Origin of the sequence: Aliiroseovarius sediminilitoris, from assembly GCF_900109955.1 — a bacterium.
GTDB lineage: Bacteria > Pseudomonadota > Alphaproteobacteria > Rhodobacterales > Rhodobacteraceae > Aliiroseovarius > Aliiroseovarius sediminilitoris.
Genome location: NZ_FOJB01000001.1, coordinates 1,415,226 through 1,530,568 on the forward strand (window position 1 = coordinate 1,415,226; position 115,343 = coordinate 1,530,568).

Consider the following 115,343-nt stretch of genomic DNA (forward strand, 5'->3'; position numbering starts at 1 on the left):
GTGATCCGCATCATGAATGCGTTTTCCGAGATGGGCGTGGATATGGTTGCCGAAAGTGATCTCTATCACGTTTCGGGCCACGCAAACCGACCTGATCTGCAACGGGTGCACGATATGATCAACCCCCAGATGGTGATCCCGATGCATGGCGAGCATCGCCACCTGCGCGAACACGCCAAACTGGTGGAAGAGGGTGGCCGTAATGCGTTGGTCGTCGTGAACGGTGCGGTTTGTGACCTGACTGGGGACATCCCGCACATTGTCGAGCATGTGGACACAGACCGGATCTATCTGGATGGCGACATTCTGATCGGATCGCTGGATGGGGTGGTGCGTGACCGTATCAGACTGGCCCTGAACGGCCATGTGATTGTGAACGTGATTGTCGAAGGGGACGAACCATTGGGCGATCCCTGGGTCGAGCTGATGGGATTGCCGGAAATTGGTAAATCAAAAGCCCCGCTGGTGGATGTTCTGGAAGAAGATCTAGGGCAATTCCTGATGCGCGCCGGGCGCAAAACGCTGCGTGACGACGACAAACTGGGAGAGGAGTTGAAACGCCTTGCCCGTAAGGCCACCAATGACGAGATCGGGCGCAAACCCGAAGTGACCGTGGTGGTCAGTCGTCTGGAGTAGAAGATCGTGCCGCGCCATGCGCGGCAGCCTCCGGCGGGGATATTTTGGGGCCAGAAGAAAACGGGCCAAAGAAAAAGACCCGCATGTTCAGGTGCGGGTCTTTCTTGCTTATGCGAGGGCGAATTAGCCGGTGCGACGTTCGTCGAAGCTTTTGGCAATGAAATCGGGCAGGTGGTCGCCCATGCCGACCGATTTGTTGTCGCTCTTCTGGTTGCGGCGCTCGCTGCGGGCGCGCTGCGGTTTCTTTTCTTTCACCGGTTGCGCTGTGGGTTTGATCGGGGCGGCATCCTCCGGTTTGGCATCGGGCTTGCCGCGGCGGGGACGCTTGGGTGGGGCGCTTTCTTTCGCGTCATCATCGTCCTTGCGGGCTGGCGCGGGTTTTTCGTCCAACGGGTTGTCGACGCGGGGAATCTTGTTTTCGATCAGCCGTTCGACCGCATCAAGATTCTTTTCGTCGCGCGGCTCGCAGATCATGATCGCCTTGCCGTCACGCCCCGCCCGGCCTGTCCGTCCGATCCGGTGCACATAGTCCTCGGCATGGCCGGGAACGTCGAAGTTGAACACATGGCTTACATTCGGGATGTCCAGCCCGCGGGCGGCCACGTCAGACGCACATAGAAAGCGCAATGTTCCGGCGCGGAAGCCGTCAAGCACCTCGGTGCGCTTGGACTGTTCCAGATCGCCGTGGATCGGCGCGGCGTCATAGCCGTGTTTCTTCAGGCTTTTGGCAGTGGTGTCCACATCGGTCTTGCGATTGCAGAAGATAATCGCGTTGGTGCAGGCATCGCCTTCCCGGTCAATCAGGGCACGCAGGATCTTGCGCTTTTCGGTTGCTGCGCGATCCCGGCGCGAGGCTTTGAACATGCAAAGTTCCTGGGTGATCGTCTCGGACGCGGTGGCCTGACGGGCCACTTCAATCCGGGCCGGGTTGGACAGGAAGGTGTTGGTGATCCGCTCGATTTCGGGCGCCATTGTGGCCGAAAAGAACAGGGTCTGACGGGTGAAGGGGGTGAGCGAGAAGATCCGCTCGATATCCGGGATAAAGCCCATATCGAGCATCCGGTCCGCTTCGTCCACCACCATGATCTGCACGCCGGTCAGCAAAAGCTTGCCGCGTTCGAAATGGTCCAGCAGGCGACCGGGGGTGGCGATCAGCACGTCAACGCCGCGATCAATCAACTGGTCTTGTTCTTTGAAGCTGACACCACCGATCAAAAGCGCCTTGGTCAGTTTGACGTGTTTGGCATAGGTGTCGAAGTTTTCGGCCACCTGGGCGGCCAGTTCGCGCGTCGGGCACAACACCAGCGACCGTGGCATCCGCGCGCGGGCACGGCCACGGGCAAGAGCCGTGATCATTGGCAGGGTAAAGCTGGCGGTCTTGCCGGTGCCGGTCTGGGCAATGCCCAGCACATCGCGCCCTTCGAGCGCATGTGGAATGGCACCTTCCTGAATGGGGGTCGGGGTCTCGTAGCCCGCTTCGTCGATGGCTTTCAGCACCTTGGGGCTGAGTTTCAAGTCAGAAAATTTGGTCATGTATGTCCTGTTTCACGGACAACACTGGCCCGTGCGGATGGGAAGGGAAGGCCCGTATGGCCGGTGCGCAGGTCTTGCGTCCCTTCAATATGCCCTGTGGGTAAAGAAAAACCGGGGCGCGGTCAATGACATGGGTGGGTTTGTGGTCAATCCAGGTGAGGCTTTGGAATTGTTGCCACAGTCGGGACGCTATGATGCAGGATTGGCCGGTATCCCGAGCGGAGAACTCCGATCAACGGGGCTGGGGTCAAAACGACCTGCGGACCCAGTGGTTTGATGGCTTTGGGGCCGTAACCGCCGGTCCGAAAAGGATAGATATAGGCGTCAAGGATCAGGTGAGGGGTGCCTGCGTGCAGGATGAAGCTGCCATTTGGCAAGGTTTCCGCGTCGGCGTGATGTCGGATCTGCGCCCGTGTGTGGCTGACCCGGCTGTGGTGTAATGTTCTGTCGATTTCTTTATGGCCAACCGTGCTGCACTGCGCTGTGTGCCACGCCGCTTTAAAAGCGCGATAGGCGTCGGGGCGGCAATAGGCGCAGGGACGGTGGCCTGCGGTCAGGGCGACGGCCTCGTCAAGAAAGAACAGCGGTGTCCATCCGCGTGCGGGCGCAGGGCCATGATACCGCCCTTTGGGGTGGCTCAGGGTGCAAATGATCCAGTGCTGGTGTTTCCAGCGCGACGTGCCAAGTTTGCCGCCGGTGAAAGGCAGGATCCCGCGATTTCCGGTGAACATGCCGCGTGCTGAATCTGCGACGATCTCACCCGTTGGCAACACGCGGTTTTGCAAGGGCGAGCGGCGCGACAGGGACATCGGGTCAGACCATCATTTCCTTCGTCGCAGACAGTTTCAGCGCCGGATAATCACGTTCAACCCGGTCGATATCCCATTGAAGGCGCGTTAGAAACACCGGATCGCCGTCATTGTCATGCGCGATGTGCTGCTTGTTGGCATTCACCAGCTTTTCAACCTCATCCTTTGCACCAATGATCCAGCGGGCCGATGTGAATTGCGAGGCTTCAAAGCGCACGGGCAAGCCATACTCCTGTTCAATCCGACTGGCCAGCACCTCGAATTGAAGCGCGCCGACAACACCGACGATGAAACCCGATCCGATATTGGGTTTGAACACTTTGGCAGCGCCTTCTTCGGCAAACTGCATCAGCGCTTTTTCAAGGTGCTTGGCCTTCATCGGATCGCCCGCGCGCACGCCCTGTAAAAGCTCGGGTGCGAAAGATGGGATGCCGGTGGCGCGGATCATCTCGCCTTCGGTCAGGGTGTCGCCGATGCGCAACTGTCCATGGTTCGGGATGCCGATGATGTCGCCCGCCCAGGCTTCTTCCGCCAATTCGCGGTCCGAGGCGAGGAAAAGCACCGGGTTGGACACCGCCATCGGTTTCTTCGACCGCACATGGGTCAGCTTCATGCCGCGCTTGAAATGGCCCGAGGCCAGCCGCATGAAGGCCACGCGGTCGCGGTGTTTTGGGTCCATGTTGGCCTGCACCTTGAACACGAAGCCTGCGACCTTGGTTTCCTCGGGTGCGATGGCGCGGGGGCTGGCCTGCTGGGGTTGCGGCTCGGGGCCATAATCGGCGATGCCCTGCATCAGTTCCTGCACCCCAAACGAGTTGATGGCTGAGCCGAACCAGATTGGGGTCATGTGACCTTCCAGAACAGATTGAGGGTCGAGCGTGGGCAGCAATTCGCGCGCCATTTCGACTTCCTCCAGAAATTTTTCAAGCATGTGCGCGGGCACGTGTTGGGCCAGTTTGGGGTCGTCCAGCCCGTTGATTTCAACGGTTTCGGCGACCACATTTCGGTCGGCGCGGTCCATCAGCTCCAGCCGGTCATTCAGAAGATCATAGCAGCCAAGGAAGTCGCGGCCCATACCGATGGGCCAGCTTGCCGGGGTCACATCAATGGCGAGGTTTTCCTGAATTTCATCAATGATGTCAAAGGTGTCCCGGCTTTCGCGGTCCATCTTGTTGCAGAAGGTCAGGATCGGCAGATCGCGCAGGCGGCAGACTTCGAACAGTTTTTGAGTTTGGCTTTCCACACCTTTTGCGCCGTCGATCACCATCACTGCGGCGTCCACGGCGGTCAGCGTGCGATAGGTATCCTCGGAAAAATCCGAGTGGCCGGGCGTGTCCACCAGATTGAAGCGATACTTGCCGAAATCGAACGACATCGCCGAGGCCGAGACCGAGATGCCCCGATCCTGCTCCATCTTCATGAAGTCTGACCGCGTGCGCCGCGCCTCGCCCTTGGCGCGCACCTGTCCGGCCATCTGAATGGCGCCACCATACAAAAGGAATTTTTCGGTCAGGGTCGTCTTGCCGGCGTCCGGGTGGCTGATGATCGCAAAGGTGCGACGGCGTGCAATCTCGGGCGGCAATTCGGGGCGGTTTGATGCGGTGTCTAACATGGGATGGCATATAGCGACGGGGGCGGGGCGGCGCAATAAGGATGCGCTTTCCTCGATCCGAAGGCCCTGCTAGGTCTGGATGGAATATGGGCGACCAAAACGCCCCTCGGATATGGGAGAGACAAATGGATCTGGGAATATCAGGCAAACGGGCGCTCGTCTGCGCGTCGTCAAAGGGTTTGGGGCTGGGTTGCGCGCAGGCCTTGGCACGCGAAGGGGTGTCGCTGGTGATGAACGCGCGCAGTGACGGACCGCTTGACGCGGCGGCTGAAGCGATCCGTGCAGACACTGGCGCCGATGTCGTGACGGTTGCCGCTGACGTGACGACAGATGACGGGCGCGCACGTGTGCTGAAGGCAGCAGGCGAGGTCGACATCCTTGTGACCAATGCGGGCGGTCCGCCGCCAGGCATGTGGTCGGATTGGGACCGCGATGATTTCATTGCTGCGTTCGATGCGAACCTGCTCGCCCCAATTGCTCTGATGCAGGCACTTGTCCCCGGTATGGCGGAGCGCGGATGGGGACGGGTGGTGAACATCACCAGCTTCTCGGTCAAGGCACCCATCCCGGTTCTGGGCCTGTCCAACACGGCGCGCACCGGGTTGACCGGGTTTGTTGCAGGCACGGCGCGCCAGGTGGCCGGGCAGGGTGTGATCATCAACAACCTTTTGCCCGGCATCCATGACACGGACCGGGCTGCGGCACTGGACAAGGGCGTGGTTGACGCGCAGGGCGGCTCCATTGATGCGGCCCGTGCCGCCCGCGAAGCAACCATCCCCGCTGGTCGCTATGGCACGATCGAAGAATTCGGCGCCACCTGTGCGTTTCTGTGTTCGCAACATGCAGGCTTCATGGTCGGGCAGAACGTGCTTTTGGACGGCGGTGCGGTAAACGCGACGATCTAGGAGCGCGCTGCGGTTTTTTCTGGGTTGTTCTTGGGACTGCGATGGGCAACCTTGCCGCAGCGAACAGAGGAAAAAGGATGAGCAGATGCAGATGAACAAACTGGCAGGCGGCGAGTTGGAGGTCAGCGCGCTGTGTCTTGGCTCGATGTTATGGGGATCCACCAATACCGAGGCCGAGGGCCACGCACAGATCGACATGTCCCTGGATCACGGGATCAACTTTATCGACAGTGCCGAGATGTATCCGGTCAATCCGATCAAGGCGGAACGATGCGGCCGGTCCGAGCAGGTGATCGGAAGCTGGATCGCCAAAACCGGGCGGCGCGACGATGTGGTCATCGCCACCAAAGTGTCGGGCGACAATCCGGGCTGGAAACGGGGCGGCAAGGGTTATAATGGGGCGATCATTCACGAAGCAGTGGACGCAAGCCTGACCAACCTGAATACCGACTATATCGACATCTATCAGACCCATTGGCCTATTCGCGGCAGCTATGCGTTTCGGCAGAACTGGACCTTTGACCCATCCGGCCAGAACAAGGACGAGGTCGAAGCGCATATGCGTGACGTGTTGCAGGCAATGGCCGATGTCGTGGCCACAGGCAAGGTGCGCCATTTCGCGCTGTCCAACGAAAGCGCCTGGGGCACCGCTGAGTGGCTGCGCATCGCGCGCGAAATGAACGCGCCCGAGGTGATCTCGGTCCAGAATGAATACAGCCTGATGCACCGCCTGGCCGATACGGATCTGGCCGAGCTTTGCATGAATGAAGGCGTGCGCGTCTTGGCCTATTCCCCGCTGGCCACCGGTCTTCTGACGGGCAAGTATCAGAACAATGCGGTGCCCAAGGGATCGCGGCTGGACCTGTCTCCGGGACTGGGTGGGCGCGCGACACCAAGGGCGTTCGAGGCGGTGGACGCCTATCTTGCCTTGGCGAAAAAACACGGGTTGGATCCGGTGCATTTGGCGCTGTCCTTCTCGGTCTCGCGCCCTTTCATGGGGTCGACCATTTTCGGGGCTTCTTCACTGGAACAGCTGACTCGCATTCTGGAAGGCAAGGACTTGATCCTGTCGGACGAGGTGATGAAGGACATTGACAAGACCCACCGCGCCCATCCGATGCCGTTCTGAGGGTCGGTGGCAGGTTTTTCTGTGTGCAACCGTAACCAATCGAAGGATGAGTGCGATGAAAAGACGTCAGATGCTGACCATGACGGGCGCGGCCGCGGTGGCCGCAAGTCTGACGGCCTGCGGCGGTGGCGGCGCTGGTGTCGAGTTTCATCGCAGCAGGACCCGACAACTCAGCTCGACCACACGCTTTGATGCCGCGCGTTTTGCCGGGCGTTGGGAAATCCGGGGTGAGTTCGTCTATCCAGGTGAAAAACCGTCTTTTGGAGCGGTGAACCTTACCCAAAGCAACGGCAAGATTGTGGCCTTGGATGTCTATGGCCCGTCAGGTTTGCTGGATAGATATGAAACAAAGCAACCCGCCCCCGGTCGCATCTCTGTAGGAACGCCGCCATTTGATACGCAATATTGGGTGTTGTGGGTGGACGCGGATTACCGCACTGCCGCCATCGGCACCCCGTCGGGCAGCTTCGGCTGGATCATCGACCGTTCGCGATCTGGCGGCGAGGATCGGATCAAAGCAGCGCGTGATGTATTGGGCTTCAACGGCTATAACCTGTCGCGGCTTCAAACACGTTAACCCGGCTGGCGTTTCGGCCGTCCCTGTGCCAAAGGGACAATATGCAAGCCTGGATCCCCATCACCATCGCCGCCGCGTTTTCGCAAAACCTGCGGTTTATGCTGCAAAAGCGGCTGAAAGATACTCGGCTGTCATCCACCGGGGCGACGCTGGCGCGGTTCGTCTATTCCGCGCCGCTGGTGGCGCTGATCTTTGTTCTCTATCTGTTTGTGACCGACCAGGCCGCGCCGGTGCCGGGCAGACGGTTCTTTCTGTTCGCCATGACGGGCGGTGTTGCTCAAATTCTGGCCACGATCTGCGTGGTTGCCTTGTTTGCCGAACGCAACTTTGCCGTAGGTATTACCTTCAAGAAGACCGAGGTCGTGTTGACCGCGTTGGTCGGGCTGGCGGTGCTGGGCGAGGGCGTCGGGCTTGCCGGCGGGTTGGCAATTGCCGTCGGATTTTTTGGGTTGATCCTTCTGTCCGATCCTCCCAGCGGCGGCAAGATCGGCTGGAAACGCTTCTTCAACCGGGCCGCAGCCTTGGGGCTGGGAGCAGGGTTGTTGTTTTCGGTCTCGGCCATCGGTTATCGCGGGGCGACTTTGTCGCTGCCTGTGCAGGATGTGATCGCGCGTGCGGGCTTCACGCTTGCAGTCGTTACGGCCTTCCAGTCCGTGATCATGATTGTCTGGATGACCCTGCGCGAAAAAGGCGAATTTACCCGTGTTCTTGCTGCGTGGCGGGTGGGCGCGCTGGTGGGGGTAAGTTCGATGATCGGCAGTTTCTGCTGGTTCACGGCTTTTGCCCTGCAGAACGCGGCGCTGGTCAAAGCGCTGGGGCAGGTTGAACTGCTGTTCTCTTATGCCGCGACGTTGTTCGTGTTCCACGAAAAGGTCACGGGTCGCGAATATGCAGGCACAGCGTTGATCCTGATCTCGGTGCTGGTTCTGGTGCTGTTCCTGAAATAGCCGTTAACCGGCTGCGGTCAGAGGCCCGACGCCGCCCAGACGCTCAAACAGGCTTTCCTCGTCCGAATTGTTGAAGAACGGCACCTGTGCAGGCGCACCCAGATCGGGCAGGTTGCCGACAATTTCGGCCAACACAACCTCGGTGATAAAGGGCAGATCGAAGCGGCGCACGTCGTCCAGCGGGATCCATTGCAGGTGGCTCAGCTCGTCCGAGGCGCGTGAGAAATCGTCGATATCGGTGTGCAACTCATCGGCATCCACCGCGAAAAACCGCGCATCGAACCGACGCGGGCGCCCTCGTGGGGTGATGGCGCGGAAAACGAATGCCATGCCACGGGCCGAAGGGATCAGGCCTTCATTCGCGAAGGCGTCCCATCCTTTGGGAATGTTTCCCTTCCAGTTTCCGGGTGCGGCCAGCATCTGCCCGGTTTCTTCCCAAAGCTCGCGTATAGCGGCCACCAGAAGGGCCGATGACAGGCTGGGGTCGGCCTGTTCGCCCAACCGCGTGCGGCAGGGTTCAGCACCGCTTTCGGCCAATGGAACACGGCTGTCGGTGGGGTCAACTGCCCCGCCGGGAAAGACAAACTTGTTGGGCATGAACGCAGCATGTTCGCCGCGCTGGCCCATCAGAACCTGCGGGCGTGTGGACTTGTCACGGATCAGAATGACAGTTGCTGCGTCGCGAATGATCTTAGATTTGTCCAACGACCTGTCCATTTTCTTAACCCTCTGTCCCAGTTTTCACCGCAAACCCATGCATCCGCTTGGCCCATTGAAACCCGACCATGAACCCCTTGAACCGCGGCAGCAGATACAACGAAGCTGCAACCGTGCCGACGGTGAAGATCGACGCCAACACCATCGGTTCCTGCACGAAATTCACATAGGTAATGTGCAATAGCGGTGCCATCAGGTGCCCAACAACCAGAATAGTCAGATAGGCAGGGCCGTCATCGGCCCGGTGGTGATACAATTCTTCCCCACAAACCGTACAACTGTCATGCACTTTCAGATAGCCCTGAAACATCTTTCCGGTGCCGCAGTTCGGGCAGCGTTTCCGCCAGCCTTTTTTGATCGCGGGTTTCAGCTGGCGTTCTTGCCCGTCATCGTGGGTAGCGATGCCAGGTGTTATCGTCATCACGTCGGTCATTCAAAAAATCCTCTGTCGCGCACCAGACCATACTAAGGAATGACGTGCAGAAAATCATGCAGCGATTTCGGTCTTGCGGCGGGATGTCGCGATTTTTTCTCAAGTCGCGACGGAAATGCAGACTTGCCCCGTTCAAGGGATATGACGCCGGGCAGAAACTGGCCCGGTGCAAACAGGCAAGGAAAAGGAATACATCATGACTGTTACGAAAAAACACGCCGCAACGGCAATTGCTTTGGTGCTGGGGGCAGCTGTCACGCTTGGCTCGACCTCTGCGATGGCATTTGGCGGGAAGGACGGACGAGGCGTGGATGGCCCGCGGGGCGGGTTCATGCAGATGGAATTCGCCGATCTGGATATCGACGCAAACGGCCAGATCACCGTCGATGACCTGCAGGCAAGCGCGCAGGCTCGTTTCAGCGCTGCGGACGCAGATGGGAACGGAGAGTTGACGGCAGAAGAACTGCAAACGCAACGCAACGCGAAGATGGCCGAGCGTCAGGCGAAAGCTGGCGATCAGCAAAAACGCTCTGACCCGATGGCCGAGAAACGGATGGGCTGGATGATCGAAGAGATGATCGCCAAGCGTGATGCCAACGGCAATGGCACCTTGAGCCTTGATGAGATGTCTCCGGATCAGGCGCGGCTGGATCGCATGATCGATCGCTTTGACACCGATGATGACAACGCATTGTCGCAGGCTGAATTTGACGCGGCGCAAAAGCAAGCCTTCATGCGCGGGCACGGCAAAGGTGGTAAAGGCAAGCGCAACGGCGGCTAAAACACAGGTCGGTCCCCGCGTCATGCAGGGGCTGACCCACCCGTTGTCACGTGCGGGCTTTGGGGCTAGGCAGGACGGATGGAAATGGCCTTGGACGCGTATGCTGATGCTTCGAATGACGCGCTTCTCGTCTTGTACGGGAATGGTGATCCAATGGCGGCAGAGCTGCTGACCCGTCGGCTTGCGCCGCGGGTTCTGGGGTATGCAGCCCGCCTGTTGGGGGGCGACCGGGCCGAGGCTGAAGATGTGACGCAGGAGGCGATGTTGCGTCTTTGGAAGATTGCTCCGGACTGGCGCACCGGTGAAGCGAAAGTGTCGACATGGCTGTTCCGGGTCGTGTCCAACCTTTGCACAGACAGGCTGCGCAAGCGGCGCACGGTCGACATCGACGCAATTGACGAACCTGCCGATGACACGCCCGGCGCGGTCGACCGGATGATTCAGGCGGATCGGGCTGCGGCCCTGCAAGCCGCACTGAACAGTTTGCCAGACCGACAACGGATCGCGGTCACGCTGCGCCATATTGAAGGGGAGACCAACCCCGACATCGCGCAGATCATGGATATCAGCGTCGAGGCGGTGGAAAGCCTGACCGCCCGAGGCAAGAGAGCGCTGGCCAAGGCTCTGGCAAGCCAGCGAGAGGAGTTGGGATATGGCAAAGACTGACAAGAATATGTTGGATGATCACGAGTTGGAGGCATTTTTCGATGCGGCCCGGTTCGATCCCACCACGCCGTCTGAGGCGTTGATGGCCGCCATTCTTGACGATGCCGCGACCGAGCAGGCCGGTCGGGATACGCCCGCGCCTTCTTTGACAGACATCCCGACCGTCAAAGAAAGCGGTGGACGCCGCGCAGGTGGGTTTTGGACCGACCTGAAGGCAAGCCTTGGCGGATGGCCCGCCCTTGCAGGCATGGCGACGGCAACTGTCGCCGGGGTCTGGATCGGGTTTGCCGCTCCGACCCAGCTTGAGGTGATGTCAGGCGGACTTGTTTTAAGCGGCGATTATGCCGAGACCGAGGAAACCTATGCGCTGGAGGATCTTGCCCCCGGCTATCTGGGAACCGGCGTTTTGATGGAGGATGAGGGATGAGCACACCCACTTTACCGCCGACCGACCAAGCTGATGCCGGGCGTCGGAAATGGTTGCGCGTCCTGCTGGCGGTGTCGTTGACGTTGAACTTGCTGGTCTTCGGGCTGGTGATTGGTGCGAAATGGGGCGACCATCGCAACCAGGGGTTTGAGCCACGTGGTCCCAATCGGGCTGCGATCCGCGATCTGGGATTTGCGCCGTTGGCTGGCGCGCTGGACCGCTCTGATCGACGCGAGATCGGCAAGACCCTTCGGGACCGCAGTGGATCCTTTGCCGACAACCGCAAAGCGCTGGAAGCCGAGTTCCAGAGCATGTTGTCTGCCTTGCGCGCAGAGCCGTTCGACCCGGATGTGCTTTTGTCGACGATGAACCAGCAATCCGAACGGCTGCGTCAACGCGGTGAACTTGCCCGCACTGTCTTGGTGGATCGGATTGGAAAAATGACCATGTCTGAACGGCTTGAGTTTGCCGACCGGATCGAAAAATCCGTGCGCAAGCGCGCGCCCTGAACGAACCTGCATCACAGGACATCTGATTGGCCAATTGCGTGCGGAACCTTCAGGCTGCGTCCGACACAAAAGTGACTTGGTTGCGGCCGTCTGACTTGGCGCGATAAAGCGCCTGATCGGCAAATTGCAACAGTTCGTGGGCCGAGCTTGCGCTTCGGGGCGCATCACTTGAAACGGCCACACCGATCGACAAGGTTACATCGATACCTTTGGGTACACCGCCTGAGGCAATCGGTCGATCGCCCACCGCGTGTCGCAGCCGTTCCGCCATCGTTTGGGCCTGCCTGCGGGTGACGCCGGGCAGGGCGATCAGAAACTCCTCTCCGCCATATCGGGCCAGCAGATCCATGTCGCGCAGATTGGTCTTTAGCCGTTTTGAAACCTCGACCAAAACGTCGTCGCCAACCGGGTGGCCGAACCTGTCATTGATGGATTTGAACCGATCAAGATCCAGCACCATGATGGCATAGGGTTGGTCTTTCAACTGCGCTTCCCGCTCCAGCCGATCCAGATAGCTTTGGGCAAAGCGGCGGTTGTGCAGGCCCGTGAGCGGATCGCGCAGCGCCAGTGCCAGGTTGGTGTCAAAGTTCTTGCGCAGGTCGTCACCCTCAAACTTCCGGGCCAGCAGTCGCGTCAGGCGCAATGACAGCTCACGCGCATCAAAACCGGGCCGAAGCACGGCATTTGCCCCCAAATCAAGCGCCATGGAACTGGGCGAAGGGGTTTCGCCACAATCCTGCACCACGATGACCGAATGGCGCGTGGTTTGACGTGACCTGAGTTCGCTGACCAGGCGCAAACCATCAGAAGTTTCGTTGAGTGTCGAGGCAATTACGAAAGCGTCAGGGACGTTTCCCGTGGCGCCAACATCCTCAAGCGCCTGAGATTGCGTCATAATATCAATGCGATGCCGAATTTCTGTGGCAAGGTGCATCCGCCAATAGATGCCGGTTTCGGCATCCGGGGCGATCAATGCAACCCGCGCATGGCGCGCGAACAGCGCAGGCGCTTCGGCGCATCCGAAGTCGCGCGAAAGTTCGCGCCGACGCATGACTTCGCTATCTGCCCCGCGCGCCCGGATCAGGTTGCGCACCATCGCCATCAGCGTGGCTTCGTTCAACGGTTTGGAAAAGACGTCATCCGCGCCAGCCATGATCGCTTCCAGCCGGGCGCGCTGGTCATCTTGATCCGAGACCATGATAATCGGGATCGCACCAAGCGTTGGGTCGGCCTTGAGCGCGCGGCAAGTGGACAGGCTGCACTCGGTGCGCCCGCGCCCAAGGATGATAAGATCAGGTTGGACATCGCGGGCCAGAGCGGCCACCTCGTCGCATCGATCCGTCTGTATGACCTCGTAGCAGGCGACAGTCAGTTTGACTTTCAATACGATGCGATTGGTCGCAAGGTCATCCGCGATCAGGATTCTCTCACTCATATCGTCAACTCGCCCTTGTCATTGTGCTTGCTTGAATGGTCTGTTCATATTGCTGCCAGATTGGTTAAGAAAACCTTTCCAATCGTTAAGGAGGAAAAGGATGACGCCGGAAAAAGCCGAAACCACCGCCCTGAATGCGCTGGGCTGGTTGGTCTCAGACGAGGATCTATTACCGGTCTTCATGGGGGCAAGCGGGGTCGATCAGGATGCTTTGCGCGCAAGCGCCGGGGATGCCGCGTTCCTGGGATCAGTGCTGGATTTTCTGCTGATGGACGATGCGTGGGTGATCCGGGCTTGCGATGCGCTGAACCTTCCCTATGACCATCTGGCGATGGCCCGACAAATGCTGCCCGGTGGTGCACAGATTCACTGGACCTGATTGAAAAGTCCATATTTACAATATATTGGGGCTTCCCCGGAAAGATCTTGAATGTCCGTTGATGCACTGCTTTTCGATAAGGATGGCACATTGTTCCTGTTCGAGGCGACGTGGGAAAGCTGGGCGCATGCAGTGCTGATGCGCCTGACCGACGGTGATCTGGATCGGGCGCGTATGATTGGCGATGATATCGGTTTTGATGTCGATTCAAAACGCTTCCAGCCGACAAGCGTGATAATTGCATGCACCCCGACCGAAATAGTCTCTCAGCTTCGGCGGCATGTCGCCTATTCCGCAGAAGCCTTGGAAACACTTCTTAATGAAGAGGCTGCCGTCGTCCCGCAGGTCGAGGCGGTGTCCTTGGCACCTTTTCTCACCCAACTGCGCCAGCGAGGGCTGAAAATCGGTGTCGCGACCAACGATGCCGAATACCCCGCGCGTGCGCATCTGGACGCCGCCGGTGTGACCGGGTTGTTTGATTTTATCTCAGGTTATGACAGCGGCCATGGTGCGAAACCTGCGCCTGGACCATGTCTGGCCTTTGCGACCGCGACCGGGGTTGCCCCCGACCGTGTGGCCATGGTTGGCGACAGTTTGCATGACCTGCATGCCGGACGTGCGGCGGGGATGAAAACCATCGCTGTCCTGACCGGGATTGCGCAGGCAGACGAGCTTGCTCCGTTTGCTGATATTGTCCTGGACGATATCAGCCATATCCCGGCATGGCTGGACAGCGAGGAGGGCTAACCACCACGTCATTCGGGCCAATTGGCTGTTTCTGGTTTGTTTACACTCGGCTGCTAATGTCGGTTCGGAAACGAGTGTGATACGATGATTCATGGTTTGATTTTCTGGTGTTTCGAAGGGTTCCTTATTTTTACGTATGGGGCCGGTCGTTGGCGTTCCGTGATGGGAAAACTTGACCTCGGCTATGATAGCTTCGAGCCGTTGTTTCGCTATGATGTCGATCTGGCGAACCGACTGGTTACGGAAGCAGCCCATCAGTTGGACAAGCCGACCGACACTTTGCTGGAAGATTTCGGCACGTTTCTGGTGACAGATGAGCGGGTCGAACGGGTGCGGCGCTTGTTGCGCTTTGGTGGGGTGGATTACACAGATTTTTTGCACTCGCTTGAAGATCTGCATGGTCGCGCACAACTCGCCGTTCCCGATCTGGATTTGCCGACGATCGAGTTGGACGCCATCACGGCCGAGGAATTTCGGATCACCTGTTGTAGCGTCGCACAAGGGGTCGGTTTCATTCTGTTGGGGGTGCTTCGGGCGCTGGCAGACGATTATGGTGCGCTGGCCTATCTGGAACATTTGGGCCGCGAAGGGCAGGATGAGACGATATCGGTTCGTTTGCTGGAAATGCGGCACGGCACGGGGCGCGCATTTCACCTTGCTGCCGGAGGGGTGCCATGACCATGGACCAGACGATACCGATTGCGCCACACACACTGGATCAGATGATGCCGATGCATCTGCTGCTGGATGGCGCCGCCCGGATCAGCCATGCCGGTCCTACAATCGAGAAAGTGTTTGGCGCGCCGCTTGTCGGGCGCAGTGCGTTTTCATTGTTCGAACTGCGGCGACCCCGCATTGTGCGGTCGATGGATGATGTGCACGCAATGGGTGATGCCAAGGTCTATTTGCGACTGAAGGACGGGTCCGGCACAACGATGGTGGGGGCGGTCGCGGTCCTGCCTGGTGGAAGTCACGTGCTGATGAATCTGTCGTTCGGCTATTCCGTGGTCGATGCAGTCGCGCGCTATAAACTTGCGGGATCCGATTTTGCGCCGACCGACTTAACCGTCGAAATGCTCTATCTGATGGAGGCGAAGACCGCCGCGATGGAAGCAACGACCCAGCTTGCCCATCGGCTGCACGGCGAAAAAGCCGAAGCGCAGGTGGAGGCGATGACCGACGGATTGACCGGGCTGCAAAACCGCCGCGCCTTTGACATCAACCTTAACCGACAGATTGCCCGTGGCGCGGTGTTTTCACTGATGCATATCGACCTCGATTTTTTCAAAGCAGTCAATGACACCCAGGGACATGCTGCAGGGGATGCGGTGCTGCGCGAAGTGGCCAATGTGCTGCGGGATGAAACGCGGGATTCAGATATGGTTGCGCGTGTCGGGGGGGATGAGTTCGTCATTTTGTTTGGCCGGTTGGCCGAGGCTGACATGTTGGAAAGCATCGCGATGCGTATCATAGCGCGGCTTGAATGCCCGATCCCGTTCGACGGCAAGACCTGCCGCATTTCGGCCAGCATCGGCATTGCGCGCAGCACCGATTACGACAGCGTCTCTGCCGAGCAGATGGTGTCAGACGCCGATCTTGCGCTTTATATGTCCAAAGACAAGGGCCGTGCCTGCCAGACGATGTTTCGGCCCGAGTATCGTGAGACGCGGCAACAAGCCTGAACCCTGCCTGTCGGGTCTTTTTGGCGGCTATATCGGTGGCGACACATGGTCAGGTCTGGAATTTTGGTAACATCGGATAGCGGGAGATGTTTACGGGTGTTCACTTTGCCGGGTCAGACACATAATCCGCGCAGGGCATGAGGATCGCTACCGGACCCACCGTTCAGTTTGTCTCTCTGTTCAACCGGATAATGTGATCTACAGACCTCATCGTATCGATCAAGAACCCGCCGCCCGCCTGATCCTTGTGCGAACCCGTGATCGGTCGTGGCATGTTAGAATGCCGATAATAGTCGGTTGAACGCGGGGCTGATCTTGCCGGGCCGTAACATGAACCGTGTTCGGGATTTCAGACCTAAGTCCGTGTGCGCATTCGCGGTCAGGTGCTAGATGTTATCTATGAAATGGATCGGCAATATCAGGCGTTGGCAAAGCCTGACCCTTCCCGGACAGTTTTTGCTGGCCGGGGCCATCGTGATGATTGGTGCCATGGTGCTTGTGGGAAACTGGATTTCGCAACGTATCGAAGATGCAGTTGTCCAGAATTCAGCAACGTCTGCGGCCTTGTTCATGGAAAGCTTTATTTCTCCGCTCAGTCAGGAATTGGCCGACACAGACACGCTGTCCCCACCCGCGCGACAGGCTCTGGCCGAAATATTCGACGGCACGACAATCGGTGAAAGGGTTGTTTCCTACAAAATCTGGCTTGCCGGTGGCCGAGTCGTCCATGCTTCGGATGTCTCATTGATCGGTCAGGTGTTTGAGCCGTCCGACGATCTGATCACCGCATGGAGCGGCGAGATCTCCTCTTCTTTCGAGGATCTGGACGATCTTGAGAATGTGGCAGAAGCAGCGCTTGGTGTCCCGCTCTTGGAAGTTTACAGCCCGATCCGACAGGTCTGGACCGGCGATGTCATCGCTGTGGCAGAGTTCTACGAGGTGGCCGATCAGTTGGCATCGGATATCATCAGCGCACGTCGAACAAGCTGGTTGGTTGTCGCTGGAACGTTTCTTGGCAGCGGCCTTCTTCTGTTCGGGATTGTTCAGGCGGGGGGGCGCACGATCCGGTTGCAGCGGATGGAATTGACAGAACAGCTGGCCAGGACGGAAACGATTTCGGCCCAGAATGCACAGCTGCGGCGACGCGTGGTCGCAGCTTCCTCGCGGGCCATTGCCCAGACCGAGCAAGCCATCCGCCGGATCGGGTCAGACCTTCACGATGGCCCGGCACAATACCTGTCCCTGGCGTCGTTACGTCTTGATGGGGCGTTGCGCGATCCCGAAGCGACCGAGCAGGATGCCACTTTGGTCAGGGAATCGCTGGACAAGGCCCTTGAGGAACTGCGGATCATATCGCGGGGTCTGGCGCTGCCGGATATTGACACATTGGACGTCAAGACACTGATTGACCGGGCAATCAGTGATCACCATCGACAAACCGGGCTGGATATCACAAATGATGTGCGAGTCGGTGCAGATTTACCCATGAATTATGCGCAAAAGTTGTGCATTTTCCGGTTCCTGCAAGAGGCGCTGTCGAATGCCAGCCGCCACGCTGATGTTGATGAGGCGTCCGTCACAGCGCGCACCGACGGGCTTGGAGTTTGTGTGACTGTGGCCGACGAGGGCACAGGTTTTGATCCGCACAAGTCACGGCAGATGCGGACCGATGGCGGTCAGGGGTTGCTTGGGTTGCGTGATCGTGCCGAAAGCATTGGGGGCACCTTGGCCATCATGTCCACGGTGGGCAACGGCACAACATTGAAACTGACCCTGCCATATGAAGAGGCAGCACCATGACAGCACGTATTATCCTGGCCGACGATCACCCGATTTTCAGGGATGGGCTGATCAGCAGCATTCAGGAAACCGGTGAATTTGAAGTTGTCGGGGTCGGTGGGTCTGCGGACGAAGCCGTCGATCTGGCACGGCAGCATCAGCCGGATATTGCGCTTCTTGATCTATCGATGCCCGGAAACGGGATCAGTGCAGTGTCACGCATTTCGGCGGAAGGCAGTGCCAAGGCCATCGCAATGCTGACGGTTTCAGAAGATGGTGCAGACGTGACCGCCGCGATGCAGGCTGGGGCGATTGCCTATATCCTGAAAGGCGTGTCGGCGGGCGAACTGCGCGATGTGCTTTCAAAGGTAGCCGCCGGCGAGGCACATGTCTCGCCCGGACTGGCGGCCCAGATGTTGCGGATCATGCAGGATAAATCCCGAAAGGCACCTGATCCGATCGAGGAACTGACCAAGCGGGAAGAAGATATTCTGAAGGGCGTTGTGGCAGGTAAAAGCAACAAAGAGATAGGGCAGGATCTGGGCATTCAGGAAAAGACCGTCAAACACTACATGACCAATATCCTGAGCAAACTTCACGCGCGCAATCGGGTCGAAGCCGCGCTGATTGCACAAAAGGCCTGGGGCCAGCCGAAGTCATAGCCCCGCGGCAGCCTGCATTCTTCGAAGATCTTCATAGGTGGCCGGGCGGTCTGTCACAGTGCGACCTTTCGGGTCAACCAGTCGATAGCGCCCGTTCAGAATGCGTTCGTCCCATCCGTTGGCATATTTCAAATGCAGGTTCTCGGGCGGCACGGGAAAGGGGTCAGGCGCGCCGGTGTTGCGGTCTGTATTGGTGCCTCGGTCGTTATCATCGCGCGCTCTGTCGTTGTCTCTGTCGTTGTCACGGTCGTTGTCGCGGTCGTTGTCGCGATCATCGTCATCATCATCGCCGCGCCCATCCCCGCCGCGATGCCCGCGTCTGTCATCATCGTCCTTGTCGTCGTCATCATCGCCACCCCGCCCCCGGCCGCGGCCCTTGTCGGCAAAAGCATAGGCGTAGCCTATGCTGACGCCATCATTGATCTTCTTGGTAAACGACACGGGGGTCGGCACCAGAAACCCGGCCAGAATCAAGATCTTGAGGAGTCTAGTCATGCGTTTCCTACCACCATAGCGGCACCTGTTTCACAACAGGGGGTCCCACCCACACTAACCGCGGGGGCGGGACAAAGCATCGGACGTTGGTCTGGCCTTCACAGATAGCGGGACAGCCAGAAGCGTGTCTTCACACACGGCATTCCGCGTGTTCGGCCAGATCGCCCGGGTCGTCACAGCCTGATCCGCCCGGAATGCGAGGCCGATCGCGCCCGCTGGAACCATCATCCTGACGATCATTCCGGCGGTCGTCCCTGCGGTCATCCCTGCGATCATCGCGACGGTCGTCATCGCGACGGTCGTCATCACGATCCTTATCTCGGTCGTGATCACCTCCGCGACCCCGTCCGCGCCCGCGCCGGGCAGTTTCGTAGGTGCCGTCGCCTTCGATGGCGATCGGACCGGTTTCTACGGTTGTGGTCGCGAAACCATTCCCGTCGCTGACCGAGGCGAAGGATGTGCCTGGGGATATCAGGCCCGCGCCGACGATGAACATGCTGGCAAAAAGGGTGTTGGTCTTCATGGTGCTCTCCATTGTTTGCGTCTGTGAGAGCAGTTTGTCAGGCGGTGCTTCGCACTGGTATTGACGAACGGCGCATAGATTTGCAGCAGAGGTCTGACCAGATTTCAGACCAATGTCTGATTGGTGCATAGCGGGGTCGGGGATATTGTCGCCGGGCAGGTGGCCCAGACGGAAAGACGTTCAGTTGCTGTCCACCAGAAGCAGGTAGGCCGCGATGGCTGAAAGGTCGCTATCGGGCAGTTGGCTGGTGTTTGCAATCACGTCCACCATTTCGCCCCCGGCTGAATCGTATTCCGGGGTCAGGCCGGTTTTCAGATAGGCCACGATGTCGGCAGCGCTCCACCCGAGCGATGGCGCGCGCAGATCGGGCGTGCGTCCCTTCTTGCCGGGGATTGCAGCCCCAGCCAACCATTGATCGGTCTTCATTCCGCCGAAGATGTTCCTTGGGGTATGGCATTCACCACAATGTCCCATCGCCTCGACAAGTAATCGGCCTCGCGCCTCTTGCTCGGTCAGGTTCCGGGTGATGACCCAATCCGGGTCGGTAAAAAGCAATTTCCAGCCACCAAGACTGGCGCGGATGTTGAACGGAAAACCGACCTCATGCGCACGGCTGGGCGTCTGATCTGGCTCAAGAGTCCGTAAATATGCAACCAGATCAACCACATCGGACATGTTGCCGCGCATATACGACCCATAGGGAAAGACTGGAAAATAGTGCTGATTGTCGGGCGACGTGCCCCTAAGCACCGCAGTGGCAATCTGCTCGTCCGTCCATCCGCCGATGCCATGTTCCGGATCGGAAGAGATGTTGGGCGCATAGAAAGTACCGAAATCGGTCAAAAACGCTTTGCCACCCGGAAGGCGCGATTGATCGTCGGAGTCCGGTGCCATGTGGCAGCTTGCACAGCCCATGGCCGCATAGACCAGCTTTCCTCGATCCAGGTCAGCTTCGAACCCCGCCAGCGCGTCAGCGGGCAAACGTTGCGGACGCGTGATCATCAGCCCAATGGCGGCGACCACGCATCCGACAATGAATATTATCAGAATGATGCGTTTCATATGACGGTCATAAGACCTGTGCGTTTAGCTGTCGGGCTGACGGAAGGCCTTGTGACACGCGCCGCAGGCCCCGCCCAGGGCACCCATTGCGGCCTTCAGGGCGTCAAGATCGGTGGCCGCCGCTGTTTGCATTGCTGTCGCGGCTTTCACCAGATCGCCTGCCTTGGTGCCAACATCGCTGCCTTCGGCCCAAATCGCTGGCAGGGCGCGGGTTTTTTCCATGCTTTCATTATCCGTGCCGGGCAGCCAATAGCCTGACTGCGGCAGTTGGGCCAGAGTTGCGATCGTGTCCGCCGCCGCTGTGGCCGACGCCGCATCATAAGGGATTTCATCTTTCGCCATAGCACCAAGTGTACCCAGATTGAAGGAATAGAGCGTCATGTGAGCCTGGCGCGCTTTGACCGCGGCTTCCTTCTGCGCATCGCTTATGTGGTTATCTGCATAGGCAATGGCACCGATGGCCACTCCGGCAACCGCAAGGCCTGCAATCAATGATTTCCGCATGTCTGAGCTCCTTCATCTGGTAAATTGCGAATGGACTTGCGGAAAGGATAGCTGTTCGGAAATATGGTAACAGTTAGTATTTTTGCGCTGTAGGGTATTAAAAAATGCACAACGAAAATTGGGATGATCTGCGCTATGTGCTCGCGGTTGCGGAAACCGGGTCGGTGTTGCAGGCGGCGAAGCGGTTGGGTGTCAACCACGCGACCGTGCTGCGGCATCTCGCAGCGTTTGAAGACCGCCATGGCCTTCCGGTGTTCGAGCGGACGCCGAACGGATATCGTGTTCTGGCTGATCGCGAGCATATTATCCGTGCCGCACAGACGGCCGCTGCGGCGATAAACGAAGTCGCGCGTTTGGCCGGGGGCGGGGAACGCGGCGCGATGAAAGGAACGGTCAGGATCACCTCGACCGATACGCTGTGCGCGCTGGTCTTGCCGCGCATCACCCGCGCGATCAACTCCGACAGTCAGGACTTGAACATGACACTGCTGAGCAGCAACACCCATCTCGACCTGATCCGGGAGCAAGCACATATCATTGTGCGGCCGTCGCTGACAATCGCGGATGATCTGGTCGGGGTGGCGGCCTGCGAAATCGGCTTTGCCGCCTATGCCACGGACAACACCAACGGCGAATGGTTGGGCTTGTCGGGACCGCTGACCCGGTCCGTTGTGGGCGCTTGGATGGCTGAAAACATAGGCCCTGAGCACCTGACCACGGCATCAGACAGCTTTCTGACACTTGCAGCCTTGGCCGCGATGGGGGCGGGGGTTGCAATGTTGCCTTGTTTTGTCGGCGATCTGCATCGCGACCTTGTCCGCCAGAAGTCCAAGGCACCCCATCTGCGCTCGCCGCTTTGGGTGGCGCGCCATGTCGACACCATCCAGACCGCGCCGATGCGAGAGGTCGAGGGCCAACTGAGCGACCGTTTAGCCCGCCAGCGCGATAGCTTGCTGGGCTAGGCTGTACTCTATCTGCTCTGGCGTGTTTGCAAACGCAACATTCGATGAACATTGAGGATTTCGTATGCTGTCCTGTGCTTTGCGGCCTGGATGAACGATGTCATGCTGGCCTCGGTGCCTGAGAGCATCCGGATCATCCGGCAGCAAGACGGATGGACCGACGTCACATCTCGACGTCATCAATCAAGATGAGCGTGTATGTCCAATCATCAGAAACAAATGAACAATACCTGTAGGAAAGAAGTGGCAGCCCGTAGGGGAATCGAACCCCTCTTTCCAGGTTGAAAACCTGGCGTCCTAACCGATAGACGAACGGGCCACTCTGTCAGTGAGGGGGTTCTAAGAGAAAGGTTGGGGCCGTGCAAGAGGGTTTTTCAGCTTTTTTGAAAAAACTGGAAGGCCCATGAAAATCAGGCTTTTGCGGCATCTTCCAGGCGCAATTGGGGGCTGGAGCGGCCTTGCCATTGGTTGATCTCCAGCCGCCCTGCAAGATGAAATCGCTGGCCCCCGTGTTGCTCCAGCATTGGGCCGAGGGGGCTATCGAATGCACCGAATGCGATGGCATCAAGACGGGTGCCCATCCCGTCTCCAAAGCTGATTTTCAGGTGGTTCTGACCGACCCGTTTGGCAAACAGGATCTGCACATCTGGAAACGCGAAGCGCGGGGCGGGGGCTGAGGCACCGAACGGCCCGGCTTCCTCAAGTTTCTCGATCAGATCGACGGTTGCACCGGATGGCATCAAAAGCCCGTCGATTATCAGGTCAGCCGCACCAAGCTCACCGGCACCCTGCTTGGCAAGCAGGCTGGACAGCCGCTCCATCGCCGGGTGCAACTGATCGCGGGTCAGGCTCAGCCCTGCTGCCATTTTGTGACCCCCGCCCTTGGAGATCAGGCCGTCGGAAGCCAGCCGCTGAATGGCGGCCCCAAGATCAATGCCGCTGACGGACCGACCCGACCCCTTGCCGTCGTCACCATCGAAGCCGATCACAACTGCGGGGCGGTTGGTGGATTCTTTCAGGCGGCTGGCGACGATGCCGACGACGCCGGGGTGCCAACCGTCGGCGGCAGCCCAGACCAGCGGGGTGTCCAGCCCGCGATCTTCGGCCTGCGCCATGGCCGCATCCTGCACGCGGGCTTCAATCTCGCGCCGTTCAGCGTTGAGTTCGTTCAGCTTTTCTGCGATCGACCGGGCTTCGTTTATATCCGTGGTCGACAGAAGTCGCGCACCAAGGTCAGCCTTGCCGATGCGCCCGCCGGCGTTCACGCGCGGCCCCATCAGATACCCCAGATGATAGGCGCGAGGGGCTTCGTTCAGGCCCGCCACATCAGCCAGTGCCACCATGCCGGGTCGCGCCCGGCGGGCCATGATCTTCAACCCTTGCCGCACAAAGGCGCGGTTGGCATCGGTCAGAGGGGCGACATCGGCAACTGTTCCCAGCGCGACAAGATCCAGCATCGAAATCAGATCGGGTCCGTCGCGTCCGGCTTCACGTAAGCAACGACCCAGTTCGACCAGAAGCAGGAAGACAACGCCAGCGGCACAGAGATATCCGGGGGCACTGGCCTCGTCCTGTCGGTTTGGATTCACCACGGCATTGGCGTCGGGCAGGGTTTCACCGCCCAAGTGGTGATCCAGCACAACCACATCGGCACCGGCCGCGCGGGCGGCGGCGATAGGCTCGAAACTCAGCGTGCCGCAATCGACGCAGATGATCAGGTGGTGTTCCCGCGCCAAATCCTGCATCGCGGGCACGTTGGGACCATAACCTTCGTCGATCCGGTCGGGGATATACAGCGTTACACCGCGACCGAAGAAGCGAAACCAGTCGGTCAACAGGGCTGCCGAGGTCGCACCATCGACATCGTAATCGGCAAAGATCGCGACCCGCTCGTTCTGATCCAGTGCGTGCAAAACACGAGTGGCGGCGGCTTCCATATCTTTCAGCTTGCGCGGATCGGGCAGCAGATCCCGCAGGGTGGGGTCCAGAAACCCCGCCGTTTCCTCGGGTGCAACACCGCGTCGCGCCAGCACCGTGCACAATGGGCCGGGCAGGCCGGAATGTTGTTCAAGCGTCTCGGCCTGTCGGCTCACCTCGGTCGAGGGGCCAATCCAGTGGCGACCGGTGATTGAACTGTCCACCCCCAGAAAACTGCCCATATGCACCCCTGATCCTTGCACGGCTCCGTCTCAATATGCGCCTCCGCGCGTTCCTGACCCTAGCTCGCTGTGACCGGGTTGCGATAGATCATGCGGCGCACCGAACCGGTTTTCGACCGCATCAGAATGGTTTCGGTGGTCAGAAAGCCGGGTTCGCGCTTGATCCCCGACACGATCGAACCATCGGTGACGCCTGTCGCCGCGAAAATCACATCCGCCGTGACCATTTCGTCGCGGGTATAGATGCGGTCCAGATCCGTGATGCCGGCTTTGGCTGCGCGGCCCCGTTCGTCATCATTGCGGAACGTCAACTGGCCCCACATCTGCCCTCCCATGCATTTCAGGGCCGAGGCCGCCAGCACACCTTCGGGTGCGCCACCGCTGCCCATGTACATGTCAATGCCGGTGATATCGGCTTCGGCGCAGTGGATGACACCGGCCACGTCGCCATCGGTGATCAGCCGGATCGCAGCGCCGGTCGAACGGATGCTTTCGATCATGTCCTCATGGCGGGGGCGTTCCAGCACACAGACAGTAATATCGGCCATATCGCAGCCTCGCGCCTTGGCCAGTGCCTTGACGCGGTCGGCAGGTGACATATCCATGCTGACCACATCTTTCGGATAGCCCGGCCCGATGGCCAGCTTTTCCATGTAGACATCCGGGGCGTGCAAAAGCGTCCCGCGCGGCGCCATGGCGATCACGGTCAGGGCATTGGGCATATCCTTCGCGGTCAATGTGGTGCCTTCCAGTGGGTCAAGCGCGATGTCCACGGCGGGGCCATCGCCGGTGCCGACCTCTTCGCCGATATAAAGCATCGGTGCTTCATCCCGTTCGCCTTCGCCAATCACCACGGTGCCGTGGATGTCCAAAAGATTCAGCTGATCGCGCATCGCGTTGACGGCAGCCTGGTCTGCGGCTTTCTCGTCCCCACGTCCGACAAGATTTGCGCTGGCCATGGCGGCCGCCTCTGATACACGGGCCAGACCGAGCGAGAGCATGCGGTCCAGAAAAACGACTTTATCGGCCATGGGGTAATCCTTACTTTCAATGTTTGACCACGGGTTTAGTGCCGACACGGGGCAGGGGCAAGGGACTTGCGCGGTTTCACCACTTACCCCGGCCTTGCGACGGGGCTGCGAATGAGGCCCTGGAACAGCAGCGCGATCATCGTACCGTTCAGGATGTGCCAGATGAAAAGTGTGCCCAGCGGCCAGATTTCGTACAGGTGCATGTCCAGCGTGCGCAGGGTCAGTGATACCATGAACGCGCCAGCGGCGGCCACGACCCATGGCGCAATCGGGTGGCCCTTGCGGCGGCTAAGCGCGGCGAAGGCCAGCAGGGCAAGAACTGCGGGCAGATATTGCTCGGACCCGTTCAGGATCGGATATGCCGGGGCGGATGAACCATCCGCATCCAGCGCCGCAGCGGGCGAATTACTGGTCTGGCTGCCGCTGCCATCGCCACCAAAGGCAAACAAAATGGCGACAAGGCCCACGGCGACGGTCAGCCCGATTCCGATACGACCGGGTCGGGCGCCGCCGATCCGGTGGATGGCGACCAGCATGAACAGCGCGACAAGGGTCCAGATCGGGATCATATCAGCCAAGCTGGACCATGCATTGGCGAAGGTATGAAACAGGAAGCTGCCCAGCCCGACCAAAGCTGCCAACGCAATCAGAAACATGGTGGTGGCGTCGGTGCGACCGCGCTTTCGGGCTTCGACCCAGCCCCAGCCAGCGGCGACGAAAAAGGTCAGGTTCGACAGGGCGTTCTAGGGTTCGGACCAGAACTCCGGCCCGGTGCGTTCGCAATAGATGTCGACGGCGGCGAACCGGTCCATTGAGGTGCCTAGACCTTTTCGATGCGAATGGCGACCGGTTCGCCTTCGACCACGTTGGTCTTGGCCAGCCCAACCAACGCCGTGTCCAGCGCGTCGCGGGTGCATTTATGGGTCACGATCAGCACAGGGGCCAGTTTCTGGTCATGGCTGATCTGGCGCATCCGGTCGATCGAGATCCCCGCATCGCCCAAAACGGCCGCCACCTTCGCCAGCGCGCCGGGTTTGTCCAGCAGCACCATACGCAGATAGAACGGAGCAGGTTTCATCGCTTTCACACCCGTCACCGGGCGCAGCGTGTTCGCGGGTTGCCCGAAGGTCGGGATGCGCAAACCACGCGCAATGTCCATCACGTCACCCATCACCGCGCTTGCCGTCGGGCCTTCGCCCGCACCGGGGCCGCGCAGCACCACTTGTTCAATTGCGTCGCCCTCGACCACGACCATATTGGTGCCGCCTTCCAACTGCCCCAGCGGAGAGCTGTCGGGCACTAGGCATGGTGTCATGCGTTGTTCCAGCCCGCGACCTGTCATCTGCGCCACGCCCAGAAGCTTGATGCGATAGCCCATTTCGGCGGCGTGTTCGATGTCTTCCAACTGGATGCGCTGGATGCCCTCAAGTTCGACCGCGTCGAAATTGACTTGTGTGCCGAATGCGATCGAGGACAGGATTGCCAGCTTGTGGCCCGCATCAATGCCACCCACATCAAGGTTCGGGTCGGCCTCAAGATAGCCCAACTCGGCGCATTCCTCGAACAAGGCATTATAGCCACGCCCGGTGGCTTGCATCTGGGTCAGGATGTAGTTGCAGGTGCCGTTCATGACGCCCATGACGCGGCTGATCTCGTTGCCTGCCAGCCCCTCGGTCAGGGCCTTGATGATCGGGATGCCCCCTGCGACAGAGGCTTCATAACGCAGACGCACGCCCGCAGCTTCAGCGGCCAGAGCCAGTTCCTGCCCGTGATGGGCCAAAAGTGCCTTGTTGGCGGTTACAATGTCTTTGCCTGCGGAAATCGCTGCTTTGCAAGCGTCCTTGGCGGGGCCTTCGTGACCGCCCATCAATTCAACGAATACGTCAATATCATCGCGCTTTGCCAGTGCGACCGGGTCGTCTTCCCACGCGTAATCCGACAGATCGACGCCGCGATCCTTGTCGCGCGACCGGGCTGAAACAGCGGTGATCGCAATTGGTCGCCCGGCACGATCTTCCAGCAAAGCGGCCTGACGGCGAATGATCTTGATCACACCAATGCCGACGGTGCCAAGACCTGCAATCCCAAGACGCAGGGGGGGGCGCAGGGGGCTGTTGTCACTCATGTCGCTCTCCGTCGGCTGTAAAATTGTTCAGCGACGTGTAGCCAATGGCCGTCCGTGGTGCAATCCACCGGTGCGTGGTTGATGGAAATTTCTGAGACAGCCGGATCGGCCTATCAGGGGGTCAACGCATCCTGCATCTGATCTTCGGTCTCTTCATCGACCACAGACGTGCCGCGCAGCGCGTCTGCGCGCGCGCGCAGATCGGCGGCACGGGCAGCCAATTCGTCAATCCCTTCATCCCCCGGCTGCGTTTCGACCTGCGCCTGAATTTCGCTGACCGGCACGATTTTGGGGAACGGTGCGTTGGCGGCAGCATCGGCCGGAAAATCGGGGGCCGCGGCACAAGCGACCAATCCGCTGGGCAGAAGTGCTGCAAGGATGATCTGGCGCAGGGGCATCGGCGTCTCCTGTTACATGCCCGAAGGGCTGGGGCGACCTTAGCTATGTGACCCCGGTGCCGCAAGATGGTGCGGGATGGATTGGGATTGATTTGAACGATCGTTCAGTTATCAAGGGGCCATGGCAAGAAAAACCGGATCACACAGTGAAATCACCGGCCCGAAGGTGCGCGAGGCAGCCCTTTCCCTGTTCGCGCAACATGGGTTCGCCGCCGTCTCAATGCGCCAGATCGCAGCTGAGGTCGGTGTGCAGGCGGGCGCTCTCTACCTTTACACCAAGGACAAGCAAAGCCTGCTCTACGATCTGATGCAGGCCCATATGGACGAGCTTCTGGCGGCGTGGCGCGACGAGCCGAAGGGAAACGACGCGTTGTCGCGGTTGGAGGCTTTTGCGCGGTTTCACATCCGGTTCCATCTTGAACGCCCCGACGCGGTGTTCATCGCTTATATGGAACTGCGCAACCTGTCGGATGAAAACTTTGCCAATGTCGAAACCCTGCGCCGACGTTATGAAAGCGAGCTTGAGGCGATCTTGCGAGCAGGCCAAGCCGAGGGGGTGATCACAGCCCCGGATGTGCGCCTGACCACGATGGCGCTGATTGCCATGCTGACTGGCGTGAACACGTGGTATCGCGAAGGCGGGCGGCTGTCGCGTGACGCAGTTGCTGATATTTATTGGGACATGGTGCGCGGTGCCGTCGGGGCGTGAAACGTCAACGACCACTGGACTCTGACGCCCGTCATGCCGATATATAGTCCATGTCACTGCCACCCGGTTTCCTTGATGAATTACGCAATCGCCTGAGCCTGTCACAGGTTGTCGGGCGCAAGGTCATGTGGGACCAGCGCAAATCCAATCAGGCCAAGGGTGACATGTGGGCGCCATGCCCGTTTCATCAGGAAAAAACCGCGTCTTTTCATGTGGATGACCGCAAGGGCTATTACTACTGCTTCGGCTGCCATCAAAAGGGCGACGCGATCTCTTTCGTGCGCGAGACCGAGAATGTCGGCTTCATGGAAGCGGTTGAAATACTGGCGGGCGAGGCCGGGATGCAGATGCCCGCCCGCGACCCCAAAGCGAAGGAAAAGGCGGATCGGCGCACGCAACTGGTCGAGGTGATGGAAATGGCCGTGAGTCATTTCCGGTTGATGCTGAAAACCGGCGCGGGGACGGCAGCGCGCGAATATCTGGCCCGGCGCAGGCTGAGTGACGCAGCGGTGGACCGCTGGGAAATCGGTTTTGCCCCAGATGCCTGGCAGGGCTTGTGGGATCACCTGAAAGACAAGGGCGTTGCCGATGACCTGATCCTTGGGGCGGGGCTGGCCAAGCCCAGCACCAAGGGGGGCCAACCCTATGACACGTTCCGAAATCGCATCCTGTTTCCGATCCGTGACGCGCGCGGGCGGGCGATTGCCTTTGGCGGTCGCGCGATGGACCCTGACGAAAGCGCGAAATACCTGAACTCTCCCGAGACGGAGCTATTTGACAAGGGGCGCAGCCTTTACAACCACGGCCCGGCACGCGAGGCGGCGGGCAGGGGGCAATCCCTGGTCGTGGCCGAGGGGTATATGGACGTGATCGCCCTGTCCGAGGCCGGGTTTGGTGCGACCGTTGCCCCGCTTGGCACCGCGATCACCGAAGACCAACTGCGCCTTCTGTGGCGCATCGCACCGGAACCGATCATCGCGCTGGACGGTGACAAGGCCGGGCTGGCGGCGGCGATGCGGGTCATCGACAACGCGCTGCCCCTGTTGGAAGCCGGGCAAAGCCTGCGCTTTGCGATCATGCCGGAAGGCAAGGACCCGGATGATGTGCTGAAAGAAAGCGGGCCCGCGGCCATGCAGGCCCTGATCGACGCGGCGATCCCGATGGTGGACCTGCTGTGGCGGCGCGAGACCGAGGGCAAGGTGTTTGACAGCCCGGAACGCCGCGCCGCGCTGGACAAGGATCTGCGCGCAGCGATAGCGCGCATCAAGGACCCGTCGATCCGGTCGCATTATGGGCAGGCGATCAAGGACAAGCGATGGGACCTGTTCCGGTCGCGCCCCAAAGGTCAGGGCGCACAAGGGGCATCGCGGGTGCCATGGGAGCCGGGCAAGGGCCGGGGCTGGGCACCTGTTCCACCGGTTTTGCACTCAACCAAGTCATCGTTGTTGGCAACCGCCGACGATCAGGCGCAAGAGGTGCTGCGCGAAGCGGTTATTCTGGCGATCCTCATCCGCAGGCCCGACATGCTGGAACATGTCGAAAGCCGGATGGAGCGTTTGGACATGATAGGACCTGATCATGGTGCATTGCAGCGCGTGTTGTTGCGCCACGCCCATGAAGGGGCGGAAGTGCTGGAACGCACCATTATTGAACGAATTGGGGCGGTTGCCCTTGAAAAGCTCTTTGCGCTCAACCATGTGCGGATCACTCCCGCCATGCGCCACCCCGAGGATGATGAGATCGTCGAGGCAAGCCTGAACGAAGAAATCATGAAGCTTGAGGCGGCGCGCGGGCTTAGGCGCGAGATCGCGGATGCTGCTCAGGATATGGACACATTGCCGGATGAAGGTATGACATGGCGTTTGGGGCAGGCTGCCGAGGCGCGTAACAAGGCGCAGCGCAGCCAGTCTGAGGACAAAGCCACCTATGAGGTCGCCGATAACGGGACGCTCATGAACCGCGATGAACGCGATGCGCTGGACAAGCTGTTGGCGCAGATCTCCCCCGACAAAAAGAAGGGGAAATAGCAACAGTGCCGTGATCTCTGGTCTTTTGCGGATGATCAGGCGAAGAATACGCGATACATGGGTTGGCGAATCACCGATTCGAGGTGATGATTCGGCCAACCCGAATCACCGACGTGGTGGGACATCAACTAGGGCGAGCGCCTGACGTCCCATATCCGCCAAGCCAAGTGCAAGGAGGGCCCATGGCCGCCAAGGACACCGCCAACGACCGCAAGGACGACGATCAGGACGACGAACCCATGGGTGACGTCAGCCAAAAAGCGGTCAAGAAGATGATCGCCGAGGCACGGGAAAAAGGCTATATCACCTACGATCAGCTTAATCAGGTGTTGCCCCCCGACCAGGTGAGTTCCGAACAAATAGAAGACGTGATGTCGATGTTGTCCGAAATGGGCATCAACATCATTGAAGACGAAGAGGCGGAAGAGGAAGAGAAGGGCTCGACCGAGCTGGTCACGCAGGCGGGGGCCCGCGAGGTCACTGTTGCCACCGCCGAATCCGAAAAGCTGGACCGTACCGACGATCCTGTCCGCATGTATCTGCGCGAAATGGGGTCGGTCGAACTCCTCAGCCGCGAGGGCGAGATTGCGATCGCCAAGCGGATCGAAGCTGGTCGCAACACGATGATCGCCGGGCTGTGCGAAAGCCCACTGACCTTTCAGGCCATCACGATCTGGCGCGACGAGCTTCTGAGCGAAGATATTCTGCTGCGCGATGTCATCGACCTTGATGCCACTTTCGGCAATGCAATGGACGAGGATGAAGAATCCGAAAGCGTGACCGCCGCCGCCGGTGTCGATGGTGCAGCCGCATCTGGCGAAAAGAAAAGCACCGATCCGGAACTTGATGCGGACGGCAACCCGATTGCCACGGATGATGATGACGACGACGAGGACGAAGCCGCCAACATGTCGCTTGCCGCAATGGAGGCAGCGCTAAAGCCGCGCGTTTTGGAAACGCTTGAACTGATTGCCCGCGATTATAACAAGTTGTCGGAAATGCAGGATCTGCGGATGTCCGCGACCCTGAACGAAGACGACAGTTTCTCGAAGAAGGCCGAGGGCGCCTATCAGAAACTGCGGTCCGAGATCGTGCTGCTGGTAAATGAACTGCACTTGCACAACAACCGGATCGAGGCACTGGTCGATCAGCTCTACGGCATCAACCGCCGCATCATGTCGATTGACTCGGCGATGGTGAAACTGGCTGACCAAGCCCGCATCAATCGCCGCGAATTCATTGACGCCTATCGCGGGCGTGAACTGGACCCGACCTGGCTGGAAGATATGGCGGCCCAATCGGGGCGCGCATGGCAGGGCTTTATCGAACGCTCTTCGGACAAGGTCGAGCAGCTTCGCGCAGACATGGCCCAGGTGGGTCAGTATGTCGGCGTCGACATCCCTGAATTCCGCCGCATCGTCCAGCAGGTTCAGAAAGGCGAGAAGGAAGCGCGTCAGGCCAAGAAGGAAATGGTCGAAGCCAATCTGCGTCTGGTCATCTCGATTGCCAAAAAATACACCAACCGCGGTTTGCAATTCCTTGATCTTATTCAGGAAGGTAACATCGGCCTGATGAAGGCGGTGGACAAGTTCGAATACCGTCGCGGCTATAAGTTCTCGACCTATGCGACATGGTGGATCCGTCAGGCGATCACCCGTTCGATCGCCGATCAGGCCCGCACCATCCGTATTCCGGTGCATATGATCGAAACGATCAACAAGCTGGTGCGGACCGGTCGCCAGATGCTGCACGAGATTGGCCGCGAACCGACCCCGGAAGAACTTGCCGAGAAGCTGCAAATGCCGCTTGAGAAGGTTCGCAAGGTGATGAAGATTGCCAAGGAACCGATCAGCCTTGAAACCCCGATCGGGGACGAGGAAGACAGCCAGCTTGGTGACTTCATCGAGGATAAGAATGCCGTGCTGCCCCTGGACAGCGCCATTCAGGAAAACCTCAAGGAAACCACCACGCGGGTTCTGGCGTCGCTCACCCCGCGTGAAGAACGTGTGCTGCGGATGCGCTTTGGTATCGGTATGAACACTGACCACACGCTGGAAGAAGTGGGGCAACAGTTCTCGGTCACACGCGAACGGATCCGGCAGATCGAGGCGAAGGCGCTGCGCAAGCTGAAGCACCCGAGTCGATCGCGCAAGCTGCGGTCGTTCCTGGATCAGTGACACATGACGCATGTCCATCAAGGTGGACGTGCGTCACATTTTTGCCCCAATTCGACCAAGAAATCCGCTGTTCTGAACGGCAAACGAATCTCGGTCAGTTAAAGAGCTCTTCGCGCTATTGCGCGCGACGCGCCTATTTAATCGCGAAACGCTTCTGTTTCACTCTCCAATGAAATGAATATCGACGTGGAAACAATCTGTTTTCACTGTTTTTCAGGCGCTAAGAATCGGTTTCCTTTGAAATGGGGCGGAAATGTGGCGATAATGTGAGCATATTGGACGATCGCTTTGTTTGAGACGAAACTTTTTATATTGGGGATTATGATGCGTAAGATGGTGGGCGCGCAGACATACGCCACGGGCCTGAAAGGGCCAATCACAAACTTTCAGGAAGAATTGGCTCAGCGCGATGGCCGACCGGATGTCAGGTCCGGGCGGCTCAGGGCGCTGATGAGGTTGGAAACCCGGCGGCAGGATGGGCATATTGCACGACGTCCCGCCCTGATCCCGCTCTAGGGTTTCCCTGTGTTTTCCGGCATTCCGAGGCAAACCACTCACGCGAACAAAGGCGGAGAGGGTGCCGGCCCTGCTGACCTGAATTTGATTGCCTCGGGTGCCGGAAAAACGAACGAAGGGGCCTTGCGCGGATCGCTTGGGTGACATTCTATCACCGCCATGGGACATGGTTTTACGATCCAAACGCAAGGCCCCGGCCTTTATGAATTCACCACGGATGTTGTGCGTTGGCTGGCGAGCAAGACCTTGGACGATGGCCTGCTGACGCTGTACGTGCGCCATACATCCTGCTCGCTTCTGATACAGGAAAACGCCGATCCCGAAGTGCAAACCGACCTGCAAAACTTCCTGCATCGTCTGGTGCCGCCGACGACGGACCCCAGTATGTCTTATCTGACCCACACCTATGAAGGCCCGGACGACATGCCCGCCCATATCAAGGCGGCCCTGCTGCCCGTCAGTCTGTCGATCCCGGTGCAGTCCGGGCGGTTGGTGCTGGGAACGTGGCAGGGGATTTACCTGTTTGAACACAGAAATGCGCCGCACACGCGTCACGTGGCGGCGCATCTTGGCCCATAGATGGGGCTTAGTCGTCCAGCACGAACGTCACCATCAGGTTGACCTGATAATGGGCGACCTTGCCGTTTTCGACCTTCACCGATTGTTCTTTCACCCATGCACTGACGACATTACGCAATGTGTCCGAGGCACGTTTTACCCCTTGTTCCACAGCATCGTCGAAACTTTTGGGTGAGGTGGCGGAAATTTCTGTCACACGTGCGATGGTCATGTGTCTTCTCCCTTTTGGTTGATTGGCTGGCACAGTGTTCAAGTTTAGCCATGCGGTGCAGGGGAAGGGAAAGCAATCTTTCCCCGTGACAGCGGTAAATCGCGCATGTTGGGGCGCGTATTTCCCACTACACAAGACCTAGAGGCTGCCCTATAGTGCCTGTGGATAACTGGGCAAAAGACCCAAATACCGAGGTGAGATGAGAGAAGAGGAAGGCCGATGCGCTGCCCGTTTTGCGGAAATATAGATACCCAGGTGAAAGACAGTCGCCCGGCCGAAGATCACGTCGCCATTCGCAGGCGGCGCTTCTGTCCGGCCTGTGGGGGCCGGTTCACCACTTATGAACGCGTGCAGTTGCGCGACCTTGTCGTGGTGAAATCCAACGGACGCCGCGAGGATTTCGACCGCGAGAAACTTGAGCGTTCAATCCGCATCTCGATGCAAAAGCGCCCGGTGGAGCCTGAACGGATTGACCAGATGATCTCGGGCATCGTGCGACGGTTGGAAAGCATGGGCGAGACAGACATCCCGTCCAAGACAATCGGCGAGATCGTGATGGAAAGCCTGGCCCGGATCGACACGGTAGCCTACGTGCGTTTTGCCAGTGTTTACAAGAACTTCCAGGCCGCCGATGACTTCGATAAATTTGTCAGCGAGCTTCGACCGGACGTCGCGCCGGAAGACGAGTGACCCAATCTGACACGCGCTATATGCGTTTGGCCCTGTCGCTTGGGCGACGGGGTCTTGGGCGTAGTGCGCCGAACCCCGCTGTGGGCTGCGTGATCGTGCAGGGCGCACGGATCGTCGGCCGTGGTTGGACGCAACCGGGCGGGCGGCCACATGCCGAAACGATCGCGCTGGCGCAAGCCGGGGCGGCGGTGCGCGGGGCGACGGCCTATGTGACGCTGGAACCCTGCGCCCATCACGGACAGACGCCGCCCTGTGCAGCCGCGCTGATCGAAGCGGGCATTGCACGGGTGGTGGTCGCATTGGGCGATCCCGACCCGCGTGTGGACGGGGGTGGGTTAGCCATGTTGCACGCCGCCGGGGTCAAGGTTGAAACCGGCCTTTGCGCGGATGAGGCGCGCGCTGATCTGGCCGGGTTCCTGTGCCGTGTCACGCTAGGCCGCCCGATGGTCACGCTGAAGCTGGCCAGTTCGTTCGACGGGCGGATTGCGACGGCCTCGGGTGACAGCCAGTGGATCACCGGCGCCGAGGCGCGCCGCCATGTTCACGCCATGCGCGCGACCCATGACGCGGTGATGATCGGGGCGGGCACGGCGCGGGCGGATGATCCGTTGCTGACCGTGCGGGGGCTGGGCGTTGACCACCAACCGATCCGCGTTGTCTTGTCCCGCCATCTGGACCTGCCGTTGGACAGTCAGTTGGCCCGAACCGCGCGCGATCTTCCAGTCTGGATTTGCCATGGCCGACGTGCCGCGCCCGAGCTTGTGTCCGCCTGGTCGGGCATTGGAGCCGAGATGGTCGAGGTGGACGAGACGCAGGGCGCGCTTGATCCCGGTGCCGTGTTGCAAGCCCTTGGTGCGCGCGGTCTGACCCGTGTTTATTGTGAGGGCGGCGGCAGTCTGGCCGCCTCGCTTCTGTCGGCTGGGCTGGTGGACGAGCTTGTGGGCTACACCGCCGGGGTCGCGATCGGGGCCGAGGGGCGGCCGTCGCTTGCGGCTATGGGGCTGGGGCGACTGACCGAGGCGCCGCGTTTCGATCTGACTGAGACACGCGTCATCGGCAGCGACATTCTGCACCGCTGGCGTCAGCGCCACAGATAGGCGTAGCTGGCGAACAATCCCTGCAATTTAGACAATATCCGCGTGGCCGGGGTGATTTTGGGCGGCGTGCCGCCGGCAAGACGCTCTACCACCACTTCAACCGGGCAAGCGGTGCCCGTCACGGGGTCGTGGTAGCGAGGGTAGCCGATCAGCACGGCATGGGTCAGCGCGATCAGGTCAGGCCGCGCGGTGCGGCGCGGGGGAATGTCACCCAGATCGTGCGTCAGCCCCCATCCTGCATAGAAAGCTGCGCCAAGGCAGGTGACGTTGCGACCGCGCAACAATGCCTCGAACCCGAGGGTGGAGGTCATCGTCCAGACCTCGTCCACAGCGTTGATCAACCCGATGGGGTCGGCGTTATCGGCCACCAGATCGGCAAGGGTGCGGGCTTGATCGGGCGGGATCGCGCCTGCGCGCAGCCCGGCTTCCACATCGGGGTGGGGTTTGTAGATGATGACCGCGTCGGGGTTCTGTGCCCGCGCGGCTTGCAACAGGGCAAGGTTGGTGCCGATGGCATCCGTCCCCAGTCGGAAAGAGGCATCATCCTCCACCTGCCCCGGCACAAGGATACGGTGCCCGCCCGGCAGGTCTGAAAGCCCATCTGGCAGCGGGCGATCAAGGTTGTATTTTCCCACTCCCGTGTGCGTAATCCGCGCGATCAGCCGCTCGGCACGTTCGCGGGCGTGATCGGGCAGGGTGGTCGACGCGGCGATCAGACGCTCCAACCGGCTTTCCCGTGTAGGGTCGTAGTAAATGCCCAGATCGTCGCGCACCAAGGACAGCGGCGGCACGAGTTCCGCCCCCAACCCGCGTGAACGCAGAAACCCATCCTCGACCCGCAGAAGTGGTGCGCGGGTTTGGTGGGCAGACTGTTCCTTACCGGCCCAGACCATCAGCGGGCGCTCGACTTCAGATGCTCCCTTGGCTGCACGAGCGGCATTGTCGTCGAATATCATCGCCGGACCGTCGGCGAAAAACTGGGCCAGCGGGCGGCGCTTCCACAAGCGCATTCCACTGGCGACATAGCCGCGGTGATCCTCGCGCCACGCGCGTGCGCGGGCTTCCAACGTGTCCAGCACAGTCTCGATCTCGCACAGTTGGTCGCGGTATGGATCGTACCATATGGGATAGAGGAGCATCGCGCCCATAAAGAGCTGCGTCCGGGTCAGCTTACGCCTCCGCCGGTCCACCGGGCGGTCGTCCACGGTCAGTCCCCAGCCCGCATAGAAGGGCTGCCCGAACACATTGGGTTTGTGCCCCGCCAGGATCGCCTCGAACCCCAACCCGGAACTGACGGTATAGACCGCCTGCGCGCCGTCCAGCAGAGACCACGGACTGACGGGGTCCGAGATCAGGCGCACCTGCTCGTTCTCATCCTCGGGTCCGTAATGGCCGTCGCGATGGCCCGCCATGGTCTCGGGATGCGTCTTGATCAGGATGCGTGCATCCGGGTGGTTCAGGCGCGCGGCGACCAACATTTCGCGGAAGGTGTTTTCCGACGCACCCGCTTGGCCAATCGAGGCATCGTTGCGCGTCTGGTCGATCACCAGCACATAAGGCGCATCCGGCACGGGCAGGGCAGGATCGAAGGCGTTGTATTTTGAAAGATGCGCTTGCCGCATCCGATCCATCGCATCGCGCGCACGGCGCAGGGTGTCACTGTTGTCCAAGGGATCTGTTGCCAGGATATGTTCCAGCCGCGAAGGCTGCGCACTGTCGAAATGTACCCCCATATCGTCGATCAACAGGCCAAGTGCGGGCTCACCCGAACGGCCCGGCAGGATCGAACGCAGAAAAGCGTCCTCGACCCGGATGACGGGGGCGTCGCGACGGTTGGCGATCGCTTCGCCCCGGCCCGAGGTTGGGCTTTTCCCCCACGTGCCGACATAGTCGCCGTCTTTCGGAACACCGATCCGAACATCCCACCCCGCCAGTGCCAGAATGCGGCGGATGCGCGGCTGGGTCAGGAACCCACCATTGTATACATAAAGCCGCCGGGGAAGGGGAACCTCGGCGGCTTTATGGGGGTCTGATGATCGGGCCATCATGCCCTCTGGATCAAGTGCCCGATCCGGACAGGGACTGGTTCAGCGACGAGATCGACCCAGCCGTTGCCAGCGATCCGGTCAGGGCCGACAGAAGCTTCGTCCATTGAACGTAGGGGGCTTCGGTCACATAGATCGTATCACCGTCACGAATGGTAAAGTCACGGGCTTTGAACATGCCGTTGGGTTCGGTCAGGTTCAGAACATAGACCATGCGCTGTGTGCCACGCAGATCCGACCGGCCCAACACGGTGTTGGCGATGTCGGCGGTTTCATCACGCAGGACGAAAATGCCCTTTGGATCGGCGGAGGAGCCGGACAAACCACCGACCTGAGCCAAGGCTTCCATCGCCGACAGATTTTGCGTTTCGAACCGGACACGGCTTTGCCCACCAGTGGCCCCAATGGCCGTATATGACCGGCTGTCTTCTTCGACCAGAATGCGGTCGCCACCGCGCAGGGCGATGTTCGTCTCGGGGTGGTCAAACAGGTCCTGGAACCAAACTTCACCGGTTTGACTCCCGCGATTGACCTTGATCTTGGCGATCTCGGGCGAAATCGCGATGCCGCCCGCGCGTGCGAGCATGGCGTTGAGCGTCCGGGTGGGCCGCTCTATGGGATAGACACCTTGGCCGCTGACCGCCCCGGTGATCGTAACAGTGGACCCGTCTCCGGCCAGTCGACGCACCAGAACCTGCGGGTCTGGCGTTTGTTCTGCAAGTTTTGCCGTGATGATCCGGCGGATCGCTTCGGGTGAATTGCCCGACGCCTTGATGCGCCCGGCATAGGGGATAAAGATGAATCCGGATCCGTCCACCTGCACCTCTTCCAGTGCCGCCGGCGCGCCAGCGGTGGTCAGAATGCCGGTGTCCACGTTTTCCCAGATCGAAATGCCCAGCGTATCGCCTGGCTGGATTGTATCCGACCCGACCAGTGGTGCGTTGGAAAAGGCTTTGCTGAACCCCAGGGACGGCGTGACCGCCGTGGCCCGGTTTACCTGATCATTGACCAGCACGACGATGGCGTCGTTTATCGGCGAGTTTGAATCGGCAAGCAGCTCTGACTTGGTTGGCCCGCTTCGCGGCAGACCACAGGCGCCAACGGACAGAACCAACGCACAAAGGGCCGCAGCGCGGACCCATTTCTTTCCGGTGATGGACACTGCTCGTGCTCCTTCTGGGCAAAAAGCCGGTATGGTTTTGGCGTGAACCTAGTCGGACGCGCGGATTTTATCCAGCTTTTCGACCCTGTTGGGCTAATTTACAAGGCGCAACTGTTGCCGAGGTGCCGCTGTCCCCCGTTCAAGAGCCTGATAGGGGTCATCGGCGGCCAGCATCATATCGACCACCTGTCGCAAAAGCTGCCGTCGCCCTCGCGCGGCGTAAAAGCCGCCTGTGACCTGGCTAGTTTCCAGCAGATAGTGGCGATAGTCGCGATAGGCGCGGCTGTCCGGGCGGGTCGGTCGGGTGAAGAAATCCTCGACCAATTGGGCCGAGGTAAACTCTGGTTTGTCAAATACTGCCGTGCCGAACACTTTCAGCGGCAGGCCGCGCCACAAGACTTGCTGCGCGGCGGTTGAGTTCACCGTCACCGCCGAGCGCGCGTGGTCAAGCAGCTTGGCCAGCTTGCCACCGCGAACGTAGTGCACCCGGTCAGCCACGCCATACATTTCTGCCAATCGGCGGATTTCGCGGCGTTGTGGCACCCGTCCATCTTCCAGCGGATGGGCTTTGAAGACAAGATGGTGATGACCCGCCGCACCGGTGGCAAATCCCTTGACGACGACTTCAAGAAACTCGGTCATCGTGTTGAAAGGACTGTGGTTTTGAAAGCTCGAATCATGCTCGAGCTGAAGCAGAGCCAGATGGTAGGGAAAGCCGCCATACTTGATCCGCAAGGTGGCCGCGATGCGGTCGGCGGCAAGGAACGGCATCAGCAGCAGCCGCTTCAGATACAGGTTCAACTCGTGCCCGACGCCAAGCGCCCGGTGGGGGCGGAAGTGTCGGTATTGGCGGTTCGCAAACATCACGAACCAATGATACAGCGCGCCGTAGAAGACATGGTGGCGCATGTCGCCCCAATGGGCCGGCGCTTCGGGGATATCAAGCTCGGTATTGGCCAGCGTGTCGCGCATTTGTTCCACGCTTGTCTGCATCAGCCGCGAATTGCCGTTCGAGCCGTCACGCTCATACGTCACCCAATAGGGGCGCAGGTATCCTTCCTCGAACACATGAACACGCAGCCCGCGCGCCCTGGCGATCTTGACCGCTTGAGCGTGAATCGGGCGGGTGTCGCCGTAAAGCACGATATCGGTGATGGCGTGGTCGCTCAGCAGACCGTCGAACCGATCCGGCCAGTTTTCCTGCGGATCGGTGAAGGGAACAAAGCTCGCGCGGTCACGCCAAAAGACTTGATCCCCCATGTTGAACCCCACGCGCCAGACCTTGGCACCCGCCGCCCGCAGCATCCGCCCCAATTGCCAGAAGAACGGGCCGTGTGGGCCTTGCAGGAACAGGAAGTGTCGTTCATGGCCGGTGTTCATCGTCTGCCTGTCTTTCCCTTGCGGTCATCGCGTTGGAGCTGTGTTCCAAACCCAACCCTTTCTGCCCCGATCCGTTCAGTATGGAAAGGGGAACCTTTCCGGCCTGTTAACCGCGGCATCGGGCGAAAATATGGCCGAGCAGTGGGGCACCGGACTGACACTCGACCTGTGGCATCTTGGCAAGTCCTCCGAGGCGCGCTAGGGCTGAGGCACCACATGACCGGAAGGGAGAGATCATGTTCACCGGGATCATCACCGATATCGGCCGCATTGAAGCGCTGGAACACGCGGGCGATATGCGTGCCAGGATCAAGACCGGCTATGACACCAGCAGCATCGACATCGGTGCGTCGATTGCGTCGGACGGTGTCTGCCTGACAGTCGTGACGCTGGGGGATGACTGGTATAACGTTGATATCTCGGCAGAAACAATGTCGAAAACCAATCTTGGCGCGTGGATTATCGGCCACGAGGTGAACCTTGAGCGTGCGTTGAAGGTCGGCGACGAGCTGGGCGGGCATATCGTGTCGGGTCACGTTGATGGCGTGGCCGAGATCATCGCGATGACGGATGAGGGCGACAGCACCCGCGTGCAGTTTCGCGTCCCGTCCGATCTGGCGCGGTTCATTGCTCCCAAAGGCTCGGTTGCGCTGAACGGCACATCGCTGACGGTAAACGAGGTGGACGGCGATGTATTTGGCGTGAACCTGATTTCGCACACCAAGGATGTGACGAATTGGGGGCAGGCCAACGTCGGTGATCGGGTCAATTTGGAAATCGACACCCTGGCGCGCTATGTCGCGCGACTGGCGGAATACGGGTGATTGCCGCGCGCGGATGTCGTGTTGTCTTTGACATATTCGGAAGCGGGCATATGATCGGCTGAACGCCTGACCCAAGACGGAGCCGTCCATGACCCTGATCCGCCCGACCCGCCGTGACCTTCTGCGCCTGGCCGCCGTTGCCCCCGCCTTCGCCATGCCCACCACCGCGCGCGCCATGCTGGGCGCGCCGAGTGCGGGCAACCCGGCGCATTTCAGCTTCACGTTGGGCGATGCGCGATTGACCGTGGTATCCGACGGCTATTTCTCGTTGCCCGGCAGCGGGCTTGCGATCAACGCGCCCGAGGATGAAAAGATTGCGTTTCTAAAAGATCACTATCTTGATCCCGAGCGTGGTTATTCCCACACCAACCACCTTTATGTCGAAATAGGCGAGGCGCGGGTGCTGGTCGATGTCGGCTCTGGCACCCGTTGGTTCGACACGACCGGACGGTTGATGGGCAACTTGGACGCTGCCGGGATCGACCCGATGGGAATCACCCATGTGGTGATCACGCATGCGCACCCTGACCATATCTGGGGCATTCGCGACGACTTCGACGAACCAATTATCCCCGACGCGGAATACATCATGGGCGAGGCCGAGCGCGCCTATTGGCTGCAAGACGGTCTGGTCGATCAGGTCAGCGCCGAGCGCCAGCAATTCGTGGTGGGAGCCGTCAACTCGATCAACGCGGAAGGTGTGGAATGGACGCTGGCAGGCGACGGGACCGAGGTCGTGCCGGGCGTGCGACTGCTCGACAGCCCCGGCCACACGCCGGGCCATCTGTCGGTCATGATCGACAGTGGCGGACAACAACTGATCGCCACCGGCGACGCGCTGACCAACGCCTATACCAATTTCGCCCATCCCGACTGGTATAACGAGACGGATGACGACGGCGATATGACGGTGACGAGCCGCCGCAGGATCCTCGATATGGCGGCGTCTGACCGGATTGCTGTGCTGGGCTATCACTTCCCATTCCCCGGCGTGGGCCATGTGCGCCGCGTGGGCGAGGCGTTCCAGTTCGTCCCGGCACTTTGGCAGTTCTGACCCTAACGGTTGATCTGTGCGCAGCAATGCTTAGCTTTTTCGGTAACGCTCGAAAGGATTGCTGATGTATAATAACGGTTTAGGGTCGCCAGAGGATGACGCCAGGGTTGCGCTGCTGATCGACGGAGAAAATATTTCCAGTGCCTTGGCAGGAAAGATCATCATCGAAGCGGGCAAATTTGGCGAGCTTCTGGTCAAGCGTGTCTATGGCAATGCCGCGCGCATTCGCGGTTGGGACGAAGCACCGGGGATCAAGCTGGTGCATACCGGGCTGGGCAAGAACGCCGCCGACATCGCGCTGGCGCTGGACGCCGCCGAGTTGAGCTTCGAGGCAAAGGTCCGCACTGTTGTGCTGGTCAGCTCGGATGGCGATTTCTCACACCTTGCGACGTTCCTGCGCGAACGTGGCCATATGGTCGCCGGGATGGGCGAAGCGAAAGCGCCGGTCAATTATCGCAAATCCTGCTCCAGCTGGTTGACGTTGGACACAAACCCAAAAGACATGGATCAGAAGATCCTGGCCGAGATGCGAAAGCAGAAAGGCGGGTTGTTGATTGGCCGGGTCAGCCCGACGCTGCGCGCGGCGCTGGGCGTCACCCTGTCCGATCTGGAAGAAAAGACATGGCGGAAATACTTCGAAAAACGTCCCGGCACGTTCAAGATCACCGGCGAGGCGCAGCAGACCCGTATTACGGCGCGTTAGCACCGTCGTGTGCCGCCTTTTGTCTGGCAAAGGTTGCTGGCCTGCGTTAGTCACAGGCGCGAACCTGAAGGGAACGCGCCATGTCCGATCGCAGCACATATGAAACGCCCGGCCCGGTCGAGGCCAGCTTGTCCGACGCCATCTCGTCCGCCGAGGAGATCATCGAAGATGCGCGTGCTGGCCGGATGTATATTCTTGTCGATCACGAAGATCGCGAGAACGAAGGCGATTTCGTCATTCCCGCCGATGCCTGTGACGCCGAGGCGATCAATTTCATGGCCACTTACGGGCGTGGGCTGATCTGCCTGCCGATGGAGGCCGCGCGGATCGAGGCGCTGGGCCTGCCAATGATGTCGATGCACAACTCCTCGCGTCATGAAACCGCGTTCACCACCTCGATCGAGGCGCGCGAAGGCGTCAGCACAGGCATCTCTGCCGCTGACCGCGCCCTGACCGTGTCGGTTGCCATAGACCCTGAGAATGGGCCTGCCGAAATCGCGACCCCCGGTCACGTCTTCCCCCTGCGCGCCCGCAATGGTGGCGTGTTGGTGCGGGCGGGCCATACCGAGGCGGCGGTGGATATCTCGCGCCTTGCCGGGCGCACGCCTGCCGGTGTGATCTGCGAGATCATGAACGAAGACGGCACCATGGCACGGCTGCCGGAACTGGTCGGGATCGCGCGTAAACACGGGTTGAAGATCGGCACCATTTCGGACCTGATCGCCTATCGCCGCCGTCACGACAATCTGGTGCGCGAAACCTCGCGCGAAGTTGTGACCTCGCAATATGGTGGCGAATGGGAGATGCGGATTTTCACCGATCTGACCCATGAAATCGAACATGTGGTGCTGATCAAGGGCGACATCACCACACCTGAGCCGGTTCTGGTGCGCACCCATGCTCTGCAAGAGGCGCAGGACGTGCTGGGCCTTGGCCCGCGCCCCGCTGATGAGTTGCCCCGCGCCATGCAAATCATTGCGGACGAGGGCAGGGGCGTGGTCTGCCTGTTCCGCGAACCGCGCAAAACGTTGCATGCCAATGACGATGATGACGGCCCGCGCACGGTGCGCCAGATCGGTCTTGGCTCGCAAATTCTGTCCGCATTGGGCTTGCATGATATGGTGCTTTTGACTGACAGCCCCGGCACCCGCTATGTGGGTCTGGACGCCTATGGGCTGACCATCACCGGCACCCGCCCCATTCAGAAGGATTGAACAATGGCCAAAGCCGAACTGCATTATGTGCTCGACCGTCCGAAATTTGACAAACCGGTGAAGCTGCTGATCGTTGTCGCGCCTTACTACAAGGACATCGCCAATGAACTGGTCGCCGGGGCCAAGGCCGAGATTGAAGCCGCAGGCGGCGCATGGGATCTGGTTGAAGTGCCCGGCGCACTGGAAGTGCCCACCGCGATTGCCATAGCGGACCGCCTGTCGAATTTCGATGGCTATGTGGCGCTGGGATGCGTGATCCGGGGCGAAACCACTCATTACGAAACTGTCTGCAACGACAGCTCGCGCGCGATCCAGATGATGGGGCTGCAAGGGCTGTGCATCGGCAATGGCATCCTGACCGTTGAAAACCGCAAGCAGGCCGAAGTGCGTGCCGATACGAAAGATCAAAATAAAGGGGGCGGGGCGGCGGCTGCGGCCTTGCATCTGGTCGCACTTTCGCGCAAATGGGCCGGCGCAAGCAAAGGTGTCGGGTTCAAGTCGATCTCGGACTCGATCAAACTTGCAGGTGAGACGAAGGATACCCCAACCGCATGACGCTTTCCGGCAACCAGAAACGCCAGATGAAATCCGCCGCCCGGCTTTACGCCGTGCAGGCGCTGTTTCAGATGGAAGCCGCGGGCCAGACCGCCGACCGCGTGATGGTCGAATTCGAAAACCATCGCTTCGGGGAAGAATTCGACGACTACGCGATGGCTGAAGGCGACAGCCCTCTGTTTCGCAAGCTGGTCGAGGATGCAGTGAATCATCAGGCCAGGATTGACCAGATGACCGACCGCGCGCTGGTCGCCAAATGGCCCATCGGCCGCATTGATCCAACCCTGCGTGCACTGTTTCGCGCCGCAGGTGCTGAACTGACCCAAGGTGAGGCACCGCCCAAGGTGGTAATCACCGAGTTCGTGGACATCGCCAAGGCGTTTTTCCCGCAAAGCGATGAAGGCAAATTCGCCAACGCCGTGCTGGATCACATGGCCCGCGAGGTGAATCCCGAGGCGTTTTGACGCCAAAGGCGACGCGTTCTGAGCACCCTCCCGCCGAGCAATTCCCTGCGACGGCTTGCCCCTTTAATTTCCGTGCATTTGCGCTAGATTGAAAGGGAAGCAGGAAAGGGATCACCATGCCAAAACTCGTTCGCCTATATATCAGTCAAGTGTTGATTGGGTTTGGCCTGTCCGCAACCTTCGTGGCCCTGTTGCTTTACACAAATGTCGGCAATCTGTGGCACCTCGTGTCCACGTCGGACATTGGGTGGATCGCCGTCCTGATGCTGTTCATGTTCAACGGCATCGTCTTCGCAGGGGTCCAGTTCGCCATCGTGATCATGCGGATGGAGCGTGATGAAACGCCGAAAGGCGGAAAGCGCCAACCGGTCGCCACGAACATACCGGTGCGGGTGGAAGCCACGTCGCGGAAATAGGCTTTCAACGCACTCGACCCCGATACTGATTTTGTCGAACCCTGATCTTGCTCATGGCGGGGTGTCGAGTATTGCCTTAGTCTTCCGCGTGGTGCGAATGTCCATGCAGAAGGAAAGCCAATGAAACAGATGATACTGTGCGCCTTGATTGCCAGCTTGCCGATCACGGCGGCGGCAGCAGACGTTGAGGGGCTTGAAGAAGCGATCCTGTGCCAAGGCGATGATGACATCATCACAATCACACTTTGGACTCCATCGCAATTTGATGAACCTTTGCACTGTATCACGTCCGAACGCCTGTCAGGCGACGCAAATTGCGCCCCGAATGGCGGGTGGGGCCTGTTGAGTGCCGCCGAGGTGCCGGATCTGACGTCGGTCACGATGGATTGGAAAACCGCCCACGAGCATCAATGGGGGAAGCTGACCGCAATTGCCGGACCCAAGGCGGTGCGGTTCAATGCGCAGTACGGCGAAGGCACCGGCAGCAATCTGAGCTATGAATGGAAATTAACGCTCGACCGTCGCACCGGCAGCGCCACATGGTTTACCAAAGATGGCGACAGGGTGCCCTATAGATGCGAGATGCAGCCCTGACCGAGTGGGGTGGCGGGATCAGTCTATGGGGCTGTCAGCCGGAGCAACCGTCCACCAGCCTCGTCTTCCAACACCCAAAGTGCGCCTTGTGGCCCTTGTTCGACCTCGCGCAGACGACGGTCCCAGCCGAACCGTTCCGCTTCGCGTGCGGTTTCGCCTTCCAGCGTGACGCGGATCAGGGCACGGCTGACAAGCCCGCCAATAAACGCGTTGCCCTGCCAGTCAGGAAACATTTCGCCGGAATAGATCACCAGTCCCGAAGGCGCGATGCTGGGCACCCAATAGGCTGAAGGGGCGGCGAATTCGGGGCGGGTGTCGTGATCGGGGATGGCTTTGCCGCTGTAATTATCGCCCATCGACACGACGGGCCAGCCATAGTTCTGACCCGGCTTGATCAGGTTCAATTCATCCCCGTGACGCGGCCCCATTTCGTGGGCCCAAAGCCGGTTATCTGCGTCAAATGCGATACCCAGAAGGTTGCGGTGGCCAAGGGTCCAGAAACTTCTGGCAAGCTCTCCCTGGTCCTGAAAGGGGTTGTCGTCGGGCACGGTACCGTCATCGTTCAGGCGAATGATCTTGCCAAGCGCCATGTCCCAGCGCTGTGCCGGGGTCTGTTCTTGCCGGTCGCCCGAGGTGATGAACAGCTTGCCCTCGTGAGCGGACCCCTTCGGACCAAAGGCGATCTTGTGCGAGAAATGGCCAGATCCAGGCCGGTGGGGATATTGGCTCCAGACCCTTTGGATGTTACTCAGCGCGGGTTGATCGCCCAGCGAAAGCGTGCCGCGCACCACCACGGCACCGCGCGTCGCACCGCCATCTTGGCTTTCGACATACGACAGATAAATCAGACCGTTGGTGGCGAAATCGGGGTGGGGCACCACGTCGCCCAATCCGCCCTGACCCCCGACGACAGGGGTTGGCACACCGGTGACAGCGCGTTTCGTGCCGTCGGTTGATACCAGCCACAACCTGCCCGGCTTGGTTGTGACCAGAAGCTGGGTGTCGCTGATGAAGCTCATCGCCCAAGGGCTGTCAAAGCTGTCGATTTCGGTCGCGGTCAGGGTGCTGCCGGCAGATCCGTTGGCAGTGAAGGCATCGGCAATCCGCACCTGTCCGAACAGGGCGGACAGGCTGAAGATCGCGGCCAGGGTCAGGTTTTTCATGGAAATCTCCGGCAGGGCTAGGTGTGACGCTACGGGCAGTTTACGGCAAACGTCCCTGCCGCCGCGAACAAAACCACGTGAGCCTTTGGTGGTGGGGCAAGGGAAGAGGTGGCGGAACCGCACGCATCCGTCGGGGTCTGAATTCCCGAGGACCTGTATATACAGGTGGGCGCCGGGTAACCGAACCAGGGTCCGGACAGAGCCAGCTCCCTCGGAATTGCTTAAGGCCACTGGAATTGTACCCACGTGGGACGAGAAGGGCAGAAGCCGCCTTGTCCTAGATAGGCGGCAGATCAGGGCGTTACAAGGGGAGAGATAGGTCTGATTTGCGGCCCATTGACAAAATGTTCATGAATTGTTCATGTTGGGTCTATGGAGATGCCAAACCAAACCTTGATGCCTGGCCAATTGCTGGCGCGCGGTGTGTGTCGTCATATGCTGGCCCACGGGTTTGTTACCGTCGAGGAGTTGGTGCCGACGCGGGGATTGAGGGTGGATGTGATGGCGCTTGGTCCCAAGGGCGAGATCTGGGTGATAGAATGCAAATCCTCGCGCGTTGACTTTATGTCGGACCAGAAATGGCAAGGCTATCTTGAGTGGTGTGACCGTTATTTCTGGGCTGTGGACGCCGATTTCCCGACCGGGCTTCTGCCCGATGAAACCGGGCTGATCATCGCTGACAGTTACGACGCCGAGATCATTCGGATGGCCCCCGAAGACAAACTGCCACCTGCGCGGCGCAAGGTGATGGTGCAGAAATTTGCCACCCATGCCGCGCGCCGGCTGCAAGGATTTCGCGATCCCGGCGTCGCGGGGCTGGTGAACATCTGAAAGGGGAGGGGCGTTGCCCCTCTGCGCTGCGCGCATTCACCCCAGGATATTTCAGGCCAGAAGAAACAGGCTATTTCTTTTTCGATTTGGCGCCGTCGGCCAGGGCGCGGGCCTGCTGGGCGGCGACGCGCAGTTCTTCGGCGATTTCCTCGGCCTCTTCCGGTTCGAAATCCATCGGCAGTTCGATCCCGCCACCTTCGACGTAAAGCCGCACCATCCCAAGCGAAGTTGGGCCGATCTGAAGGTTGGCGTCGATGTCGCTTTCGTCGTTGATGCCCATATCTGGTCTCCTGAAAATATCCCTTTGGGGTTAGAGGCGTTTCGTGCATTTTTCAAGCGGGGACCTCTTGCAATGCCTGCGCGTGGCGGGTAAATGCGTCCTGCGTGCCGACATAGCTCAGTAGGTTAGAGCGCTTGATTGTGGATCAAGAGGTCCCCCGTTCGAGCCGGGGTGTCGGTACCATCCCCCAAAGCTGCGAAATGACCGTCCGCGTTCAGCGCACCGGAATGCGTTTGATCAGATTGCCGCTGTCTCGATCGAAGATCAGAATGTCGTTGCCCGCGACCACGGCATACCAGTCCGGGCCAAAGGTCACGGCGTCGGCGGTGATGCCTTCGGGCAGGGTGATCTGGTCAGGCATCACGGGCAGGCTGGACGGTTTGGGGTTTGTTTGCGAGAAACGCATGACAACGACGCCCACCAGCACTACAAGGCCCACAATCGTGGTGAGGGTCAGGGCCGTCACCAATCGTTTCAGATAGCGCACGGTGCCGTGGCCCACTGTGGCCTCAAGCGCTGCGTCCAGATCCTGTTCAGGAGTGTCGTTCATGTCGTCCTCGCACCGTATCGTTGAGGTGATCATCGCAGAAAACCCGCCCAAGCGTCTTGATAAGGCGATTGCACGCGATGTGCCAGAGGAAGCGAACCTGTCACGATCGCGGCTGGCGCGGTTGATTGCGGACGGGGCCGTGAGGCGCGGCGGCGAGGTTGTGGATGACCCGCGCGCCAAGGTGGCCACAGGTGATGGGTTTGAAATCCACGTGCCCGAGGCCGAAGAAAGCCACATCGGGCCCGAGAACATCCCCCTGGACATCGTTTATGAGGATGCCGATCTGATCGTCGTGAACAAACCGGCGGGTATGGTGGTGCATCCCGCCCCCGGCACGCCGACAGGCACGTTGGTCAACGCGCTTTTGCATCACTTTGGTGGCGAATTATCGGGCGTGGGTGGAGAAAAGCGGCCCGGCATTGTGCATCGTATCGACAAGGACACCTCGGGCCTGTTGGTTGTGGCAAAGTCGGATGCTGCCCATCACGGGCTGGCCAAGCAGTTCGAGGCACATAGCGCCCAGCGTCGCTACAGCGCCGTCACCCATGGCGCCCCGGACAAGGGCGATCCCCGTTTGGGCGGAATCAAGGGCACCAGTTTCGAGCCGGGTAATATCCTTAAAATCACCACGCAACTGGCGCGGCACAAGACGGATCGGCAAAAACAGGCGGTTTTGTTTTCCGGCGGGCGTCATGCGGTGACGCGAGTGCGCACGATCGAGGTGTTTGGCGATCCGGCACAGGCGGCGCTGATCGAATGTTGGCTGGAAACCGGTCGAACGCATCAGATCCGTGTGCACATGGCCCATGCGGGGCACGGCTTGATCGGCGATCCCACCTATGGCGGGCGGCGCAAGCTGAACGCAAAGCTGATCGGCGAGGCAGCGGTGGACGCCGCCCGCAGTTTCCCACGACAGGCGCTTCATGCCGCAACGCTTGGTTTCCAGCATCCCGTCACCGGCGAAAACTTGAGCTTTGACGCGCCCATGCCCGCGGATATGGTGACTTTGATCGAAACGCTGCGGACGGGTGTAAACGCCCGCTGACAGATGAGACCCGAGAGGCGAGCATGACCAACCTTTCATGGGCATCCTGGGGTGCCATCTGGGCCGTCCTGCTGTTTGTGGTGGACCTTGCAACGATTGCGCGTGCGGTGACACGGGAACACAGGTCGCCTGCTTCCCGGTTGGCGTGGAGCGTGGTGATCATGACCCTTCCGGCCGTTGGGGTGATCGCCTATTTCTTTCTTGGCGACACCAGCGCGGATCGGAAATCCGACAAGAAGCTCAAGGATTTGCGGCATGAACTGCCGAAACGTCCCATGGCAGAGCTGCCGAAAGCCGACGTGCCGCTTCTGTATCGTCAGGCGTTTGCCCGCGCGGCCTCGGTCAACGGGTTTCAGCCGGTGCCCGGCAACAGCGCGACCGTGACCACCGACAGCAATGAAGGCATTGACTGGCTGGTGGCGGATATTGATGCGGCCACGGACCACGTGCATATCCTGTTCTATATCTGGCTGTCTGACATCAATGGCACCAAAGTGGCCGAGGCGCTGATCCGGGCAGCCGCGCGCGGGGTCAAAGCGCGGGTGATTGTCGACGGGCTTGGCTCGCGCAGGCTGCTGTATGATCCGCTGTGGCGGAGGATGAAAGAGGGCGGCGTTGACACCGTCGTTGCCTTCGCCTTCCGGTTTCCGCTGATTTCAGCCTTCATTCGCAGGCTTGATATTCGCAATCACCGCAAGGTCGTCGTCATTGACCATGCCACAACCTACGTGGGCAGCCAGAACTGCGCGGATGCGGCGTTTCGGGTGAAGGCCAAATACGCACCCTGGGTGGATGTCATGATGCGTGTGACCGGACCTGTTGCCTGGCAGGCGCAGCGGCTGTTCGTATCGGACTGGATGGTGCATGGGGGGGACGACATCTCTGCCTATCTGGATCACGTGCCAGACGTCCCGCAGGATGGGTTTCCCGCGGTGATGGCCGGGACCGGGCCGACCGAAAGCGTTCACGCGGTGCCCGACATGATGCAGATGCTGCTGGCGGCGGCCCAGGACGAGGTGATTATCACCACGCCCTATTACGTGCCGTCCGAGGCGTTGCATCAACAGATATGCGCAGCGGCCCTGCGTGGCGTTCGCGTCCGGCTGAACGTGCCGGCCACCAATGACAGCCTGATTGTCGCGTTCGCGTCGCGCAGTTTCTATCGGTCGATACTGAAGGCAGGGGTCGAGATCTTCGAATTTCAACCGGGCCTGCTCCATGCCAAGATTCTGAGTGTGGACGGAACCGCCGCGCTGATCGGGTCCCCCAACCTGGATCAGCGCAGCTTTGATTTAAACTATGAAAACAGTATGATGTTGGTGGATCATGAAGTGGTTTCGGAACTGCGCCTGAAGCAAGAGGCGTTCCTGAATGTCTCGTTGCAAGTGCAGGCCGAAGCCGTTGTGAACTGGTCGGTACCGCGACGCATTCTGATCAACAGCATCGGCATGTTGTCCCCACTGCTTTAATTCGATTGCAACTTACTGCACGAGGTTGTGAGGTTTCATGTCATCCCCTTCCTTTTCTGCGGCAGGAGGATCATATCTTAATCAAGAAATATGTTGACGTTTCGCTTGAATTCGCGGGACGGAGGATTATCTCGATGTTAAGCCTCGCAACATTGCGGGAAAAGTGAGGGAGAGTAGCGACGATGAGCAACTATAAGAATCTGCCGGCCCCGACGCCAGAAGGTGGCTTGAACCGCTATCTTCAGGAAATTCGCAAATTTCCGATGTTGGAGCCGGAACAGGAATACATGCTGGCCAAGCGCTGGGTGGACCATCAGGACCGCGAGGCGGCCCACCAGATGGTGAATTCGCACCTGCGATTGGCGGCCAAGATCGCCATGGGCTACCGTGGCTATGGTCTGCCGCAGGCCGAGGTGATCTCGGAAGCCAATGTGGGATTGATGCAAGCTGTGAAGCGGTTTGACCCGGAAAAAGGGTTCCGCTTGGCGACCTATGCCATGTGGTGGATCCGCGCCTCGATCCAGGAATACATCCTGCGGTCCTGGTCGCTGGTGAAACTTGGCACGACCTCGGCCCAGAAGAAGCTGTTTTTCAACTTGCGCAAAGCCAAGGCGCGTATTGGCGCGTTGGAAGAGGGCGATTTGCGCCCCGATCATGTGGCGCGCATTGCCACGGATCTGAACGTCACGGAAGACGAAGTGATCTCGATGAACCGCCGTTTGTCGGGGGGCGATGCCTCCTTGAACGCGACCGTCTCGGCCGATGGTGAAGGGTCGATGCAGTGGCAGGACTGGTTGGAAGATGAAGATGCCGATCAGGCCGGTGATTATGCAGAACAGGATGAATTGCAGGTCCGGCGCGAGCTTCTGGCGCAGGCCATGGACGTGTTGAATGATCGCGAGAAGGACATCCTGACGCAGCGTCGCCTTCAGGATAAGCCCGTGACGCTTGAGGATTTGTCGGGCGTCTATGATGTCAGCCGCGAACGTATCCGCCAGATCGAAGTGCGCGCGTTTGAGAAGCTGCAAAAACGGATGCAGGAACTGGCCTCGGAAAAAGGGCTTCTGGAACAAGCCTGATCCGAAACCAGCATTGTTTACGACATGACCGACCCGCGTTACGCTGGGTCGGTCATCGCTTTTTGGGGGATAAGATATGCGCGACGTTTTGAACTGGGGCATATTGGGCGCGTCGAATTTCGCGCGCAACCTCATGGCGCCCGCCATCCATGCGGCAGAGAATGCCAGATTTGTGGCGCTTGCGACAACGAGCCATGAAAAGGCAAATGGTTTCAAAGTGTTTTGCCCTGACCTTAAGGTGCATGAAAGCTATGATGCGCTGCTGATGGATCCGGATGTCGATGTCGTATACATCCCGTTGCCCAACAGTTTGCATGTCAAATGGGCGCAATTGGCGGCGCGTGCGGGCAAGCATGTGCTGGTTGAAAAACCAATTGCGATGAAAGCCGATGAAATCGACGAATTGATTGCCCTGCGCGATGAAACCGGCCTGCTGATCGCCGAAGCGTATATGATTGTCCATCACCCCCAATGGATACGGGCGCGGGAGCTGGTGCAATCGGGCGCCATCGGTCAGGTTGACCATGTTGACACGGCGTTCAGTTATGACAATCGGGCCGATGTCAAGAACGTGCGCAACAACCCCGATCTGGGCGGTGGCGGGATCCGCGATATCGGGGTCTATACCTATTCATCTGTGCGTTTTGTCACCGGGGCCGAGCCTTCGGACCTGTCCGCGCGCATCAAAACGGAAAACGGCGTGGATACATGGGCGCAGGTGGTGGGAGAAATGGAAGGGAAGTTGGGACGCTTCACCTATTCGGCGATCACCTCAATGCGGCTCAGCCCGCGGCAAGAGGTCGTGTTTCAGGGCGATACCGGCCAGATCCGCCTGACCGCGCCCTTCAATCCGGGCGTCTTCGGGCAGGCAGAGCTTGAACTGCGACGCCCTGACGGCACCCGGACCATTGAAACCTGGCCGCGCGCTAACCATTATGTCCTACAGATCGAAAATTTCGGCCGCACAGTGCGCGATGGTATGGACTATCCATGCCCGCTGGAATTCTCGCGCGGCACGCAAGCTATGATTGATCGCGTGTTTGACGTGGCGGTGGATATCAGCTGACGGAGGACGACATGGCTGGTGGATGGGCGCGCGATGGCGCAGTTCAGGAACAGATCGATGCGTCCATTCAGGACGAACTGAAACGGATGCAGGCCAACAAAGGGCCGGTGGGCGAAAGCTTGACACATTGCGCAGAATGCGACGAGGAAATTCCCGATGCGCGGCGCAAGGCCATTCCCGGCGTCAAACTGTGCATCGACTGCATGCAAGAGCGGGACGCGGCCTTCAAGGCACGTCCGGGGTTCAACCGGCGAGGGTCGAAGGACAGCCAGTTGAGATAATGGGGAAGCCACCTCTGGAGTCTGGAGCATAAATGCAGAACAGGCTGCGACTGATTGGCAATGCCCTTGCAACAAAAGCGGCGATTCGAGTTGATTTGGAGGTTTTCCGGAACAATGATATGATGAAAGACGTTTTCAGAAGGAGAAACTTCGATGAAACGTCTTTTTTCCAAGACTATTTCCTGCTTGATCCCAGTCAAATTTCTGGCCCTGCTCGTAGCCGGTGTATTGGCCTTGCCCGCCTCTGCCGCGACTGTCACCTATGACATCGCGATGGGGGGACAGAACACGACGTTCACTGCGCCAATGGGGGGCGGAGCTGTGGGTGACTTTTCGATCACCTTGGGGGGTGTCACGTTTGATACACCCGATGCGGCAATGCCGCCGCTTTACGATCCGGTCACGAATGACATTTCTGCCGCGGGTAGCCTGTTTGGCTATTTCTCAAATTCTCTGGCTGCGCCGGGATGTCCGGCCGGGGAATGTGTTCTGGAGTTCGAAACTGCGGTCGACAATGTCACACCGCCGGTCTTTGCCGCGTTCAATGCTGTAGCGTTCGATGGTCTCATCGCCAGTGGTGCGTATATCATCACGGTCGCTCCGGTGCCGGTGCCTGCCGGGCTGGTCTTGCTTCTGACTGCGTTGCTGGCGGTGTTTGGCCTGCGCAAGTTTGGCCGCGTGTCATGCCGGTCGCGTCAGCCAGCGCTTGCATAGCCAGAGCGGCACCAAAAGAACCAGAAAAGTGTCAGGGCGCAGAGGTTTATGCGCCCTGATATGTCGGCCTGAGCAGGGGATGCTTAGTCTTCCATCGCTTCCAACTCATCAATGAAGCCTTCGATCATTGCCAGCCCCTTGTCCCAGAATTTCGGGTCCGAGGCGTCAAGGCCGAAGGGGGCCAAAAGCTCTTTGTGATGCTTTGATCCGCCTGCCTTCAGCATCTCGAAATACTTGTCCTGAAAATCCGCATCGCCTTCCTCGTAGACCGCATAGAGCGCGTTCACGAGCCCGTCGCCAAAGGCATAGGCATAGACATAGAAGGGCGAATGGACGAAGTGCGGGATATAGGACCAGAAGGTTTCATATCCGTCCATGAATTCAAATGCCGGGCCAAGGCTTTCGCCCTGAACGCTCATCCAGATGTCGTTGATCTGGTCGGGGGTCAATTCGCCGCCTGCGCGGGCTTCGTGCAACTTACATTCGAAATCGTAAAATGCGATCTGGCGCACGACCGTATTGATCATGTCCTCGACCTTGCCCGCCAGCATCACCTTCTTTTCGGCCTGCGTTTTCGCCTGACCCAGCAGCTTGCGGAAGGTCAGCATTTCACCGAAGACGGACGCGGTTTCGGCCAGGGTGAGCGGGGTGGAGGACAGCATTTCGCCCTGATCGGCGGCCAGCACTTGGTGGACACCGTGGCCCAATTCATGCGCCAGGGTCATCACATCGCGGGGTTTGCCCAGGTAGTTCAACATCACATAGGGGTGCACGTTCGTTACCGTCGGGTGTGCGAAGGCACCGGGTGCTTTTCCGGGTTTCACGCCCGCATCAATCCAGCCTTTCGAGAAGAACGGCGCGGCAATCTCGGCCATGCGCGGGTCGAAATCGGCATAGGCGTCCATGACGATCTTTTCAGCCGCAGGCCAACCGACGAGCTTGTCGTCCTCCATCGGCAGGGGCGCGTTGCGGTCCCAGACCTGCATCACGTCCAGCCCCAGCCATTTGCGCTTTAACTCGTAATATCGGTGGCTCAGGCGCGGATAGGCGGCGACCACGGCGTTGCGCAAGGCTTCGACCACTTCGGGTTCTACGTGGTTGGACAAGTGCCGCCCGGTCTGCGGGGTTGGCATCTTGCGCCACGTGTCCTCAATCGCTTTCTCTTTCGCCAACGTGTTGTGAATGCGCGAGAAAAGCTTCGTGTTTTCACCCAAAACGCTGGCGATTTCGCGCGACGCGGCCTCGCGGGTTTCGCGATCCTTGTCTGTCAGAAGGTTGGCCGTGGCCTCCAGCCCGCGCTCCTCGCCATTCACGGTAAACATCAGCCCCGCGACGGTTTCGTCAAACAGCGTGTTCCACGCCGAGGCACCGACCGACGATTTGTCATGCAGAAACTGTTCCAACTCGTCGGACAATTGATAAGGCCGCATCGCGCGCAGGCGGTCGAAGATCGGCTTGTAACGGGCAAGCGCCGCGTTGTCGGCAAACCAGCCGTCCAGCACGGAGTCGTCGATCCGGTTCACTTCCAGCGAAAAAAACACCAGCGGCGCGGTGAACACAGTGATCTTTTCCTGACAGTTCTGGAAAAACTGAGCGCGGTCCGCATCCGTGGTCTGTTGATAATAACGCAGGCCCGCAAAGGACATGATGCGCCCGCCGATCAGGTCGATCTTTTCGTAATCTTCGATGCACCCCAGCATTCCAGCAGCATCCAGACCGGCGAGCTTGCCCTGGTAGGTGGCGGCGAAATCGGCGCAGGCTTTTTCTAGCCAGTTCATATCGCGCGCCAGTTCCGGTGCGTCCTCAGCGGTGTAGAGGTCGCTCAGATCCCATTCGGGCAGCCCTTCAAGAGGAACATCACCGGTTTGTGCATTGGCATCGCGAACGGGGAAGGGAAGGGTGGTAAACATCGGACCTCCGGGTTGTTGTCTGGGTCAAGACATAGGACGGGGGCAGGGCAGTTGCAATCCGCCCCCGCGCTTGGCAACCGGTCGCGGCACGGGGCACGAATTAGCCGATATTCCCCGTCTTGGGGTTTTGACCCGGCCCCGCGGTCCCTTTATAGGTGGGAAGCAGTTTTCAAAGGACACGCGCTTGATCCGATTCATTCTTGGCATTTTCGGTGCCGTGTTTACCGGCATTACGCTGGCCATTTTCATGGCCGCGCTGGCCATTGGCGGCGTTTTCTGGATGTATTCCAGGGACTTGCCCAGCCACGAGCAGCTTGCCAACTATACACCCGCCACCATCAGCCGTGTCTATTCTGGCGAAGGTCGGTTGATGGACGAATTCGCTCGCGAGCGTCGTCTGTTTGCCCCGTCGGACGAGATTCCCGACCTCGTGAAGTATGCTTTCATCTCGGCCGAGGACAAAAACTTCTATACTCACGCCGGTTTTGATCCTCGTGGGATTGCCGCCGCCGCGCTAGAGGCGGCCCGCGGCGGCAAGCTGCGTGGCGCGTCCACCATCCCGCAGCAGGTGGTCAAGAACTTCCTGCTCAGTTCGGAACGGTCGGCAGAGCGCAAGATCAAGGAATTGATCCTGTCGGTGCGTTTGGAAAGCACATTGTCCAAGGACGAAATTCTGGCGCTGTATCTGAACGAGATTTTTCTTGGCCAGAACTCCTATGGTGTGTCTGCCGCGGCGCAGACCTATTTCAACAAGACGCTGGACGAACTTGAACCACACGAAGCCGCCACGCTGGCCTCGATGCCGCAAGCGCCCAGCAACTTTCACCCGGTGCGGGCAAAGGATCGGCTGCTGACACGGCGCAATTACGTGCTGCGCGAGATGTTCCAGAACGGCTATCTGGACCGCGCAACCTATGATGCAGAGGTCATCAAGCCCTTGCTGTCGGTTCAGAACGGTGATTTTCCGGCGTTCCGTCAGGCGCTTCCGCCGCGCGACTATTTCACCGACGAAATCCGTCGTCAGCTCAGCCGCAATTTTGGGGAAGAAGAATTCTTTACCGGCGGCATGACGGTTCGAGCGACCGTCGATCCCGACTTGCAACAGGTGGCGGCAGATAGCCTGCGCATCGGGCTGGAAGGCTTTGACCGCGGCCGCGGCGTGTGGCGACCGACAGGCGTGACGTTGCCGCAGGACGTGCTGGGCGACGAAGCGACTTGGCGTGCTGCGCTGGCCGAAGCGAAATTTCCACGCGACATCGAAGGCTGGCATCCGGCGGTCGTTCTGGAAGTCGGCAACAGTGACGCACGTATCGGCATCGAAGGTGTGGACGAGAATGAAGACGGGCACTGGATCCCCGCCAAAGACGTGACATGGGCGCGCCGCCTTGAAGAAGACGGCAGTCTTGGACGCCGCGCCAAAGTCGCCGGTGATCTGGTGAAAGTGGGCGAGGTCGTGCATGTGCGCCAGATGACCAGCGATGAAGATGGCAGTTTCATCCGCTGGACCTTGCGTCAGGTGCCCGAGGTGCAGGGCGGGTTCATGGCGATGGACGTGAACACGGGCCGTGTTCTGGCGATGCAGGGCGGCTTCAGCTATCAGCATTCGGTGTTCAACCGCGCGACACAAGCGACGCGTCAACCGGGGTCAAGCTTCAAACCGTTCGTCTATGCCGCCGCGCTGGACAGTGGGTTTTCCCCCGCCACCATTGTGATCGACGCCCCGATCGAGGTGGTTTCCGGTGGCCAAATCTGGCGTCCCAAGAACTATTCCAACCGCTTCTATGGCCCGACGCCCTTGCGCACCGGGATTGAACAGTCACGTAACCTGATGACCGTGCGTCTGGCGCAGGAAATCGGAATGGACACTGTGGCAAGCTATGCCGAGCGCTTTGGTGTCTATGACCGGATGAACCAGTTCCTTGCCAATTCGCTGGGGGCCGAGGAGACGACCTTGTTTCGCATGGTCGCTGCCTATGCGATGTTCGCCAACGGAGGCGAACGGGTAGAGCCGACGCTGGTGGACCGTGTGCAGGACCGTTGGGGCAAGACAATCTATCGTCATGACAGTCGCCAATGTGCCGATTGCAGCGACCCGTCTCTCGCCAGCGGGCAGGCGCCACAGATCGTCTCCGATCGCGAGCGGGTGATGAACGCCATCACCGCGTATCAACTTACCTCTATGTTGCAGGGCGTCGTTGAACGCGGCACGGCGCGCAGCGTCGTCAACCTGCCAGTGCCCACAGCCGGCAAGACCGGCACCACCAATGACGAGCGGGATGCCTGGTTCATCGGCTTCACCTCGAACATCGTGGCAGGCTGCTATATCGGCTATGACCGCCCTCGTACCATGCCCGGAACCTCGGGTGGTGGTATGTGTGGTCCGGTGTTCCAGCGCTTCATGCTTGAGGCGATCAAGGAATATGGCGGTGGTGAATTCAAAGTGCCTCCGGGCGGTCGTTTCATCAATATCGACCGTTTCACCGGCGCACGTTTGCCGCCGGATGCTTCGGGCGATTATGTGGTTGCCGAATATTTCCGAGATGGAGAAGAGCCTCTGTTTGGTGTGATGTTCGATGGTGGCTTCGCCATGGGCGCCAATCTGCCCATGTTTGATCGTGGCGAAACGGACGAAGGGACCACCGAGGTGCAAACCTCGACCGGCAAAACGGTGGTGGTTCCCGGCAAGGCAGATTTCGGTTCCCTGTCGTCCGGTGGCCTTTATTAGCAAGGATTCCGGTGGCGGGGCGTTGGCGCGGTCAGGCAGGCATCGGGCCGGTTTGTCACCTTGCATGCACCATTCATCTGCTTTGATCTGCATTTTGCCCATTGTCATTCGGACCCCGGACCACGTATGGTCCATCTACGGTGGATCGCGCGTTCGCGCCCGACCACTGACGAGAGTTTCGTTGTTTTGCTGACCGAATGATGGCCAATGCCACAGGCCGGGGCAAAACAAGCCGAGAATGCTTTGGAACGCGCCCGACAATGGGCTGGCTGCCAGAGCGCGAAATTGACGATCAAGGACGGTAGAGCCCGAAAAGCCTGTGTTCTCGATCCGAAAATCCGCCCGATGTCTGACAACAGACCGGGCATAAGAATGGGCCGCGCACGGGTTTCTGGTCACTCCAGAACCTGCAAGCGCGACCGGAGAAGAAACGCGATGATGCGCGAGAGGATCGAGCAAACACAAAAGGCGGGGCGTAAGCCCCTGACCTTGTTGCCGTATCCCACGCATCGCTTCGCCCTGACAAGTCACCCCGAAAATCGTGCGCTTCCGCCTGGAAGGGCGCGCGTTTGGGGTGCGGAAAGAACACATGCCCAAGAAGATGCTTATCGATGCGACCCACGCGGAAGAAACCCGCGTTGTGGTGGTCGACGGAAACAAGGTCGAGGAATTTGACTTTGAATCAGAAAACAAACGCCAACTAGCTGGCAATATTTATCTGGCCAAGGTGACGCGGGTCGAACCTTCGTTACAGGCGGCTTTCGTGGATTATGGCGGCAATCGCCACGGCTTTCTGGCCTTTTCCGAAATCCATCCAGATTACTATCAAATCCCCGTCGCGGATCGCGAGGCGCTGCTGGAAGAAGAGCGCGCCTATGCCGAAGCCATGGCGGACGAAGACGAAAAACCACGCAACCGCCGTCGCCGGTCGCGTGGTCGGTCCCGGTCCAAGGCCGAAGAGGCCAAGTCCGATGATGCGGTGACGACCAAAGAGGTCGAAGCCACAGGGTCCGGCATGGATGTCATTGATCTGGACAATGGCGCGGAGGATGACCTTGAAGGCCAATCTCCGATGGAGCGGGTCGATGAAACTCCGGTAGAAGAACCCGAGGACGACCTGAACTCCGATGGCAGCGACATTTCTGCCGATGCGGATGACCGGTCTGCCGCCCACTCCGACGGCGCTGACGACGACAGCGATGGCGATGATGAGGACGAAGGCGACGACGATGATGACGCACCGCTGGACGCCTCGGAAAAGGATGACCAGATCGAAAGCGTCGCCGATGATGACGCCGTTGAAGATATTCGCCCGCGCCGCAAGCCGCGTCCGAAACGCTATAAGATTCAGGAAGTGATCAAAGTGCGCCAGATCCTTCTGGTGCAGGTCGTGAAAGAAGAACGTGGCAACAAGGGTGCCGCACTGACCACCTATCTGTCACTGGCAGGCCGGTATTGCGTCTTGATGCCCAACACCGCGCGCGGTGGCGGGATCAGCCGCAAGATCACCAACGCGCCTGACCGCAAGAAGCTGAAAGAAATCGCCGCCGAAATCGACGTGCCCAAGGGGGCAGGTTTGATCGTGCGCACGGCAGGCGCCAAGCGCACCAAGTCGGAAATCAAGCGCGACTATGAATATCTGCAACGTCTGTGGGAGCAGATCCGTGAGCTGACGTTGAATTCGTCCGCCCCCGCCAAGATTTATGAAGAAGGCAACCTGATCAAACGCTCGATCCGCGATCTGTATTCGCGCGAGATCGACGAAGTGTTCGTGGAAGGCGAGGCGGGCTATCGCACCGCCAAGGACTTCATGAAGATGATCATGCCGTCCCACGCCAAGAACGTGAAACTGTATCAGGATCAGATGCCGCTGTTCGCGCGCTATCAGGTCGAAAGCTATCTGTCGGGCATGTTCAGCCCCACCGTGCAGTTGCGGTCGGGTGGCTATATCGTCATCGGCGTGACCGAGGCACTGGTGGCCATCGACGTGAACTCGGGCCGGGCCACCAAAGAAGGCTCGATCGAGGAAACGGCGCTGAAGACCAACCTTGAAGCCGCAGAAGAAGTGGCGCGCCAGCTGCGTCTGCGTGACCTTGCCGGTCTTATCGTGATCGACTTCATCGACATGGAAGAACGCCGCAACAACAACGCGGTCGAAAAGCGGCTGAAAGACAAGCTGAAAACTGACCGCGCGCGTATTCAGGTGGGCCGTATCTCGGGCTTTGGTCTGGCGGAAATGTCCCGCCAACGCCTGCGCCCCGGCATGATCGAGGCGACGACACAGCCTTGCAACCATTGCCACGGCACCGGTCTGATCCGCTCGGATGACAACCTTGCGCTGAACATTCTGCGTCAGTTGGAAGAAGAAGGCGTGCGCCGCCGGTCGCGCGAGGTTCTGGTGAAGGCCCCGGTCGGCATCGTGAACTTCCTGATGAACAACAAGCGCGAACATATCGCGCAGATCGAAGCGCGCTATGGCATGGCCGTTCGGATTGAGGCGGATCCTTTCCTGATCTCGCCCGATTACTCGATCGAGAAGTACAAGACCGCCACCCGCACGGTGCCGGAAGCAACCGCGCCAGTCGTGTCGGTCGATGCTTCACTGATGGACGATATCGACGAGGTGGAAGAGGCCGAAGTGGTGGTCGAAGAAACCTCTGAGGAAGAACAGAAACCCAAGAAGCGCCGTCGTCGTCGTCGGCGGCGTCGGTCGTCCAATGGGGACGATACGCGTCAGGACACTCAGAACGGTGAGGCGTCGGACGACAACAGTGCGGCGGATGACGCCAAGAACGGGACCGACACAGATGCCGAGGCCGAAGCGCCGTCCGAGGATGCGGTTGAAAAGCCCAAACGCAAGCGTGCGCCGCGTCGTCGCTCGAAGAAACCAGAGGATGAGACCGCTGACGAAACCGTGGCGGCAGACGCAGCACCTGGGGATGCACATGCTTCCGTAGAGGCCGAGGCAGAAGAGAAACCGAAGCCCAAACGCGCGCCCCGCAAACGGGCCGCGAAAGCGAAGGCGGAAGAAGCTGTAACCGATGCGACGGCAGAGGCCGATGCAGAGGAAAAGCCCAAAACGCCGGCGCGCAAGTCCCGCGCCAGAAAGCCCAAGGACGAGGCGGTCGGGGACACTCCAAAGGCAGAAGACGCTCCGGCGGCTGACACCGAGGAGAAACCCAAGAAAGCTCCGCGAAAACGGGCTGCCACGTCGCGGAAGAAAAAGACTGACGAGGCGACGCAGGACGCACCAGCGCAGGCAGAGGCCAACCCCGTCGCTGACAAGACGCCCGAGCCCGCGATGGCAAGCGCCGCGCCCACCGCAGCGTCCGAGCCAGAGGTAAAGGCTGACGCGCCCCCCAAGCCCAAGCGCAAGGGCTGGTGGTCACTGGGCAGCTAGGACGCAGACAAATAGAGGCCGGGCAGCGCCCGGCCTTTGTTGATTGGACCTAACCCTTGCGGATAAAGTAATGCGTGGCGGCTTCGTGATCTTCCTGCGCCACCAATTCATGACCCTGTTCAGCACAGAAATGCGGCACGTCGATCACCGCCGCCGGGTCGGTCGCTTGCAGGCGTAGAACTTGCCCTTTCTCAAGCGACTTCAAGCGCTTGCGCGCCTTCAATACGGGCAGGGGACACAGCAGCCCCAGCGCATCCAGATCATCGTCAAATTTCATATCTTCCCATAGGACTTTGGCGCTGGTCTGTCCATTGGTTGGGAGAGCAAACATGTCGCGCGGCTATGATGCTGTGGCAGGTGGCGGCGTGCATTTCCTGGCTGTGATCTAAATTTCGTTCCTCAATGACGAGGCGCGGCTTGGCGCGATCCCGTCCTTTTCGGCGTCCGAAGGGTCAGTCGCTCAGAAAACCGCCCTGCACGCAACCTATGCTGCTGGGCTGGGGAACCCTTTCCGTCTGGTCGCGGCCGTCTTCCCGCCTGACCGGGGCATGAAACGGCATATGAAGCGGATCGAACGCATCATGGCCTGTTTCTGTATACCATCGGTCTGATGACGCTGACGGTGGCTTTTGTGCTTTTCTTACTGGTCGATTGAGGCTTTCGAAGCATTGGCCGCCCTTGGTTGATGGGGCTTTGTTAGATAAGGGTTTAATTTCGCCTGTTTTTCCGGCTAGTCTGCGGACAAACCAGCCAGGCCGGGTCAATGAAACCTAACGACGCCTCCCCACCCGATTATCCCGCATATGTGCGTCGCCGCCGGGTGTTTTACATCCCCGGTTACGACCCGATTCATCCGCGCAGGTATCGTGAGCTGTATCGCAAGGAAGGGGCCAAGCAGGGTGCGATCTCGGGCTATAGGATCGACCTGATCGGACGGCAGGGGCCGGGCACCTATGGCTGGCAGGTCACGGGCCGGATGGATGACACCGGGACCGAGGCCGAGTTCGACGTGCTGGTCTGGGCTGACATTGTGCGCGACAGCATGAAGCTGAACATCGCGCAGACTTATCTTCTGATGTCGCGGACGGCGTGGACCTATATATCATCCGGGGCACTATGGCGGCTGATGCGGTTGCGCAAGGGGCCGGTGATCGCGGCACTTTATCCGGTGGGCATGTTGATCCTGCAACTGATCCTTGCACTTCTACTGGGTCATATTCTTGGCCATGTCACAGCGTTTTTTGCCGGACATCTGACGCTCAGGGCGGACGCAATGATGGTCAGCTACTGGATCGGGTTTGCAACCACGGTGGTCGTTATGATGAAGTGGTTTCGCAAGATCGACAACAGGCTTTATGTCTATTACCTGATGCATGACTACGCCTATTCGGCGCGTTCGAAGGGGGCCAACCCGCCGGAATTGGAGGCGCGGATGGCACTGTTCGCCGATGAGATTGCCGAGGCGCTGCGCTCGGACGTGGATGAGGTTCTGGTGGTAGGGCACAGTTCCGGCGCGCATCTGGCCGTGTCTGTTCTTGCAGATCTGCTGCGGGCCGGGCGCGTGCCAAAGGATGGCCCGAGGCTGGCTTTTCTGAGCCTTGGGCAAGTGGTGCCGATGGTCAGTTTCCTGCCCGAAGCGCATCGCCTGCGGCGCGACCTGCGTGACATGAGCGTTCAGACCCGGATCGCATGGGTCGATGTAACCGCCCCCGGCGACGGTTGTGCCTTTGCGCTGTGTGACCCGGTAGCCGTGTCGGGTGTCGCACCCGCGACGGGCAAACGTTGGCCGCTGATTATCTCAGCCGCGTTTTCAAAAACGCTTAGCCCGGCACGATGGAAGGAACTGCGCTGGCGGTTTTTCCGGTTGCACTTCCAATACCTCTGCGCCTTTGATCAGCCCGCAGACTATGATTATTTCCGGATCACAGCGGGGCCGTTGACTTTGGCAGACCGCTATCGGGACCGCCGCCCGTCGGCCAGCAGGATAGAAACGCCAGTCTCGAAATACACGAGCATGACAGCATGACTGAACGCTTGCCCCCCAAGCCACCGTCGCGCAGCGGGCGGGTGTCGCTTTGGCGTTACGCGAAACTGTTTCGTCGCGACATACTTTCCGCCCAGCCTGCGCGGCTGTATCACGCGTGGATGGCCGAATTTCGCACGCCGTTCTTTCGAAGCTACATGTGCAATGACCCCTCGCTTGTCGATCTGGTTCTGAAAGAACGGCCCGATGACTTCCCCAAATCCGACCGCATCCGCGAAGGGCTGGCACCGCTTTTGGGCAACTCGGTCTTTGTCACCAATGGAGAGGTCTGGAAACGCCAGCGCCGCATCATCGACCCGGCGTTTGAAGGCGGGCGGTTGCGCGAGGTGTTCCCGGCCATGTGGGACGCCGCTGTTTCCGCCGTGGACCGCCTGCGCCCCATGGCGGATGGAACTCCGGTCGAGGTTGAAAGCCATGCCAGCCACGCCGCCGCCGACGTGATTTTTCGCACGCTTTTCTCGATTCCCATCGAGCATGAGATAGCCGGGCAGGTGTTTGCGAAGTTCCGCGACCATCAGCGCGCCCAACCTGTGGTCAACCTTGGGGCGCTATTGCCCTTGCCGCGCTGGATGCCGCGGTTTCATCGCCGCAAGGCGAAAGAGACCGCGCGCCAGATCAGGGGGCTGATCCAGGACCTGACCGCCGCCCGTATGGCCGCGATCGGGCAGGGCACAGCCCCAGAAGATCTGGCCACCAAGATCATGACAACGACCGATCCCGAGACCGGCGATCAGTTTGACACTGATGAAATGGTCGATCAGGTGGCGATCTTCTTTCTTGCGGGCTATGAAACCAGCGCTTCGGCTTTGGCGTGGGCGCTGTATCTTCTGGCGCAATATCCCGATTGGCAGGACGGGGTTGCAGCAGAGGCACAGTCGCAGATTGACCCCGACAAGATCTATTTCTCGGTCATGTCGCGGCTGCGTCTGTCGCGCGATGTGTTCCGCGAGGCGCTGCGCCTTTATCCCCCCGTGCCGATGATGGTGCGCGAGGCGCGCTGTCCCGAGAGATTCCGCGCACGCGCTGTGCCCAAAGGCAGCCAGATCGTATTGAGCCCGTGGCATCTGCATCGTCATGAACGTTTGTGGGACGATCCCGACGCGTTCAACCCCGCCCGGTTTCAGACCGCGAACGGAAAATCCTGCCTTCGCAACGCCTATATCCCGTTTTCCAGCGGGCAGAGGGTCTGCCCCGGTGCAGGCTTTGCGATGATCGAGGGGCCGTTGATCCTGTCGATGCTGGTGCGGGCCTATCGCTTCGCGCTTGTGGCTGACAAACCCGCCATGCCGGTGGCCCATCTGACGGTGCGGGGCGAAGACGGGATTTGGCTGTCACTGACACCACGAGAGTAAAGCTCAGCCCTCGGACGGTCGTCTGTAGTGATCGAGCACATAAACCCGAATGGCCGATGCCAGTCCCCGATCCACACCGCGTGCTGCATCAACCTCGGCTGCAAGTGCGTTCAGGGGCAATCCGCGCGCATTCGCAATCTCGCGAAAGGCCTGCCAGAATTCAGGTTCCAGCGACACCGATGTGCGGTGCCCATGCAGGGTCAGCGAGTGTTTTTCGGGGCGCGCGGTCATTCCGTGTCCGTGTCTTGCCTGTGACTGTCCAGCAGGTGCTCCGCGCGGGTCTTGTCCGCGCGTTCCACTGCTTTCTGGGCTTTCGTGCGCCCGTGTTTTAAGGCGTTCTCGTCTGCGCGGGCCTTTTTTTCAGCCCGCGCCTTCGCTTTCCGAAACCGGTTCAGGTTGACCGGCCCTGAACCAGACCCGGCCATCAGTCCTTCGGGCCGATCATCTGTTCGGGGCGCACCACCGCGTCAAAGATCGCCTCATCCACGAAGCCAAGCGCGATCGCCTCTTCTTTCAGCGTCGTGCCGTTCTTGTGCGCGGTCTTGGCCACTTTGGTCGCGTTGTCATAGCCGATTGTCGGGGCCAGCGCTGTCACCAACATCAGGCTTTCCTTCATCAGCTTGTCGATGCGTGGTTCGTTGGCCTGAATGCCATTCAGCATCCGTTCGGTGAAGCTGTCCGCCGCGTCACCCAGAAGCTGGATGGATTGCAAAAGGTTATAGCTCATCATCGGGTTATAGACATTCAGTTCGAAATGCCCCTGCGAGCCTGCGAACTTGATCGCGGCATCGTTGCCCATCACGTGCGCCGCCACCTGCGTCAGTGCCTCGGCCTGGGTCGGGTTCACCTTGCCCGGCATGATCGAACTGCCCGGTTCGTTTTCCGGCAGGATCAGTTCGCCCAGACCCGAACGCGGGCCGGATCCGAGGAAGCGGATGTCGTTTGCAATTTTGTAACACGATCCTGCGACGGTCGCCAAAGCGCCTGACATGAAGACCATGGCGTCATGGGCGGACAGGGCTTCGAACTTGTTGGGGGCGGTGACGAAGGGCAGGCCGGTGATGCGCGCCATGTTCGCGGCAACCTCCTCGCCCCAACCGTTCCTGGTGTTCAACCCGGTGCCAACGGCGGTGCCGCCCTGGGCGAGTTCGTATATCCCGGGCAGGGCCAGCTTTACCCGCGCAATCCCCTGACGGATCATGTGCGCATAGCCCGAAAATTCCTGTCCCAAGGTCAAGGGCGTCGCATCCTGCGTATGGGTGCGGCCAATCTTGATGATGTCCTTGAATTCGTCCTGCTTGGCCTCAAGACCGGCCAGCAGCTTTTCAAGGCCCGGCAACAGCACGTCGCGCACGCTCATCGCCGTGGCGATGTGCATCGCGGTCGGGAACGTGTCGTTCGAGGATTGCCCCATGTTGCAATGGTCATTGGGGTGAACGGGGTCTTTCGAGCCGATCACGCCGCCCATGATTTCGATCGCGCGGTTGGCGATGACCTCGTTGGCGTTCATGTTCGATTGGGTGCCGGACCCGGTCTGCCAGACAACCAGCGGGAAGTTGTCATCGAACTGGCCAGCCACCACTTCGCTTGCGGCCAGAATGACGGCATCGGCGATCTTGCCGTCCATCGCGCCCGAGGCCTTGTTTGCCTCGGCGCAGGCTTGTTTGATCACGCCCAAGGCGCGCACGATGGCAATGGGCTGCTTTTCCCAGCCAATTGGGAAGTTCATCAAAGAGCGCTGCGTCTGCGCCCCCCAGTATTTGTCAGCGGGAACCTCAAGCGGGCCAAAGCTGTCGGATTCTGTGCGGGTCTGGGTCATGTCTTGGCGCCTTTGTTTTCAAAACCGAGGCCGTTGTACACGACTGCACACCAAATTCAATGCTGGTAGCGCCTGAACAACGCCATCGCGCAGCGGTCTTGATCTGCTATTTCCGGAAACTGTCCAGCCTGACGATCTCGGCCTCTTTTTGCGTGTCGCCTTGTGGGTCCGTATCTTCGGTGCGTTCGTCGCGTTCCGGGTCGGCCACGGGTGCGGCTTCTTCGGCGACCTCGCCGTTATCTCCGGCCAGATGCAGATCGGGGTGGTGCTCATCCTGTATTTCAAAGCGCAGCCCAAATTCGACCGACGGATCGACGAAGGTGTTGATGGCGTCGAAGGGCACGAACAATGTTTCCGGCGCATCGCCGAAATTCAACGTAACCGAGAACCCGTCATCGCCGACCGTCAGGTTTTCGAACCAATGTTGCAGCACGATGGTCATATCTTCGGGAAACCGATCATGCATCCAATCAGCAACCTCAACCCCGTCATGGCGGGTGTCGAAGTTGATGAAGAAATGGTGTTCGCCCGGCAGGCCAGCGGACGAGACGTCGTCCAGCACCTTGCGGATCAGATCACGCATGGCGTCATGCATCAGGTTTCCATAATCTATGGTGTCGGACATGAGCACTCTTTCTTTAGCTTGGGTCCAGAATACGGGATTCGGTGGCGATGAAAAGGCGCAACATGGTCAGAAGCCAAGCTGGTATAGAACCGCGCCTAAAGCGGCCAAACTTGCCAGTGTCAACGGCAGAGATATACGAAATCGGAAAAGCAACAAGGCGGCGATACCTGCGAGCCAGATGGCCGACGCATTCAGTGTGTCCGCAACCGGCAGGCTGGGGGCGAAAACGCCATCGGCGCGCATGATCTGGCCGAAAAACACATGCAGGGCGAACCACAGCGACAGGTTTGCAATCACCCCGACCACCGCCGCCGAAATGGCCTCCAACGCGGATGTCAGGCGGGGGCGGGTGGTCAGCCACTCAACATGCGGTGCGGCGGTGAAAATCCATAGAAAGCAGGGAACGAAGGTGGTCCACAGCGTCATGGCGGCGGCCAGCAGGGCAAATGCAGGTCCCGAAATCCCATATCCCGCCATATAGCCTACGAATTCTGTAACCAGGATCAGCGGGCCGGGGGTGGTTTCCGCCAGTCCCAATCCGTCCATCATTTGTGCGGGCGACAGCCAGCCGTGGGTGGTGACAGCTTCCTGCGCCATATAGGCTAAAACCGAGTAGGCTCCGCCAAAACTGACCACGGCGAGTTTCGAGAAGAACAAGCCAATCGTGGTCAGCGTGTCTTCACGAAGGCTGTAGGCCAGCAGGATCGGAGCGAACCACAGCGTCAACCAAACAGCCGCCTGTCGCAGGGTTTGGTATGGTGGCACCGCTTGTGCAGGTGTGGATGTCACAGCCGGGTGGTGCGCGCGGTTCGTAACCATTCCAACACAGGCGGCGGTCAGGATCACCAGCGGGAAGGGCGCGTCGAACGCATAGAGCGCCATGAAGGACGTGAGCGCGATGGCCCAATGCACCCTGAGCCGCAAAGTTTTCTTGGCCAGTCTCAGAAGCGCTTGCAGAACCACGATGACCACCGCGGCCTTCACGCCCAGAAACACCGCCTCGACCACAGGCAGCTGACCCCATCGCGCATAGGCGTAGGAAAGTCCCAACATCACCGCGGCACCCGGCAGAACGAAGAGAAGCCCCGCGATCAACCCGCCGGGCACCCCGCGCAGCCGCCAGCCGGCATAGGTGCATAGCTGCATGGCTTCGGGACCGGGCAGCAACATGCAGAAGGACAACGCATTCAGGAATTGCCGTTCCGAAAGCCATGGGCGGTCTTCCACCAGTTCCCTGTGCATCACGGCAATTTGCGCTGCGGGGCCGCCAAAGGACATCAATCCAATGCGCGCAAATATTCGGGTCAGGTCATGCAGGCCAGGCGTCATTGCCGGATAGGGCCTTGATCCAAGCCCGTTGGCAAGGGGAAAGCCGGCTAGGCCGCGATCCCTTCGCCGGAAAGACAAAGTGCAAGGCTGTCCGGTGGCAAATACCCCAGCTGTTCAAAGAAAGTCAGGAAGTCGATCTGGTTATATGCCTCGACAACCTGTCCGTTCTTGATGCGCACCATGATCTGACCGGTGGTGTGCACCGGTCGGCGATCGGCAAGCGTCACCGCATGAACGGTCAGGGTCGCCCAGACCCATTCGCCCATTTCAACCTCGCGATCAAAGCGGATTTCGCTGATTTCGACCTGTGCCAGTAACGCTTCGGCCAGCACGCGAAAATCGTCAGGGCCGACGCCGAAATCCATCACGCCCTGCGCTTCGATGTCCGGGGTGAAAAAGCGTCCGATCGCATCAAGATCCTGCTGGACCCAGACACGGTCATACCATTGTTTCAGAAGCTCCAGATGGGCCACGCGCCGCTCCTTCCAATACCATTTGTTTCGGTTCTCACGATGACGATGCTACGCAGGAACCGTTAAGGATCAGTAACCGCCGATTAGCCGAAGATTTTTTGGAAGTGCAGGCTTCTGTTGCCAGGTGCCTGCGAACCCCGCCTTACGCGGCTAGGCGCAAGGGCTTAAATCGGCAACTCGAACTGCTTACGCAGCCAGAGCCATAGCCGGAGCTTTGTTGTCATTTGCAACTAGCTTAAGTGAACCGATAACGGTGGTATCTCACCGAGACAAAGCTAACCCCTTTAGACGTCCGTCGATCCTGTTTCGTCCCCATGATCCCCAAATGAAGGATGTTTGGTGGAGACGCCGGGTACCGCCCCCGGGTCCGATCCGCTTATTACGAGCGCGTTTATGTCCATAGTCCCTGACGGGACAGATCATATGTAGGGACTTGGAGGGCGGATGAAAAGGGGTATAACTCAGCAGTTTTTTTACGAAAAAAGAGGTGCTTGATGCGTTCAGGGATTTTTTCAACATATCGTCAGGGTGAGAACCGTGTTACGGCTTCGATCGTTAATGTTCTACGCCGACTGCCCATGGATGTGGTTGAGGTGATTTTGAAACGATTGGCATTTGATGAAGATCCAGCTTCGGCATTCTTTGTTTTCAAGAACCAAAGTGCAAAGAATGATGGTAGCGATACCGTTCCCGATGCGGAACTGAGCGCTAATTTCAAGATTTTGCTTGAGACAAAGATTGTGTCGGACGCGTCCGATCAAGCCCAAATACAGCACCACAAAAACAAATCGGGGATGCAGAACATCAACGCGTTGTTCTTTTGACGCCTGATTTCGATGATCCTACCAAGAAATGGGGAGATGAGGAACAAAAAGGAGTGACGTGGCGCGATTTCTATTTCTTAACTGAATTGATAGATAGCCTTTTTACGGACGAAGACTTGATCCTTTCAGAACGTGACCAGCTCCTTTTGAAGGAACTACAAATCATGCTTCGGGATGAAGGTTTGCTTCCCAGTCGGGACCGGGTCGTGGTCGTCGCAGCGAACATGGCTTTTATGAGGTATGAGAAGCAGACTGGCGCGCGCGTCCGCGCCTATATATGTCAACCAAACCGCACTTTTCGAGCAGATTCCTTTGCCTTTTACGCGGAAGGTAAGATCCAACCGCTCGTGGCAAGGGTCACAAAATCTATTGAAGAGCTTGATGTTCGTACATTTACGAATAGTAACCCGCAATCCGAGATTGTCCTCGAGGAAGATGAAAAAAAGGCTGTCAAAGAGTGTTACGAACTGTCGGAAGACCTACGCGCGGCAGAAAGCGAACAGCCATTGGTATTGAAAGTGGTGTTCTTGTCCGCTCCCGATGCGAACGAAACGATTAAACTAGATCGCCCCATTGAGAATGACCTGAGAAACCAGAATACACAACGCCGATACGCCTATACGCAAGGACAGCGATATACATCACTCAGTCGGTTGCTTGAAGTCGTCAAAGAGAACAAAGGAACGAGTGCGCTTTAGCCCTTGCCAGTGGCGCGCGACCGTCCCAATTCAGCCGTGTACTCTGCAAGCTCCGCCAACGAACTGTCAGCACCAGCCCCATCCTGCCCCTCAATCGCATCCGCCAGCCGCGTGTGCAGCCCCACAATCCTCTCACGATCCCGCTGCGTATAGGTGATCATGTTCATCAGGGGCTGCATTGCCTCGACCGCACCGGCCAGCTGATAGGACAGCACCGGGTTGCCAGCCCCGTCCACAAGCGCGCGGTGAAAAGCCACGTCTGAGGCGCAGAAGGCTTCATCCGTCAGACCGGGTTGTGCCTGGCGATGGATTTCGGCGCGCATGGTGGCCAGATGATCGGGGGTGCGGCGTTGGGCCGACAGCGGCGCGCAGGCGCGTTCCAGCGCATAGCGCGCCTCGCAAGCGGTTTCGAAATCCACATCGTTCATCGACAGGAGCAGGGTCGAGGTGGTGATCTGCTGACCATAGGCTTCTTCAAATGACATGCGGTTCACGAAGGCCCCACCCGCAGCGCCGCGCTGGGTGCGGATCAGGTTCTGGGCAGCCAGTCGCTTCAGCGCCTCGCGCACGGTCGAGCGTCCGACATTGAATTTTTCGCAAAGCTCTGCCTCGGACGGAAGGCGTTGATCGACGATCAGTCCACCATTGATAATCGCGTCTCGAATGGCCTCGGCGATCTGTTTTGAAAGGTCCTGATTGTCGTCCAAATCGGTTTTCACGTGCATCACCTCTTAATTGTCAGACATTTACTTGCTCTGTGATCAATTGTCAGACATTATCATTCCGACTCGCAAGATGGGGGACCCATGTCCGTTTCGTCAAGGATAAGAACCATGAGCGCGCCGCATTGGCTGGCGCTGTTTGGGTTGATCCTTGTGGGGTGGGGGCTGCTCTATGCGATGGCTCTGCCGCAGGACGCGTTGGAGATGTCGCGCATCTATGGCGCGGAGTTTTGGCGCGCTCTGTGCGCCGTTGCGCCTGACAAGGCCGGCTTCATCGGACTTTTTGCCATGTGGGCTGTGATGGCCGCCGCGATGATGGCCCCGACCGCGCTACCTGCATTCGCAACCTATGACGATCTGATCGTCTCGGGCGCAGGAAGTCGCCGTGGCTTTGCCGAGCTTGTCGCGGGCTATCTGGTGGTTTGGCTGGGCTTCGCCGCCATCGCTGCCGCGGGCCAGTTGGTGCTGTTTCGTGCCGGACTGCTGTCGCCTCTGGGGCAAAGCATCTCGCCATGGCTGACAGGTGCGTTGTTGATCGGGGCGGGAATGTATCAGTTCTCGACGCTCAAGGACGCCTGCTTGTCCAAGTGCCGCCAGCCGATGACATTCTTCATGCAACACTGGCGTGAAACACGCTGGAACGATGTAACGTTGGGTCTGCGCCTTGGCGCCATCTGCCTTGGCTGTTGTTGGGCGCTGATGCTTTTGGGCTTCGTTGGCGGGGTGATGAACCTCGCCTTCATGGGGCTTGCGACCCTCATCATGATTTTTGAAAAACTGCCGGATCTTGGCCGCTATCTGACCCGCCCCTTGGGCTGGGCGCTGATTGCGGGCGGTGTCTTGGTGCTTGTCCAGGGAGGATAACATGGACGGAACACAAGTCGGTCAGGTCGAATGGACCATCAAAGGGGAGTTGATCCTCAACTGCAATTGCACGGTCTTTTGCCCCTGCGTGGTGAGCCTTGGAAAACACCCGCCCACAGAAGGGCATTGCCAGACATGGGGCGGGGTGCGGATTGATAGCGGTCAATACGGCGATATTGACCTGTCGGGCCTGAACCTTGGTCTGATGATCGAAATCCCCGGCAATATGGGGCGGGGCAACTGGAAGGTGGCGCTGTTCGTCGATGACCGCGCCAGTGATGACGCCTATGACGCGTTGGTGACGATCTTTTCCGGCGCAGCCAAAGGCACTACCGGTCTGTTCCAGATGCTGGTCGGTGAGTTCCTCGGCGCGGAACGCCAGCCAGTCACATACGAGACCGAGGGCAAGACCCGTCATATCACCGTCGGACGCAAGATAGACGGCGTGGTGCATCCGGTCGGTGGTGCCGACCCGGACGAGGACATTGTTATCCGAAACACCCAATACTGGATGGGGCCGGACATTACCGTCGCCACCGCCACAAAAGGCAAGCTGCGCGCGCATGGGCGGGTGTGGGATTTCGATGGCCGCTCGGCCGAGATTTGCCAGATCGACTGGAAAGGCCCCGGTCGCTAAGGCGGCTGGGATTGGCACGGACGCGCGACCCATGGCCCTGATCTCACCCTCCCGCCGTTTGCGGCGCACGCCCTTCAGCCCCGGTGTCGAAGCCGCCGGGGTCAAAGGTTACACAGTTTACAACCACATGTTGCTGCCGACCGTCTTTCGGTCGGTGGAAGAAGATTATCGCCATTTGAAAGACGCCGTGCAGGTCTGGGACGTGGCCTGCGAACGGCAGGTCGAGCTGCGCGGTCCCGATGCCGCGCGCCTGATCCAGATGCTCACTCCGCGCGACCTGTCAAAGATGCAGGACGGACAGTGCTTTTATGTGCCGATGGTGGACGAAACCGGGGGGTTGCTGAACGACCCTGTGGCGGTGAAGCTGGACGAGGACCGCTTTTGGATATCAATCGCTGACAGTGATTTGCTGTTTTGGGTGAAGGGGCTGGCCTATGGGTTTCGGTTGGATGTGCTGGTCGACGAACCGGACGTCTCGCCGTTGGCCATTCAGGGGCCGAAGTCCGACGATCTGGCTGCGGCGGTCTTTGGTGACGCGGTGCGCGACATCGGCTTCTTTCGATATAAACGGCTGGAGTTCCAAGGGCGTAGCCTTGTTGTGGCCCGCTCGGGCTATTCCAAGCAAGGCGGGTTCGAGGTTTACGTCGAAGGCTCAAATATCGGAATGCCGCTGTGGAATGCGCTGATGGAGGCGGGCAGGAACATGGACGTGCATGCCGGTTGCCCCAACGCGATCGAGCGGGTCGAGGGTGGGCTGCTCAGCTATGGCAACGACATGACCCGCGAAAACACCCCGCACGAGGCCGGGTTGGGACGATTTTGCGCGACAGAATCCGCGCTGGGCTGTGTGGGTCGTGATGCACTGCTCAGGGTGGCCAAGGAAGGTCCGGTGCAACAGATCCGTGCCATCGAGATATTTGGCGGCGTCCCACCATGCGATCGCAGCTGGCCCCTGATGGACGGGGAAAAGCAAGTGGGGCAAGTGACTTCGGCCGCCAATTCTCCGGATTTTGAAACCGGCGTCGCCATCGGTATGGTGCGCATGACCCATTGGGCCACGGGCACCGAACTGGATGTTTTGACACCTGACGGGCCGCGCGCGGCCACCGTTCATGAAACCTTTTGGATATAGGAAAACGACGATGTTCAAAGCACTTGTGATGGAGCAGAATGACGACGGCCTGGCCCAAGCTGTGATCAAAGAGATCAGCGAGGATCGACTGCCCGAGGGCAATGTCACCGTCGCCGTCGAATATTCCACCGTGAACTACAAAGACGGGCTGTGCCTGTCACCCAAAGGCGGGGGGCTGGTGCGCAACTACCCCCACGTGCCCGGCATTGACTATGCGGGCACGGTCGAGGCATCGGACGACAACCGCTACAAGCCTGGCGACAAGGTCGTGCTGACCGGATGGCGCGTGGGCGAGGTGTCCTGGGGTGGATATGCACAGAAAGCCCGGATCAGTGCGGACAAGCTGGTGCCGCTGCCCAAGGGTCTGACGACGCGTCAGGCAATGGCCGTGGGCACGGCGGGCTTTACCGCAATGCTGGCCGTCATGGCGTTGGAAGATCACGGGCTTCAACCGGGGCAGGGACCGGTGCTGGTGACAGGCGCGGCAGGCGGCGTGGGGTCGGTTGCCACGGCCATTCTGTCCAATCTTGGGTATTATGTGGCTGCCGTCACGGGCCGTCCGGATCAGACGGACTATTTGCAAGGGCTGGGTGCGGCTCAGATAGTCCCGCGTGAAGAGTTGAACCAGACAATCAAACGCCCGCTTGAGGCCGAGACATGGGCCGGTTGCGTCGATGCCGTGGGGGGCGACATGTTGGCGCGCGTGCTGGGGCAGATGAAATACGGGGCCAGCGTGTCGGCGGTTGGTCTGGCTGGTGGTGCGCAGCTTCCCGCCACTGTCATTCCGTTTCTGCTTCGCGGTGTGAACCTCTTGGGGATCGACAGCGTGATGCAGCCCTATGAAAACCGCCTGCGCGCGTGGACGCGGATTGCCACCGACCTTCCGATGGATAAGCTGGATGCCATGGTGCAGGCTGCAACTTTGGACGATCTGCCCGCGCTGGGTGCCGATATTCTGAAAGGCCAGGTGAAGGGACGGGTGGTGGTGGATGTGAATGCCTAACACCGAAAAGGGGCACCAGATGGCGTCCCGTGCCGACAAGACGCTGGAAGAAATAGACGGTCAGGTCTGGCCGATGCCCTGCTGTGCGTCCTATTTGGAAGCGACCTGTGCGACCCTGCGCAAGAAACCCATCGGTGATTTCACCGTCGAAGACCTGCGGATCATGGTGGCACAGGATGTCGGGGCGGATGTGTTGAAGCCGTTCGTGTTAAAGATGCTTCGGGACAACCCGATGGCAGAGGGGGACTACTATCCCGGCGATCTGCTGGAGGCCGCGGTGAAACGCTGGCCGGATGACGATTTTCTAAGCGATCTTGCGGCCCGGAACGGAAAGTGAGCACCTATCGAGCGCCCCACCCTTTTTCGCCGCTTGACCCTGACCGAAACCCATAGCACAACCGCGCTGTCCCGTTTTTCAAACGGGGCTGCCTGCGAAGGTGTTTTCGCACGGCTGGCTGGAAGTCCTGCCGGATCAGGGGGTGCCTGATCCGTCTGGCATACCCCCAATTGACATAAAGAGGAGCCGACAGATGGCGAAACTGGATATCAACTGGGTGCGGGCACAATTTCCGGCCTTTTCCGAGCCAAGCCTGCACGAACAGGCGTTTTTTGAGAACGCAGGTGGGTCATACACCTGCAAGCCGGTGATTGACCGGCTGACGCGATTCTATCGCCAACGCAAAGTGCAGCCCTATGGTCCCTTTGAAGCCTCGCGACTGGCAGGGCAGGAGATGGACGAGTCCCGTACCCGCTTGGCCGCAATGTTGGGAGTGGGTTCGGATGAACTGAGCTTCGGTCCCTCAACCACGCAAAACACCTATGTGCTGGCGCAGGCCTTTCGGCAGCATCTGGCATCGGGTGATGCGATTGTCGTGACCAATCAGGATCACGAAGCCAATTCCGGCCCGTGGCGACGGCTTGCGGATGAAGGGTTTGACATTCGCGAATGGAAGATCGACCCCGACACGGGCCATCTGGACCCGGCGGGGCTGGATGAATTGCTGGCAGACGGCAAGGTGCGGCTTGTGTGTTTCCCCCATTGCTCGAACGTGGTGGGCGAGGTCAATGATGTGGCCGCGATCTGCACCAAAGCCCGCGCGGCGGGGGCCTTCACTTGCGTCGATGGCGTCAGCTATGCGCCGCATGGATTGGTGAATGTGGATGCACTGGGCGCGGATATCTATTTGTTTTCGGCCTATAAAACTTACGGGCCGCACCAAGGGATCATGGTGATCCGCCGCGCGCTGGGCGAAGCGCTGCCCAATCAGGGGCATTATTTCAATGGCGATGCGCTCTACAAACGGTTCACACCTGCCGGACCGGATCACGCGCAAATCGCTGCGTCGGCCGGGATGGTGGATTATTTCGACGCGATGGCGGCCCATCACGGTATCACGGGTGACGCGGCCACAATGGCAGCAGGCGTGCATGACCTGATGCGCGCGCATGAAACTAACCTGTTGCAACCCCTGCTGGATTATCTGATTTCGAAGAATTCGGTGCGCTTGCTCGGGCCTGCGCGGGCTGACCGGCGCGCGCCGACCGTCGCGCTTGTTACGCACGAACCTGCGGCTGGGCTGGCAGAGCAACTGGCCCCGCTGGGCATTATGGCCGGTGGCGGCGATTTCTATGCTCTACGAGCGTTGCAGGCGCAGGGCGTCGACCCGGCTCATGGGGTGCTGAGGGTCAGTTTTACCCATTACACATCTGAGGGTGAAGTGGCGAAGTTGATCGGTGCGTTGGATCAGGTTATTTAATCAGGATTGAATAACAGGCAGTTACCAGCCTTTTTGCATGTCGTTCAGGCGTGTTTCCGATACAGGGCGGCCACGACGATTTGCAGTTGCAGCATGTGTTGTTGCAACTGCAAAGCAACCATCTTGTCAGCGATGCCATCTCCGTCCTAGCCTGTAGCAGACGGATCGCAAGCATTTGGGGGGTGGTATGATCCTGACCAGCACAGCGGGGCAGTCGAATTTGCCACGCTATTTCAGCAATGTATTCGAGATCGCCTGTCGGATGAACCGGGGGCGTCTGGATTTTGTCACGCCGGACGGACGCAGGTTCCGCGCAGACGGCGCGCATCCCGGTTTCGTTGCCGAACTTCATGTGCATGATCCCGACGTATTTGCCCGCCTGATACGCGAGGGGGATCTGGGCTTTTGCGATGCCTATATTGATGGCGGTTGGTCGACGCCTGATTTGCAGGCGTTTCTGGATTTGCTGCAAGATGACAATGACATTCTGTATGACGGGTTCCCCGGACAGATATTCCTGCGCGCCTACGAACGGCTGCGCCATCTGATGAACTCGAACACCAAAAGCAGGGCGAAGAAGAACATCAGCTATCACTACGATTTGGGGAATGATTTCTACGCCTTATGGCTGGATGATACGATGACCTATTCCTCGGCGCTGTTTCGCAGCGGGCAGGACAGCCTTGAGAAAGCGCAGGAGCAGAAATACGCCTCGATGATCGAACAGATGGGCGTGGGACCGGGCGATCATGTGCTTGAAATCGGCTGCGGTTGGGGCGGATTTGCCGAACATGCGGCGCGCAAGGGCATCCGGGTGACGGGGCTGACGATCAGCCGAGAACAGCACGATTACGCGGTGGAACGGATTCGCAAGGCGGGGTTGTCCGATCTGGTCACGATCAAGATGCAGGACTACCGTGACGAGACGGGACAGTATGACGGCATCGCGTCGATTGAGATGTTCGAAGCGGTGGGCGAGAAATACTGGCCGGTATATTTCGGCACCGTGCGCAAATGCCTGCGCCCCGGTGCACAAGCCGTTTTGCAGATCATTACGATCACCGAAAAACGCTTTGAGGTCTATCGAAAAGGTGTTGATTTCATACAGAAATACATCTTTCCGGGCGGTATGCTGCCATCCAAGACCGCACTGCGGGCCGAGGTCGAGAAAGCAGGCCTTGCCTTCCGCAATCAGATCGCATTCGGGGAAAGCTATTCCGCGACGCTCAGGCGCTGGCACGAGGTGTTCAATGCCAAGTGGCAGCAGGTCGCTGCCCTTGGGTTCGACGATCGGTTTAAGCGGATGTGGAATTTCTATTTGACCTCCTGCGCGGCTGCATTTCATTCCGGCAATTGCGATGTTGTGCAGGTGACACTTAAAAACCCCGAGTGACGGCAAGCCGGTGATGCGTGATTTGGGTGTCACAACTGTTTTTCCTGGGTCAGGTGCCATAAAATGGCCATAACCCCCTGTGAAAACGTCGATGTGAACGTCGTGCGAGCAGGAGTGTTACATGCCCACAGCCGCAAAACTTGTCGCCGCTGCCATTCTGGCGGTCTCAGGCTGGTTCAGTGCCGAATTGATCAAACCCTTGATGGAAGAAGGCCGCGATTTGTCAAAGCTCGGCCCGATTTTTGCGCTGGTGGGTCTGTTTGTCGGGTGGAAGTTCCTTGGCCCGCGGGCGGATCGCAGCTTGGGCAGTGTCGGGGCCAACGCGTTCACCACAATACTTGTGCAGGTGGGACTGACGATGTTCGTCTTCGCGTTTGCCGTGATGATCAAGCAAAGCCTGCGTCAGGCTTATGATGGTCCGATCGAGGCGTTGCAGGATATTTTCATGATCAGTGTCGACTTTTTTCAGAAGTATTTTACCGGAGAAGTCGTCGGTGCGGCCCTGATCGGTGGCGGATTGGCCTCGTGGTGTGCGTTCAGCGCGGCCCGTAAGTGGGGCTGATCGTGTGACACCCATGTTTTTCTATGGCACCCTGTGCCACCTGCCATTGCTTGAGCTTGTGTTGGCAGGGGAGTGTTATCAGACGCGCGCGGCCACGCTGGCGGGCCATCGGGTCAGATGGGTCAAGGATCAGCCGTTTCCCACCATCGAAGCGGACGCGGATGGCAACGCGCATGGTTTATTGGTCGAAGGGTTAAGCGACACCGCCAAAGCGCGGCTTGATTTCTATGAAGGCGGGTTCGATTATGCATTGAAGGGGGTCGCGGTGCGCCCGGATGACGGCACCGACGCCGTGATCGCGCAGGTCTATTTCCCCACGCCCGGCCTTTGGACGCCCGGCGCACCGTGGTCGCTGGACGATTGGGTGTCGCAATGGGGCGCGATGACACTGGAAGCCGCGCAAGAGGTCATGTCCTATTTTGGCGAGGTGTCGGCCGAGGTGATCGCCCAACGTTTCCCGATGATCCGCACCCGCGCGGCCAGCCGGGTCCGCGCGCGCGCCAGCAAGTCTCCCACCACGCTGCGGGCAGGTTTCGGGGCAAGGGATATCGATATTCACACCAGCACTCGGCCCTATGCCCGATTTTTCACCATCGAGGAGCAAGACCTCTCATTCCGCCGTTATTCCGGTGAAATGAGCGAGGTCGTGAACCGCGCAGCCTTCATCGGCGGTGATGCGGTGATCGTTTTGCCCTATGACCCGGTGCCGGATCAAGTGATGCTGGTGGAACAGTTCCGCATGGGGCCGCACATGCGCGCAGATCCCCATCCGTGGACGCTGGAACCCGTTGCGGGCCGCATTGATGCGGGCGAGACGCCAGAGGATTGTGCACGCCGCGAAGCGCTTGAGGAAACCGGGCTGACGCTCGACCGGTTGTTGGCGCTGCCGCATCACTATCCCAGCCCTGGCTCCAGCACCGAGTTTTTCTATACTTACGTTGCGTTGTGCGACCTGCCGGATGCCGCCGCCGGGATCGGCGGCGCAGAGGAAGAAGCCGAAGACATTCGAAGCCATGTCGTCCCGTTTCAGCGCCTGATGGACCTTGTGGACAGTGGCGAGGCCGCCTGTGGCCCGCTGGTCGTGTGTGCGCTTTGGCTGTCACTGAACCGCGACGCGCTTCGGGCCGGAAGCTGACCACGGCCCCTTGAACCCCTCATTGCCAACCCCTACAGATTGTAGGGAAACCGCGACACAGGGGCAGAAGATGGATATCAAGCAGGATCTGGAAGCGACCGTCGGCAATACGCCACTGATCCGACTGAAAAAAGCGTCGGAACAGACAGGTTGTGAAATTCTTGGCAAGGCGGAGTTCATGAACCCCGGCCAGTCGGTCAAGGACCGGGCAGCGCTGTATATCATCAAGGACGCCGTGGCGCGGGGTGAATTGAAGCCGGGCGGCACCATTGTCGAAGGCACGGCGGGCAACACCGGCATCGGTTTGGCGCTGGTCGGCGCTTCGATGGGGTTCAAGACGGTGATCGTGATCCCCGAAACCCAGTCCGAAGAAAAGAAGGACATGCTGCGGCTGGCGGGGGCTGAACTGGTTCAAGTGCCGGCGGCGCCTTATCGCAACCCCAACAATTTCGTGCATTATTCGCGCCGTCTGGCCGAAAAACTGGCCAAGACCGAACCCAATGGCGTGATCTGGGCCAACCAGTTCGACAACGTCGCCAACCGCGTCGCTCATATCGAAACCACCGGTCCCGAGATTTGGGCGCAGACCGGCGGCAAGGTTGACGGGTTTGTCTGCTCGGTCGGGTCGGGTGGCACGCTCGCCGGGGTTGGCATGGCATTGCAGCCCAAGGGCGTGAAAATCGGCATTGCAGATCCGATGGGCGCGGGGCTTTACAGCTATTACACCACCGGCGAGATCGCGATGGAGGGCAGCTCGATTGCGGAAGGGATCGGGCAGGTGCGGATCACCAAGAACCTTGAAGGCTTCACCCCCGACATGGCCTGGCAAGTGCCTGATGAAGAGGCCTTGCCCCATATTTTCGATCTTTTGCAAGAAGAAGGCCTTTGCCTTGGCGGCTCATCCGGGATCAATGTCGCGGGCGCGATCCGTATGGCCAGGGAAATGGGCCCCGGACACACCATCGTGACCGTCCTGTGCGACTATGGCACACGCTATCAGTCGAAACTGTTCAATCCGGATTTCCTGCGTGAAAAGGAACTGCCGGTGCCGGACTGGCTGGATCGTGGTCCCGCGATGCTTCCCGAGGTGTTTGAGGAAGTCGAATGACCCGCCTTCTTGCGGCCGGGTTTGCGGCCTTTCTGCTCATTGTAACTGTGTTTGGCGCGCTGGCTCAGGACACAGCCGAGCCGGAAGCAGAGCGCCCCCCGGCCTATGTGGTCAAGGACGACGGATCGCCCGACTATGCGGCGTGGGAACAGGCTGCGAACCGAGCCGAGCAGGCGATCGAGCAAAACCGGGCGTCCGACAAGGTGCTGGATGATTTGCGGCTGGAACTGACCGACTGGCGCAACCTTTTCAGCGAGGCGCAGAAAGAGAACTCGATCCGCATCGACACGCTGAAAATGCAACTGTCGACGCTGGGGCCGGAACCGGAAACCCCGGGGTCTGAACCTGCCGTTCTGACCCAGCGCCGCAGCGAGCTGACGACGAAGCTGAATTCGGCAAGATTGCCGGTCCAGGAGGCGGAAGAAGCCTATTCCCGTGCAGATGTGTTGATCCGGGAAATTGATGCCTTGATGCGGTCGCGACAAACAGATCAGATGCTGGCTCTGGGGCCAAGCCCGGTCAATCTCGCGCTGTGGCCGAAGGCGTTTACGGATCTCAAGACGACACTGGACCTTGCTGTCGGAGAAGTGCGTGAAAACTGGGGTAGCGACGCCCAGCGGCAGGATCTGCGCTCAGACTTGCCGCTGACCCTGCTGTTTCTGGTGGTTGCGATCTTGCTGCTGACACGCAGCCGGGTCTGGATCATGCAGCTTGGCAATAAAGTCCGCGAACGGCGCCGCGGATCGGCCCGCGGCGTGATTGGCTTTATCGTCTCCATCGGTCAGGTGCTTGCCCCGATGTTCGGGATATTTGTGCTGATGGTGGCACTGAACCTGGCAGGCGTTCTGGGCCTGCGCGGGCAGGTGATCGCGGACGTTCTGCCTTGGTTTGGGTTCAGCTTGTTCAGCAGCCTGTGGATCGGCACCCGCTTGTTTGCGACAGAAAGTGGCGGTGCGCCGCTGATCGACCTGCCGCGTGCTGCACTGCGCACCGAGGCACGGGTCAACGTAGCCCTGCTGGGTATGTTGCTGGGTATATGGCCCATTCTGACCAGCTTGTCTGACCACGAAGGGTATGCCGGCGGCACCTTCGCTGTCCTGTCCTTCCCGGCCATCGTAGCGACCGGATATCTTCTGATGCGGGTGGGCCGAACTTTGCGGCAGCATATTCAGGTCCAGTCAGATGGTGAGACGAAGACCTTCCGCGAACGGGCTGTGGTGTTGATGGGTCAGGCGTGTGCGGTCGTCGGGATCGCTGCGCCCGTGCTGGCGGCGATTGGATACACCACTTTGGCCTCGTCCATCCTGTTCCCCATGGTTTTGACCATGGGCATGATTGCGGTTCTGTCCTTGTTGCATGTCTTCCTGATCAATGTTTACGGCGTCGTGCGAAAGATCGACGAAAAAGAAGCGGATCAGGCCCTGCTGCCGGTTCTGATGACATCGGTTCTGGTGCTGTTGTCGTTGCCCATCCTGGCTCTGATCTGGGGTGTGCGTCCGACCGAATTATCCGAGCTCTGGACCACGTTCCAGCAAGGGTTCCAACTGGGCGAAGCGCGTGTGACACCACGCTCGTTCATGATCTTCGCGTTGATTTTCGGCATCGGGTATGTCGCCACGCGGGCGACCCAGTCGGCCTTGCGCAGCTCTATCCTGCCGAAAACCCGGCTGGACAAGGGTGGCCAGAACGCCATCGCGGTCGGCGTGGGATATCTGGGCATTTTCCTTGCAGCGGTGATCGCAATCACGACGGCGGGCATCGACCTGAGTTCGATTGCAATTATCGCCGGTGCCCTGTCGGTCGGCATCGGGTTTGGCCTTCAGACCATCGTGTCCAACTTTGTGTCCGGTATCATCCTGTTGATCGAGCGGCCGATCTCGGAAGGCGATTGGATCGAAGTCGGCGGACAGATGGGCTATGTGCGCGATATCTCGGTGCGCGCCACCCGGATCGAGACGTTCGATCGCACCGATGTGATCCTGCCAAACAGCGACCTTGTCTCAGGGGTGGTGACGAACTACACGCGCGGCAATTCAATCGGGCGGGTAATCATACCGGTCGGTGTTGCCTATGGGTCCGATACCCGGAGGATCGAGGCCATATTGCTTGAGATTGCCGAGAACCACCCGATGGTGACAGTGTCTCCGCCGCCATCCGTTGTCTTCCAGGGTTTTGGTGCCGACAGTCTGGATTTTGAAATCCGGGCAATCCTGAGCGACGTGAATTTCATGCTCAGCGTGAAAAGCGAAATCAATCACGAGATTGCAAAACGGTTTGTCGAGGAAGGCATCGAGATTCCGTTTGCACAACGCGACATCTGGCTGCGCAATCCCGAGGCGTTGGTGGGACGGCCTGAAGTCAAGGCCCCCGCCGCAACAACCGAAGCAGTATCGCCCGCCGCGTCGCCCCCCAAAGATATGCTGACCGCCGAGGATATGCCGGGCGCCGAAAGCTCGGACGCCGAGGATGGAGACAGCGATGACTGACGCATTGTTTCGGCAAGACGCTTATCTGCGACAGGCATCAGGACAGGTCGTGTCACATGCCGATCGCGGTGTGGTGCTTGACCAGTCAGTTTTCTATCCAAACGGGGGCGGACAGCCGGGGGATCGTGGCACCCTGACCTGGGATGATGGGGCGATGGTCGTGATCAACGCGCTGAAAGGTGAGGGCGACGACATCGCCCTTGTGCCTGAAGAAGGTGCTGTGTTGCCGCCAGTTGGTACGATGGTCACGCAATCGCTCGATTGGGCTCAGCGTTTGCGCCATATGCGGATGCACACGGCGCTGCATCTTCTGTCCGTTGTCATTCCTTTGCCGGTCACGGGTGGCCAGATCGGGGCCGGGAAGTCGCGCCTCGATTTCGCGATGGACGAACCGCCCGAGGACAAGCAGGCACTGGAAGACGCGCTGAATGCACTGATCGCCCGTGATTTGGAAGTGTCCGAGCGTTGGATCACAGATGCAGAACTCGACGCCAATCCAGGTCTGGTGAAAACCATGTCCGTTCAACCGCCAAAAGGGGCAGGGCAGGTGCGCCTTGTCCGGATCGGCACGGAGGCCGAGCAAATTGACCTGCAACCCTGCGGTGGCACCCATGTCCGCCGCACCTCAGAGATCGGGCAGGTCCGCTTCGGCAAGGTTGAAAAGAAAAGCCGCCTGAACCGCCGGTTCAACATTCATCTTGCGGATTGATCAAGGCGATAAGGCTGAGGCCTGTAATCGGGATTTTGAAGGGCGAAATTGGTCACGCCACAATCCTTTCGGAAAATCACAATGACGGCTTGAACCCGCTTGGCTTTTTGCTGTAGCAACGCCCTCGGAGCGGTGGCCGAGTGGTCGAAGGCGCACGCCTGGAAAGTGTGTAGGCGGGGAACCGTCTCGAGGGTTCGAATCCCTTCCGCTCCGCCATTATCCCCATTGCGAACCAGTTACACCGCCCTGACGGGCACGGATTTTTCCGTGTTATCAAAGGGGTTTGCGGGGAGCGACCGGACCTCTTAGACGCGCTTCCAGGCTGAAGTTAGGCTCAGAATGGCCCTCAGTCTCAGTTTGGGCGAACCTAGCCCGTTCCGGTTCGGCCCGCTTTTATTATTACCTTTCAATGCTTTGATGCCAAACCCCGCCAAAACCCAAACGCGCGTTCCGAACGATATCGATGGCAACATAGACGGAACACGCAGTAGGCGCGTTGCTCGGGATGCCAACGTAAACCGGCGGATTTCTTGGGCGGGTTCGCATCCCAATCCCCCAACCGAAACCGCTAATGACAAATGATTTTCCCGCGTCTAGCCTGGCCGCATGTCGAACGGGGCCTGGACAGATGCAGAGAACGACCTGATCGTCGCGGACTACTTCGCGATGCTGGCTGCGGACTTTGCTGGCCAGTCCTATAACAAGTCCGCGCACAATCGCGGTCTTCAGAGCCAGATCGACCGCAACCGCAGTTCGATTGAATTCAAGCACCAGAACATCAGCGCGGTTCTCAGGGCCCTCGGAGAGGACTGGATCCCCGGCTACAAGCCCGCGCAAAACTACCAGGGCACACTAGAAGATGCGGTGGTGCGTTGGCTGGAACTCAACCCTGGCTGGCTGTCCCGCATTCCCGACCGGCCCGCGATGGGCCTCCGCGAGGCGGCTCAACTTTGGATTGGACCGCCCCCGACGCTCCGCAACCAACCGCCTCCGGCTGAACTTGAGCAAACCATCGCCACCGCCCGCAAATTCGATGTGGCGGAGCGTGATGAGCGCAACTGCGCGCTTGGCCGGGCGGGAGAAGAACGCGCGCTGGCGCATGAGAAAGGGGTGCTGGCTGGCGCCGGGCGTTCCGATCTTGCATCGAAGGTCAGGTGGGTCTCGGAGGAGGATGGCGATGGCGCGGGGTATGATATCGCCAGTTATGCGCCGGATGGTCGGCCCCGTCTGATCGAAGTGAAGACGACCAACGGCTGGGAACGCACACCATTCCATATTTCGCGGAACGAGCTGGCTGTTGCCGACGAACGGCGGGCGGACTGGTGCCTCATGCGGCTCTATCACTTTGCACGCGAGCCGAAGGCGTTCGAACTGCGCCCGCCGCTCGACGCCCACGTGTCGCTGACCGCCACGAGTTTTCAGGCCAGCTTTCACTGAGCGTCAGTCAAACACCCGCCCCGGTTGCTCGGCCCACGGCAGTTCCGCCACGCCGCAGAGATCGAAGATCGACAGCACCGTGGGCTCGCGCCGCAGGACCAGCCGTTCCAGCACCGATGGCGCGAGCCATGCCAGCCGGATCACGCGGCTGACGTAGCGGTCGGAGATGCCTTCCTCTCTGGCGAGATCGGCGATGGTGGTAACGTCGCCACGCTCAAGCCTGTGCCGCCAGTGCCACGCGCGCCCGATGGCGCGCAGCAGGCGGGCGTCCTGGCCGCGATCCATGGCAACTTCGATTTCCTTGGGCGGCAGGATGCGAGGGCGGCCCCGTGATGATGATGGGCGACGGCGTGAACGACGCGCCCTCAAGCAACTGACATTGATGCTTCCCGAAGATTTTGTGTCAGAATCGTTCCTGCGGTGTGAATAATCAGATATTTACATCCTATGGATATTGTTATCGTCACGACCGTTATCGCGTCGCTTTTTCTTGTCATAGGAGTAGCAGAGCCACTGGCCGCGCGCCTGCGCCTGCCTTACAGCGCAATTCTTGCAATCCTCGGCATTCTCATCGGGTCGTTTGCGATTTTCTTCCTTCGCACGGAACTGACGGATGCACTTAATCCTGTGGCGGAAGCGATAATAGGGCTGCCGATCAGGTCGAATGTCTTTCTTTATGTGTTCCTGCCAACGCTTCTGTTCCAAGCCACACTGGGCATGAACTTTCGCCGGATGCTTGACGATTGGGTGCCCATCATGGTTCTTGCGGTCGTCGCGGTGGTCGTTGCAACGCTCAGTGTCGGGTATGCACTGTCGTGGACCAGCGCCTTGCCTCTGGCCGCATGCCTTCTGATCGGAGCCATCGTATCAACGACGGATCCTTCGGCAGTGGTCTCGATCTTTCGCTCGATCTCTGCCCCCCGACGCCTTTCCCGGATCATCGAAGGCGAAAGTCTTCTGAACGATGCCGCAGCCATCGCACTTTTCGGACTGTTTTCGGGGTTCGTGATGCTGGGTGTGCCTGACCCCAAACTTGGCGATGCGCTTGCCCAGTTTCCCGTCCTGATCGTAGGGGGGGCGTTGACTGGTTGGCTGGCGGCACGCATTGCGATCTGGATCATGGCGCTGTTCAGCTCACATGAACTTGCACTGATTTCCGTGTCCGTTGCCCTGCCTTACCTCGCCTACATTGTCGCAGAGCAAAGCATTGGTGCTTCGGGCGTGATTGCGGTCGTGGCGGCAGGATTGACCCTGAACCTGACCGGACCCGGCCGTTTGCCGCCGCAGGCGTGGAAGAATCTGCGCGAGGTCTGGGATCTTCTGGCGCATTGGGCGGGTGCGCTGATCTTTATTTTGGCGGCACTTCTGATCCCCCGATTGCTTGAAGATGTCCGGATCAGCGATTTTGTCCTGATCGGAGTCGTGATTGTTGCTGCGGTCGCGGCGCGGGCCGTGATCCTTTTCGGTCTGCTGCCGTTGCTGACGCTTTTGCGTGTCTCACCGTCGGTCGAGCGGCCGTATCGGACGGCCATCCTTTGGGGCGGGCTGCGCGGTGCCGTAACGTTGGCGCTGGCGCTGGCCGTAACCGAAAGCTTGCGTGTGCCGGTCGAAGTGAAGCGCCTGGTCGGTATCCTCGCCACCGGGTTCACACTTTTCACGCTGCTCGTTCAGGGCACGACGCTCCGCTCGGTTGTGCGTTGGCTTGGTCTTGATCGGCTGTCCGCGATCGACGAGGCGATTTCCCGGCAGGTCGTTGCCGTGGCCCTTCAAACCGTCCGCGAGGATGTGGCACGCACGACTGAAGATTATTCCTTGACGCATGATGTCGTTCGATCAGAAGCGAAGGCTTTCGGTGATCGTCTGGATCAGGCCGTCAAAACAGCTGAAGACAGTGATGATATCCTTGATCGGGACCGGATCACGCTGGGGCTGATCGCGCTTGCCGGTTTCGAGCGTGATACGATCCTTGCCCGCGTCCGAGAGCGCACAATCTCTGCCCGAATGGCAGAACAGACCCTGTTGGATGCCGACCGGTTGATTGAAGGGGCGCGCTCGGGCGGGCGCAGCGGCTATCAACGGGCGGCGCGGCGCGCTGTCGGCTATGGTCGGACGCTGCGTGTTGCGGTTATGCTTCACAACAAGATCGGCTTGTCAGCGCCTCTTGTTCGGATGACGGCAGACCGCTTCGAACGGCTGCTGTCACAGCGATTGATTTTACGCGATCTCGATCTGTTCATTGACGGTCGTATTCGCCGTATCCATGGCAGGCGAGTCGCAGACCTTCTGAATGAATTACTGACCCGGAGGATCGAACTGGTGGAGGCGGCAATGGATGGGCTGCGTTTGCAATACCCGGGATACGCAGAGGAGTTGGAGCGCCGCTTCATTCGGCGCACATCGTTGCGGTTTGAAGAACGGGAGTATTCTGCCATGCGCGAAGACGGTCTGATCGGCGCAGAGGTTTACACCAGCTTGATGCAAGACCTGACCATGCGGCGCGATGCCGCCGAAGGTCGCCCGCCGCTGGATATCGCGTTGAAACGGTTCGAACTCATCCGGCAATTTCCATTGTTTGCCGATCTTGACGACAAGGCCGTCAAGCGGCTGGGGCGGGCGTTGAAGACCCAATATTTCAACCCGGACAGTGTAATCTTGCACAAGGACGGCACAGTCAAAAGCGTGTTCTTCATTGCCTCGGGCGCGGTGGAATTGGAAAGCGCAGGCCAAAAGTGGCGCTTGGGCCGAGGCGAAATGTTTGGGCAGGTTGCCATTCTGACAAAAAACACCCGCCGCGCAGAAGTGCGTGCCATTGCGCCATCCTCGCTTTTGGTTCTTGATGTCGCCCGGTTCCGGTCGCTGCTCAAGAAAAGCGTCGCCTTGCAAAAAGCGGTCCGCGCCAGCGCAGAGCAACGCGGCATTGATCCTGATATACTTCTGATGGAGCACACGAAGGGAGCCTGACCACGGGCAGCCCAAATGGGACCGAGGGCAAGAAAGCGCAACCGGTCTACAAGTCGAACAGCGGCGATCCCCGGACGTGAGAGAATAGTTCGCTAGGTGCCATAGGTGTCGCGCAGGATGTTTTTTTGGACCTTACCCATCGTGTTTCGTGGCAGCGCGTCTGGCATGACATATTGGCGGGGGTGTTTGAAGCGGGCCAGCAAAGGCTCGATTTTTTCGGCGATGTCTTTGCCGGTCAGGGTGACGCCTTGTTCGGGGATGACCGCTGCGATGATGCTTTCGCCGAAGTCTGGATGCGAAACACCGAACACCGCGCTTTCAAGCACACCATCAACCTCGTTGATCACATCCTCGATTTCTTTTGGGTAGATGTTGTAACCACCCGAGATAATCAGATCTTTCTGGCGGCCAACGATGCTGATCCGCCCATCCTCGGATTTCACCCCAAGGTCGCCGGTGATGAAGAACCCCGTTTCGCGCAGCTCTTCACGGGTTTTCTCCGGCATGTTCCAATAGCCCTGAAACACGTTGTCACCACGCACTTCGATCATGCCGATCTCGCCAGCAGGCAGGGCGCGGCCCGTTTCGGGGTCGGTGATTTCGACCTCTGTGCCAGGCAGCGGGTAGCCGACGGTTCCTGCGATACGATCGCCGTCATAGGGGTTAGAGGTAATCATGTTGGTTTCGGTCATGCCATAGCGTTCCAGAATGCGGTGGTCCGTGCGATCAAGGAACGCGGTGTGGGTTTCGGCCAACAACGGCGCCGATCCCGACACAAAAAGACGCATATTTGCGCAAAGGTCTGTGGTCGTGCGCGGGTCGCCCAACAGACGCGTATAGAATGTGGGCACGCCCATCAGCATTGTGGATTTTGGCAGCTCCTCCACGATGGCATCCTGGTTGAATGTCTCCATCAAGCGAACCTGCGCGCCGGCAAGCAGGCAGGTGTTCAACGCAACAAAAAGGCCGTGCGTGTGAAAGATCGGCAGCGCATGGATCAGGCGGTCTTGGTGGGTGATTTCCCATAGATCGGTAAGGGCCTGGGCGTTGGAAAGCAGATTCTTGTGCGACAGCATCGCGCCTTTCGACCGCCCAGTCGTGCCGGAGGTATAAAGCAAGGCTGCAAGGTCTTCAGGCCCCCGCGGTCGGGTGTCGAAATGTTCGGGTGCTTTGTTCGCGGCGGTCGAAAGCGTGCCCGTGCCCGCCGTGTCGAGCGTCAATATCGTCGCATTCACCTCTGCTCCGAGGTCTGACATCACGGTGCGGTCATTGTGGTCGCAGACAATCACGCGGGGGGACGCGTCCTTGATGAAGTAGCCGAGTTCGGATTGCGTATAGGCCGTGTTGAGCGGCAAATAGACGGCCCCGATTTGCACAACCGCACCATAAAGCGCGACCGTGTCGGGGGTTTTGGGGGCTTGAACCACGATCCGGTCGCCAGTCGTGACGCCGGCGTTTTGCAACACATGTGCCAGCTGGGCCACGCGCCGCACGAAACCCGCGTAAGTGATTGTGCTGCCATCATCGCAGTCCATGAAGGGCTGTTCGTTGCCCGCATGTGGGGCGATCAGGGCGTCATAGAGAATGTTGGTCACTGCGTGGGTTCCTTAATCGTCGGATCAGTTTTTGCGGCTGCCAATGCTTGAACGCCACGCGACGCGCTCACCGTCGACATCAGCGCAAAGCTTTCGTGGTTTGTCGATCCAAAAAACTGGTGTTGTGCACCATTCAAGGATTTGGCCTGGTTCTGACGAGTTCGACATTTGTTTCGTCTATGCCTGAATTCATGACCATCACCCCTTAGATGCCGGCGCATCAACAACAAGCGCAAAAGCGTTCGAAATCTGCTTCTCGAAATTACTGGGTGCAGATTTTTCGCCAGCAAGGAATTTCTGAAGGTGAAAGCGGAATGTGGCATCCAGCATCAGGTAGACAGGCGTGGGGTCGACATGCGGCAGTCCCAACCGGTCGGTGAAATTCGCCACGAGATCAATCAGCCCGGCTTCGATTTCCTCGGCGACGTCGCGAAAGGCAGGATCGAACATGGCTTGAGTGCGAATGTCATACCAGAGGCGATGCGTTTCCGCGTCGCGACGGATCGAAAGAGAAAGGCCTTTGATGAACCGTTCGACGATTTGATCAGCGTCGATATCGTCTGACAGAATGGACTGCATCTCGTCAATAAACCCCGCCTTGTATCGTCGGACGCAATAGGTGATCAGATCGACCTTGTCTTCGAAATAGTAGTGCAGAGTGCCGACGGCCACGCCAGACATTTCGGCGATATCGCGCAGGCCAGTGCGGGCATAGCCGAGTTGTTTGAGCGCAGCAATCGCATGATCAGCCAACTCGTCCTTCTTGCGGGCGCGCTTGTTGGACTTGGCGTCAGCCTTGTCCACGAGGCGAGAGATTTTTTCAAGTCTGGTCATATCGCGTTTGTCTCCGACTTCATCCCATCAATGCATTGACGAAAATGCGTGGCAACTTCAACCAAGCCGGGTTGTGCTGGAATCGGGTCAGCAACTTGCCGACGATATGCTGGCGACGGTTCGTCACGAACCAGGGGGGACGCGGTAGCAACGAGGTCTTGCCCGACATCAGATTGCGGGGGAAAGGCCGCCACGGGGCTTGCACCACGACACGCTGTGGCCGATCAAACATGAACGTGTTGTGGGCAAATCCAACACCGCTGCCGACATCCTTAAGCGTGTGGCCCGGAAACGCCCCCCACGGGCAGGCGGTGCTGAGAAAGGCCAATCCTGTCCAGGCATTGATCGCAATCGCGCCATAGCGAAGCTCGGCGATGATTTCCTCGAACCGGTTTTGGCCGATCTGGCGGATCGTGCCGGGATGGATCAGGATGTTCGCTCCAAGCGTGCCGTGAAGCGTCTCGTTGGCATATCGGACCGCATCGATCAAATAGGCCTCGGGGTCGGTGCCACTGATTTCGTGCGTCGACAGGGCAGGGGCGAAAACCTCGGTTCGGGTGAACCAGTTTTCGCCGTCACCGACAGGGGCCACGATGCAGGCCGGGGCGGTTCCGCGGTCGAACCGCTCGGCGTCAAGGGCATGGCTGGCGAAGTTTTCCATCCGGTCGGCGGCGCCCGGGTAATAGGCCTGTCGCGGATCGACCTTCTTCATCACGTCGCGTAGATTTGCCATCAGCGTGTCTTTCAGCGACCAGTCGCCGGGCAGGATCAGCATCTGGCAAGCAACGCAGTTGAAACCGGAGTTGTGCAGCTTCTGGGTGGCGAGATGTTCTGCCTGAAAACTCAGATCCGCCGAGGACCAATTGCCGGGCACGACGATGGTCGGGCAGACCGCACCCAATTCTGACGTGATCGGCTTGGTCAGTTTTGGTGTGCCCGCCGCCTTGTTTTTCACGCCTTCCTTGCCTGGCCCCCAGACGATGGCGTCATGCGATGCCGCGGCCCCGGTGATGTGGATCTCGTCCACCTGGGCGTGAGTGCAAAGATAGCCGCCGACTTCGGCCCCGCCTTTGACGATCCGCAGGGCATCGCGGTCGATCAGTGGTTTGAGCGCGGCCTGAAGATAGGGCGTCAGGTAGTCGTTCACGGGGTTCATCTTGAGGATGACAACCTTGTGTTCGGAAAACGCCTTCTGAAACACGTCGAGCGGGGCAATCGAGGCGATGTTGCCTGCACCCAGCACCAACGCCACGCCACCTTTGCGCGACTCCACAGGTCCATCATAGGCAGAGGCGGTGTTGGCCGCGAGCGTGTCCTCGGTCACGTCCGGCTCCATCCAGACATCGGCGGTGACGCCCGACAACAGCAGGTGGTCCCAGGTTGAATGGGGCAGCACACGCACGGCAAGCTGTCCGTTGGCGGTGCGGCGTTTCTTCAAAGGGCCAAGGAAGCTCTTGCCTTCCATACCCGCCAGGGTCTGTATCAACTCGTTGCACGCCGACATGACGGCATAAGGCCCAGAAAGCCATTCTTCTCCGGCCAGAGGCGAACCGGGTGGGATCAGCTTGTGCCGGGCGGCGGTTTCAGCCCAGCCTTCGGCCACGACCGACAGGCAGTTCTTGATGTCATCCAGCACGGCAATGCGGTCGGCATTCGATGTGCGTGCCCAACTCTCTTTCGCGGCGGCCAAGGTATCAAGGTCTCGGTCAAGTGCAGAATGGTCCGGGGCGATGTCGGCTTCGATCTGGTTCATCTCAGACCTCCTTGATCAGCACGTCGCAATAGCTCTCGCGCAATTTGTTCTTGAGCACTTTACCTGTCGCTCCGAGCGGCAATTCGTCGACGAAAATCACGCGGTCGGGGATTTGCCAATTGGCGACCTTGCCCTCATAGGACGCGAGAATTTCCGCTTCGGTCGGATTTTGACCTGGCGCGGCTACGACCAATACCACGGGACGCTCGTCCCATTTCGGGTGTCGCGCCGCAATGGCGGCGGCATGGATGACCTTGGGGTGGGCAATGGCGATGTTTTCAAGCTCCACAGTCGAGATCCATTCGCCACCCGATTTGATGATGTCTTTGGACCGGTCGCGGATGGTCATGTAGCCGTCGCCATCCAACGTCGCCACGTCGCCAGTGTCAAACCAGCCGTCCTTGGTCAGGGCAGGGCGGTCCTGACCGAAGTAGCTTTCCACGATCCAATGGCCGCGGATCTGCAACTCTCCCTGTGTCTGGCCGTCGCGGGGCAGTTCATTGCCCGTTTCGTCCACGATCCGCAGGTCCACGCCCCAAGGCGGACGCCCCTGACTTTCGCGCAGCTTGGCCTGTTCGGCCACACTCAATGCGTCGTGTTTCTGAAGAAGCTGGTTCAGTGTGCCAAGCGGCGAGGTCTCTGTCATGCCCCAGGCGTGGATCAGTTCGACGTTATGGGAATCGCGGAACTCGCGGATCATCGACGGTGGCAAGGCTGACCCGCCAACCACGGTGCGCTTCATCGAGGCAGGCTTGATGCCGGTGGATTTCAATCCCGCCAGCAACCCCATCCAGATCGTCGGCACACCCAGCGACAACGTGACCTTCTCGGCGTCGATCAGCCGGGCCAGACTTTCGCCATCAAGGTTTGGCCCAGGCATCACCAGCTTGGCCCCGACCGCGGCCGCGATATAGGGGACACCCCAGGCATTGACGTGGAACATCGGAACGACCGGCATCACCACATCGCGGGCGGCCACGTTCAACCCATCGGGTTGGTTGCCACCGATCGAATGCAGAACAAGCGCGCGGTGCGAATACTGAACGCCCTTGGGGTTGCCCGTTGTGCCGGAAGTGTAGCACAGCGCAGCCGGAGCGTTCTCGTCAAGGTCGGGCCAGTCGGTTTCGGGGTCGCCAGTCTTCACCAGATCGTCATAGAACAGAAGCCCTTCGACCATGCCCGCCGCCTCGTCGTCACGCGGCCCCATCAGGATGTAATGTTTCACTGACTTGAGATGCGCGCCGAGTTTAGCGGCGATCGGCAGAAATGTTCGGTCGAGGAACAGCACCTCGTCCTTTGCATCGTTGAGGATAAAGATCATCTGCTCGGGCGTCAGGCGCGGGTTGATCGTGTGTGTTATGCGACCGCCGCTGCCGATCCCGAAGTAAAGTTCAAGATGCCGCCGATTGTTCCACGCGATGGTGGCACAGCACGCGCCGGGTGCCACCCCCAGATTGTCCAACGCCGATTTGATCCGCCGGGCATTGGCCGCAATCTCACCCCACGAGGATCGAGCGACCGTCCCGTCTGTCTCGACCGAAACGACTTCGGTTGCGGCGTGATATTTTTCGGCATGGCCGATCAGTGATCCGGTGGTCAGGGACTGCCACATCATGGTTCCGTGCATCGTATTCTCCCTTATTCCGCCGCCATCGCGCCTGAAGCGACACCGCGGATCATGTCTGCGGCCCGCTCTGCGATCATGATTGTCGGGGCGTTGGTGTTTCCGCGGACCAGCGTCGGCATGACCGAGGCATCGACGACGCGCAGTCCCTCCATCCCGTGCACCCTCAATTCGGGATCGACCACCGCCATCCCGTCCACCCCCATCTTGCAGGTGCCGATCGGGTGATAGATTGTGTCGGCGCGGGCGCGGATATGGTTTTCCCATTCCTTGTCGCTCATGCCGTCTTTCACGCCGAACAACTCTTTTTGGCGGAAGGGCTTCATGGCAGGGGCTTGCAGGATCTCGCGCGTCATCTTCGCGCCTTTGATTGTCGTCTCCAGGTCTCGCGGATCCGACAGGAACTGTGGGTCGATCCCCGGTGCCTTCATCGGATCACTGCTGGTTAGGAACACTTCGCCTTTGCTGTGCGGTCTTAACGCACAAATATGGCAGGAAAACCCGTAACCCAAGTGCAGCTTGCGCGCGTGATCGTCGACGATCGAGATCACAAAATGCAACTGAATGTCCGGATGGTCGAGCGCCGGGTCGGTCTTCAGAAAACCGGCGCCTTCTGCAAAAGGCGTGGCAATCATCGAATTGCCGTCCTTGCGCCATTTCAGAATGTGCTTGGTCAGGCCGATGGTTCCTGCAAGGCCGATGCCGAAATTGTCTGTGTCTTTCGACTTGTAGGCCAGAATGAAATCCAGATGGTCCTGAAGGTTCTTGCCTACCCCCGGCAGGTCATGCACGACTTCGATCCCGTGGCGTTGAATCTCTTCTGCCGCTCCGATTCCTGACAATTGCAAAAGCTGGGGCGAGTTGAAGGCACCCCCGCAGAGGATAACTTCGCGGCTGGCCGTGACACGCGCGTCCTTGCGGCCCTTGCGATAGACGACGCCTGTGGCGCGCTTGTCCTCGGTCAGAATCTTCGTCGCATGCGCGCCGGTGATGATCGTCAGGTTCTTGCGGGTCTTCTGAATGGGACGAAGATACGCCGCCGACGCAGAGCATCGTTCGCCATTGCGTGCCGCATCGTGGAATTGCGTGACCTGAAAAAGGCCGACGCCTTCGTTGTCGCCAGTGTTGAAATCCGCAGTCTCGCGGTGTTGGCATTCTGTCGCGGCCCGCACGAAGGCACGCGAGATCGGGCGGGGCGCTTTCTGGTCCGATACATGCAGCGGCCCGGCGTCACCGTGAAACTCGCTGGCACCGGCTTCATTGTTTTCGGCCCGCAGGAAATAGGGCAGGCAGTCATCCCAGGACCAACCTTCGCAGCCCATGTCAGCCCAACCGTCATAGTCAGCTCTGTGACCGCGGACATATAGCATGGCGTTGATCGCACTTGACCCGCCCAGCCCCTTGCCACGGGGCTGATAGCCTCGTCGCCCGTTCAGGCCGGGTTGCGGCACCGTGTTGAAAGCCCAGTTCGAAATCTTGCCGTGGCCCGGCAACATAGCGACCACACCGGCAGGTGCCCGGATCAAGATGTGATCGCCATTCCCCCCGGCTTCCAGCAAACAGACGGACATCGCAGGGTCCTCGGACAGACGCGCGGCCAGGGTCGAGCCCGCGGAACCACCGCCTACGATTACATAATCGAATGACGTTCTTGATTGCATAACTTCCTCCCAACGTGGTGTCTCCCCACACCGCTAGATAAGTTGAACATATAACTTGAACAATTGTCCAGAAAAATGGACCAGATAGCCGATCGGGTCAGATTAACGATTATTGACAAGGGGTTACGGATAGGGCGACGCCGGTAAGCACGGTTGCATACATTCGAATCAACGCGCGGCAGTGATGCAAGATCCCGGGATTCCTTCGTTCGAAGGCGGCGCGTCTTTCGCCTCCTGGACAGGCGCGACGGGGAGGCAAGCGTTGCTGTGGAAGACTCAACATCAGCGATGCACGGTCTATGGAATCAGCCAAGTGAGTGGTGTTGACCGGTCCGAATATGATAGCCGTTGGCTTTTGCGTGCTCACACATCGCATCCAAACTGGTTATGTCAAAATAGCTCCAGATCTTGTTGATTGGCGGGACGCCATCGCAAGAATGCACGCAGGCGTCCTTAGCAATACCGCGCTATATACCTGGTCACTTTATACTGGTGACTTTCCACAAGGAAATCCGGCTGTGAAACCGACCCGACCAACGCGCCAGCTACAGACCGCTATTTATGTGGTCAAAGCTACCGCAAGGCATCTTTGCGAATGTCGTCTGTCTGATTCAGTTCCATAGTCAGCCTAATCTCTTGTAGTACGGCTATCAGACGAGTGGTATCAAACCGCGACAGGTCCATGTCGGCCATTAACCCTCATTGGACACTGGTCACATAATTCTTGATTGGATGATCTCGGGTCGGTCGAAACGCGGGATTGAACGACCACTCAATCCAGCGCGTGATCGGCGGAAATATGATCCTTTTCGTCCGTTTTCAATTCAAAGTTGACAGATTGCCGTGCGGACGAGCAGGCTGAGCCTATTCAAAGAACTTATTGTGCGAAGTGGAATGTCATGTACACGCTTATCGCAAATTACGGACTGGCACGCGCGTTTCGTGCGGAATTTGTGCCGTTTCTGATTGCGCTCGTTGTCGCGCAACTTTTCTTCAAATGGGGCAGTTTTGGTTTGGAGCTTCTGGGATTTATCGTCCTGTGGGCTGTTTTGGGCTTCGTCTCTGATCGCGTCATGCCGGCACCCGGCAAGGACTGACGCGACACACCTATCGATGTCAACGCACATCACGCTTGTTGGATCATCCAGCAAGCGAGGAGGATCGCTATGGGCAAATCGCCCCGACCTAAACCGAAAGTCCGACAGGATGCGAAGCGTCCGGCGAAACGACCTGAGGCGTCTTTACCCGACACCCATCTCGGTGATCTTGAGCGGCTGGTTGGAGACGGCGCATTGCGGGTCGCGATTGATCGTTTGCTTGAACGGACACCGGACAAGGACATCGACAAAGACATTGATAAAGTGTGCAAAAAGATGTTTCAGGCGCTCAGAAAGCGCTGCCCACATCTGGTGCCGGATCGCCCTGTGAATACCGGTCAAATCGGGCCCAGGATTGATCTTGGGCCGAAAACAGTGGTGACGCTGTTTCGTGGTGCAGCGGTGAAGCTGGCGGGCGACAAGCAAACCGTCTGGGTGCTGGGCGACAGCGAAATGCTGGTTTTCGCAAGCCGCGTGGTGCTTGAGACAGAACCGGGCCGGATTGTCGTTCATCTGCCGGTCAGCACCGATCAGACCAAAGATGTGGTGATCAAGGTGCCCTTCGCAGTTGGTTCTGAAAAGCGCCCCGCGGGGCTGATGGCGACCACGCCCATGCGCCCCATCGGGCCAGAGGAGATAGTGGAAATATGGGCCGATGCTCTGACGGCCTTCGCCTGGGGTGCCGTTCTGACACTTGCCGAGGTGCTGGCCAACCGTGCCGGACAAGACCCCGACCGCAATGGACTGATCGCATTCAACCTTCTGGCGGGGGCAGGGGGGCTGACCATTGGCACGATGGCGCGGCACGGATTTGACCGGAGGGCGCCATGAGCCTTGATGCTGCCGATTTTGGAGATCTTGAAGACGTCCTGAAGGCGCTTGGATTTGCCGGCGACAGCGGTGCGCTTAATGAAGATTGGCTGGCCGATCCGATCACCTATCTGAAGACGATGCTCGCCAATGAGACGCAGCGAGAAGCACTGCTGGCGGTCATGGATCGGCTTTTGGAAGGAGAAACCGAGATTGACGGCGAGGGCCATCAATGGCTGCCGGTCGTGGCAAGCGATGATGGCGCTGCGACTTTCTATTTTGTCATCGACGATGAGCCGGAAACCGAAGTTCACATCGGGCTTGGCGTGCGGCTGAAAACGACGGACCCAGACACGGCGACCTCGTTCTTCGTGCCCCTGTTCCGTGCCGCGAAAGAAGGCCACTCCGTCCCGGACCCGGTGTTGATCGGTCATCCGGGTGGCAAACTTATTCTGGCAAGCGAGATTGTCGTCGATCCCAATCCGCCCAGCGGCGAAGCGGGGCTAAGATCCATTGGTCTGGCCTTCACGACGCCCACAGCTGCGGGGGATGGCGATCCGGCGGTGGCACTGACACTTGGCGGGCTGTTTCTGCCGGGGTTCTCGGCACCGCGCGATTTCTCGCTCTCGGTCTCTGATCTTGATACGCTTGATGAGTCCGCGCTGGAGTTGATCCTTGGCATCATCCAGGCCATGGCGGATGGCGGTGCCACGCCCGAGATCACCGCGCTGGCCGGGCTTCTGGGGCTTGCAGGGTCCGTGCCGCCCCTTCCCATCGACGGGCTTGTCAATCAGGGGCCGCAGGTTCTGGCCGACTGGTTTGCAGCACTCATGGGCGACAGCGCGGCCAAGTCTGCTTGGCTGCAAGCGGCGGCCAACCTGATCGGAGGTGCGGCGAGCCTGTCGGGTGATACGCTTGCCATTGATCTGGGCGGCGGGGTCAGCGTGGATCTGGTGATTGGGGTCGTGACCGGATCGACCGGGCGGCCTGTCGTGACGCCCTCGATTTCTTTCGGGATCACGCAAGGGTCGGCCAGGGTCGAGGTGGCTGCGGACCTTCTGAAACTCGATCTGGGCACGGGTGCTGCGGTCGCCGTTCCTGCGCTGTCGGCGCAGGTGAGACTTGGCAATTCTGGCGCGCCGCTTCTTGTGGGCGATCCGGGGATCGAGGCTTTGCGCGCTGGTATCGCCCTTGGGCCGTTGCGCCAACCCATCGCGATCCTTGCGTTGGATCAGGTGGTGATTGCGGGCAACTCCTACGAGGTTCTGGACCTTTCCACCCCGGATGCCATAGCCGAAGCGGGCACGACGGTGATCGGCGACGTAATTGCGGACCTTCTGGCGCAGCTTGGCCCCCCCGGCACGGCGATTTCGGTTCTCTTGGGTATCGCGCCCCCTGCCGGCGCACCAGGACTGCCGACGTTAGACCTGTCTGCCTTTCTGGCTGACCCCCTGGCCGCTGTGCGAAACCACTGGCTTGGGCTTCTTGGCAGTCACGTTGGCGATATTCCGGAGGTTCTGGGCGCGCTGCGCGGACTGTTGGCCGATGCGGCGGTGGCGGCCGATCCTGTAACCGGGAATGGCACCATCGACACTCCTTGGCGGGTCGGGATCACGGGACCGGTTGCTTTGCTCATTCGTCAGCCCGATCCGGGCGTGATCGAGCTTGCCGTCGGACTTTCCGCGACGCAATCCGAGTTGGGCGAGCGCTGCACGGTGCTGGAAACCAGCATAGATATACTGATCATGCGGGCGGATCTGGCCGCACCTGACGCCGCCTTCGCCGCAAATGTCACCCTGACCATCGACGCCCGTGGGCGGGGCACGCGACGCACGGCATTGGGTGATGATCCGTTGGCGATTGCCGCAGATCGGGTGAGCGCCCGGTTCGGTTGGAGCGCCACAGAAGGTCTGTCAGTCAACTTTGCCGCGCCCAACCCCGCATTGATCGTTCGTGAAATCGAGATCCCGCTGGATATCCCAAACTTCGATCAAGGTTTTGACGCCCTGACACCCCAACAGTGGGATGCCATCGAAGAACTGATCGGACTTTTAGGTGCTTCCATTGCCGCGCCTTGGGCGTTGGATATTCTGACTGCCATTGGCTGGCGGCGCGCCGGAGTTCTGGCCGAAAACACCGCGATAAACCGTCTGGCGCTGTCCGATCTGATCGCCGACCCCGATGCAGCTTTGCGCGCTTGGCTTGGTCGGCTGATCAGTGATCCGGGCGGGTCACTGCGCAAGGTGTTGGAGCCTTTGGGCCGTGTGATGTCAGGCAGTCGCGAGCGATTTGGTGTGCTCTCCGGGCGTGGCGCGCCCGACGATCCTTTGCGCATGAACCTTGCGCCGGACCTGGGTGGTCCAGCTTTGGGGCTTTGGACGATGCCCGGGCGCGCAGTGCAGGGCGACGGGCAGGTCCAGTCAGAAGCGCTTCGACAGTGGCGACCCGGAGACGCGCCGCTCGATACGGCCTCGCTTGCCGCGGGTATCGTGGTCGAACTTGCGTCGCGCGAAGGTCTTGTTCAGGCAAGCGCGCGGATTGCTGCGTTGGCCGCCGGGATCGATGCACTTGAGGCACGGCTTTCGGGCACAGATGGCCTGATAGTGCCGCCGGATGTCCTGCCGGATGGTGCGACGCGTCATGAAATACCCAATGTCGCCGGACCGGGTCTACGCGAAGCCGTTGATCTTGAAGCCATATTTGGGAATCTACCCGGCACGATCCTTCATCTGGCCGTTGCAAACGAAGCCGACGCCTTCCCGTTTGATGCCGCACCTGAGGACCGCAGGATTGACTTGCGCCCCGCAGGCCGCGCGCCTGACACGTTCGAGGCACCGACCGCCGCGCCGGGCGAATGGTTCATCGCGCTTGGTCCTCGCGCGGATGTTGCGCTGTTGTCCGGCGATCCCGACGGCACCGGAGGGCAAACCGCGCGATTGGCCAGGATGTTCGCTGCGTTCTCGACGGTGGGCGGTGACGTTGCGGTGGTGGCTGATGCAGCGGGTGCCCATGCGGCGTGGTTGGCGGCTGAAAATGTCGGGGCAGGATCGGTCAACCGGCTTTTGACGCTTGGCATGCCGCTGGTTCCGGCGGCGTTTTCGATCTTCGATCTCAATCCCGGTGCCGAAGCCTTGCGAACTTTCCTGGGGCTGCTGCCCCCCGAAGACCCCGGCACACCTGACGATGATGCGCTTGGCTTTGCCCGCGCGGCGTTCGGCGCCTTGTCCGGTCTGTCGCGGTTCGCCGACCCGGCCGCCGAACTCAGCCCTCCTGCCAACCTGCCAGGAACCGTCGCTGCGGGTCTGAACCTGCACTGCGTCTATGGCATCTTTGACCGTGCGGCGATTCGGGCAGGTCTGACAGCCGCCGCCGCGGCCGGTCTCAGCGAACGGGCCAGCGTGCAAGCTGGTTTCGAGGCCAGCGCCACAGTGACGGGCGCAGGATTTGGTCTTCTTTTGCCGATTACACCCGCCAGCGGGGGACTTACCGTTTCGGGCCACGTGGCTGTGGAACTGGGTGCCATCGCGCTTGATCCTCTTCCGTCACTCACGGATGAGCGCAGCGTAAGACTGCATCTGGAGATCCGCCGGGATGGTGGTTGGCTGCTTGGTGGTCCGGGGTCCGGGGCAGGGGCGGCACAGGAACTGCGCTGGATCGCCGTCGATATCGCGGTGCCCTTGGGCGCGTCCGGGCCGGTAGAAGCCGAGATCAGACTGCATGATGCGGTTGTCTTTGGTCTGGCCCGCGATGTTTGGGTTCTGCGCGAAGCGGGGGCAGACGCCGCCGAGGGTGTGGTTACAACAGCGCTGCCCGAAGTGCGGGTGCTGCTGTCATCCGTCGTGACCGAAATCCTGAGCGATCCCAGCCCAGAGATGGGAGCGTTAGCCGATTTGCTAAGCGCGATCGGCGTTATTGATGATCTGGGCGGGCTGGTGGCCACAGCGCTGGATCGCGTGCTGCATGAACCCGATGCGCAGGTGCGCGACGCGCTTCTTAGCGCTGCAAGGGTCTTGGATTTGCAGGGTGCCGCTGACACGATATTCGCGGGTATTCCGGGTTTGAGCATCGACATCGCCGCCCGGTCTGTCTCGTTCTCACTTGCCGGATCGGCTCCGTCCCTGGGGCTGCCCAATTGGAGCGTTTCCGCCAGTGCCGCAAGCTCTGGCCCGATCACCGCAGACCTGAGCATTGGGGCTGCGTCCTCTGGTGCGCTGACGGCCTCGCTTGACCCCTTGGAGATCAGGCTTGATTGGACACCTCCGGGTGCGGCACCAGTAAGCCTGCCCATCTGGCCGAACGCCGATCCCGCTGCTCTGGCCCAGGAAGGCGCGCCGCTGACCATTGCCAGTGCGGTCAAATTTGGCGTCGATTACATGCGGTCTCAGGATGACGGTGCGAAACTGATCATCGACGGGCTACTTGAGCTGTTGGGGTTGTTGGCTGCCCCTGGCCCGGATGGTGATCGGGCAATGGTCACACCCATCGGGCTGTTCCGCGATCCGGTGGCATGGCTGAAAAGCGATGCGGTCTTCGGGCTGGCGGGCGGCTATGACGCAAGCCGTGTAGGTGCGGCCTTCGACGCGTTGCGCCCATTCCTCGGCCTGTCCGGCGCGCCGGGACGTTGGGACGTCGCGGACGGTGTGGCAATTGAATTGACTGGCGCAGGGGGCGTGCTGGATCTGGGATTGGCGCTGGATAGCGACGCCATTGGTGGCGGGGCGGAACAACTGGCGTTTGGTGGTCGGTTCGGGCTTTTGATTTCAGACACAGCACCGGTTGCGCCAAACATCGCCGTCTTTGCCGGGTTGCCAAGCGCAATCCAAGGGCGCAGCGCCGTGCATTTGAACATTTCCGCTGAAGTCAGCCTGTTTCTGAGAAATGCAAGTGGCACGGATTTGCCGCTTTACCCCAATACGCCGGGTTTGGCCTCGCTTGCGGGCGCGGCGGTCGAGACCGCGCTGCCCTTGGCCTTGAACGCGCTGGTCGATGCGGGCGGAACTGCGGGCGACGTTGTGGCGGCTGTGGGCGATGCGCTTGTATTGCGCGAAGGCACACCGCTTGAATTTACCGGCCCACGGCTGTCTGCGTGGGCAAATGATCCCGAGGGCGAGCTTGCCGCACGCTGGCCTGCGATCACGACCGGAGCATTGAACGCGCTCGCAAACGCGTTGGCACCGGTTCTGCCGGTCGGCGTGTCGGCTTCATCCAGTGCTGCCGGGTTGGACATCATCGCAGGACCGATCACCCTGTCGCTGGAGACCGGGCCATTCCGCTTTGCCATCGGATATTCCGACACCGGGTTGCCGTTCGTTGAAACCGTCACGACGGCAATGGCCTTCGATGCGGGCGGGTTGGACGAATTCACCGGCAGCATCGGACCTGCGTTGATTGATGCAGGCGGTGCAAGCCTGTTCCCTGTGGTTTCGTTCGAGGTCGGGGAAAACATCACCGTTCCCTTCGTGGGCCTTGGCCTTGCGATTGCGGGGGACGGGGTGCAGGTGCTGACGCTGCGCACAATCCTTGATCCGTTGGGCTTTGAGGTTGTGTTCGACGATGGCGACGGTCCGGTGTCGGATCCGGCCAGCGTGGCCTCTGGCCTCTTGACCCTGACCGTGGGCCTTGTGGTCGATTTCCTGCGCCAGACCGACCCGGTTCAAGACCTTCTGGAAACCGAAATACCCGGCACCGGCTCGAGCGATATCGAGGATCTTCTGGAAGGTGTGATCTTGCTGGATGGCGACACCAGCCAGCTTGACTTGGCACTGTTCCAACTGATTCCCACGCCGGGGCAGAGCGCCAGCGACATCCGCGACAACTTCATCGCGCGGATGATCCGGCTGATCGAAAACTTCGCCGATGCGGGTCCGTCCGTGACCATCGACAGTATCCTGACGGTGGGTCTGGCGCGCGATGGCAATGCGATTGGCGTGAATGTCGGGCTGACGTCACGCCTTCCGCTGACCTCGGGCGATGTGGTTGTTTCGATCGAAAATGACAGCCGCTGGATCAAGGACGCACCCCCGGCAGGGATCGTGATTGGGCTGGTCGAAACAAGCCCGACTTTGGGCTTCGCACCGTCGATTGCCGCCAATGGGCTGGGCGTGCGCATCGGCAAGGACGGTGCGCCGCTTGTCGATTTCGGCCTGTCGCTTGGCTCGATCGCGTTGCATCTGTTTGGCCGGATCGGCAATGGACCACCCGCTGGTGGTGTGCAGGTGCAACTTTCCGACCTTGCGGTCAGCGTCTCCGGTGGAACCGGCGGCAACCCTGTGGCGCAGGGCATCATGGACGAAAGCTCGGACAGTGGGCAGGAACTGGCGCCGATGTTCAGCCCCGCGCTTGCCATTCAGAAACACGGGTCCGATCCGGTGATGGTGCGGCTGTCGGCGGGCGAAGGCGATGGGCCATGGTGGCTGTCGATCAAGAAGGGCTTCGGGCCGCTTTACGTCGATCAGGTCGGACTGGGCGTAACCCAGACCGGTGAAGAGCTTGAAAAGATTTCGCTTCTGTTTGATGGCAACATTTCGATTGCCGGGCTGACGGCGGCTGTGGATGATCTGCAACTGACCTATTCGCTTGATGCCGGACCTGTCTATGACCCCGGCAGTTGGAGCGTTGATCTGTCAGGCCTGGCCGTCAGCGCCGATCTGTCCGGCGTGCAGTTGGCAGGGGGTCTCAGGAAATACTCGGACCCCGGCAATCCCGAAAATGTCGAATATGTCGGCATGTTGCTGGCGCGGTTTGCGGCTTATGGGCTGTCGATTTACGGCGGCTATGCCTCGATCGAGGAAAATGACGAGGGACGTTATACAGCCTTCTTCGCTTATGGTGCCATTGTTGGTCCCATCGGTGGGCCGCCTGCGTTTTTCCTGACAGGTATTGGCGGCGGGTTCGGCATCAACCGCGAGATCGTCGTGCCCGATGATCTGTCGAAATTTGATGAGTTCGTGATGATCAAGGCGCTTGATCCCAGCGCCTCGGCCCCGTCTGACCCCATGGCCGAGATGGACAGCGTGCGGGTCACGTTCCCGCCGCGCAAAGGCACGTTCTGGTTTGCCGCCGGGATCAGTTACACCAGCTTCATGATTGTCGATGGCGTGGCGGTCGTCGCGGTCGAGTTTGGCAACGGGTTCGAGTTGAACATCTTTGGCTTGGCCCGGATGGCGCTGCCGCGTCCGCAATTCCGGCTGGTCTCGATCGAGATTGCGCTGGTGGCGCGGTTCTCGACCGAAGAGGGCGTGATCTGGATACAGGCGCAACTGACCGACAATTCCTGGCTGCTTCATGAAAGTGTGCGGCTGACGGGCGGCTTTGCCTATGTTTCTTGGTTCGGTGGGCCGAAAAAGGGCGAGTTTGTCCTGACATTCGGCGGCTACCATCCGAAGTTCCACCGCGACGGCTATCCGGTGGTTCCGCGTCTTGGCTTTCATTGGCAGCCGACCAGCAATATCGTCATCAAGGGTGGCAATTACTTCGCGTTGACGTCCGAGGCGATCATGGCAGGGGGCGGGCTTGAAGCCTCGGCCACGCTGGGGCCAGCCTGGGCCTATGTGGCCTATGGTTGCGATGTCATCATCTATTTCGACCCGTTCCGATACGAGGCCGAAGCCTATGCCAAGATTTCGGCGGGCGTCACGATTGATGTCTGGATTGGCAAGATCACGATCAAGATCAGCCTTGGGGCCAGCATCTATGTCGAAGGGCCGGAGTTCCGTGGCGAGGCGCGCTTCAAGGTCGGGCCTGTCAAGCTGAAGGTAAAATTTGGCGCAAGCAGCCAGTCTTCCCCCAATTACATCACCTGGACCGATTTCGTCGTCAAATACCTGGAAGAAGCACGACCGGGCACGGCGCGGGCGCTATCGGCCATCGCGGGCAACGGGGCCTTGCCACCCGGTGGCGAAGAAGGCACCGCGGACGGGTCCATCGACCATCCTTTCGAAGTGATGAGTGAATTCGAGATGACGGTGACGACCACGCTGCCCGCCGACCGTCTGGTAGTCGGCACCGCAAGCCCGCAGAATTATTCCACGCTGCCGCTTGGATTGCCACCGATCAACGCCTCGTTGGACGGGTCCGAATTGTCGCTGTCGCTGATCCGGGTCGACACGGACGCCGAGCGGATCAACGAAACCGGCGTCACGGTTCTGGGCCGTTACACTGGCAAATTCCCGATGGCCGTCTGGGGTCCGCCACAAGAGCTTGACAAGAAGTCCATGCCCAAGGGCGAAGTGCTGGACGCGCTTGAAGGCGCGCATATGACCGTGAAGCCCTCGCGCATTGGAAGGCTGCCGCCCGAGATCGCCTTCAATCAGGTCGAGGCCGGACCGCGCAAACCCCTGCCATTCGTCACCGAGGCCACCGTGCGCCCCGGCTTCCTTGCCGATATCGGCGGGCTGGTCGCGACTGTGCCGGGCGGGTTGGATCCGAACGAGATATTCGAGCTTGAACAAAACATCCTGGCGCAGAACGGACTGGGAAAGGCGGCTTTGGCGGGACGCGCAAATGCACGGGTCGCGCCGGGCCGTATTGGCTCGCTCGGCGAACGGTTGGCGGTTCCCGAGGCAGCGACGCTGGGTAATGTCCTGAGTGCAGCGCCGGTGAAGGAACTGGACCTGTCGGTCAAACCGCCCCGCGCTGCCGCAATCCTCAGCCCCGAAATCCGCGCCGAGGCCGCGCCAAGGATCACCACTGTCAGAAACACCGATCAGATCCAGCGCGTGGCCGCCCCAAGCCTTGCACAGATGCGGGCCGGCCTTCCATCACAACTTCCTGCGGTCCTGACCCGTGTCGACACCGCTGCGCGTGGTCAGAAGACGGTCATTGCGGGCACCCGCCCACCTGTGACGCAATCGGCGCGGGCCAATGCAAGCTTTGTGGCGGGGCTTGGGCAGGATGGTGCGGCGGCAGAGCGTCTGGCGGCGTTCGACCAAGTGGCAACCGGGCCTGCCCGGCGCGCGGCAACGGACAGCGCACTTCTAACACCCGGCGAGATCGCCATCTTTGATATGCCAGCCGCCCGCCGCTCGGACCCCCGCCTTGGGGCAGGGACCATCACGACTTCGGGCGGCGCGGCGCGCGTCACGGCGATCGGGCTTGGCGGTGCGGTTCTGGACACTGGCAAGTCTGAGCGCGGGCGGGTCAGTCTGCCGGGCCGAACCTCGCGGATCATTATCGAGGCCTTGGGCGATGGCGGTGCCAAGGGCGGTGTCACGGGCTGGATGGCCGAACAGGAACTGGCCTTTGTTGGCTGGAGCCGCGCGATCTTCGCTGGAGGTTCGGTCCACGCGGCGGGCGCGCAAATCGGGCGACGGAACGAGGCCGCAGGGCTGGGGTGGATCAACGCGGCCAAACTGACGCGTCAGGGTCGGATCACAACCCGGTTCGAGACATTCCAGCCGCTGCTGGTGCTATTGCTGGAAGGCCCGGTCAATCCCGACGCCGCGCGCGATTTTGCGCTGGCTCTGACCGGCGCAAAGGAAACCGCTGCCGCGCCGGTCGTGGTGAATCTGGGCGCGCGCACCGCGCTGATCCTTGAAACGACCGCAGTTGGCAAGGGCGGCCCGGTCAGCGTCGGCGTGGAAAGCAAAGCGCCCGGGCGACTTGCCGGCGTTATGCTGGCGAATGGAACAGCGGATCGCTTTGCAGAGCTTTTGGGAACCCGCAGCCTGGAAGAGCTTTTGGATCGGCCTCGGGCGGTCGGCGGCAAACCGGTGAAAATTGCCTGGAAGAAACCACCGAACAAACTGAAGGAGGCGTGCTGATATGGTCGCGGTTGGAAAATTCGTGCTCTATGACGGGTTCGTTCCCCCGCTTGAAGCCGGGGATTACGATCTGGTTGCCCGCCACACGCTCAGCTCTCCGGATGTGTCCGGGCTGAACGTGGAAACGCAATCAAGCCGCGTGCGCATTACCTCGCCCCGGTTCAAACTGCCGCCCGATCAAATCCTGTCGACCTTTCCGCCCGCCAATTCCGAAGGCGCCTATGAAAGCCGACTGCCGCAGATCGTCATCAAACGCCGGACCATGCCGTGGGAGCGCCGCCCGCTGCGCCCCGGCGATCCCGACGTGCCCCACGCCCCCGAAGAAGCCGCAGATCGCAACACGCCCTGGCTTGCGCTGGTGGTGATTGCGGAAGGCGAGGGCGAGATTTCGGTCGAGACTCCGATTGCCGACTGCGTCACGCCGGGCGTGCCGATGAATGGCCCGTCCGATGTGGTGAAGGGCCTTTATCTGTCGGTGCCCGAAACGGTGGTGCGCAAGGTATTTCCGACGGTCGAGGATTTGCGGCTGCTCGCCCATGTGCGCGAGGTCAGTCTGGCGGATACGGAAAACGCGCTTGGTGATGATGACGGATTCATGGCAGTGGTGCTGGCCAATCGGCTGCCTCAGTATGATCGTGTGGCCTGTAAACCCGTGCGCTATATGGCCTGCCTTCTGAACCTCGAGGGCCAACTTGACGCCTTGCCGGCGCCAACCCCGCCGATCAATACGTTTCTGGCAACCCAGTTCGTGTTCAACGCCGCCGCCGTCGCGCAAAGCCAACCGGTCGATCCGGATTTGCGCTTCATGGGGGCCGAAGTGGACCAGTTTGTTGCACCTGAGGTGCCGGACGGAGACCTGCCTCGTGGTGGCCCAGCAAGTCGTGCGGTTCTGGGCGGGGTTAATCCGCGCGCAAAGACCAAAGCACCGACGCGGGCCACGGCGACCCGTTCGGCAAAGGCTGAAGAATGGGCAACCGAGGCCGTGACGGCAAGGATTTCGGATGTCGCGACCTCGGCCAACTCGGATGATGCTGCTTTCGTGGTGCGCGACGCGATGCGAGCAGGCTTCCGGATCCCGTTTGAAGCATATGTGCTGGAGAAAACCTATCGGTTCCCGGTGCTTGCGCATTGGAGCTTTACCTGCAACGGCGCGGGGTCGCTTGACACCATCATGCAAGAACTGGATGTGGGGCTTCTGGGCACCTTGCCCGGCCCTGATGCCGAACCGCCGCGTCCTGAATGCCTGCCCGCCGTGGGCGGGGACGCGCCGCCGCCCGCCGACAAACCCCGCGTGCCGCCGGAAGTCACCGGCACCGGACATGTCGGGCTTGCGCACAAAACCCGTGAAGGGGAAGACCGCCGTGCGTGGTTCCGCGGACCCTTTGTGCCGTTTGCCACACGCAGGCGGCATCAGGCAGGTGATTTGCCGGTGCTGGCCCATGTTTCGGACCAATTGCGGCTGACGATTCCGGATGGCCGCGAGGATCTGTCGCTTGCCATCGCGTTCGAGATCGGGCGGCTTTTGGCGCTTTCGCAACCGTCCTTCGTTGCGGCCTTGATGCGGTGGCGACGCGAGCAATTCGGGGCGGAACGCGCGCGCCTTTTGAACGGCAAGCTCAGCAAGGTCGGTCAGTTCGCCGGAACGCTTGATCTGACGTTGGGCCAAGGTGTCGCGCGCGAGGTTGGCAGGCGCTTTTTGAAAGTGGCATCGGCCGATTTGGTCGCGAATTTCGGCGATGCCCGTCCCATCGCTGACCCCGGTCGCCCGATCGAGCATCTGGCCGCCAACCCCATCACCGATCTGGCAAATGGGCTTGGGATCGACCGGCAGGTTCTGGTCGAGGCTCAGCGCCTGCGTGATCCGGCGATGCTGGACCGCGTTGCGGTGGCCCGAGGTGCGTCGGCCGAGACGCTCGACCCTTCAATAATGCAGGCGCTTGACGCCGGGTTGGACGAGTCGCTTCGCAGCATATTGGCCCAAGGCGGGGCAAGGGCCGCGCGCGACCTGCGACGGTCGGCGGCACAAGATGAAGATGCGCTTGATGCGTTGATCCGGCACACGACCGAGCGGCGCAAGAAGGAGTTGGAATGATGGCCAAAGCAACCCTGACCGCCGAAACCGTAATGAACGAAGCCGTGGCCGCCATCGAAGGCGTCTTGGTGGCAACAGACGTCGATGACTACACCGATGATGACAAAATCACGCCTCGGGAAGTCCGGCAGTTTCTGGCGCGGCTGCGGCTTCTGGAAGGCGTTCCGTTTTCCAATCTGGTGGCTGACAGCGCGTTGCTTCCCATCGAATCCATTCGCTTTTTCTATGTCGATCGGGGATGGACCGATGCCTTGACCCAAGGTGCCTTGTCGGTCGGAACGGTCAACACGGGGGACCGGGCACAGCTTGACCGGCTTTATGGTGCCATAGAAGACGAGATCGACAGTGAGGAACGTCTGGTGCGTCTGCCCGGCGGTGAAGAACGTCAAGCCGGGCGCGCTGGGTTGATGACGGGGTTTCTGCTGCGGTCCCGGGCGGTGTCGGGTTGGCCCGGCCTGCATGTGCGGGCCTATGCGCGTGAACCTGACGGCAACGACGAAGAGATCCTGCCCGAGTCTCATCCAGACAGGCTGAAACTTCTGCGGCTGGAACGACTGGCCCCGGCGGTGATGCTGGCGCTGTTCGACGGAATGCCCGAGGTCGTTCACATCGAGGAACCCAAACGGGGGCTGCAATTCGGTGTCAGCTTGAAACAGACTGTGGCCAATACCTATGCCGCGTCGATCCCGGCGCGGAATGTGCAGACGGCCAATTACGTGGATGAGAACGGCAATGAGGTCGAAACGATGGCCGAAGCCAAGCGCCTGCCGGTGCGCTTCCGGCCCGGCAGCCCCGGTGTGCTGGATCTTGCCAACACGGGCCGCGCGTTTCTTGAGGATGACAGCCTTGGCATGGGGTCTGAGCTTGATGGTGCCGAGTTTGCTTTGCAGATGATCCGCTTCCCGTATCGACAGGTTTTTGGCGACCCCCAAGTGACAAGCGATTTTGATATCGCCGCCGTGTTTCGACCGACGTTATCGAAAGAAGTGACAACGCTGGCGGCTGACTTTGAAAGGGTGTTCGATGCCGATTGAGCTTGATCCCCAGGCGTTGGATATCGCCATCTCGTCGCCGCGTTGGTCTGTCATCGCACGCACGGGACTTGGGGTGGACGACTTTGCGACCTGGGACCCCAAGATCATCCGCAAACCGCGGTTGATCGTCCCGATTGATGTGCAGGCACTTTATGTCGAAGAAGGTTCGACCGAAGCGTTTGTGCGCCTCCCGGGTGCTGTGTCGACACCTGATGGTGAACCACCAGAGCCGACCCCCGCACCGCTTGATCCCGGTGCGCCGCGTCCTTCGGGCGTTCATTTGCATTGGGCGATGCCCGATGCAGTGATGAACGGTCAGATGCAGGATGTCGATGGTGACGGGCTTGGCCTTGCGGCCCTGCCGAACCGCTGGCTGGTGCTACGGCTTCTGGCCCCCGACCGGGCCGAACGGATGGCCGTCACCGGCTGGGTGATCGAAGCCGATACGACGCGGGTCATTCCACTGAAAGACTGGAAGGAAGAGACCGACCAGGGCTTGTCGCCGACTGGCAAGACGCTGAAGGGTCGCGACTTGAATGCAGGTGCGGGCGGAAGTCTGGCCTGGACCGCGAGCTATGACGCCACGTTCAATCGTTTTGCCTTCCACGATCCGTTGAATGATATAACGGAAGCCGCGCCAAATGGGGTTTTCGGTGATGTGGCCACCTATCTGATTGCGGGCTGGTGGAGCCGCGCGGCCGAGGACCCTCTGGATGCCGCTCGCACCGCATCGGGCTTTGCAAGCGTGACCGAGGATTTGGGTTGGCGGGTCAACAGTGACACCGGCGGGCAGACGGCGGTTACAGAACAGGCGATGCTTTACCAAGCAGAGCTGACCAATTTCGGGGTAGAAAGCGCCACCCGCTTTTCACTGGTCGATACCGGTTCGCTCGCAAGCTCAACTGCGCTTTCTGGCGCTCAGGGAGCCGAGGTGTTCTTGCCCGAGGGCGGCCGGTTTGTGGCGGTGGAACCCAAACATATCTACTCCACTTTGTTGAACGGGATCGTTCATGGTGTGCCAGTCACAGGCCCGGTGCCCGCCGATCAGCGCCCCGATCCCCGCCGGGTTCGTGCAGCCCTTGGCCCGCAGGTGGAAGACAGTATCGCCGCACTGACGGCGGCAGCGATGGAGGGCGATGATCTTGACGCCCGGGCCGAAACCGAGCGGTTGATCGCGGCATTAACCAATGATCAGGTTGCGAAACTGGGCGAACGCAATGGCGCGGTCGAGATCGAAGAACGCGAACATGCCGCCCGGTTCGAGGCCGAGCGCGGGCGGGACTATTCGATCGAAAAGATCATAGATCGTGGCGGGCCGGAGAACCTGATCGCCGGTCGCGCGGCGCGCAATCGGGCCGGTAATACGGAACGTCAGGAAACCGAACGCACGCTGGCGACCGAACTGACGTGGTCGGCCACCAAACCCGGTGTCGTCAGTGTCGTGCCGGACCATCTTGGGTTCACTTCGAATTATTTCGAACGCGACGGCCGCGCGCAGGCCGAACCGAAAGTGCGCAGCGTGCGCCGCCCCGGCCCGCGCTATTTCCGGGCTTTGGAACCTGTGGTGGCGATCCGCGATGCCAAACGCTCGCGTCGCCATCAAGAGGACGGTGTGGCGTCGCCCGACGGGACATTGACCTGTCGATGGCCGAGCCAGATACCAATTGTCATTCCAGGCGGCATTTCGGGCCGTCAACATTTGGGACCCTTCCCGCATGGCGCGCTGCCGGACGAGGTCGTCAGGCTGGCGCAGAATGCTGTGATCACTGATCCGTTCACAACACCCTGGCTTGCTGAACAGGCCGCGCCGACAAGCCCGTTTCCACAAAGCGTTCTGGCCGCGAGGCTGCGGGGCGAAGTGGCGCTGCGTTATTCGCGCGACGGGCTTTACGACGGGACTGTGCCGGGTTTTTCCGCGCCGACCCGGACCGGCGAGGCGTCCGTGCCCGGCCCGATGGAGGCCGCTTTGGGCGATCAACTGCGCCGCCATTCCTTGCTGGACGGCGTGGATGCGGCGCCGTTGGGTGTGACCGTCTGGGCGCAGCCCTGGTCGCCGATCTGGTTGGAATGGGAAGTCGAGCTTGATCTGACTGATCGGCTGACAGGTTGGGCGCTGGGCCAGGTCGATTACGATGCGGCCCCACCGCCGGGCGGCTCCACCAGGGTCGTTTCAGGCCGCAGCCCCATCAACAATGGCGCTGCCGAAAGCCTGACAGCGACCGTCACGAACTGGATGACCGCCGAGGATTTGCGCGATATCGACGATGAAGGGCAGCTTGACGAAGACGGCGAAAAAGAGGTGCGCGCGGTCTACAAGCACCTGACGAATGCTGATGTGATCTCGGCCACGTTAAGCGGTATTCACGAAGCCTTGTTGGGCTTGCCAGAAGCACCGGATGGGCAGGTCGAGCAACCAGATACAAAGATCGCACCGATTGATCTGCCACAGCTTTTGTTCTCGGGCCGGATCAGGATCAACACAGCGCGTTTGGTGGATGCGTTCGGCAGAGTGCTCGATGTGGAGCCGGGCAGGGTGGTGCATCCTGCGGCCTTGGTCCAACCCGGTCCGTGGTTGGAACTTCCCCCCCGTTTGACGCGGCCCGCGCGGATTGCGTTCCGGTTGGCCGATCCGGCGGATGGTGCAGCCCTGCCGCGAGAGGCGACGATCAATCAGGAACGCCCTGACCTGATGGTGAATCCGGTGGCCGGGTTCCTGTTGCCCGATCTGATTGACGAGGCGCTGGAAGTCTTTGATGCCGCTGGCACGCCCTTGGGGCAGTTGCAGCATGAACCCATCGGCGGTGGCGTCGTATGGGAGATCGCACCGGGACGCGAAGGGCCGGCAGATGCCGGACCGCTTTTTGACCTTCGCCCTGCCGCGCAGCCCCTGGGCCGTTTCGCGGCGGCGATGATCGAAGCCGATGCGCGCACCCGGGGTGGCACGGCGCTCAGCGCCAAGCGTGAAACGGCGCTTTCGGCTTTTCTGCGGGCGGTTGATACGACGCTTTGGTCGATTGACACATTCGCCTCGCTTGGCACGCCGCATATTGCAGGGTTGGTCGGTCGACCGATGGCGGTGGTGCGGGCGACGATCCGGATGCAGATCTATGACGATCTCGATCTCTTGGATCTGTCTGCGCCCGGCGCCCGTGACGCGCGCAAGGCGGTTTATGACGACCTGGCAGATCGCGCCTTTCATGCGCGTCTTGGCGAATTCACCCGCGATGATGACGGGGTATATGGCTATTTTATCAACGACGACTATCGACGCTTCCATGTGGTTGACAAGATAGTCAAAACCCGCGCGCTGGAAAGTGGGCGGCGCAGGGGCCAGTTCGCTTCGTTGGGCGCATCGCGCATTCCCGCGCCGGACCCGATCGATCACCCCTATCTGGTCGGCGAGGATGAGTTCCCCATTCATCTGGGCGAGGTCATCCGACTGACGATCCTGATGCATC

At 59.9% G+C, this 115,343-nt stretch carries 101 protein-coding genes, 3 tRNA genes and 1 other RNA gene (2 of these 105 cut by a window edge); 66 read left to right on the plus strand and 39 right to left on the minus strand.

The features are described from left to right. Positions 1-636: the final stretch of a ribonuclease J gene (locus tag BMY55_RS07080; RefSeq protein ID WP_091429448.1), read on the plus strand. Its footprint begins 1,038 nt before the window's first position; the window shows 636 of its 1,674 coding nt (coding positions 1,039-1,674); its start codon lies off the left edge, out of view; the stop codon is at positions 634-636. A gap of 123 nt (positions 637-759) precedes the next feature. Here the strand turns inward: BMY55_RS07080 and BMY55_RS07085 are convergent, their stop codons facing one another. The 3 genes from BMY55_RS07085 to BMY55_RS07095 form a co-directional block, all read right to left on the minus strand. Beyond that, positions 760-2,169, minus strand: a complete 1,410-nt coding sequence (locus BMY55_RS07085; RefSeq protein ID WP_091429449.1) for a DEAD/DEAH box helicase — start codon at positions 2,167-2,169, stop codon at positions 760-762. Between the two features lie 146 nt (positions 2,170-2,315). Then, positions 2,316-2,978, minus strand: a complete 663-nt coding sequence (locus tag BMY55_RS07090) for a hypothetical protein (protein ID WP_091429451.1) — start codon at positions 2,976-2,978, stop codon at positions 2,316-2,318. A 4-nt stretch (positions 2,979-2,982) separates the two neighbouring features. Further along, entirely contained in the window at positions 2,983-4,590 is a 1,608-nt protein-coding gene (locus BMY55_RS07095; protein WP_091429452.1) for a peptide chain release factor 3, read from the minus strand. Between the two features lie 125 nt (positions 4,591-4,715). Between BMY55_RS07095 and BMY55_RS07100 the strand changes: the two genes are divergently transcribed. The 4 genes from BMY55_RS07100 to BMY55_RS07115 all read left to right on the plus strand — a co-directional run bounded on the left by BMY55_RS07100 (position 4,716) and on the right by BMY55_RS07115 (position 8,148). Continuing rightward, positions 4,716-5,495: an SDR family oxidoreductase gene (locus BMY55_RS07100; RefSeq protein ID WP_091429453.1), complete on the plus strand. Its 780-nt coding sequence runs from the start codon at positions 4,716-4,718 to the stop codon at positions 5,493-5,495. Between the two features lie 85 nt (positions 5,496-5,580). Then, the gene (locus BMY55_RS07105; RefSeq protein WP_091429455.1) at positions 5,581-6,624 is read left to right on the plus strand and encodes an aldo/keto reductase; all 1,044 of its coding nucleotides are present in this window, start codon (positions 5,581-5,583) and stop codon (positions 6,622-6,624) included. A gap of 55 nt (positions 6,625-6,679) precedes the next feature. Next, the gene (locus BMY55_RS07110) at positions 6,680-7,201 is read left to right on the plus strand and encodes a lipocalin family protein (protein ID WP_091432154.1); all 522 of its coding nucleotides are present in this window, start codon (positions 6,680-6,682) and stop codon (positions 7,199-7,201) included. A gap of 41 nt (positions 7,202-7,242) precedes the next feature. Then, positions 7,243-8,148 carry a hypothetical protein gene (locus BMY55_RS07115; protein ID WP_091429456.1) on the plus strand — a complete coding sequence of 302 codons (906 nt, stop codon included), beginning with the start codon at positions 7,243-7,245 and terminating at the stop codon, positions 8,146-8,148. Positions 8,149-8,151: 3 nt separating this feature from the next. On the opposite strand, the gene BMY55_RS07120 is transcribed toward BMY55_RS07115, so the two are convergent. Together BMY55_RS07120 and BMY55_RS07125 are read right to left on the minus strand one after the other, a co-directional pair. Beyond that, the gene (locus BMY55_RS07120) at positions 8,152-8,865 is read right to left on the minus strand and encodes an NUDIX hydrolase (protein WP_091429457.1); all 714 of its coding nucleotides are present in this window, start codon (positions 8,863-8,865) and stop codon (positions 8,152-8,154) included. A 4-nt stretch (positions 8,866-8,869) separates the two neighbouring features. Next, positions 8,870-9,298, minus strand: coding sequence for a DUF983 domain-containing protein (locus BMY55_RS07125; protein ID WP_245744672.1), 429 nt, complete (start codon positions 9,296-9,298; stop codon positions 8,870-8,872). 196 nt (positions 9,299-9,494) lie between these two features. Between BMY55_RS07125 and BMY55_RS07130 the strand changes: the two genes are divergently transcribed. From BMY55_RS07130 to BMY55_RS07145, 4 genes are all read left to right on the plus strand, one after another. Next, positions 9,495-10,079, plus strand: coding sequence for an EF-hand domain-containing protein (locus tag BMY55_RS07130; RefSeq protein ID WP_143064299.1), 585 nt, complete (start codon positions 9,495-9,497; stop codon positions 10,077-10,079). 78 nt (positions 10,080-10,157) lie between these two features. Next, a complete protein-coding gene (locus BMY55_RS07135) occupies positions 10,158-10,745 on the plus strand; it encodes an RNA polymerase sigma factor (protein WP_091429461.1) in 588 nt (195 codons plus the stop codon). After that, on the plus strand, positions 10,732-11,172 hold the full coding sequence (locus BMY55_RS07140) for a dihydroorotate dehydrogenase (protein WP_245744673.1): 441 nt from the start codon (positions 10,732-10,734) through the stop codon (positions 11,170-11,172). The genes BMY55_RS07135 and BMY55_RS07140 overlap by 14 nt, the downstream gene beginning before the upstream one ends. Continuing rightward, positions 11,169-11,681, plus strand: a complete 513-nt coding sequence (locus BMY55_RS07145; RefSeq protein ID WP_091429463.1) for a periplasmic heavy metal sensor — start codon at positions 11,169-11,171, stop codon at positions 11,679-11,681. Before BMY55_RS07140 ends, BMY55_RS07145 begins: the two co-directional genes overlap by 4 nt. A gap of 49 nt (positions 11,682-11,730) precedes the next feature. Here BMY55_RS07145 and BMY55_RS07150 read toward each other — a convergent pair whose 3' ends face one another. Then, positions 11,731-13,116, minus strand: a complete 1,386-nt coding sequence (locus BMY55_RS07150) for a diguanylate cyclase (RefSeq protein ID WP_091429465.1) — start codon at positions 13,114-13,116, stop codon at positions 11,731-11,733. Between the two features lie 100 nt (positions 13,117-13,216). Here BMY55_RS07150 and BMY55_RS07155 point away from each other — a divergent pair, with 100 nt between their 5' ends. The 6 genes from BMY55_RS07155 (at position 13,217) to BMY55_RS07180 (ending at position 18,365) form a co-directional block, all read left to right on the plus strand. Continuing rightward, entirely contained in the window at positions 13,217-13,495 is a 279-nt protein-coding gene (locus BMY55_RS07155; RefSeq protein ID WP_091429467.1) for a DUF3572 domain-containing protein, read from the plus strand. Between the two features lie 51 nt (positions 13,496-13,546). After that, on the plus strand, positions 13,547-14,242 hold the full coding sequence (locus tag BMY55_RS07160) for an HAD family hydrolase (RefSeq protein WP_091429469.1): 696 nt from the start codon (positions 13,547-13,549) through the stop codon (positions 14,240-14,242). 84 nt (positions 14,243-14,326) lie between these two features. Further along, positions 14,327-14,920, plus strand: coding sequence for a heme NO-binding domain-containing protein (locus BMY55_RS07165; RefSeq protein ID WP_091429471.1), 594 nt, complete (start codon positions 14,327-14,329; stop codon positions 14,918-14,920). Then, positions 14,917-15,924 carry a diguanylate cyclase domain-containing protein gene (locus BMY55_RS07170; RefSeq protein ID WP_091429472.1) on the plus strand — a complete coding sequence of 336 codons (1,008 nt, stop codon included), beginning with the start codon at positions 14,917-14,919 and terminating at the stop codon, positions 15,922-15,924. The genes BMY55_RS07165 and BMY55_RS07170 overlap by 4 nt, the downstream gene beginning before the upstream one ends. A gap of 390 nt (positions 15,925-16,314) precedes the next feature. Continuing rightward, positions 16,315-17,724, plus strand: coding sequence for a sensor histidine kinase (locus BMY55_RS07175; protein WP_091429474.1), 1,410 nt, complete (start codon positions 16,315-16,317; stop codon positions 17,722-17,724). After that, positions 17,721-18,365 (plus strand): LuxR C-terminal-related transcriptional regulator, encoded by a 645-nt coding sequence (locus BMY55_RS07180; RefSeq protein ID WP_091429476.1) that lies wholly within the window; start codon positions 17,721-17,723, stop codon positions 18,363-18,365. The genes BMY55_RS07175 and BMY55_RS07180 overlap by 4 nt, the downstream gene beginning before the upstream one ends. On the opposite strand, the gene BMY55_RS07185 is transcribed toward BMY55_RS07180, so the two are convergent. The 4 genes from BMY55_RS07185 to BMY55_RS07200 form a co-directional block, all read right to left on the minus strand. Further along, positions 18,360-18,860, minus strand: coding sequence for a hypothetical protein (locus tag BMY55_RS07185; RefSeq protein ID WP_143064300.1), 501 nt, complete (start codon positions 18,858-18,860; stop codon positions 18,360-18,362). The two genes, BMY55_RS07180 and BMY55_RS07185, sit on opposite strands and share 6 nt — an antisense overlap. A gap of 130 nt (positions 18,861-18,990) precedes the next feature. Continuing rightward, positions 18,991-19,383 carry a hypothetical protein gene (locus BMY55_RS16755; RefSeq protein WP_143064301.1) on the minus strand — a complete coding sequence of 131 codons (393 nt, stop codon included), beginning with the start codon at positions 19,381-19,383 and terminating at the stop codon, positions 18,991-18,993. 180 nt (positions 19,384-19,563) lie between these two features. Beyond that, the gene (locus BMY55_RS07195; RefSeq protein ID WP_091429480.1) at positions 19,564-20,445 is read right to left on the minus strand and encodes a c-type cytochrome; all 882 of its coding nucleotides are present in this window, start codon (positions 20,443-20,445) and stop codon (positions 19,564-19,566) included. Positions 20,446-20,469: 24 nt separating this feature from the next. After that, the gene (locus tag BMY55_RS07200; RefSeq protein WP_091429481.1) at positions 20,470-20,949 is read right to left on the minus strand and encodes a c-type cytochrome; all 480 of its coding nucleotides are present in this window, start codon (positions 20,947-20,949) and stop codon (positions 20,470-20,472) included. Between the two features lie 104 nt (positions 20,950-21,053). On the opposite strand from BMY55_RS07200, the gene BMY55_RS07205 reads away from it, so the two are divergent. Continuing rightward, a complete protein-coding gene (locus BMY55_RS07205; RefSeq protein ID WP_091429483.1) occupies positions 21,054-21,911 on the plus strand; it encodes a LysR family transcriptional regulator in 858 nt (285 codons plus the stop codon). Between the two features lie 244 nt (positions 21,912-22,155). Here BMY55_RS07205 and BMY55_RS07210 read toward each other — a convergent pair. The 6 genes from BMY55_RS07210 to BMY55_RS07235 form a co-directional block, all read right to left on the minus strand. Continuing rightward, a tRNA-Glu gene (locus tag BMY55_RS07210) sits at positions 22,156-22,230 on the minus strand. A gap of 91 nt (positions 22,231-22,321) precedes the next feature. Beyond that, entirely contained in the window at positions 22,322-24,070 is a 1,749-nt protein-coding gene (recJ, locus tag BMY55_RS07215) for a single-stranded-DNA-specific exonuclease RecJ (protein WP_091429485.1), read from the minus strand. 59 nt (positions 24,071-24,129) lie between these two features. Next, the gene (glpX, locus tag BMY55_RS07220) at positions 24,130-25,101 is read right to left on the minus strand and encodes a class II fructose-bisphosphatase (protein WP_091429487.1); all 972 of its coding nucleotides are present in this window, start codon (positions 25,099-25,101) and stop codon (positions 24,130-24,132) included. Between the two features lie 83 nt (positions 25,102-25,184). Further along, positions 25,185-25,838 (minus strand): ceramidase domain-containing protein, encoded by a 654-nt coding sequence (locus BMY55_RS07225; RefSeq protein ID WP_091429489.1) that lies wholly within the window; start codon positions 25,836-25,838, stop codon positions 25,185-25,187. Between the two features lie 83 nt (positions 25,839-25,921). Then, positions 25,922-27,208: a homoserine dehydrogenase gene (locus BMY55_RS07230; protein ID WP_091432158.1), complete on the minus strand. Its 1,287-nt coding sequence runs from the start codon at positions 27,206-27,208 to the stop codon at positions 25,922-25,924. A gap of 131 nt (positions 27,209-27,339) precedes the next feature. Then, entirely contained in the window at positions 27,340-27,624 is a 285-nt protein-coding gene (locus BMY55_RS07235; RefSeq protein WP_091429491.1) for a hypothetical protein, read from the minus strand. Between the two features lie 121 nt (positions 27,625-27,745). On the opposite strand from BMY55_RS07235, the gene BMY55_RS07240 reads away from it, so the two are divergent. The 5 genes from BMY55_RS07240 to BMY55_RS07260 all read left to right on the plus strand — a co-directional run bounded on the left by BMY55_RS07240 (position 27,746) and on the right by BMY55_RS07260 (position 33,632). Then, on the plus strand, positions 27,746-28,333 hold the full coding sequence (locus tag BMY55_RS07240) for a TetR/AcrR family transcriptional regulator (protein WP_091429494.1): 588 nt from the start codon (positions 27,746-27,748) through the stop codon (positions 28,331-28,333). A 50-nt stretch (positions 28,334-28,383) separates the two neighbouring features. Continuing rightward, positions 28,384-30,360, plus strand: coding sequence for a DNA primase (dnaG, locus tag BMY55_RS07245; protein WP_091429496.1), 1,977 nt, complete (start codon positions 28,384-28,386; stop codon positions 30,358-30,360). A gap of 182 nt (positions 30,361-30,542) precedes the next feature. Beyond that, entirely contained in the window at positions 30,543-32,537 is a 1,995-nt protein-coding gene (rpoD, locus tag BMY55_RS07250) for an RNA polymerase sigma factor RpoD (RefSeq protein ID WP_091429498.1), read from the plus strand. Between the two features lie 324 nt (positions 32,538-32,861). After that, complete coding sequence (locus tag BMY55_RS07255) at positions 32,862-33,053, plus strand: hypothetical protein (protein ID WP_143064302.1); 192 nt, start codon at positions 32,862-32,864, stop codon at positions 33,051-33,053. A 159-nt stretch (positions 33,054-33,212) separates the two neighbouring features. Then, complete coding sequence (locus BMY55_RS07260) at positions 33,213-33,632, plus strand: secondary thiamine-phosphate synthase enzyme YjbQ (protein WP_091429501.1); 420 nt, start codon at positions 33,213-33,215, stop codon at positions 33,630-33,632. 7 nt (positions 33,633-33,639) lie between these two features. On the opposite strand, the gene BMY55_RS07265 is transcribed toward BMY55_RS07260, so the two are convergent. Beyond that, positions 33,640-33,843: a dodecin family protein gene (locus BMY55_RS07265; RefSeq protein ID WP_091429503.1), complete on the minus strand. Its 204-nt coding sequence runs from the start codon at positions 33,841-33,843 to the stop codon at positions 33,640-33,642. Positions 33,844-34,062: 219 nt separating this feature from the next. Here BMY55_RS07265 and nrdR point away from each other — a divergent pair, with 219 nt between their 5' ends. Together nrdR and ribD are read left to right on the plus strand one after the other, a co-directional pair. After that, positions 34,063-34,533 carry a transcriptional regulator NrdR gene (gene nrdR, locus BMY55_RS07270; protein ID WP_091429505.1) on the plus strand — a complete coding sequence of 157 codons (471 nt, stop codon included), beginning with the start codon at positions 34,063-34,065 and terminating at the stop codon, positions 34,531-34,533. Continuing rightward, positions 34,530-35,630: a bifunctional diaminohydroxyphosphoribosylaminopyrimidine deaminase/5-amino-6-(5-phosphoribosylamino)uracil reductase RibD gene (ribD, locus tag BMY55_RS07275; protein ID WP_245744674.1), complete on the plus strand. Its 1,101-nt coding sequence runs from the start codon at positions 34,530-34,532 to the stop codon at positions 35,628-35,630. The genes nrdR and ribD overlap by 4 nt, the downstream gene beginning before the upstream one ends. On the opposite strand, the gene BMY55_RS07280 is transcribed toward ribD, so the two are convergent. From BMY55_RS07280 to BMY55_RS07290, 3 genes are all read right to left on the minus strand, one after another. Beyond that, on the minus strand, positions 35,615-37,675 hold the full coding sequence (locus BMY55_RS07280) for a capsular polysaccharide biosynthesis protein (protein ID WP_091432162.1): 2,061 nt from the start codon (positions 37,673-37,675) through the stop codon (positions 35,615-35,617). The two genes, ribD and BMY55_RS07280, sit on opposite strands and share 16 nt — an antisense overlap. 13 nt (positions 37,676-37,688) lie before the next feature. Continuing rightward, positions 37,689-38,837, minus strand: a complete 1,149-nt coding sequence (locus BMY55_RS07285) for a polysaccharide biosynthesis/export family protein (RefSeq protein WP_091429507.1) — start codon at positions 38,835-38,837, stop codon at positions 37,689-37,691. Positions 38,838-38,930: 93 nt separating this feature from the next. Then, positions 38,931-40,217: a capsule biosynthesis protein gene (locus tag BMY55_RS07290; protein WP_091429508.1), complete on the minus strand. Its 1,287-nt coding sequence runs from the start codon at positions 40,215-40,217 to the stop codon at positions 38,931-38,933. A 236-nt stretch (positions 40,218-40,453) separates the two neighbouring features. Between BMY55_RS07290 and BMY55_RS07295 the strand changes: the two genes are divergently transcribed. The 8 genes from BMY55_RS07295 to BMY55_RS07330 all read left to right on the plus strand — a co-directional run bounded on the left by BMY55_RS07295 (position 40,454) and on the right by BMY55_RS07330 (position 46,041). Then, the gene (locus BMY55_RS07295; RefSeq protein ID WP_091429510.1) at positions 40,454-41,041 is read left to right on the plus strand and encodes a riboflavin synthase; all 588 of its coding nucleotides are present in this window, start codon (positions 40,454-40,456) and stop codon (positions 41,039-41,041) included. 88 nt (positions 41,042-41,129) lie between these two features. Beyond that, positions 41,130-42,095 (plus strand): MBL fold metallo-hydrolase, encoded by a 966-nt coding sequence (locus tag BMY55_RS07300; RefSeq protein WP_091429512.1) that lies wholly within the window; start codon positions 41,130-41,132, stop codon positions 42,093-42,095. A 64-nt stretch (positions 42,096-42,159) separates the two neighbouring features. Next, entirely contained in the window at positions 42,160-42,798 is a 639-nt protein-coding gene (locus tag BMY55_RS07305; RefSeq protein ID WP_091429514.1) for an NYN domain-containing protein, read from the plus strand. An 80-nt stretch (positions 42,799-42,878) separates the two neighbouring features. Then, on the plus strand, positions 42,879-44,012 hold the full coding sequence (gene ribB / locus BMY55_RS07310) for a 3,4-dihydroxy-2-butanone-4-phosphate synthase (RefSeq protein ID WP_091429516.1): 1,134 nt from the start codon (positions 42,879-42,881) through the stop codon (positions 44,010-44,012). 3 nt (positions 44,013-44,015) lie between these two features. Next, positions 44,016-44,567: a 6,7-dimethyl-8-ribityllumazine synthase gene (locus BMY55_RS07315; RefSeq protein ID WP_091429518.1), complete on the plus strand. Its 552-nt coding sequence runs from the start codon at positions 44,016-44,018 to the stop codon at positions 44,565-44,567. Next, entirely contained in the window at positions 44,564-45,031 is a 468-nt protein-coding gene (gene nusB, locus BMY55_RS07320; RefSeq protein WP_091429519.1) for a transcription antitermination factor NusB, read from the plus strand. The genes BMY55_RS07315 and nusB overlap by 4 nt, the downstream gene beginning before the upstream one ends. A gap of 116 nt (positions 45,032-45,147) precedes the next feature. Then, positions 45,148-45,447, plus strand: a complete 300-nt coding sequence (locus BMY55_RS07325) for a hypothetical protein (RefSeq protein WP_091429521.1) — start codon at positions 45,148-45,150, stop codon at positions 45,445-45,447. A 120-nt stretch (positions 45,448-45,567) separates the two neighbouring features. Then, positions 45,568-46,041 (plus strand): hypothetical protein, encoded by a 474-nt coding sequence (locus tag BMY55_RS07330; RefSeq protein WP_091429524.1) that lies wholly within the window; start codon positions 45,568-45,570, stop codon positions 46,039-46,041. Between the two features lie 23 nt (positions 46,042-46,064). Here BMY55_RS07330 and BMY55_RS07335 read toward each other — a convergent pair whose 3' ends face one another. Continuing rightward, positions 46,065-47,204: a PQQ-dependent sugar dehydrogenase gene (locus tag BMY55_RS07335; protein ID WP_091429526.1), complete on the minus strand. Its 1,140-nt coding sequence runs from the start codon at positions 47,202-47,204 to the stop codon at positions 46,065-46,067. A 396-nt stretch (positions 47,205-47,600) separates the two neighbouring features. Between BMY55_RS07335 and BMY55_RS07340 the strand changes: the two genes are divergently transcribed. Continuing rightward, positions 47,601-48,035, plus strand: coding sequence for an MmcB family DNA repair protein (locus BMY55_RS07340; RefSeq protein ID WP_407639017.1), 435 nt, complete (start codon positions 47,601-47,603; stop codon positions 48,033-48,035). A 70-nt stretch (positions 48,036-48,105) separates the two neighbouring features. Here BMY55_RS07340 and BMY55_RS07345 read toward each other — a convergent pair whose 3' ends face one another. Further along, entirely contained in the window at positions 48,106-48,315 is a 210-nt protein-coding gene (locus tag BMY55_RS07345) for a DUF6324 family protein (RefSeq protein WP_091429528.1), read from the minus strand. A gap of 106 nt (positions 48,316-48,421) precedes the next feature. Here BMY55_RS07345 and BMY55_RS07350 point away from each other — a divergent pair. Then, positions 48,422-48,498, plus strand: a tRNA-His gene (locus tag BMY55_RS07350). A 31-nt stretch (positions 48,499-48,529) separates the two neighbouring features. Here BMY55_RS07350 and BMY55_RS07355 read toward each other — a convergent pair. Next, positions 48,530-48,865, minus strand: a complete 336-nt coding sequence (locus BMY55_RS07355) for a DUF6476 family protein (protein WP_245744675.1) — start codon at positions 48,863-48,865, stop codon at positions 48,530-48,532. Here BMY55_RS07355 and BMY55_RS07360 point away from each other — a divergent pair. The 6 genes from BMY55_RS07360 to BMY55_RS07385 all read left to right on the plus strand — a co-directional run bounded on the left by BMY55_RS07360 (position 48,864) and on the right by BMY55_RS07385 (position 54,519). After that, positions 48,864-49,910 (plus strand): RluA family pseudouridine synthase, encoded by a 1,047-nt coding sequence (locus BMY55_RS07360; RefSeq protein ID WP_091429529.1) that lies wholly within the window; start codon positions 48,864-48,866, stop codon positions 49,908-49,910. The two genes, BMY55_RS07355 and BMY55_RS07360, sit on opposite strands and share 2 nt — an antisense overlap. A 23-nt stretch (positions 49,911-49,933) precedes the next feature. Next, positions 49,934-51,379: a cardiolipin synthase gene (gene cls, locus BMY55_RS07365; protein WP_091429531.1), complete on the plus strand. Its 1,446-nt coding sequence runs from the start codon at positions 49,934-49,936 to the stop codon at positions 51,377-51,379. 182 nt (positions 51,380-51,561) lie between these two features. Further along, complete coding sequence (rpoH, locus tag BMY55_RS07370) at positions 51,562-52,458, plus strand: RNA polymerase sigma factor RpoH (RefSeq protein ID WP_091429532.1); 897 nt, start codon at positions 51,562-51,564, stop codon at positions 52,456-52,458. A 76-nt stretch (positions 52,459-52,534) separates the two neighbouring features. Beyond that, a complete protein-coding gene (locus tag BMY55_RS07375; protein ID WP_091429534.1) occupies positions 52,535-53,524 on the plus strand; it encodes a Gfo/Idh/MocA family protein in 990 nt (329 codons plus the stop codon). 11 nt (positions 53,525-53,535) lie between these two features. After that, positions 53,536-53,805 carry a DksA/TraR family C4-type zinc finger protein gene (locus BMY55_RS07380; RefSeq protein WP_091429536.1) on the plus strand — a complete coding sequence of 90 codons (270 nt, stop codon included), beginning with the start codon at positions 53,536-53,538 and terminating at the stop codon, positions 53,803-53,805. Positions 53,806-53,958: 153 nt separating this feature from the next. Next, a complete protein-coding gene (locus BMY55_RS07385) occupies positions 53,959-54,519 on the plus strand; it encodes a hypothetical protein (protein ID WP_091429538.1) in 561 nt (186 codons plus the stop codon). Positions 54,520-54,602: 83 nt separating this feature from the next. Here the strand turns inward: BMY55_RS07385 and BMY55_RS07390 are convergent, their stop codons facing one another. Continuing rightward, positions 54,603-56,429, minus strand: coding sequence for a M3 family oligoendopeptidase (locus BMY55_RS07390; RefSeq protein ID WP_091429540.1), 1,827 nt, complete (start codon positions 56,427-56,429; stop codon positions 54,603-54,605). A gap of 184 nt (positions 56,430-56,613) precedes the next feature. Between BMY55_RS07390 and BMY55_RS07395 the strand changes: the two genes are divergently transcribed. Both BMY55_RS07395 and BMY55_RS07400 read left to right on the plus strand, forming a co-directional pair. Then, positions 56,614-59,154 (plus strand): penicillin-binding protein 1A, encoded by a 2,541-nt coding sequence (locus BMY55_RS07395; protein ID WP_091429542.1) that lies wholly within the window; start codon positions 56,614-56,616, stop codon positions 59,152-59,154. A 589-nt stretch (positions 59,155-59,743) separates the two neighbouring features. Further along, positions 59,744-62,554, plus strand: coding sequence for a ribonuclease E/G (locus tag BMY55_RS07400; protein WP_091432168.1), 2,811 nt, complete (start codon positions 59,744-59,746; stop codon positions 62,552-62,554). A 49-nt stretch (positions 62,555-62,603) separates the two neighbouring features. On the opposite strand, the gene BMY55_RS07405 is transcribed toward BMY55_RS07400, so the two are convergent. Next, the gene (locus BMY55_RS07405; protein WP_091432170.1) at positions 62,604-62,831 is read right to left on the minus strand and encodes a sulfurtransferase TusA family protein; all 228 of its coding nucleotides are present in this window, start codon (positions 62,829-62,831) and stop codon (positions 62,604-62,606) included. A 486-nt stretch (positions 62,832-63,317) separates the two neighbouring features. Between BMY55_RS07405 and BMY55_RS07410 the strand changes: the two genes are divergently transcribed. Continuing rightward, positions 63,318-64,580 carry a hypothetical protein gene (locus tag BMY55_RS07410; protein ID WP_091429543.1) on the plus strand — a complete coding sequence of 421 codons (1,263 nt, stop codon included), beginning with the start codon at positions 63,318-63,320 and terminating at the stop codon, positions 64,578-64,580. Further along, entirely contained in the window at positions 64,577-65,950 is a 1,374-nt protein-coding gene (locus BMY55_RS07415; protein ID WP_091429545.1) for a cytochrome P450, read from the plus strand. The genes BMY55_RS07410 and BMY55_RS07415 overlap by 4 nt, the downstream gene beginning before the upstream one ends. Positions 65,951-65,953: 3 nt before the next feature. Here BMY55_RS07415 and BMY55_RS07420 read toward each other — a convergent pair whose 3' ends face one another. The 7 genes from BMY55_RS07420 to ssrA form a co-directional block, all read right to left on the minus strand. Beyond that, the gene (locus BMY55_RS07420; protein WP_091429547.1) at positions 65,954-66,181 is read right to left on the minus strand and encodes a ribbon-helix-helix domain-containing protein; all 228 of its coding nucleotides are present in this window, start codon (positions 66,179-66,181) and stop codon (positions 65,954-65,956) included. Continuing rightward, positions 66,178-66,375 carry a DUF4169 family protein gene (locus BMY55_RS07425; protein WP_091429549.1) on the minus strand — a complete coding sequence of 66 codons (198 nt, stop codon included), beginning with the start codon at positions 66,373-66,375 and terminating at the stop codon, positions 66,178-66,180. The genes BMY55_RS07420 and BMY55_RS07425 overlap by 4 nt, the downstream gene beginning before the upstream one ends. Next, entirely contained in the window at positions 66,375-67,769 is a 1,395-nt protein-coding gene (gene fumC, locus BMY55_RS07430) for a class II fumarate hydratase (RefSeq protein WP_091429550.1), read from the minus strand. Before fumC ends, BMY55_RS07425 begins: the two co-directional genes overlap by 1 nt. 106 nt (positions 67,770-67,875) lie before the next feature. Next, positions 67,876-68,394: an SspB family protein gene (locus BMY55_RS07435; RefSeq protein ID WP_091429552.1), complete on the minus strand. Its 519-nt coding sequence runs from the start codon at positions 68,392-68,394 to the stop codon at positions 67,876-67,878. Positions 68,395-68,460: 66 nt separating this feature from the next. Continuing rightward, entirely contained in the window at positions 68,461-69,723 is a 1,263-nt protein-coding gene (gene chrA / locus BMY55_RS07440; protein ID WP_091429553.1) for a chromate efflux transporter, read from the minus strand. Between the two features lie 47 nt (positions 69,724-69,770). Beyond that, a complete protein-coding gene (locus BMY55_RS07445; RefSeq protein ID WP_091429555.1) occupies positions 69,771-70,196 on the minus strand; it encodes an ester cyclase in 426 nt (141 codons plus the stop codon). Positions 70,197-70,299: 103 nt separating this feature from the next. Continuing rightward, positions 70,300-70,651, minus strand: a transfer-messenger RNA (tmRNA) gene (ssrA, locus tag BMY55_RS07450). Positions 70,652-70,690: 39 nt separating this feature from the next. On the opposite strand from ssrA, the gene BMY55_RS07455 reads away from it, so the two are divergent. Together BMY55_RS07455 and BMY55_RS07460 are read left to right on the plus strand one after the other, a co-directional pair. After that, positions 70,691-71,020 (plus strand): hypothetical protein, encoded by a 330-nt coding sequence (locus BMY55_RS07455; RefSeq protein ID WP_143064303.1) that lies wholly within the window; start codon positions 70,691-70,693, stop codon positions 71,018-71,020. Further along, positions 71,017-71,718 (plus strand): hypothetical protein, encoded by a 702-nt coding sequence (locus BMY55_RS07460; RefSeq protein WP_091429558.1) that lies wholly within the window; start codon positions 71,017-71,019, stop codon positions 71,716-71,718. The genes BMY55_RS07455 and BMY55_RS07460 overlap by 4 nt, the downstream gene beginning before the upstream one ends. Here BMY55_RS07460 and BMY55_RS07465 read toward each other — a convergent pair. Beyond that, positions 71,715-72,437, minus strand: coding sequence for a FadR/GntR family transcriptional regulator (locus BMY55_RS07465; protein ID WP_245744676.1), 723 nt, complete (start codon positions 72,435-72,437; stop codon positions 71,715-71,717). The two genes, BMY55_RS07460 and BMY55_RS07465, sit on opposite strands and share 4 nt — an antisense overlap. A gap of 114 nt (positions 72,438-72,551) precedes the next feature. On the opposite strand from BMY55_RS07465, the gene BMY55_RS07470 reads away from it, so the two are divergent. The 14 genes from BMY55_RS07470 (at position 72,552) to BMY55_RS07535 (ending at position 86,663) form a co-directional block, all read left to right on the plus strand. After that, positions 72,552-73,304, plus strand: coding sequence for a DUF2182 domain-containing protein (locus tag BMY55_RS07470; protein WP_091429559.1), 753 nt, complete (start codon positions 72,552-72,554; stop codon positions 73,302-73,304). A 1-nt stretch (position 73,305) separates the two neighbouring features. Next, positions 73,306-73,941 (plus strand): DUF1326 domain-containing protein, encoded by a 636-nt coding sequence (locus BMY55_RS07475; RefSeq protein ID WP_091429561.1) that lies wholly within the window; start codon positions 73,306-73,308, stop codon positions 73,939-73,941. Between the two features lie 31 nt (positions 73,942-73,972). Next, positions 73,973-75,073, plus strand: a complete 1,101-nt coding sequence (locus tag BMY55_RS07480) for a dimethylsulfoniopropionate demethylase (protein ID WP_091429563.1) — start codon at positions 73,973-73,975, stop codon at positions 75,071-75,073. A gap of 10 nt (positions 75,074-75,083) precedes the next feature. Next, positions 75,084-76,076 (plus strand): MDR family oxidoreductase, encoded by a 993-nt coding sequence (locus BMY55_RS07485; protein ID WP_091429566.1) that lies wholly within the window; start codon positions 75,084-75,086, stop codon positions 76,074-76,076. Next, the gene (locus tag BMY55_RS07490; protein WP_091429569.1) at positions 76,069-76,413 is read left to right on the plus strand and encodes a contact-dependent growth inhibition system immunity protein; all 345 of its coding nucleotides are present in this window, start codon (positions 76,069-76,071) and stop codon (positions 76,411-76,413) included. The genes BMY55_RS07485 and BMY55_RS07490 overlap by 8 nt, the downstream gene beginning before the upstream one ends. Before the next feature lie 193 nt (positions 76,414-76,606). After that, entirely contained in the window at positions 76,607-77,833 is a 1,227-nt protein-coding gene (locus BMY55_RS07495; protein WP_091429571.1) for an aminotransferase class V-fold PLP-dependent enzyme, read from the plus strand. Between the two features lie 187 nt (positions 77,834-78,020). After that, positions 78,021-79,226, plus strand: coding sequence for an SAM-dependent methyltransferase (locus tag BMY55_RS07500; protein WP_091429573.1), 1,206 nt, complete (start codon positions 78,021-78,023; stop codon positions 79,224-79,226). A 121-nt stretch (positions 79,227-79,347) separates the two neighbouring features. Beyond that, complete coding sequence (locus BMY55_RS07505) at positions 79,348-79,788, plus strand: TrgA family protein (protein ID WP_091429576.1); 441 nt, start codon at positions 79,348-79,350, stop codon at positions 79,786-79,788. Positions 79,789-79,801: 13 nt separating this feature from the next. Beyond that, entirely contained in the window at positions 79,802-80,923 is a 1,122-nt protein-coding gene (locus tag BMY55_RS07510; RefSeq protein ID WP_245744765.1) for an NUDIX domain-containing protein, read from the plus strand. Between the two features lie 70 nt (positions 80,924-80,993). Beyond that, complete coding sequence (locus BMY55_RS07515) at positions 80,994-82,031, plus strand: cysteine synthase A (protein WP_091429579.1); 1,038 nt, start codon at positions 80,994-80,996, stop codon at positions 82,029-82,031. Beyond that, entirely contained in the window at positions 82,028-84,517 is a 2,490-nt protein-coding gene (locus BMY55_RS07520; protein ID WP_091429581.1) for a DUF3772 domain-containing protein, read from the plus strand. The genes BMY55_RS07515 and BMY55_RS07520 overlap by 4 nt, the downstream gene beginning before the upstream one ends. Further along, positions 84,510-85,226: an alanyl-tRNA editing protein gene (locus BMY55_RS07525; protein ID WP_091432174.1), complete on the plus strand. Its 717-nt coding sequence runs from the start codon at positions 84,510-84,512 to the stop codon at positions 85,224-85,226. Before BMY55_RS07520 ends, BMY55_RS07525 begins: the two co-directional genes overlap by 8 nt. A 126-nt stretch (positions 85,227-85,352) precedes the next feature. Then, positions 85,353-85,442, plus strand: a tRNA-Ser gene (locus BMY55_RS07530). Between the two features lie 390 nt (positions 85,443-85,832). Beyond that, positions 85,833-86,663, plus strand: coding sequence for a DUF3883 domain-containing protein (locus BMY55_RS07535; RefSeq protein ID WP_091429582.1), 831 nt, complete (start codon positions 85,833-85,835; stop codon positions 86,661-86,663). A gap of 3 nt (positions 86,664-86,666) precedes the next feature. Here BMY55_RS07535 and BMY55_RS07540 read toward each other — a convergent pair whose 3' ends face one another. Then, on the minus strand, positions 86,667-86,948 hold the full coding sequence (locus BMY55_RS07540; RefSeq protein WP_245744677.1) for a hypothetical protein: 282 nt from the start codon (positions 86,946-86,948) through the stop codon (positions 86,667-86,669). A 162-nt stretch (positions 86,949-87,110) separates the two neighbouring features. On the opposite strand from BMY55_RS07540, the gene BMY55_RS07545 reads away from it, so the two are divergent. Further along, entirely contained in the window at positions 87,111-89,624 is a 2,514-nt protein-coding gene (locus BMY55_RS07545; RefSeq protein ID WP_091429585.1) for a cation:proton antiporter, read from the plus strand. A gap of 92 nt (positions 89,625-89,716) precedes the next feature. Here the strand turns inward: BMY55_RS07545 and BMY55_RS07550 are convergent, their stop codons facing one another. From BMY55_RS07550 to BMY55_RS07570, 5 genes are all read right to left on the minus strand, one after another. Next, positions 89,717-91,219, minus strand: coding sequence for a malonate--CoA ligase (locus BMY55_RS07550; RefSeq protein ID WP_091429587.1), 1,503 nt, complete (start codon positions 91,217-91,219; stop codon positions 89,717-89,719). Positions 91,220-91,417: 198 nt separating this feature from the next. After that, positions 91,418-92,053 carry a TetR/AcrR family transcriptional regulator gene (locus tag BMY55_RS07555; RefSeq protein WP_091429589.1) on the minus strand — a complete coding sequence of 212 codons (636 nt, stop codon included), beginning with the start codon at positions 92,051-92,053 and terminating at the stop codon, positions 91,418-91,420. 19 nt (positions 92,054-92,072) lie between these two features. Then, on the minus strand, positions 92,073-93,806 hold the full coding sequence (locus BMY55_RS07560; RefSeq protein WP_091429591.1) for an aldehyde dehydrogenase family protein: 1,734 nt from the start codon (positions 93,804-93,806) through the stop codon (positions 92,073-92,075). A gap of 1 nt (position 93,807) precedes the next feature. After that, positions 93,808-95,433, minus strand: coding sequence for a long-chain fatty acid--CoA ligase (locus BMY55_RS07565; RefSeq protein WP_091429594.1), 1,626 nt, complete (start codon positions 95,431-95,433; stop codon positions 93,808-93,810). A gap of 11 nt (positions 95,434-95,444) precedes the next feature. After that, entirely contained in the window at positions 95,445-97,091 is a 1,647-nt protein-coding gene (locus BMY55_RS07570) for a GMC family oxidoreductase (RefSeq protein ID WP_091429596.1), read from the minus strand. Positions 97,092-97,990: 899 nt separating this feature from the next. On the opposite strand from BMY55_RS07570, the gene BMY55_RS07575 reads away from it, so the two are divergent. The 6 genes from BMY55_RS07575 to BMY55_RS07600 all read left to right on the plus strand — a co-directional run. Continuing rightward, complete coding sequence (locus BMY55_RS07575; protein ID WP_091429599.1) at positions 97,991-98,188, plus strand: hypothetical protein; 198 nt, start codon at positions 97,991-97,993, stop codon at positions 98,186-98,188. 69 nt (positions 98,189-98,257) lie between these two features. Then, a complete protein-coding gene (locus tag BMY55_RS07580) occupies positions 98,258-99,019 on the plus strand; it encodes a hypothetical protein (protein ID WP_091429601.1) in 762 nt (253 codons plus the stop codon). Continuing rightward, on the plus strand, positions 99,016-108,759 hold the full coding sequence (locus BMY55_RS07585; protein WP_091429603.1) for a DUF6603 domain-containing protein: 9,744 nt from the start codon (positions 99,016-99,018) through the stop codon (positions 108,757-108,759). Before BMY55_RS07580 ends, BMY55_RS07585 begins: the two co-directional genes overlap by 4 nt. A gap of 1 nt (position 108,760) precedes the next feature. After that, positions 108,761-110,851: a hypothetical protein gene (locus tag BMY55_RS07590; RefSeq protein ID WP_091429606.1), complete on the plus strand. Its 2,091-nt coding sequence runs from the start codon at positions 108,761-108,763 to the stop codon at positions 110,849-110,851. Next, entirely contained in the window at positions 110,851-111,885 is a 1,035-nt protein-coding gene (locus BMY55_RS07595) for a hypothetical protein (RefSeq protein WP_143064304.1), read from the plus strand. The genes BMY55_RS07590 and BMY55_RS07595 overlap by 1 nt, the downstream gene beginning before the upstream one ends. Continuing rightward, on the plus strand, positions 111,875-115,343 hold the 5' portion of the coding sequence (locus BMY55_RS07600; protein ID WP_091429609.1) for a hypothetical protein. 332 nt of this gene lie beyond the right edge of the window; 3,469 of the gene's 3,801 nt are visible here — the first part of the coding sequence; it begins with the start codon at positions 111,875-111,877; its stop codon lies off the right edge, out of view. The genes BMY55_RS07595 and BMY55_RS07600 overlap by 11 nt, the downstream gene beginning before the upstream one ends.

Coding starts and splice junctions, on each gene's coding strand:
- BMY55_RS07085 (WP_091429449.1), bottom strand. CDS start 2,169: ATGACCAAATTTTCTGACTTGAAACTCAGCCCCAAGGTGCTGAAAGCC.
- BMY55_RS07090 (WP_091429451.1), bottom strand. CDS start 2,978: ATGTCCCTGTCGCGCCGCTCGCCCTTGCAAAACCGCGTGTTGCCAACG.
- BMY55_RS07095 (WP_091429452.1), bottom strand. CDS start 4,590: ATGTTAGACACCGCATCAAACCGCCCCGAATTGCCGCCCGAGATTGCA.
- BMY55_RS07100 (WP_091429453.1), top strand. CDS start 4,716: ATGGATCTGGGAATATCAGGCAAACGGGCGCTCGTCTGCGCGTCGTCA.
- BMY55_RS07105 (WP_091429455.1), top strand. CDS start 5,581: ATGCAGATGAACAAACTGGCAGGCGGCGAGTTGGAGGTCAGCGCGCTG.
- BMY55_RS07110 (WP_091432154.1), top strand. CDS start 6,680: ATGAAAAGACGTCAGATGCTGACCATGACGGGCGCGGCCGCGGTGGCC.
- BMY55_RS07115 (WP_091429456.1), top strand. CDS start 7,243: ATGCAAGCCTGGATCCCCATCACCATCGCCGCCGCGTTTTCGCAAAAC.
- BMY55_RS07120 (WP_091429457.1), bottom strand. CDS start 8,865: ATGGACAGGTCGTTGGACAAATCTAAGATCATTCGCGACGCAGCAACT.
- BMY55_RS07125 (WP_245744672.1), bottom strand. CDS start 9,298: ATGACCGACGTGATGACGATAACACCTGGCATCGCTACCCACGATGAC.
- BMY55_RS07130 (WP_143064299.1), top strand. CDS start 9,495: ATGACTGTTACGAAAAAACACGCCGCAACGGCAATTGCTTTGGTGCTG.
- BMY55_RS07135 (WP_091429461.1), top strand. CDS start 10,158: ATGGAAATGGCCTTGGACGCGTATGCTGATGCTTCGAATGACGCGCTT.
- BMY55_RS07140 (WP_245744673.1), top strand. CDS start 10,732: ATGGCAAAGACTGACAAGAATATGTTGGATGATCACGAGTTGGAGGCA.
- BMY55_RS07145 (WP_091429463.1), top strand. CDS start 11,169: ATGAGCACACCCACTTTACCGCCGACCGACCAAGCTGATGCCGGGCGT.
- BMY55_RS07150 (WP_091429465.1), bottom strand. CDS start 13,116: ATGAGTGAGAGAATCCTGATCGCGGATGACCTTGCGACCAATCGCATC.
- BMY55_RS07155 (WP_091429467.1), top strand. CDS start 13,217: ATGACGCCGGAAAAAGCCGAAACCACCGCCCTGAATGCGCTGGGCTGG.
- BMY55_RS07160 (WP_091429469.1), top strand. CDS start 13,547: ATGTCCGTTGATGCACTGCTTTTCGATAAGGATGGCACATTGTTCCTG.
- BMY55_RS07165 (WP_091429471.1), top strand. CDS start 14,327: ATGATTCATGGTTTGATTTTCTGGTGTTTCGAAGGGTTCCTTATTTTT.
- BMY55_RS07170 (WP_091429472.1), top strand. CDS start 14,917: ATGACCATGGACCAGACGATACCGATTGCGCCACACACACTGGATCAG.
- BMY55_RS07175 (WP_091429474.1), top strand. CDS start 16,315: ATGTTATCTATGAAATGGATCGGCAATATCAGGCGTTGGCAAAGCCTG.
- BMY55_RS07180 (WP_091429476.1), top strand. CDS start 17,721: ATGACAGCACGTATTATCCTGGCCGACGATCACCCGATTTTCAGGGAT.
- BMY55_RS07185 (WP_143064300.1), bottom strand. CDS start 18,860: ATGACTAGACTCCTCAAGATCTTGATTCTGGCCGGGTTTCTGGTGCCG.
- BMY55_RS16755 (WP_143064301.1), bottom strand. CDS start 19,383: ATGAAGACCAACACCCTTTTTGCCAGCATGTTCATCGTCGGCGCGGGC.
- BMY55_RS07195 (WP_091429480.1), bottom strand. CDS start 20,445: ATGAAACGCATCATTCTGATAATATTCATTGTCGGATGCGTGGTCGCC.
- BMY55_RS07200 (WP_091429481.1), bottom strand. CDS start 20,949: ATGCGGAAATCATTGATTGCAGGCCTTGCGGTTGCCGGAGTGGCCATC.
- BMY55_RS07205 (WP_091429483.1), top strand. CDS start 21,054: ATGCACAACGAAAATTGGGATGATCTGCGCTATGTGCTCGCGGTTGCG.
- recJ (WP_091429485.1), bottom strand. CDS start 24,070: ATGGGCAGTTTTCTGGGGGTGGACAGTTCAATCACCGGTCGCCACTGG.
- glpX (WP_091429487.1), bottom strand. CDS start 25,101: ATGGCCGATAAAGTCGTTTTTCTGGACCGCATGCTCTCGCTCGGTCTG.
- BMY55_RS07235 (WP_091429491.1), bottom strand. CDS start 27,624: ATGCCCCTGCGCCAGATCATCCTTGCAGCACTTCTGCCCAGCGGATTG.
- BMY55_RS07240 (WP_091429494.1), top strand. CDS start 27,746: ATGGCAAGAAAAACCGGATCACACAGTGAAATCACCGGCCCGAAGGTG.
- dnaG (WP_091429496.1), top strand. CDS start 28,384: ATGTCACTGCCACCCGGTTTCCTTGATGAATTACGCAATCGCCTGAGC.
- rpoD (WP_091429498.1), top strand. CDS start 30,543: ATGGCCGCCAAGGACACCGCCAACGACCGCAAGGACGACGATCAGGAC.
- BMY55_RS07255 (WP_143064302.1), top strand. CDS start 32,862: ATGCGTAAGATGGTGGGCGCGCAGACATACGCCACGGGCCTGAAAGGG.
- BMY55_RS07260 (WP_091429501.1), top strand. CDS start 33,213: ATGGGACATGGTTTTACGATCCAAACGCAAGGCCCCGGCCTTTATGAA.
- BMY55_RS07265 (WP_091429503.1), bottom strand. CDS start 33,843: ATGACCATCGCACGTGTGACAGAAATTTCCGCCACCTCACCCAAAAGT.
- nrdR (WP_091429505.1), top strand. CDS start 34,063: ATGCGCTGCCCGTTTTGCGGAAATATAGATACCCAGGTGAAAGACAGT.
- BMY55_RS07280 (WP_091432162.1), bottom strand. CDS start 37,675: ATGGCCCGATCATCAGACCCCCATAAAGCCGCCGAGGTTCCCCTTCCC.
- BMY55_RS07290 (WP_091429508.1), bottom strand. CDS start 40,217: ATGAACACCGGCCATGAACGACACTTCCTGTTCCTGCAAGGCCCACAC.
- BMY55_RS07295 (WP_091429510.1), top strand. CDS start 40,454: ATGTTCACCGGGATCATCACCGATATCGGCCGCATTGAAGCGCTGGAA.
- BMY55_RS07300 (WP_091429512.1), top strand. CDS start 41,130: ATGACCCTGATCCGCCCGACCCGCCGTGACCTTCTGCGCCTGGCCGCC.
- BMY55_RS07305 (WP_091429514.1), top strand. CDS start 42,160: ATGTATAATAACGGTTTAGGGTCGCCAGAGGATGACGCCAGGGTTGCG.
- ribB (WP_091429516.1), top strand. CDS start 42,879: ATGTCCGATCGCAGCACATATGAAACGCCCGGCCCGGTCGAGGCCAGC.
- BMY55_RS07315 (WP_091429518.1), top strand. CDS start 44,016: ATGGCCAAAGCCGAACTGCATTATGTGCTCGACCGTCCGAAATTTGAC.
- nusB (WP_091429519.1), top strand. CDS start 44,564: ATGACGCTTTCCGGCAACCAGAAACGCCAGATGAAATCCGCCGCCCGG.
- BMY55_RS07325 (WP_091429521.1), top strand. CDS start 45,148: ATGCCAAAACTCGTTCGCCTATATATCAGTCAAGTGTTGATTGGGTTT.
- BMY55_RS07330 (WP_091429524.1), top strand. CDS start 45,568: ATGAAACAGATGATACTGTGCGCCTTGATTGCCAGCTTGCCGATCACG.
- BMY55_RS07335 (WP_091429526.1), bottom strand. CDS start 47,204: ATGAAAAACCTGACCCTGGCCGCGATCTTCAGCCTGTCCGCCCTGTTC.
- BMY55_RS07340 (WP_407639017.1), top strand. CDS start 47,601: ATGCCTGGCCAATTGCTGGCGCGCGGTGTGTGTCGTCATATGCTGGCC.
- BMY55_RS07345 (WP_091429528.1), bottom strand. CDS start 48,315: ATGGGCATCAACGACGAAAGCGACATCGACGCCAACCTTCAGATCGGC.
- BMY55_RS07360 (WP_091429529.1), top strand. CDS start 48,864: ATGTCGTCCTCGCACCGTATCGTTGAGGTGATCATCGCAGAAAACCCG.
- BMY55_RS07355 (WP_245744675.1), bottom strand. CDS start 48,865: ATGAACGACACTCCTGAACAGGATCTGGACGCAGCGCTTGAGGCCACA.
- cls (WP_091429531.1), top strand. CDS start 49,934: ATGACCAACCTTTCATGGGCATCCTGGGGTGCCATCTGGGCCGTCCTG.
- rpoH (WP_091429532.1), top strand. CDS start 51,562: ATGAGCAACTATAAGAATCTGCCGGCCCCGACGCCAGAAGGTGGCTTG.
- BMY55_RS07375 (WP_091429534.1), top strand. CDS start 52,535: ATGCGCGACGTTTTGAACTGGGGCATATTGGGCGCGTCGAATTTCGCG.
- BMY55_RS07380 (WP_091429536.1), top strand. CDS start 53,536: ATGGCTGGTGGATGGGCGCGCGATGGCGCAGTTCAGGAACAGATCGAT.
- BMY55_RS07385 (WP_091429538.1), top strand. CDS start 53,959: ATGAAACGTCTTTTTTCCAAGACTATTTCCTGCTTGATCCCAGTCAAA.
- BMY55_RS07390 (WP_091429540.1), bottom strand. CDS start 56,429: ATGTTTACCACCCTTCCCTTCCCCGTTCGCGATGCCAATGCACAAACC.
- BMY55_RS07400 (WP_091432168.1), top strand. CDS start 59,744: ATGCCCAAGAAGATGCTTATCGATGCGACCCACGCGGAAGAAACCCGC.
- BMY55_RS07405 (WP_091432170.1), bottom strand. CDS start 62,831: ATGAAATTTGACGATGATCTGGATGCGCTGGGGCTGCTGTGTCCCCTG.
- BMY55_RS07410 (WP_091429543.1), top strand. CDS start 63,318: ATGAAACCTAACGACGCCTCCCCACCCGATTATCCCGCATATGTGCGT.
- BMY55_RS07415 (WP_091429545.1), top strand. CDS start 64,577: ATGACTGAACGCTTGCCCCCCAAGCCACCGTCGCGCAGCGGGCGGGTG.
- BMY55_RS07420 (WP_091429547.1), bottom strand. CDS start 66,181: ATGACCGCGCGCCCCGAAAAACACTCGCTGACCCTGCATGGGCACCGC.
- BMY55_RS07425 (WP_091429549.1), bottom strand. CDS start 66,375: ATGGCCGGGTCTGGTTCAGGGCCGGTCAACCTGAACCGGTTTCGGAAA.
- fumC (WP_091429550.1), bottom strand. CDS start 67,769: ATGACCCAGACCCGCACAGAATCCGACAGCTTTGGCCCGCTTGAGGTT.
- BMY55_RS07435 (WP_091429552.1), bottom strand. CDS start 68,394: ATGTCCGACACCATAGATTATGGAAACCTGATGCATGACGCCATGCGT.
- chrA (WP_091429553.1), bottom strand. CDS start 69,723: ATGACGCCTGGCCTGCATGACCTGACCCGAATATTTGCGCGCATTGGA.
- BMY55_RS07455 (WP_143064303.1), top strand. CDS start 70,691: ATGCGTTCAGGGATTTTTTCAACATATCGTCAGGGTGAGAACCGTGTT.
- BMY55_RS07470 (WP_091429559.1), top strand. CDS start 72,552: ATGAGCGCGCCGCATTGGCTGGCGCTGTTTGGGTTGATCCTTGTGGGG.
- BMY55_RS07475 (WP_091429561.1), top strand. CDS start 73,306: ATGGACGGAACACAAGTCGGTCAGGTCGAATGGACCATCAAAGGGGAG.
- BMY55_RS07480 (WP_091429563.1), top strand. CDS start 73,973: ATGGCCCTGATCTCACCCTCCCGCCGTTTGCGGCGCACGCCCTTCAGC.
- BMY55_RS07485 (WP_091429566.1), top strand. CDS start 75,084: ATGTTCAAAGCACTTGTGATGGAGCAGAATGACGACGGCCTGGCCCAA.
- BMY55_RS07490 (WP_091429569.1), top strand. CDS start 76,069: ATGCCTAACACCGAAAAGGGGCACCAGATGGCGTCCCGTGCCGACAAG.
- BMY55_RS07495 (WP_091429571.1), top strand. CDS start 76,607: ATGGCGAAACTGGATATCAACTGGGTGCGGGCACAATTTCCGGCCTTT.
- BMY55_RS07500 (WP_091429573.1), top strand. CDS start 78,021: ATGATCCTGACCAGCACAGCGGGGCAGTCGAATTTGCCACGCTATTTC.
- BMY55_RS07505 (WP_091429576.1), top strand. CDS start 79,348: ATGCCCACAGCCGCAAAACTTGTCGCCGCTGCCATTCTGGCGGTCTCA.
- BMY55_RS07510 (WP_245744765.1), top strand. CDS start 79,802: ATGTTTTTCTATGGCACCCTGTGCCACCTGCCATTGCTTGAGCTTGTG.
- BMY55_RS07515 (WP_091429579.1), top strand. CDS start 80,994: ATGGATATCAAGCAGGATCTGGAAGCGACCGTCGGCAATACGCCACTG.
- BMY55_RS07520 (WP_091429581.1), top strand. CDS start 82,028: ATGACCCGCCTTCTTGCGGCCGGGTTTGCGGCCTTTCTGCTCATTGTA.
- BMY55_RS07525 (WP_091432174.1), top strand. CDS start 84,510: ATGACTGACGCATTGTTTCGGCAAGACGCTTATCTGCGACAGGCATCA.
- BMY55_RS07535 (WP_091429582.1), top strand. CDS start 85,833: ATGTCGAACGGGGCCTGGACAGATGCAGAGAACGACCTGATCGTCGCG.
- BMY55_RS07540 (WP_245744677.1), bottom strand. CDS start 86,948: ATGGATCGCGGCCAGGACGCCCGCCTGCTGCGCGCCATCGGGCGCGCG.
- BMY55_RS07545 (WP_091429585.1), top strand. CDS start 87,111: ATGGATATTGTTATCGTCACGACCGTTATCGCGTCGCTTTTTCTTGTC.
- BMY55_RS07555 (WP_091429589.1), bottom strand. CDS start 92,053: ATGACCAGACTTGAAAAAATCTCTCGCCTCGTGGACAAGGCTGACGCC.
- BMY55_RS07560 (WP_091429591.1), bottom strand. CDS start 93,806: ATGAACCAGATCGAAGCCGACATCGCCCCGGACCATTCTGCACTTGAC.
- BMY55_RS07565 (WP_091429594.1), bottom strand. CDS start 95,433: ATGCACGGAACCATGATGTGGCAGTCCCTGACCACCGGATCACTGATC.
- BMY55_RS07570 (WP_091429596.1), bottom strand. CDS start 97,091: ATGCAATCAAGAACGTCATTCGATTATGTAATCGTAGGCGGTGGTTCC.
- BMY55_RS07575 (WP_091429599.1), top strand. CDS start 97,991: ATGTACACGCTTATCGCAAATTACGGACTGGCACGCGCGTTTCGTGCG.
- BMY55_RS07580 (WP_091429601.1), top strand. CDS start 98,258: ATGGGCAAATCGCCCCGACCTAAACCGAAAGTCCGACAGGATGCGAAG.
- BMY55_RS07585 (WP_091429603.1), top strand. CDS start 99,016: ATGAGCCTTGATGCTGCCGATTTTGGAGATCTTGAAGACGTCCTGAAG.
- BMY55_RS07590 (WP_091429606.1), top strand. CDS start 108,761: ATGGTCGCGGTTGGAAAATTCGTGCTCTATGACGGGTTCGTTCCCCCG.
- BMY55_RS07595 (WP_143064304.1), top strand. CDS start 110,851: ATGGCCAAAGCAACCCTGACCGCCGAAACCGTAATGAACGAAGCCGTG.